Origin of the sequence: Segatella hominis, from assembly GCF_019249725.2 — a bacterium.
Taxonomy (GTDB): Bacteria; Bacteroidota; Bacteroidia; order Bacteroidales; family Bacteroidaceae; genus Prevotella.
The window spans coordinates 2,240,514-2,355,856 of sequence record NZ_CP137559.1 but is presented as its reverse complement, the minus strand read 5'-3'; the positions used below and the strand labels follow the sequence as shown (position 1 = coordinate 2,355,856).

The window sequence follows — 115,343 nt, the reverse complement described above, 5'->3', positions numbered from 1 at the left end:
GTTATAAATTGGAAGACTAATGGAAAATATTAAAACATTATATTATGAACGCTTTATTCAGCATGTCGTTGAAAGCTATTCGCCAAAGCTGAAAGCTGCCAAGCCTGGTCATTGCATGAAGATTACAGGCTTGGCGATGAAAGAACTGCGTGTATTGCTTCCACTGCTCCGTCCTTTGAATGGTAATATGGAAGTATTCATTCTTTCGGAAACAGAGAAGGGTGACGATTTTATACATGCAACGAAACTGATTGAGTTAAGAAACAATCCAGATAAGTCGGTATTGGTTCTTGTACCTTCAAACAGTCGTACATCAGCAGAAGACTCTTATGGTGATGCTACGTTCCAGAATCTTTCTGTGGCAAAACTCCAAGATACTTTCATGATGAAACTCATAGTTGAGTTGCCTGAGGAGAAAAAGTATTTATGGAAACAGATGACAGATTTGTTTGAAGAGATTAAGCCTTCAAGATCAGCGGTGGTAAAATATCTGCTTTATCTCGAAATAGAGCAGTATGCCGATGAAGCTTGGGGAAATGGGCTCTATCTGTTTGGTATGTTGCCAGATAAGGATCTTGTAAAAAACGAGGGATCTGTAAGAAGAAGATTCATGCTCAATAAAGAGAAGGTATCATCTGTGATGGCAGATTTTTCTATAACTGCAGCCGATAGAATTGCAAGTTTACCTCTGGTTAGAAATACCGTTCAGAAGGAATTAATGCAAGACTTTACGATGACAGATCATATAGAGGATGCACTGTCTCTTTTTGAGAATATCCATGATTTTCACCCAGAATTCAACTATGCAGAATTGCCATGGATTGATAAGGGTATTGAGGATAAGCCTATAAAGGTTAAGGTGGATATTGTTCCTGGAAAGGAACCAAAGAAAGAACTCGTTCGTGATGCTGATACGGGAACTTTGGTTTTGGGTATCCCACAGGAAAAGAAAGGTAAGGTATCATTTACCATCACTACAGATCCATCTCCAAAAGACTATCCTGATATCTTTTCTTTTGAGATCGCATTGGTGAAAATCGATGACTTCTCAGAAGTAGGGGTTTTGAAAAAGGCAAAGGTAGGAACCAATAAGCGTGCCTCCCGAAAACTTTCCTTGAATATATCTCATGGTATGTTTGAAGAAGGTGAATATCTGCTCCGTGTTCGTGCTCTTGACGAAAATGGAATCGTTCTTGATGCCTTGAAAGAATTTAAGGAAGAGCGAGTACAGGCTGCCTGGCTTGATGCTAAAGAGCAAAATCCAAATCTCCAGATGGAACAGTTTCGTTTGGAGCAGCATGTGGCGTATTGTAACGAATCAGAAAGTTTTACTATCACAGAAGATGATTTCATAGATGATGGTACTGTTGATAAGCGTGGAAAAGTAAACAGTTTTACTCAGGGTATCATACATTATCGCAGTACCCATCTCTATAAGGGTGAAGAGTTGGAACTCCCTCAGGGAGGAACGGATAGAAATGCTTGGATAGAGGGGTCTCTCAACAATACATACCAATTTGATTTTGGCGCAGCTTATGCTTATCAGATACAGTTGCCTAAGAAGCTGATTCAGCTTGAAACAACTTTCTTGCAGAATGATTCGGCTTTCGGACATGTGGAGGCTTTTCTTAGTGGAAATCCTACAGATACAAAACTCTTGGACCCAACTGACAAGGCAAGACAATTTCCATTGTTCGTCGAAGCAAAAGGATTGAATATTCCAAATGAACTTTCGGCATTGCGTGAGGAATTGTTTGCCGTGATTCGTGAATCTGCAGATCATGGAGCAGGTTTGGTATGTACTACTGATTTCACGACAAATATGGGTCTTGTAAAAGCATATCTGTCTGAATATGATACATGGTTGAGAAATGCGGGTGAACAGAATTTGAATGAAGAGCAATTTATTACTCTCCAGAATCTTGATACTGTTCGTCTCACTGTTGAGTTGCCAGATGGTTCAAATACCCATGTAAAACTCATCACACCACTTCATCCATTGCGTCTTGCCTGGATGGTAAATCTCTATGAGTTATATCAAGACTGGGAAGAAAAGACACTGGAGCACCCGTTGTATCGTAAGGCCTGGTATAGAAAATTGGATAAGTTATTCCTAGGTCTCTTGCCAATGGAAATTGCTCCGCTGATACTCTGTGAGAACTCTTTGAAAGAGGCATACCAATACATCGGAGAGATTACTTTCGGTTGGGGTGCATATGCACAACCTGCCTTTGGTCAGGAATCATTTGCTTCAGGTTACCGCCAGTTGAAATCATATACAGCAATGTTGCTGAATGTGGCTCGTGAGAAACGAATAGACAGCGATGTAAGTAAAGAGTTGGTTGTTCGTCATCTTTTCAATTACGGACTATCTCATCCTTATACAGATAAACTGGTTATCAACTTGTTCAATGCCGGTGATGCAGCGGTATTTGCACAGGCTCTTATTGAATTGGAGAAAATCGGTTTGGGAATAGGACTGACTTATGAAGTGCGTTTGTTCTCAGATAACAACATGTTGCAATCAGGTGAAGCCTTTAAGGATTTACTTGATCCTGATGCTGCTGGTGCTCCTGAGGCAGAGGTCTTCTCACAAGTTTCTGCTAATCGCTTGTTCCCAAAACTGCGCTTCTCGTTGAATAGGGTTAGCGATTTTATAGATGATCATAACAAGTATCAGGCACATCTGTCATTTCTGGTAAATCCATTTGCCGTCAATACCGAATTAGTACGTCCTGATGAATTGAGCCGTTCTTTCTATTTGAATGGTACGATTTGCAGAAATGTGGTTAATGCCGTAAAGGAAGGTAAGTCATTTGTTTGGAATCGCTATTTCTCAAATAAGACTTTGCCAAATCCGGTATCTGAGTCGGCAAATATGGAAGTCAGCCTGTTCGCTCGTCTGCAAGAGGCTACAGGTAAATTGCTTTCTTCAACGCTTGAAGAATCTGTTCCGGCAACAACTCTCCGCTTGAAGGAGAATGACATGATGCTTCTATCTTTCGTACATGACAGTAGCGACTGGGTAATCACCTTTGATAAGAATATGGGACCAGAGTTCTATGATCTTCCTTGTTTGGGTGATAATGATAATCTTTATCTCCTCGACTATATTCCAGGCGAGGAAGCAACAGGTGTGTCATCATATCTGACCACAAAGCCTACAAGCGAAATTGGAGCTCTGATGATACCTTTGTTCAAGGAATATGGTATTAATCTGGAAAAGTATGAGAATTTCAAGCAGATACTGGAAGATGTACGTTCTGTAAGTAGTTCGCTTATCATGCAGGTTAACGCAACTTCTCGTAAGGGATTTGAGGTTATAGGAACAACTTTGTGTAAACGCTTCTTAGAAAAGAAAGGTATTACCAAAGAGTCTTTCCTTATTCCGATTGACCTCCATAAGGAGCTGTTTGTGGACTTGGATAACGAAAATAAGGAGCGTGCAGATAATCTTGTTGTGAAAATTGATTCTGCAAAGAAAGAGATACTCTTTACAGTAGTTGAAATTAAGTGCCGCAATGCTCATTACAATATGGAAGAACTTCATGCTAAGATGGTTAATCAAATAGAAAATACCATCTTTGCCCTTCGTTCTCACTTTGAAATGGCCGTCGATGGGTACGACCGTCTCGATAGAGAGTTAAAGGTGCTTGAACTGAAGTCTTTTCTGGAGTTCTATATCCGCCGAGCAATGCGATATGGACAGTTGGATCCATTATATGCTCATGAATATTTGGAATTTCTGAGCAAATTGGCTGATGGATATACAATCCGTTTCAAGCAACTAGGAGTGGTTTTCGACTTTACCCAAATGGAACGTCAGAAGAAAGATTTCTATGGGGATGCTGTGATTTATACTATGGGCGAACCTGTGATAGGAGAAATTCTAAATACAGAAGGCTCTCTTGATACACAGGCACTTGAGGCTATGGACAAAGAATTTGTTGATTATTTTGAGCCTACATATAGTCCGGTGAATGTGCATGTGGATGATGCCATTCTTCTTCAGCAGAATCAGAATACTGAAGAATCTGAGCAAAATGATGAATGCGAGATTGTCATTCCGAAGAAAACAACAGTTACATCTGATGTAGAAACGCAACCGAGTTCTGAACATACGGCTGTTTCGTCAAATGAACAAAATGAACAGCCGTCAGTTTCGTTTACACCTGTAGAACAGTCTCATGTTGGGCAGTCTCAATCTGGGAATGGCAGTGCTGGTAATGTGACTATAGAAAATGTATCGCAAGAAATTTCGGATCCGGATTATCAAGAGCCAAATTGCGATGTAATCATAGGAAAAAATGGTGCTTCTCCTCAGTATGGTGTGCTGGGTAAGATGATTAGTAATGGGCGTGTCATAGGTCTGGATTTGAACGAGTGTAATACAGTTAGCTTGTTTGGTGTTCAGGGTGCCGGTAAGAGCTATACTATTGGTTCCATAACAGAGATGGTACTTCGTCAATTTTCCAAGGTGAATAAGCTGCCAGCTCCGATGGCAAGTGTCATATTCCACTATAGTGACAGTATGGATTATGCTCCAGAATTTACTTCTATGGTATATCCAAACGATGAGTCTGGTCAATTGGCTAAGCTGAAAGCAGAATATGGTGCAAAGCCAGGCAATATTAAGGATGTAATCTTATTGGCTCCTGAAAGCCAGGTTGAAACCAGAAAGTCGGAATATCCTGATCTTGAAGTCCATTCTATTGGCTTTGATTCTTCAGAATTGTCTGTTAAGGACTGGATGTTTTTACTTGGTGCTATGGGAAATGACTCTACTTATATAAAGGAGTTAAAGCAGATAATGAAGGCATGTCGTAATGATATGAGTTTAGTAAACATCCGAAATGGTGTGGCAAACAGTAATCACATGAGTTCTTCTCAGCGTTCTCTTGCAGAACAAAAACTTGATTTCGCTGAAGAATATATCACGGATGGAAATAAGTTGCAACAGTATTTGAAACCAGGAAGGCTTATCATTGTTGACTTGCGTGATGAATTCATTGAAAAAGATGAGGCTCTTGGGCTTTTTGTGGTAATGCTTAATATCTTCTCTTCAGTGATGAGGGTTGATGGCCAGGCATTCAACAAGTTTATCGTTTTTGATGAAGCTCACAAGTATATGAACAATAAGGAATTGGTTAGTTCTATAACAACAGCCATTCGTGAGATGCGTCATAAAGGAGTTTCTATCATGATTGCCAGTCAGGATCCAATGAGTCTTCCAACGGAGATTATAGAGCTAAGTTCTATTGTTGTTATGCATAGATTCAGTTCTCCTGCATGGGTAAAACATGTTCAAAAGGCAATAACTCCGCTCCAAACGCTTACTGCAACAGAAATGGCTGCACTTGGTTCTGGAGAAGCTTATCTGTGGGCAAACAAGGCTTCAGACAAAGCTATTACTCAACGTCCAATAAAGATAAGCATACGCCCTCGTGTAACAAAACATGGTGGTGATACGATTCAAGCGGTGAAGTAATATATGAAGGTATTTGAATATACAAACAAAGGTAGTAGGGAAGAGAACCAGGACTATGTTGTTCATGGTTCTCTTTCTGAAGAATCTTGTGCATTTGTTGTTGCTGATGGCATGGGAGGCTATTCTGAAGGTGCTATGGCGTCGAAGGTAGTTGGTGACGCTTTGCTAGACTTTATCGAATTAAACTATACAAGTTTTGAACCTGCCATTTTGTTGAAGGAAGCTATTTCATTTGCTAACGATGCACTTATGCTGAAACGTATAGCGCTTGGTGTCTCAAAGATGGGATGTGTTGTAACTGTTCTCTTTATTACTAAGGGGTATGCATATCTGTCATGGTTGGGTGATAGTCGTATATATATGTATAGGGATGGTAAAGAAGTCTATCGCACGGAAGACCATTCTGTCATAAATGAATTAGCTAAGATAAGGAGTCTTGTACCATCAAGTTATGATAAGTATGCTTCTGTTGTCACAAAGTCTATAATGGGCGATGTTCCGGTAGATGTTGCTCCTATACGTAAAGTCAAAATCGAAAAAGGTGATATTTTTATCCTTTGTACGGATGGACTTCATAAAGAACTTGACATGACAAGAGTAGTGGATTATAATGAAAACAAGAAGGATGATTTTGATTCATTTGCTCCTCGTGTTTCTGATAATTTTTCATTCATAAAGATTGAAGTATGATATTAAATGATACTATAATTGATGATATTAAAAGAAAGTCTGGACTTATGTTTGATAAGGCCGTAGATTTTGGTCTGTTATCATCTTATATATATAAGGATACTGGACGAACTATTGGCGTAACAACCCTAAAGCGCCTATTTAATTACATCAATGATGAGAGAAAAACGAGCGAGTACACTCTTAATACAATAGCATTGTATATGGGGTACAAATCTTGGGACATTTATTCTTCTTCAAAGATGCTAGATAGTGAATGGGGATATAAAGATGAAACTGTCTATATCAATGCCTTAGAGGTTGGTACGAGAATAATGATTCAGTATTTGAACCGAGTTGTGAACTTTGAAGTATGTGCAATAGATGGGCAAAACGTTCTTAAAGTTACTTCAACCCAGAATAGCAGTTTGAAAGAAGGGGATATTCTTTTTGTTTGTAAAATAAAAAAGGGTGATATCCTGGAGGCGAATAAAGTGCTTAGAGGGTTAAATGTTGGCAATTATAGAACTAATGGAGAGATCAAAGTTATAGAGATTGTTAATAGTTGAAAATGCAATAAACAAAAACAAAGTCATCTGTTTGAACAGATGGCTTTGTTTTTGTTATACAGTTTGTGGAACTACTTAGAATTATTTAATAGTTTGTCAATGCTGAATGTAAAGGTATAATCATTCTGTACATTCTCTATCATGATTGGCATCATGATAGTCATAGTCTTGCCTACATATGATGAAGCTTGTGCATCTCTTGTGGCAGCATCGTTATAAACGCATGGTATCAAGTACTTTTCTCTCCATCCTCCATATTGACCAGATACGAAATAGACGTTGTCTGTAGGTAAGAGTAGGTCTGATAAACTTGCACCTTTAGGTACTGTAGAGGCTGGTTGACTGTTGTTGCGCTCATTGTATTTCACACCAGAGTGCATTACTCGACCAGTTTGGCCTTTGTAATCAACATAGCTTATATCATCCCAATTAATTTTAAGGGTATGTCCGGACTTGTTGGTTAAATCAAAATTAAACTGTTTGGAGCCAACATACCATACGATATTAATATAATCATCTTCATAACGATACTTGTTGGTTGTTCCATCCTGGAAGTTTACTACCTTAGTATCTCCAAACTGCTGTTTTGCATTAGCAGGACTCTCTACAGTTTTTAATCCAATAGAATAGTCTGCTACATAGCTTTTGAAAGCACCACATGAAGTCATAGCTATTAAGGCTATGGCTGTACATAAAAGATTTCCTAGTTTCTTCATTACTTATATATTTTAGAGTTGAACATTTCTAGAATGCAAAGATACAATAATATTTGTTCAGTTGTATCATTTTGGCAAAACGTGGACAAACATGGATGAATACCTCATTTAGTTTTTGTTTAAATAGGTTAGAAGAATATTCGTATTAAAAGAGCGTTACTAAATGGCATGAAATAGTGTGAAAGTATGTAAAATGATACCTTGCTTTTGGCTGTTACTATAGATTAGCATTGAAATATGTTGCCAAAATGTTGCCAAAAATAGAAAAGAAAAAATCCTAACCGCTTATTATCAAGCAGTTAGGATTTTCTTCAGTGCGCCTGATAGGACTCGAACCTACACGGCCTGAACCACTAGATCCTAAGTCTAGCGCGTCTACCAATTTCGCCACAAGCGCATTTGTGGCTGCAAAGATACAACTTATATTTCAATTAAAAGAAGAAAAATATAAAAAACTTTGAAGTTACTTGCTTTTTTGCTGAATTTTTACTATTTTTGCAGGCTGAGAAGAAGATGTAAGTCTTTTAACCGATGCGGCTGAATTCGGCACTCATGTTCTCTGAAGAAATCGATGTTGGGCTAAATGCCTGAAATAAAAATATACAGATAAAGAATGAAAAACGAAATGAAAAAAGTATTGCTGTTTGCTGCGGTATTGCTGGCAGGAAACAGTGCCTTGGCGCAGACTCCACAGGAGGATTTCAAGAGGGATATTACGCTCTCTGCAAGTAACTATGTGGCTTATCGTGGTCCTCAGAAGCAACTTACTCCTGCTCCTAAGGGATACAAACCATTCTATCTGAGTCACTATGGTCGCCATGGCTCACGCTATATGATAGGAAATAAGGCCTACGATGTGCCTTACTTTTCTTTGCTCAAGGCGAAGCAGGAGGGTAAACTGACTGCCAAGGGTGAGGAAACATTGGAAAAAGTTAAACTGATACGTGATGATGCTAAGGGTAGGGATGGCGAACTGACGCCGCTCGGAGCTATCCAGCATCAGGGAATTACCAAGAGAATGATGGAGCGATTCCCGGAGATTTTTGCAGGTAAAACCAATATCGAGGCGAGAAGTACCGTTGTTATCCGATGCATTCTCTCGATGGAAAACGGTCTGCAGCAGATGCTTCGCATGAATCCTCAACTCCATATCTTCCATGATGCCAGTTATCACGATATGTATTATATGAACCTGTCGGATAAGCGACTGGACAGTTTGAAGAATTGTATCGGAAGAAAGACGGTGCAGGAGGAATTTACCAAGAAGCACGACTGCTATGACCGCGTGATGAAGGAACTCTTCAACGATCCGTACTGGGTGAAGCAGAATATCAATCCGCGCGACCTCAACTGGAAACTCTTTGAGATGGCTGGGGCTATCCAGGGTACTGAACTGCGTGGCAAGGTTTCTCTCTACGACCTCTTCAATGAGGAGGAAATCTATCAGAATTGGGTGGTAAGCAATTCCTGGTGGCAGATGTCATACGGATATTCTCCTTATACTGGTGCCGAACAGCCTTATTCTCAGCGCAATCTCTTGAGAAATATCATCGAGAAGGCTGACAGTTGCATCGCTCTCCAGCATCCGGGCGCTACGCTGAGATATGGTCATGATACGATGGTGACTCCGCTTACCTGTCTGCTCAACCTGAATGGTTATGGTGCGCTTATCAAGGATCCTGAGAATATTGCCAAAATGTGGTTTGATTATAAGATTACTCCGATGGCAACCAACCTGCAGTTTGTCTTCTATCGCAATCAGAAGAAGCCGAATGATATCTTGGTGAAGGTCCTTCTGAATGAGGATGAGGCTACCTTGCCTATCAAGAGTGATGTGGCTCCTTATTATCATTGGAATGATTTTAAGGCATATTGCATGAAAAAGCTGGACTCTTATCCAATGCAAAGAGACGACAAGAAAATCATTAGATAGAAATAGGAGAGATTATAACATATGGAACTATCTACTTGTTTTGCAAGCCCGGAGATTTACTATTCCTTGGCTTGCTTCACTTATATTTTATCAGGTGTGTTCGGTGCCATCATCAGATGGCGCCACATGTGCCATCCTTATAGTGAACAAGGCGACTACTTCTACCCTGCACGCCGCCAAGTAACCTTCTTTTATGGAGCTGTAGTCTTACAGTTTCCATATGTGCTATGCCCATCAGATCCTGACGCTTGGTTTTTCGCACGAAGTTTCGGAATCATCTTTTACCCTATCTGCTTTGCAGTTTTGTTCTTCCGATATTTTCGAATGAACACTATATGCAATATACAAGACTTGAATAAGAAAGCCCTCTACAACCTACTCTTCATCTTGCCCTTTCTTCTTTTGATTGTGATGTTTTTCTTTGTAACGTTTCGTAATGGAGATGTCTTTACCCCCTATCAAAAGGAATGGGAATATGGATTGGGCGGCATAAGCCTTTTACTATCCTACGGCTTTATGAGAGAATGTTGGTGGTTAAGTCGTAAATTGGATAATTTCAACATACAGAATTATTCCAATGAAGATGACTTTCCTTATGCTTTTGCCAAGAAAGTATTTAGGCTTCCACTCATAGGTTTTACTATCATGTGGATAGTCTTTCTTTCGGAAAGTCGCGAGGTCTATATGGGGGTAAATATCCTCATGGCTGTGTTCATGGTGTTTTTTCTTTGCCAGATTCTCCATCCCAACAAAGCCATACGCTCTCCTTTGGTGAAAGAGGAACTGGAATGTATGGAAAAGGAATGCCTTGAAAATATAATGCGGCGAAACGAGGATTTTAAACCTGAAAATTCTGCCTCGTCCGAAACAGACGAAAAAGTAAGTTCTTGCCAAAAGGTAGTTTTAGATGTGGAGGGTGGCATCGACAAGGAAGCCCTGCTAAAGCAGATGGCAGAGAAGGATTGGGAAGCCGTAAAGAAAGAGGTACTTACCATCGTGAGCCGTCGCTACTTAGAGCCAAGTCTGAAGCGAGTGGACGTCATTCGTGATGTTACCCTGATGAAACATACCCTGGCTGGCACTTTCATTACCCAGGTGGGTTTTTACAAGTTAGTAAATGCCTTTCGTGTTCGACATTATGAGAGATTGATGGAGACATCCAACTCAAATCTGAGTCAGGACATGGCTGCAGAGCTGTGTGGATTCAAGAACCGTTGGGCACTTTCTAACGCCCGCAAGCGTTTGGAGGGTTTTGACTATAGTTTGATAGAAGAATATGTTTCATAAAGATATTTGACAAACTGTTTTGTTTGTACAAAGGTGTGGTGTTCTCCGCACCTTTTTTTGTTGTTTTGCTATTTCTCACCACTAAAAATTACACCAATACTTACATTTCAATGTGCTTTTTCTGTGAATATGAGGCGGATTTAGTTAAAAGATGTATAATCCAACGCGCGTTCATGTGGAAAAACTGATATTCACGAGAAAAAACTCACGTTCACCACACTTTGAGATTATTTTCATAAATTTGCAAGCGTTGACTATGACACGACAAGGTTATCAACAAAAAAGTAAAAGATTATTAACTTTGCTTCTGATTGCTTTATATTGGTAATGTGAATGTAATTGTGAGTTATTTTATGTTTATATAAGGTATAAGTAAAATAAAGAAGTTTTAAACCTAAAAGATTATGAAAAAGAAAATTTATCCAATGCTATTTGTCGCAGCCTTGAGCCTGTCGGCATGTACGGAGGTTTTAGAACCTAACGTGGACTATGGTGGAAACACATTCATCAACGACTATTCAGCGTTGGTCGATGCTGTGAACAACCTAAACAAGACTTTACAAGAGCGTTTTGATGCCCTCAATCAACTGCTGAAGAGCAATATGGTAGATATCAAACTTGCTATTGACTCCAACACGGGTGCCATCAAGGTACTCAGCGAGAAGACAGAGCAAGGATTGAAGGACGTGAACACCTCCATATTCAATGGATTCACCACCCTTTCAGGCAAAATTGACGAACAGGGCAAGAGCATTGTTGTTGCCATGAACAACAACGGTGAGTTGCTGCGTCTCCAGATTGACGAGACAGGCAAGTTGCTCTCTACCTCTTTGTTGAACTCAACGGATGCCATCGTGAAGGCCATCAACGACCAGACGAAGTCGTTGGAGGAGCGCTTCGCCATCTTGGACGCTTCCTTGAAGGCTGGCTTTACCGATGTGAAGGTCAGCGTAGATAAGAATACAGGCGCCATCACCTTGTTGGATAAGAATACAAACGCAAGCCTTGAAAAGATTAACGGTTCGTTAACAGATGGCTTTAAGTTGCTCAAAGAGCAGATTTCTACGACAGGCAATGATGTCATCTACGCATTGGACAACAACGGCAACTTGCTCCGTGTTGAATTGGGCAAGCAGCAGGAGGCTCTCAGTGCCACCATCGTAGGTCAGACAACCAAGCTCATCGCTGCCATCAATGACCAAACCAGCACTTTGGACAAGCGCATTAAAGCCTTGAGTACCGTAGTGGAGACTGGTCTGAAGAATGTTGTGGTCAGCGTAGATAAGAACACAGGTGCCATCACGTTGCTCGACACGAATACACAGGTAAGCCTCAATGGTATCAACATGTCCTTGGGTAAGATTGACGGAACTTTGATTTCTGGATTCCAGGCTATCAAGACAGAGATTTCTACCACAGGTGGTAATATCATCACAGCATTGGACAAGAACGGCAACTTGCTCCGTCTGGAACTTGACAAGCAGCAGAAACTTCTCAGTGCAACAATCGTGACTCAAACTGACAAGCTCGCCAAGGCTATCAACGACCAAACTGCATCTTTGAGTAGCCGATTTGAAGCACTCACCACAGCTCTTTCTACAGGTTTGGCAGATATCAAGGTGGAGATTGACAAGAACACAGGTGCCATCAAGACCTTAGATACAAATACACAAGCAAGTTTGGGTACTCTCAATACGACTATTTTGAATGGCTTCAACAAATTGAACGAGACCGTGGACGACAAGGGCAACAAGATTGTCACAGCCATCGGTACACAAACTGATGCCATCGGTACACAAACAGAAGCTATCAAGAAGCAAGGTAAGTTGCTGCGCATGACTATCACGAAGTCTGGTAAACTGATAGCAACAGAGATTGTAGGTAGCATCAATACATTGAATGCAACTCTTGCGAGTCAGAATGCTTTGTTGGAATCTAAGTTGGATGCTATCAACACCGCCATCTCAAGTGGTTTGGCAAAGGTGACAGCAGAGGAAAGGAGGATCGGCAGGACGCTCTTGTTTGGCTTAACTGCCATCAACATCCAGTTGAAAGGTACCAACACTGAGTTGCAAAACGCAAATGCTCAGTTGAAGACACTGAACACCACCTTGAAGGATCTCAACAAGAACTTAGTATCTGGCTTCAAGACGGTGGGGAATAGCATCAATAAGATGTCTGGTGAATTGTCTGTCAAACTTGCCGACAACACGACTGCTATCGTCAATATGGAAGGCAGCATGAAGAATAATCTCAAGAGCCTGAAGGACGCTGTAGATAAGCAGGGAGGCGATATCGTTACCGCTATCGACAAGAACGGCAAAGTAGTTGTTGCTGCTATCGACAAGAACGGCAATGTTATCAGCACGGCCATTGCTGGTGTCGTAGATGCTATCACAAAGCAAACCGCAGACCTCAACAAGGCTATAACAGATGGTACTGCTTCCGTGGTTGCTTCCAATGGTAAATTGAAGACTGCTATCGAAGATGCCATCAAGTCACTGGAGAATAAGCAGGACGCAAACGCCAAGACGCAGATTGACCTCTTGAAAAAGATGCTGGCTGACAATGGTATCTATAAGATTCCAGGCGACAACTCTTCCATCTATGTAGATCCACGTTTGTGGGAGGCAATCCAATATACAGATCTCGGTGGTGTCATAGCCAATATGCTGACTGTAGCAGAAGAACCATCTCTTTACTATTCTGCCGCATACGCTGTACGTGATAATGAATTGGAGAATGTATCCACCATGGTTTGGGCAGAAAAAATAGAAAATGGTCCTGCTACATTAGCTGCTGGAACCCTCCAACCAATGGATTTGGCAAATGGCAAGCAGGTAATACGAGTGACCAAGGTTATTTCTTATATAAGATATCGTTTTATTTCCTTTGACAAAAATATAGAGAGGATAAATTACATTGATTCTAGGGGAAAATTAGGAGCGACTACTTCTAGTACGAGTGTATCAATGCCATTCTATACATACGCTAAGGGCATTATCACCTCTCTTGTGAAGTGCAACATTTATCTTGAGCCAAATGCGACTGTAACCAGCATACCAGATTATACTTGGCCGGAGTAGAAACTTAAAGCTTGGAGATTATGAAAATGAAACGTTTAACTATAGTGGCGGCCGTCATAGCGACGGCTACCACACTTCAAGCCCAGACCTACAATGATACGGTGCGAACCCACACCTGGTCCATCTACGGACAGGGGGGTGTAAGCTACTATCATGGTATGCGAGGAGCGGATGTCTCGGATTCGAGAAGACCTATTTCGCCCGACGCAGCGGTAGGCTTGAAGTATAACATCAAGCCATGGGTGAGAATTGGCCTGAACTTGGAATACACCATGCTAAAAGCTACTGGCAAGCATGTGGCTTCCTCTACTGTCACAAAGAATGACTTTGTGATTACAGACCCTTCTACAGGCAAAACTTACCCTGCGCCATTGGAGACAAAGATTGACCGCATACAGAACCGCTACAATATGCACTATGCGATGGCCGACCTCAACTTCGATTTCAATATCATGGAGTTTTGGCACAATCGTAAGGCACAGAAGTTCAACTTGTGGTTAGGAGTGGGAGCGGGTTACCTACATGGCTGGAACCGATTCTCTGCCACTACTTCCTATAGGGAGTTGGCAGTAGCGAAGGGCGAGGGATATTATAATGTCTATAGCCACAACTACCTGACCTCAGATGTGGAGAAAAAGCAGGTGAATGCCTTGTACATCCCGGTTTCCCTGAGCTTCGAGTACGACATCACGCCTCGTTGGACCATCGGTTTAATAGGACAGTACAAGTACTTACCTCTCGACAACGACCTCACGCCTAAGGGCATAGTTAGTGGTGGATTGGTTCTTCGCTACAACTTTGTGGGCAAACGTATGCCAACCAACAAGGCACTCTATTACAACACGCTTGCTGAACAGCAGGAGATGAAGGACGCTTACGAGCGACAACTGCAGGATAAGCAACGGGAGAATGACGGTTTGCAAAGCAAGTTGCGCAAGAGCCAACAGGAGAATGCCGACTTGAAGGCATTGGTGGAGGATTGCCAAAATGCTAATGCGAAGGTAAATGGTCATGATGTCTATTTCCCAGTCAACAAGACTAAAATTATCGAGCAGGAACGCATTCGCCTAAATGATTTCATTGCTTCTCTGAAGGAGCAGAAGAACTATAAGTTGACCATCATCGGTGAAGCATCATCAGATGGTCCTTCTTCCAAGAACTTCAAGCTCAGTGAGGGGCGTCTGAACAATGTCGTAGATTATCTCAAGAAGAAAGGCATAGAGGACTTCTCCATCAAGTTGGAGAAAGCAGTGGGAGACAGCAATGGCTGCCCAGACATAAAGTGTCGCAGAGTTCAGATTACTGTAGAGTAAAGTCCTCAGTAACAGGGAGCTTAAATTATGTAAACCTTTTATACAAAAAGCCGCCTCAAAAAGGAAAAATAAATTCCTCAGGGGCGGCTTTTAATTTTTTTCTATAGTAGCAACAGCTTGATAGCACGACTACTTTTTTCTTTGTTCTTCAACAATTCATTCTATTGTTTTTTCAACCAGTCTTTATCTTTCTCATTCTCTTCTGTGAATCTTTTGTCATCGAAAAGGCTTGTCTGTCCTGTCAACTCGTCGATAACCTGCTGTTCACTCTTGCCTGCATCAGGATCAAGATTCTCACGTAGTTCCATAGTGGTGTTTTCAGAAGAATTGCCATCGTTCCCGCCACTTTGAGTACCCTTAAAAGAATCATCTACAGAACCTTCTTCCTCCCCACCAGTTGGTTCAGGGAATCTCGTTGGCTCCAGTTCTTCGATGCTTTCTATCTTCCAGGTAGTGAGACGCTTGCCCTTTGCCTTGAAACTCTTCTGTCCGATAAACTGTTCTGCATCGATTTCCTCGGCAGGTCGGATAGCATCCACGCCGCCATAGGTAACCTTGATTCTCGGATAAACCGTGTCGGTGAGCAAAATCAGCTTGCAGTTAGGATTTTCACCCATGAAGTTCTGATGGCGCTTGATGGCATCCATCGTGAAGCGCTTGATATAAGGATAGCCCTGATTGTCGGCATCGTAGAGAATGGCGGTCCAGATCTTGTGCTCGTCCCATTTTTCCAGACGGAGGATATTGTCCTCGTAATGGTTGTTCGGGTCGAAGTTGGTGATGTAGAAATCGCCATCGTCGAGTACTACCAGGATGCTTTCGTCGTCATTGAATTCACCGAGGAATCTTCCGTTCTCATCATAGTTGATGCGGTTTACGTCTGGGTCAAACCAAACCTTTCTTCCTCCCAAGGTGCTGTGACCGTGACTCTTCAGTCCGATGCGTTTGATGGTACGCTTGGTCAGGAGATTTCCCTTGGCAGCACGTCCCTTGATGAGTATTTCGGAGAAATCCTTCTCCAGGAAGATGCTCTGTCGTTTCTTCGACAGGTCTGGCTCCATAGTTACCTTGATGATTTCCGCTTCGCCATTAGGGTTGGCGGTGAAGTAGATGATGCGGCTGCCAGGAGTACCCTGGGTGATGTCGTACAGTTTGTCGCGGGTCATCGCCGTCACGTTGAATCGCTTGATGAAATAATCACCTTGTTTTCCGTCGCGATAAACGCAGTTGTAGATGGTGCGCTTGTCGTTTTTCTTGAATACCTGTACGTGGAGGATGTTCTTTCCTACGAATATCTTGTCGGCCACCTTTATGACCTTAAATTTTCCGTCTTTATAGAAGACGATGATGTCGTCGAGGTCGGAACAGTTGCATACGAATTCATCCTTCTTGAGTCCGGTTCCTACGAATCCTTCCTGTCGGTTGATAAACAATTTCTGGTTGGCTTCTACCACCTTGGTCACCTCGATAGTGTCGAAGTTGCGTATCTCGGTTTTGCGAGGATGTAACTTGCCGTATTTGCCTTTGAGGTATTCAAACCAGTTGATGGTCACATCGGTCATGTGGGCAAGGTCGTTTTCTATCTCAGCCAGTTCTGCCTTAATCTTCATCAGGAGATCATCCGCCTTATCCTTATTATATTTAAGAATACGCTGCATCTTGATTTCGAGCAGTTTGAGAATATCTTCCCGGGTGATTTCGCGATGGAAAGCATACTGTACCATTCCCTTGCCATCCACCTCGGCAGTAAAGAGCTTGTCCTTGAAAGGTTCCAACTTTGAGTCGATGAATGCCACTACCTCATCCTGACTCTTACTCTGCTCAAACTTGCGCTCCTTGTAGATGCGCTCCTCGATGAAAATGCGCTCCAGAGAGGAGAAGAAGAGCTGTTCTTCCAATTCGCCCTTGCGGATCATGAGTTCCTTGCGGAGCAGTCCCATCGTGCAATCTACGCTATGCTTGAGCACATCGCTGACGGTGAGGAACTTTGGCTTGTTGTCCTCGATGACGCAGCAGTTGGGTGAAATATTGATTTCGCAGTCGCTGAAGGCATAGAGGGCATCCATCGTCTTGTCTGACGACGTGCCAGGAGTCAGATGGACGAGAATCTCCACGTTGGCAGAAGTCACATCATCCACCTTTCTGGCCTTGATTTTACCTTTTTCTACAGCCTTGGTGATAGATTCGATGAGGCTTCCTGTAGTCTTACTGTATGGAATCTCGCTGATGATAAGAGTCTTGTTGTCGAGTTTGTCTATCTTGGCACGAACTTTCAGCACACCGCCCCGCTGGCCATCATTGTATTTGCTTACATCAATGGCACCACCTGTAGGGAAATCAGGATAAAGCGTGAATGGTTCGCCCTTCAGATAGTGAATGGCTGCATCGCAGAGATCATTGAAGTTGTGGGGCAGCACCTTGCTGCTCAAGCCTACGGCGATACCTTCTGCACCTTGTGCAAGGAGCAGAGGAAATTTGGCAGGCAGGGTGATAGGCTCTTTATTGCGGCCGTCGTATGAGAGCTGCCAGTCGGTAGTCTTCGGGTTGAATACTACGTCGAGTGCAAACTTGGAAAGTCGTGCCTCGATATAGCGGGGAGCAGCCGCACGGTCGCCAGTGAGAATGTTTCCCCAGTTACCCTGTGTGTCGATGAGCAGGTCTTTTTGTCCCATCTGTACCAGGGCATCACCGATGGAGGCGTCACCGTGAGGATGAAACTGCATGGTGTGGCCCACGATATTTGCCACCTTGTTGTATCTGCCATCATCCATACGTTTCATGGAGTGGAGAATGCGTCGCTGTACAGGCTTCAATCCGTCCTCGATGTGAGGCACGGCACGCTCCAGAATTACGTACGAGGCATAGTCGAGGAACCAGTTCTGGTACATACCGCTGAGATGGTGTACAGCGGATGCGTCGAATCGGTTCACCGGCTTATAATCGGAATGCTGTTCGGTCTGATTTTTCAAATCATCCTTTGACGAATCCTCTAAGTCGTCCTTTTGCGAATCCCCCAAATCGTCTTTAGAGGTGTTCTGCAGGTCGTTATTTTGAGAATCTTGCAAGTTGTCAGGATTTTGACCTTCTATTCCGTCTTTATCTTTAATTTCGTCGCTCATAGATAGCTTTTAATACTTATTTTGATAATTTATGGCAAAAATACAACAAAATTTCGAGAAAAAAGCGTATCTTTGCCGAAAATTTGAAAAAAATAAGTTTTTATCATGGCACAGGAAGATGTTTTTAAGAAAATCGTAAGCCATTGCAAAGAATATGGCTTTGTATTCCCAAGTAGTGAAATTTATGATGGCTTGGCAGCTGTTTATGATTATGGACAGAATGGTGTTGAGCTGAAAAATAATATCAAGCAGTATTGGTGGCAGAGCATGGTATTGCTGCACGAGAACATTGTTGGTCTTGATGCTTCTATCTTCATGCACCCTACTGTTTGGAAGGCTTCCGGCCACGTAGATGCTTTCAATGACCCATTGATTGATAACCGCGACTCTAAGAAGCGTTATCGTGCTGATGTGCTCATCGAGGATCACATGGCTAAATACGAAGAGAAGATTGCTAAGGAGATTGCTAAGGCAAAGAAGCGTTTCGGCGACAGCTTTGATGAGGCTCAGTTCCGTGCAACTAATCCTCGCGTTCTGGAGAACCAAAAGAAGTTTGATGATCTCCATGCCCGCTATACTGAGGCTATGCAGGGTCCTAACCTGGAGATGCTGAAGCAGATTATCGAGGATGAGGGTATCGTTTGCCCTATCAGCGGTACTAAGAACTGGACTGATGTTCGCCAGTTCAATCTGATGTTCTCTACCCAGATGGGTGCTGCCAGCGATGCTACCAGCAAGGTTTATCTCCGTCCTGAGACTGCTCAGGGTATCTTCGTAGATTACCTGAGTGTTCAGAAGACTGGTCGTATGAAGTTGCCATTCGGTATCTGTCAGATTGGTAAGGCTTTCCGTAATGAGGTTGTTGCCCGTCAGTTTGTATTCCGTATGCGTGAGTTCGAGCAGATGGAGATGCAGTTCTTCTGCCAGCCAGGTACAGAAATGAAGTGGTTTGAGTATTGGAAGAAGGTTCGTCTGGCATGGCACGAGGCTCTCGGCATGGGTAATGAGAACTATCGCTACCACGACCACGAGAAGTTGGCTCACTATGCTAACGCTGCTACAGATATCGAGTTTAAGATGCCTTTCGGCTTCAAGGAGGTAGAGGGTATTCACAGCCGTACCGATTTCGACCTTTCTCAGCACGAGAAGTTCAGCGGCCGTTCTATCAAGTACTTCGATCCTGAAAAGAACGAGAGCTATGTGCCTTACGATGTAGAGACTTCTATCGGTGTTGACCGTATGTTCCTCAGCGTAATGTGCCACTCTTACTGCGAGGAGAAGTTGGAGAATGGTGAGACACGTGTTGTATTGCGTTTGCCTGAGGCTTTGGCTCCAGTGAAGTGCGCCGTATTCCCATTGGATAAGAAGTATGGTCTCCCAGAGTTGGCTCACGAGATTGTAGATGAGTTGAAGTTCCATTTCAATACTCACTATGGCGATCCTAAGGATTCTATCGGTAAGCGTTATCGTCGTCAGGATGCCATTGGTACTCCATTCTGTATCACCGTTGACCACGAGACTCCAAATGATCATAAGGTAACTCTCCGTTATCGTGATACTATGGAGCAGGAGCGTGTTGCTATCAGCGACTTGCGCAGTATCATCGAGGAGCGTGTGAGCATCACAAGCGTATTGAAAAAGCTTGGCAAGGAAATCAAGAATTTCTAATTGCCCCAGTATTTCGGGATATACCTGTATGATTTGTGTAGTCTGAGTGATATGCATATATATAATAAGGTATATGATATAGCAAAACAAAAGATTTAGATGAACTTTAAGAATATTAAATATTTGTTCTTTCTGCTGATGACGGTTTTCGTACTGTCATCATGCAGTGAGACGAATGAGGACGAGTCGAATTCTGAGTTTAGAAATTGGCAGGAGCGTAATGATAAGGCTTTTGCTGATACATTAGCTAAAGCCCGACAGCAGATTGCCAATGGAAGTACGGAGTGGAAGGTGATACGTAGCTGGACACTTCAGAACCAGACATCCACTACGGAAGGACAAGGTGCTGCTTCTACCCTAAAGTATAATGACGATGATTATATCGTGGTGCATATACTGAAGGAGGGTAATAGCGATGCTAATCTGCTCTATACCGATTCTATCCAGTTGAGTTATCGTGGTAGATTGATTCCATCCGATTCTTATGCCAATGGTTATGTTTTTGACCAGACTTTTGTTGCTGATGCGTATAGTCCGGAAACGGCTAAGCCAACAAAGACGACTATTAATTATGGTTGGATAGATGGTTTCACCACAGCCCTTTTGGGCATGCATGTCGGAGACCACTGGCAGGTATTCATTCCTGCTAATCTCGCTTATGGCAGTAGCGTTAAATCAACCATCCCAGCTTATTCTATGCTTCGCTTCGAAATGGCATTGACTGCCTATAAGCGAGGTAAAGGTAGCTGGATAACGGAAGAATAATATCAGGCAGTAATATGCTTTATATGTATAGCAATATACTCGCATTTGATGACTGCTGAAAGATATGATGAAATTTTAGCCTTGGGAGTAGTGATACTTTCAAGGCTTTCTTTTTTTCCCCTCTTTTTCCTCCTTTATGATTCCATGATTTTCAATTCTAAAAATATGTTGCGAAGGCTAAATTAGTGTTTGTGTTCGTACACAATCCTTTGATGTATATCAAAAAAATGTTAGAAAGCTGCAAATTTATTCATAAAAATATTGTGGGTTCCAAGAAATGTAGTACCTTTGCATCAGAAATATAAGTTTTAGGTTTTTAGTTAGGTAATAAATTGTTCTAGGTTTGGTTTTTTAAAAGGTAGGTTATTAAGATTGTAATTCAAGGACGACAGGTATTAGAAGAAAAGGTAAATAAAGATTGTTTATTCAAGGACGACAAATAGGTTAGGTTAGTTTTCATAAAGGTGAAAGTATGTATTTTAGGAATATTGATTGAAGGTAATAATTATTTATGTTAATAAGAAATGGCGGTTCCTCAACATGGAGTCGCCATTTTCCGTGTATTTTGTTTTGACGTAAATCGATAAAAGAATAGATAATAACAAAAATAGGAAAATAAAAATAGATATGCTATATAGTAAGAAAACAGAATATCTGATGGAGTCGATTCGTTCGGGTAGAACGATGGCACGTAGCGAGAAACTCAATCTGATTGTGGGATTGAGTATCCCGTCTATGTTGGCACAGATTTCCACCGTCCTGATGTTTTTTATTGATGCCTCTATGGTTGGTCATCTGGGTGCTGAGGCTTCAGCCAGTATCGGTCTGATAGAATCTACCACATGGTTGGTTGGCAGTTTGCTGAGTGCGGCTGCCACAGGATTCTCAGTGCAGGTAGCTCATTTTATCGGAGCCAATGATTTTGTGAAGGCGCGGCAGGTCTTTCGCCATGCTTTGATTTGTGGACTGGCTTTCAGTGTGTTCCTCTCGCTCATAGGAGTGGGAATACATTCACATCTTCCATACTGGTTGGGTGGTGGTGCTGATATCGCTTCAGCATCTTCTGGTTATTTCCTGATATATTCCTTAGTGCTTCCCTTCGTGTATCTTTATCATACTTCAGAGATGATGCTCAAGTCGGCAGGTAATATGCATACGCCGAGCGTGATGGCTATACTGGTGTGTATTTGTGATGTAATTTTCAATTATATTTTCATTTATATCTGCAAACTCGGGGTTGTGGGTGCAGCTATGGGTACAGCCTTGGCATATATCTGTATTTCACTACCCAATCTCTATCTGTCGGCTTGTAAGAACCGGATGCTTAATCTCCGTCAGGACCATGTGCGTTTTCATTGGGTAAAGGAATATGTGCAGAGAGCCTGCAAGATCAGCATCCCTATCGCCATACAGAATATTCTGATGAGTGGAGCACAGATTGTGAGCACCATGATTGTGGCACCATTGGGCAACATAGCCATTGCTGCCCATTCTTTTGCGATTACTGCAGAAAGTCTTTGCTATATGCCTGGTTATGGTATCGGTGATGCTGCTACTACTCTGGTAGGACAGACTCATGGGGCGGGGCGCATAGACCTGTGCAGGAACTTTGCTTATATGACCGTTGGCCTTGGTATGTTGGTGATGGCATTGATGGGAGTCATCATGTATGTCTTTGCGCCAGAAATGATAGGAGTGCTTTCTCCTGTGGAGGCCATCCGACAGTTGGGTACTACCTGTCTGCGCATCGAAGCATTTGCCGAACCGTTCTTTGCTGCGAGCATCGTGACCTATTGTGTCTGTGTGGGAGCAGGTGATACATTCAAGCCTGCTGCTATCAATCTCGGTACCATGTGGCTCGTGCGACTCACTCTTGCCTATGCCTTATCCAAAAGCTACGGATTGGAAGGTGTGTGGATTGCGATGGCTACGGAACTAACTTTCCGTGGAGTTCTCTTCCTCATACGCCTTTTCCGCGGTTCTTGGATGAAGAGCTTTCAGGTGCATGGATAAAGGACTTCCGATTCATTGAGTTAGTGCATGATTTTCCAGGCTAAAGTGTGAAAATAGCGATAAAAGCGTGAAAATGAGGGATAAAGAGTAAAAAAGCTACAAAATATTTGTTTTCTCCCTTTAATTATGTTATTTTTGCATTCTGAAAGCTACCCGAAGGCGTGGGGGATTTCGTTTTATACTATAAATGTATATTCAGAAAATATCCATTTTCTATAATATGTATGTGTATAGATTAAATAATAAAATGTAAGTAATAATTCTAACATAATAATAAAACATGAGATTAAAGCAGTTTTTTGTAGCGGCAGTGATGCTGCTGGCTACAGGCTCAATGGTGGCACAGCAGATGCCTCAGGTTCCTGTTGACAAGGATGTGAGAATAGGTCACCTTGACAACGGCCTTACCTACTACATTCGCCACAACAATTTTCCTGAGCATGTAGCAAGTTTCTACATTGCACAGAAGGTTGGTTCTATTAATGAGAATGACGACCAGCGTGGTTTGGCTCACCTCTTGGAGCACTTGGCTTTCAATGGTTCTGAGCATTTCCAGGGCAATAGCCTTCAGAACTATCTTCAGAGCATTGGTGTGGAGTATGGTAAGAATTTGAATGCTTACACAAGTATCGACAAGACCGTTTACTATTTTACCGACGTACCAACTACTCGTACTACAGCCGTAGATTCTTGTATGCTCATCCTCAAGGATTGGAGCAATGGTATCTCTCTTACCCAAAAGGCTATCGACGATGAGCGTGACGTTGTACACAATGAGTACCGTATGCGTATGGTAGGTCAGCAGCGTATCATGGAGCGTTCACTTCCTGCACTTTATCCTGGCAGCAAGTACGGTTATCGTATGCCAATCGGTCTGATGAGTATCATTGATGGTTGCGATCCTGAAACTCTCCGTGCTTACTATCGCAAATGGTATCGTCCGGACAATCAGGCTATCATCATAGTAGGTGATATAGATGTTGATCACATAGAGGCACAGATCAAGAAACTCTTCAGCGGCATCAAGGTTCCTGCTAATGCAGCAAAGGTGATCCCTGAGTTGGTTCCTGACAATGATACAGCTATCTATGTAGTTGACAAGGACAAGGAGCAGAACTACGATGTGGCTATGATCAGCATGAAGCACGATGCTACACCTGACTCTTTGAAGGGTAATCTCAATTACTTCGCTACTTCTTATGTTCAGAGTGCAATTTCCAGCATGCTTAGCTCTCGTTTGGGCGAAAAGTCATTGGAGGCTGACTGTCCATATCTCCAGGCTGGTTGTGATAATGGCAGCTACTTGGTTTCCCGCACAAAGGATGCTTTCAGTCTTACTGCAGTTGCCAAGCCTGGCAAGATGCTTGAGGCTTATGCAGCTGTTCTCCGTGAGGCTAAGCGTGCTAAGGACTTCGGCTTCACGGCTACAGAGTACGTTCGCTATAAAGAGGATTTCATGAGCGGTTTGGATAAGATGTATTCTAACCGTGATAAGATGAAGAATGAGCAGTTTACTTCTCAGTATGTAGATCATTTCATCTCTAATGAGCCAATCCCTTCTGTAGAGGATGAATATCAGATCTATAAGATGCTGGTTCCAAGTATTCCTGTTGAGGCTATCAATGCTTATGCCAAGGAGTTGATTTGCGAGACTGATACCAACTTCGTAACACTTCTGATGATGCGTGATGCTGAGGGTGCTGTTTATCCAACACAGCAGCAGTTGGCTGACGTCGTAAAGCAGGTGCGTGGTGAAAAGCTCGAAGCTTACGTTGATAATGTAAAGCAGGAACCATTGATGACAGAGCTTCCTAAGGCTGGTAAAATCAAGAAGACTACAGAGAATAAGCTCTTCGGTTACAAGATGCTTACCCTCTCTAATGGTGCCAAAGTAGTGCTCAAGAAGACTGACTTCAAGAACGACGAGGTACAGTTTGCTGCCACTGCCGATGGTGGTACTTCTGCTTTCGGAACAAAGGATCTCAACGAGGTGAAGATGATGGGTGCCTTGATGAACTCAAGTGGTTTGCGTGGCTTTACCAATAATGATCTCGAGAAGATCTTGGCTGGTAAGATTGCTTCTTGCGGATTCAGTGTTTCAAAATACCGTCATGGTTTGGCTGGTGGCTCAACTCCAAAGGATTTGGAGACTTTGATGCAGCTCATCTATTTGAAGCTCACTAATCTGACTAAGGACGAGAAGGCTGTCAACAACCTGATCAACAATCAGGTAACAGCACTCGCTAATCGTAGCAACAATCCTCAGGCTGTATTCCAGGATTCATTGACCAGTACGCTCTATCCTGGTAATCCAGTATTCCGCACAATGACAGTGGATGAGGTGAAGAGTGTAAACTACGATCGCGCACTTGAACTCGGTAAGCAGCTTTTCGGTAATGCGAAGGATTATACTTTCTTCTTTGTCGGCAACTTCGATGAGGCTAAGATTCTTCCTCTTATCGAGCAGTATATCGCTTCTTTGCCAAGCAACGGAAAGAAGTTTAAGAACGTAGAGACATTGCCAGTGAAGGGTGAAGTTGTCAACAAGTTTACCAAGGCGATGGAGAATCCACAGGATGTAGCTGTTGAGATCTGGTGCTCAGAGGCTCCTTATACATTGCGCAACTCAGTTCTTGCTGATATCGCAGCTCGCGTTATCAATATGGATTACAACCGTAATATCCGTGAGAAGTTGAGTGCTGCTTATTATGCAGGTGCTGATGCTATGGAAAGTGTAAAACTTGATGGCAAGACCATGCGTGTAGGCTTTACTGGTAATGCAATGATGAACCCAGACAAGTCTAAGGATGCTATTCCTTACTTCTATTCTGGCTTGAAGGATGCGATGGAGCAGCCTAATCTGGATGACCTCCAGAAGGTGAAGGAAATCCTTCTGAAGCAGGCTGATGTAAACTGTAAGCAAAATGGCTATTGGATGGGTGTTATCTCTGAGTATTTGCTTTATGGTATTGATACTCATACCAATTACAAGAAGGAGGTAAGCTCTGTAGATGCAAAGGCAGTGAGCGATTTCCTCAAGAATGTAGTGATGAAGGATGACAACCACGTAGAGGTTATCATGCATGCAACAAAGGCTGGTGAGGCTAAGTAACAAGAAAAATGTCACATAAATATATGAAATCCCGATACAATTGTTGTTGTATCGGGATTTTTTTGTTCCTTTGTCCACAAATTAGAGAGTTTTGTGAAAGGTAAGTTTCATGTTTTAATTTAAAAGTAAATGAATTTAAAGCAAATGATTTTCAAGACAATGAATTTCAATTCGATGAAGCGAATTGTTTTAGCGCTTATGCTGATAAGTGTAAGCATGGTGAGTGTACAGGCACAGCTTCTTTACAAGATCAGTAAGGACAGTACCAATCTGAAGCCTTCCTATATCATGGCGTCCAACCGACTCATGAATCCTATGGGTGTTGTCAGTCTGAGTGGTGAGTTGAAGGAAGCGCTTACTAATACCGATCAGATGTATTTCGAGGTAAACAAGGCGGCTTATCAAGAGACCATCAATGACGCTAAGAAACTGGCTGACGGCAAGACTCTCCTCAGTTTGCTTACTCCGGCTCAGCAGACAAAGCTTAATGCTTTCCTCAAGAAATACATGGAGGTGGATTTCCGTAGTTCCTATGTGCAGAAAAAGTATGGTAACCTGACTCCTGCTGCCTTGATGGAAGATATGGAGCAGTTGCTCTTTGTGGCCAACCACATGGGTATGTATGATCCTACTCATACTTTCGACCAGTATTTTGAAGCACAGGCAAAGGCAAACAATGAGACTGTAGGCGGTTTAAGTGATGTGGATGCTTATATCAACGATACTTATAAGAGTGACCTGAAGCTGCAAGTGGCACGCTTGGTAGAGTTTCTGGAGAATGAGCCTACAGAGTTGGCCAAGTTGAATAAGGCTGTAGGTGCTTTCAAGGCACAGGACGTAGATGCTGCTTTCAAGGCTACTGGCGCTCATGTTTCTCAACCAACTCTTGAGGTTTGGGCTGCAAAGGTGCAGACTGTGATGGCAGAGAAGCCAACCTTCTTTGTTGTTGATGCCGCCAATTTAGGTGGAGAAAATGGTCTTCTCCAGTTGCTCCGCAATGCCGGTTGCAAAATAGAAAAGTAATAAACTGAGCCCTTTTTTTTTAAGTGGGCTCAGTGAATAATTATATAGAACTATTTTTTCTGTGATGGCAAACTACAACAAAAAAGAATCGGCATGGTGGATTTTCGAATAGAAATTGGTGGAAATACACGAAAAGAGAAGAAAAAATGTAGTTTATGAATCGGATTCGAATATACTTTCATTATTGTCCACTATAAAATTTCAATATTGCACCTTTATCTATATGGGAAAAAGTAATTTTGCAATATAATAATAAAATGAACTTGTCAAGCCGTATCTGAAAACCATTTGAGTGCAATACAGAGATTCATTCTTTGTTTTGATAAATCACATTCAATAGATATAGGCAATAAGAAAGCGATGATTAAATAAAACAAAAAACATTATAAATATAAATGAAAGTAAAATGAAAAGATTGATTGACTTTTGCTTGCTTCTCCTGATGGTATTCTGGGGAAGCAATGCTTGGGCGGACAAGACGATGACATTCAGTGCCACATATCCGACAAGCGATTGTAACCTAGCCAAACTGAACGTTTTCGCAGGAAGTTCCCAATCGATTGAAAATGGAGGCATTACTTTGAAAATCACTGCAGCAAGCAATGACAATGCCAGTTGGAACCCTGCCGTTGCTGATGGTTCTAACCATGGACAAACGATTGCGCTAAAGACAAGTGCCAACATCACGATTTCAAGCTCATCAGCAGAAATGAAGATTACAAAAATTGTATTCACTTTTGAAAACAATAAGAATAAAGGGTACTTTACTGTAACTACAGGCGGCACTTTAGAACCAACGCCTGCCACAGGTTGGGTCAACACACAAACCTGGTCATTGGAGAAAGGTGCAAATTCTGTCTCCTTTACTAATGAAACAGACAATAAGGCCTACATCACATCCATTGATATCACTTACAAAACAGGTGGCTTGGACAATTATACGGTACAGGCTTACCCTTATACATGGAATTTCCAAGACGAGAACTTATGGGAAAAATCAGAAAGCCAATTCGTATCTGAAATTTGGACACATGGAACTGTCGATGGAGCCGATGAATGGCGAAACTCACCTACTGTTGCCACAGGTTATGATGTTGATTTGCTTCGTGGTCTTCGCTTCACAAATCACGTATGCGCAGATAAAAAAAACAAATGCGTTTCCATTCCAAGAAATGCCACCATCACCATTCCTTCTCTTCATAAAGGACAGAAGGTAAAGATTTCTTATACGGGTGTAGACATTCTTCCGACGACCAACCTGAAAGTTTCTCAAGAAAGAAAGGACAATATAGAAATATACAAAGTGCCTCAAGATGGTGATGCCATCCTAACCATTGACCCGAACGGAGCAGTTTGGGGAGTATGGATTTCGCAAATCTCTGTACTTGATGCCGCACCTGTTCTTACCATGACAACACCTGCGAACGAAGAAAAAGGAGTCGATCCTAACCTCAGATTCATCAAGGTGACTTCTGATAAAGCATTGTGGGCTTACGATGTCAATGGAACCAAGACTCTTACGGAACAAACCATCAAGGCCACATTGAACTCTGATGACGAAGCCAACAACATGGAAGTAACTGCCACTTTTACCGCAGGTGAAACTGGCGTGAAAGAACTCAACTTTAAACTACCCCAAGACAAGCAGTTGGAGTCAGCTACCACATATACCTTGAATATTCCTGAAAATGAGATCATGGAGACTTCGGGTACGGGCAACAAAAACTGCCGCTTCACATTCTCAACCAAGGGATTGAACTATTTGGGAGCATACAATGGAGGTACAGAAATTGAAGCTAATCCATATACAGTTTCCACACTCGACAACAACCGAGTGGCGTTTGCTTTCAATGAACAAATTGAGAAAACAGCCGACTTCAAAGTTACCGTATCCGACGGTACGACAGTAAATACATATACCAAGGATTCTCCAGAATGCACCATTAGCCTTGATCACAAGGCACTTTACGTGCCAGTTAAATTAAAAGCAGGTAAGTATTACTCCATCAAGATTACTGCCGGTAGCTTGAAAGATGCTACAGAAGGCTCTACTTTGAAGAACAATCAGATTGTATTGCACTTGATTAGTTCCTTGGAGGGTGTAAGCCTGAGTATGACCACCCCATACAATCAGGACGAGGCTCCTCTCACCACACGTATCATCTTGTCTGCCACAACCAAAGATGGAAAAAATACAAATATCCTGAACCCTGTAGAAGCGACTCTCAAGGGAGAAAGCGCAGACGGAAGCCAGAAGACCCACGACATAGGAACTGTGACGGGTATCGCAAATGGCAACAAACTTGTATTTACGCCCACAGAAGGTCAGAAGCTTCTTCCCAACTATACCTATACTTTAAAATTGAGCAAAAAGGCAGAACTTAAAGAGGGAGCGTTGGACGATGACACCTTTGTATTTACAACAGCCAAAGTGATAGGTAACGCACCAATAGTAGAATCTACGTCCCCTGCAGCAGAATCTACCATACCAGTGGGAGATGTTCAGCCGAGTGCATCTAAGCAGATAGAAATAAAATTCAATGAAGACATCCAACTTTTGGATGGTGCCTTGATTTTCTGTCGCCCTATGGGTGGTAGCGAAAGCTATCAATCTATAGAATACTACAGCGCAAGAATCGGCAGTTACGATCAGTACAATAAGATTCATGTCAAAGGAAACAAATTGTGGTTTGAGTACTCTGGCCAGGACTTATTCTATGGCATGCGCTATGAGGTGACAATTCCTACATACGCCATTGTAGGAAAAGGCGGGCTGCCAATGGAGAAAAACTTCAAGTTCTATTTCGAGACCCCTAAGTCTGCAGAGGCCAAAGACTCTCGTGATAGAAAAGATGTTTATACCTGGGATTTCACAAATATCTTAGACGACACTTTCGCTAAAATCAAAGAAAGCGTAGGTAATAAAAATACCTATTGGGGGGAGAGAGATACAAAAAATGGTGATCATGAATACGGAAGTAGCAATGCAAAACAGAGCAGCTTTGCACAAGGACAAGAGATAAAAGCAGGTGCAAGCAATACCCCTCTGCGAGAACTAAGAGGCTTGCTGTTCAACTTAGTGAAAAACTATAGCGACAGATTCCAAATAGTATGTAAAAATGGGTCAAAAGCCAAAGGTGACACCTATCTGTACCTCAATGGTGGAACACATTACGTCACCCTTCAGTCGGTTCCTGCCAAGGCAATGGTTTACATAGAGCACAATGGCAATAATGAGATGTTCAATCTGAACACAAAAGACGTCGAAAGCCTCAAAACATTTATAAACCGTAATGATAATCGCGTTTCTGTCTATCAACTCGGGAATACGACCAAGGACTTAACTTTCTGTGTACAGAACTGCAAACTATACCGCATAGCCATCGTCAAGGACAACAAGACTATAGGAAGTGCCGAAAATGATTACATCAAGTATGCCACATATAGCCAGAGCTACCCTGTAGATTACAGCTTGAACGAGAGGCTCAACGGAACGGCAGTCACTGCCTACAGTGTCTCTGCCGACTATCAGTCGAATGCCACCTTTGTGAAATTCACGGAATTACCGAACAACCAATCCGCTTCTGACGAAGGTGTCATCTTGAAGACTTCCGGCAACTTAGGCGAGAGCCATCCTATCTTCACCACGGATGTCAACACTACTCCCCAAAAGCCCACAAGCAATGCTTTGGTAGGAACAGGTGACAAAGCGACTGAATTTGAAAAAGCGAAGAGAGAGGGCTGCCAGAACTACATCTTGACCACCAAGTATTTCCACTTGGGCAAGGAAGATCAGGTGATAGAGGGCAACCGACAGTGTTTCTATAAATGGGTAAAAGGCGATGCCAAGAGCAACTCCGCATACTTGCAGCTGAAGAATCCAAGCAATGCCAATGCCAAGACCGTTATTTATTTGGACTGGTTTGGCGATACCACAGGTATCCATGACATGACTGCTCCATCACAGGTCACCAGTGGCAAAACCTATTACACCTTGGATGGAAGAAAAGTAACAAGTCCTACCCAGAAAGGTATCTACATCATCAATGGTAAGAAGATAATAATCAAATAAAAAAGTAAAAAGATGAAAAGAACATATATATCACCCATGGCTAAGACCATCAAGCTCAACCTTTCCTCTTCTGTCATGGAAGAAGGCGCAGGAGTCGGAAATGCTTCTCTAGGTGCTGATGCCTCCACGGATATGCAAGCCAAGCAATTTAACACTTGGAACTTTGACGACGAGGAAGAGGAAGAAAAGCAAAGCAATATTTGGGAATAATTGCCAATGCTACCATCAAGGAAATTGGCAAATTTCTCGCTAATTAATTGAGATAATGACAGAGATGGGCAAATCATTGCAAAAATATTTGGCTGTTTTAGAAAAATAGGTAACTTTGCAGCCGCAAATGTAAACTTGCCTTCAGAAACCAAAAAAGTCCCGCTGTTAGGATGAAATTCCTTACAGCGGGACTTTTTTCGTGATGTCCTCGACTCTCTATCGAGCGGGGGATAAAGATCATAATCTTACAGCATAACCTTCTTCCAGATCAATGGAATTTACCACATACGAGTGCCTTTTCCTTCAGGAAGAAAAACAAAGCTGCACACGAGAATCTCTCTTAAAAGATAATCTCTTTAATTTCTGCTTTTTGCCTTAGAGGCAAGAGCCTCGCGGCGATCACGAAGAATGCTCTGGCATCTGCTGATTGCCTGATTCTGATTTTCTTCGTTAACCTTTACTAAACAATCGTTCATAACCTAATGTGTTTTGATAAACCTATTGTGATTTGAATACGTTGCAAAGATAGAGCATTCTCAGAGAAAATGAAAGAAAAACCTATTAAAATGCACTGCTTTTAGTTGATTTTTTGATTTACGTCAATTTGAAAGCCTTTTGTATCCCAATTTTCATGTTATATTCATACGATTCGTAGTATTTATAGGGATATTACTATGAGAAAATGGGGAAATCCTTCTGAAATTTCATTTTTTTTTGCGAACTTTGCAGTCGAAAATGGATTCTTCTTCTAAAAGAGATTGTTTTCTTCCAGGGATAATTCCATGCATAAATAGAGAGAAGGAAATGAAGAATTCCATAGGAATATAGGTATATATAAAATAATAAAGGTATGAAAAAAGTAATTCTATTGACTGCTTTGGTGCTGGCTTGCACTACTGGCAGTATGGCAAATGAACTCAGCGAGTGCTCTCTTTCAGAGTTAATCAGTACTCCTGTTAAGAAAACTACAAAGAAGACAACAAAGAAGACAACAAAAAAGACAACCAAGAAAACAACAAGCAAGAAGACAAGCTCAACTAAGTCTTCTACTAAGACTTCTACTGCGGCAACTTCTGCCACCAGTACTTCTGCAGCAACAAAAACAGAAACAACAACTCCTACAACAGCAACTTCTGCTACTTCTACCTCAGCTGGTTCAGCAATAGCCGGTATCCTCGGTGGATTGCTTGGTGGAGGCACATCTGGTAGCACAGGCAGTACTGCAGGAACCATTATCAATGGAATTCTGAACAATGTAATCGGCTCTAGTACTTTCAGCAAAGAGAGTCTTTGCGCTCATACATGGAAATACAGCAAGCCAGGTTGTGCTTTTACTTCAGAGAATCTGCTTGCCAAAGCTGGCGGCGAAATTGCAGCTAATAAGATAGAGGAGCAGTTGGAAGGTTATTACAAGAAAGCAGGTTTCTCCGGCTCAAACACTTACTTCAAGTTTAATACGGATGGAAGTTTTGAGTCAAAAATAGATGGCAAGTCATGGAGAGGTACTTATACTTTTGATGAGAAGACACATGCCATCAGAGAGTGTAAATTAAACTGTGTCAAGCTACAATAAAAGTAGTTTAACACAGTTTTTATATTATGGACAACTTAGAAATTGATTACAAGAAAGCAGCTCAGCAGTTGCGTAGTGGTGAAGCCTTATTTGGCAAGGACGGAGCATTAGCTCCATTGTTAGAGCGTATTCTCAACTCAGCTCTCGAAGGTGAGATGGACGCTCATTTAAGTGAAGAGGAACGCTCTTCCGGCAACCGTCGTAATGGTAAGATGAGTAAGAAGGTTCAAACAAAATATGGTGAGGTCACTATAGAGACTCCTCGTGACCGAGACGGAACTTTCCAACCTGAGACCGTAAAGAAGCGTGAGACTATTCTTGCCAATGGCATGGCAGACCAGATTATTGAGATGTACGCCATGGGCACCAGCACACGTGACATCAGCAGCTACTTTGAGCGTGAGTTCAACACAACTCTATCAGCCGATACTATCAGCTCTATAACAGACCGTGTATTACCCGAAATCACCGTCTGGAAGTCTCGCATGCTCGATCCTGTATATGCCATTTGCTGGCTTGATGCTATCCATTATAAGGTAAAGGATGAGAATGGCAGAGCTGTCACACGAGCCATTTACAACATTCTTGGTATCAACAAGGAAGGCCAAAAAGAACTGTTAGGTATGTATGTGTCTAAGAGTGAAGGAGCTAACTTCTGGCTAGAAGTTCTTACGGATCTTCAGAACCGTGGTGTTCGAGACATCTTGATTTGTTGTATTGATGGTCTCAAAGGCTTCCCAGATGCCATCCAAAGCGTATTTCCTGAGAGTTCTGTGCAGCTCTGTATTGTCCATCAGATACGCAATTCTATCAAGTATGTTGGCAGTAAGCATCAAAAGGAGTTTATCAAGGATTTAAGAACAGTATATGGTGCAGTAAACAAAGACTCCGCTGCTGCTAATTTAGACCTGTTAGAGTCTAAGTGGGGAGAGATGTACCCAATTGTCATCAAGTCATGGCGTGACAATTGGGAACGTCTGACAGAGTATTTCCAATATACTCCAGCCATCCGTAAACTCATTTATACGACCAATACGGTTGAGGGGTATCACAGACAGGTAAGAAAGGTCACAAAGACTAAAGGGGTCTTTCCTACGGATAATTCTTTGGAGAAGCTTGTGTACTTAGCTTACCGCAACATCCGTAAGAAATGGACTATGCCACTGGCAAATTGGGGACAACTTTCTCAACAATTGGCAATAAAATTTGGAGATAGATTTAAAATTATGTAACTTTGCAGCCGAAAAGGCTTCCCTGCTGGGGGCATGCCCCCAGCAGGGAGTGGGAATGAAAGTTAAGAACAAGCCTTGACACAGTTTAATTTACACCCCCTGCCATCACAATGAAGGGACTCCTGTTCAGCGTTTCCGGCTATGCTACCCAGACAACCAATGGTGTCAGCCTTCTCTTTGAATCCAAGAAACTCCTTACCTTGGTTCAGACATTGACTGCTCTCAGCGGTAATTCTACACTTGGCACTATCGGCAATATCACCAAGAACTATGATGGCGTACGTGTAGGCTTTGAGATGAGTAAGTAATTTCTCATTCATCTATTGAGATATTATATAGTAATGATTATATTGCTATTATTTATATAGCAGAAAAATCCCCTTAGAGATAGCCTGAATCAGGCTTTCACTAAGGGGATGTTTTATCTCTTTCGCTTTAAAGTTTCCTTTTTACTTGATCTCAACTTTTAGCGGAGTTTTCAATGCTTCAAGATAATCCTTGATGCGAATCTGCCATTCTGTATAGCTGCGAACATCATATTTGCTCCATGCAGCTCCGAAGTAATAGCTGAACTTTTCTCCGTCCTTCAAGCCAGTCTTGATGCCTAACGCATGACCGGTAGCGCCGTCGTGCTTCTTATCGAAAAGCTGGTAGTAGGTATTGTCAATGCCATAAGGGAAGAGTACACCTACATATACCTGAGACTGGTTACCTTCCATATTGTCGGTAGGGTCTGCATAACTTACGTAGTCTTTTGCGAAAGTTTTAGTCTCGGTATCTTCCTCATGGATAGGGAAACCTGTAGCAAAGTCGGTAGGGTGGGTGAGACCATCATACCAGACTGTCATCTTATTGAAGTTGCTGCCCTTGTCGAGAGAGATGATACGGTGTTCTACTACGTTCTTCTGATCGCCCACGGTAGAAGGATTGTAGGTCAGTTCAACGGTAAATCTGAGAGGACCATTGTCTAAGATCTTGTAATCCTTATAGCAATAAGGTAATATCTGTTCGTTACCAATCATAAGACTTGGTGCACCGAGACCCAAAGTAGCACCTACGCGATATGGGTCGAGTCCGTTGCCCTGGTCGAGGTGGAATGAGTTGCGGATATTACCCTCTTTTCCTTCTGCTTCTACAGCCTTAATCTGATCTTTGAGTTTGGCAATCTTAGTAGGATTTTTCTCTGTTTTGAGTTGCTTTTCTATTGCCTTTTTCTTTGCATCCACTCTGCACATGTTTTCCCAGGCTTTCTGGTTCTTGATGTATCGGATGTTTACCACCGTATCAGGCGTGTTCTTTACCCAAACATCAGTGCCGAAAGAGCGCTCGCCAGAACGCTGCAATGCTGGTCCGTAAACACGATAGGCGCATCGGTCGTTCTCCCAAGCCAGGTCGTCCTTTCTCATCTTATAGAGAGCGCCTGTAGTCCATACTTTCTGAGGATATGGCTTCTCTATGCTGATATAGAAGGTAGCTGCGCTATGAGGACGCACACTGGCGTCGATGAGCAACTTACCATCGTGGGTAATCTGTGAACCGATTTGCTGTCCGCGGGTATTCTTTACCACATAAGCCTGTCCTTTGCCAGGAGTTGCATTTGATAGCTTAGCTTTCACATCAGCCATGCTTACTTCTACGAGTTCCATTCGCTGGGCAGCAGTTGTGTTGCTTACTACCACAGTTGCTTGCTGGGCATAGCTGTAGTTGGAACCGGCTATCGCCAAGAGCATCATGACACTCTTCATCATGTTGGTTTTTGTCATCATTGTTTCTGATTTGTTAGTTATTATTAATTTTGTTTTCTTACGTGTCGAACTTGCTTCGTTACGTACATTATTATATATAATACGAATGAATAGTTGCCGATACAGACAAAGTGACAATATTTTCTGTTGCCAATATTTCTTTAGGATTATTCCTCGATAAGGGAAACTACCATGCTGATATCCTCTTTCGGACGATCACCTCTGAGCGTCTCGCAATTCTGGATTTTCTCCACGACGTCGAGACCTTCTTCTACTTCGCCGAATACAGTATATTGGTTGTCAAGGAAAGGAGTACCGCCCATCTCGGTGTAGGTTTTCACCTGTTCATCGGTAAATTTAGGGTAACCTTCCTCCTTGCAGCGTTTCTTGGTTTCATCCACCAGCTGATCCTGCAATTCCATCAATCCCTGGCGGTCGCGGTTGCGACGGAAGTTCATGATCTCATCGTGGTGTTCTTTGGCAAGCTGGTTGAATATGTTTTGCTCCATCTGCATGCCCATCTGTTTCTCCATCTGCTTGAGTTCATTCATCTTGTAGGTTTTTCCCCATACGATATAGAACTGGCTTCCGCTGCTTTCGCGCTCAGGATTTACCTCATCTCCCAATCTCGCAGCGCTCAGTGCGCCACGCTTATGGAAAAGTTGAGGATAAACAAATTCTGCAGGAATCGTGTAGTCAGGACCACCTGTTCCTAACATTTTGCCCTTAGGAGCATTCTTACTCTCCGGATCACCGCCCTGAATCATGAAATCCTTGATGACACGATGGAAGAGAGTGCCGTCGAAATATCCCTCTTTAGCCAACTTGATAAAGTTGTCGCGATGTTGAGGGGTCTCATCATAAAGGCGTACTTTGATATCGCCTTCAGAAGTCTTAATCAATACTTTTGCCATAATATTTAATTATCAGTATAGTTCTTTAATTTGTCCTTTATAACCTTCAGTCCTTCAGTCTTCATCCCTTCAGCCCTTCAGTCTTCAGTTATTCAGCCCTTTTTTTACCTTTTTACCTTTTTACTTTTTTACCTTTTTACCTTTCATAATATTCCTTCCATTCTTTCATGGCTTCCTTCCAGTCGGTTTGCTCTCCGCTTGCAACAGCTTCCTTCTGTTTTTCAGCCTCGTCGCGAGCCTTGTCACGGGCACGTTTGGCTTTCATCGCCTCGATAGTAGCATCATCAAGAATCTGGATGGCACCACGCTTGATGGCAGCCTGAAGTTTCTCTTCGCCGAAAGCCTTGCCTGGTTCGTTGAAGTCGGATATATTAAATTCGTAATCTACACGAAGGTCATGGCGAATCTGCTTCTGCTGGAGTCTGTTACCAGCGTTTTTCAATCGGAGCAATTTGCCGATTTCCTTGATTTCTCCTGCGGAGTATTTGTTTCTTCCCATTAAAAAACTGATGTTATAATAATCTTATGAATAATTCTCTGCAAAATTACAGATAATCCTTGATAATGCCAAGTAATTATCTGGAAAAATGCGCTTATGACATACGAAATCTGCCATCTTGTCATTTCTTTTATGCTCTTATCTGACATTTCTCGCTCTTTTGTCAGTTGTGCCCTTCTGTCTTTTCCTTGGCACACGCTTTGTTAACTATGTTAGCGTGACCGTCGGGGGAGAGTTCCTGATAGATGCATATCTTCGGCAGACTTTCCTGAGACAGCGTTCACATGATAAACATTATTAATAACGATAAAAATAAAAAAAGATATAATCATGGGAAAAGTAATTGGAATTGACTTGGGTACCACAAACAGTTGTGTTGCCGTTTTCGAAGGTAGCGAACCAGTTGTAATCGCTAATAGTGAAGGTAAGCGTACTACTCCATCAGTAGTAGGTTTCGTTAAGGATGGTGATCGCAAGGTAGGTGATCCTGCTAAGCGTCAGGCCATCACAAACCCTAAGAACACTGTATATTCTATCAAGCGTTTCATGGGTGAGACATACGCTCAGAGCCAGAAAGAGGCTGAGGCAATGCCTTACACAGTAGTAAACGAGGGTGGTTATCCACGTGTTGAAATCGAGGGTCGCAAATATACTCCACAGGAGATTTCTGCAATGGTTCTTCAGAAGATGAAGAAGACCGCTGAGGATTATCTCGGACAGGAGGTTACAGATGCAGTTATTACAGTTCCTGCTTACTTCTCTGACTCACAGCGTCAGGCTACTAAGGAGGCTGGTCAGATTGCAGGCTTGAACGTTCAGCGTATTGTCAATGAGCCTACAGCTGCTGCTTTGGCTTATGGTGTTGACAAGGCTAACAAGGATATGAAGATCGCCGTATTCGACTTGGGTGGTGGTACATTCGATATCTCTATCTTGGAGTTCGGTGGCGGTGTATTCGAGGTTCTTTCTACCAATGGTGATACTCACCTCGGTGGTGATGACTTCGACCAGGTAATCATCAACTGGTTGGCTGATGGCTTCAAGGCTGAGGAAGGCGTAGATCTCCGCAAGGACCCTATGGCTATGCAGCGTTTGAAGGAAGCTGCTGAGAAGGCTAAGATTGAGTTGTCAAGCTCTACATCTACCGAAATCAACTTGCCTTACATCACAGCCGTTGACGGTATGCCTAAGCACTTGGTTAAGACTTTGACTCGTGCACAGTTCGAGCAGTTGGCTCACAACTTGATTCAGGCTTGTCTCGTACCTTGCCAGAATGCTATTCGTGATGCTAAGCTCTCTACATCAGATATCGATGAGGTTATCTTGGTTGGTGGTTCAAGCCGTATCCCAGCCGTTCAGACACTCGTTAAGAACTACTTCGGCAAGGAGCCTTCTAAGGGTGTAAATCCTGATGAGGTTGTTGCAGTTGGTGCAGCTATCCAGGGTGCCATCTTGAATAAGGAAGAGGGTGTTGGCGACATCGTATTGCTCGACGTTACTCCATTGACTCTCGGTATCGAGACTATGGGTGGTGTGATGACTAAGCTCATCGATGCTAATACAACTATCCCTTGCAAGAAGAGCGAGGTGTTCTCTACTGCAGCTGATAACCAGACAGAGGTTACCATCCACGTATTGCAGGGTGAGCGTCCAATGGCAGCTCAGAACAAGAGTATCGGTCAGTTCAACTTGACAGGTATTGCTCCAGCTCGTCGTGGTGTTCCTCAGATTGAGGTTACCTTCGATATCGATGCTAACGGTATCTTGAACGTATCTGCTAAGGATAAGGCTACCGGTAAGGAGCAGAGCATCCGCATCGAGGCTTCATCTGGCTTGAGCGAGGATGAGATCAACCGCATGAAGGCTGAGGCTGAGCAGAATGCTGCTGCTGATAAGGCTGAGCGCGAGAAGATTGACAAGATGAACCAGGCAGACTCTATGATCTTCACCACCGAGAACTTCTTGAAGGATAACGGTGATAAGATTCCTGCAGACAAGAAGCCAGGTATCGAGCAGGCATTGCAGCAGTTGAAGGATGCTCACAAGGCTGGTGATGTTGCAGCTATCGATACTGCCATCAACAACTTGAACACCGTAATGCAGGCAGCTTCTCAGCAGATGTATCAGGGTGGTCAGCAGGCTGGTCCTGGTGCACAGGGTGCTCAGGGCGGTCAGCAGGCACAGGGCGGCAATGGTGGCGCTCAGGATGTTCAGGACGCTGACTTCGAGGAGGTTAAGTAATATCTCCTGCCGATGAGGAGCCTCTCATTGATGCTCCTCTCTCTCAAAAGAGAGTTGTTAAGTTAATATATAGTTAAAGCACACAACTGAAAAGGAAACGATTCGGTTGTGTGCTTTTTTTGTCTTGAGAAAGAAGGACTATTTCTAAATATGCAGCCACTTGGCGTTGCAATATTCCTTGTTCGTCTCTAAGAGACCTTATCTTGTTTCCTAATAACATATTTCCTATTCTTTGGGTTTGTATTGAATATCTGTGTTAGATATAGCGTTCTATTGGGTAGTTTCCGGTCGGAATATCTTCAAACGGTCGGATTTTCGGTCGGATTTTGGATTTTTCGGTCGGATTATGATTAAACCGACCGATTGTAGTCTTTCAATATCCACTTTAACCCGATTCTGTCTATCTGTTTTTCTTCATTCAATTCTACTAATAGTCTGCCAACATAACGAAGTTGTTGTTCCTCCGTCTTATTGGCTGGTAGTACATCCTTCAGATATTCGTATATACTATCTCGTTTGGCACCTTCATCTCCTGCATTGCCGAGATATTGTAGAACCATTTGGCGCAACTTCTCCTTATCCAGTCCTTTTGTTTTTGTGTAAGAAGGCAGCTGGTGAGTGTTCTTGGCAATGCTAAGAGAAATGCTGTAATGCGGAGCCTCCCCTTCTATCAGTCCACGTTTGAGCAAGTCATGTGCTACATCTTCATGAATGGTTCTGCCTTTTTGTACAGCATCAAGCGAGATGCAATCCCAAAGTGAAAGGGTGTCATTGGTCTTCAACAAATCAGTGTATCGTTTGTTGATTTCATTGCCATAAATGCGGACAACGACTTTTTTCTTGATTTGGTCAATCTCATAGTCTGGCATAGGAAAATGTCTGCGCCATTGCTCATTGAACATTTTCTTGATACCACGGCTTACGGTATCTATCATGTTGAAATCTACCATAGCCCTACACAGGCATTCATTACGGAAATGCGTCTGAGGCTCTTCGTTCCTCAAAACATTCTCCAAAGTTCCAGGAATGAATGTGCCAGCATTGGAATAATACAGATATCCTGGATTCTCCACGAAATTGATACGCTGTTGAAGAGTGTAGTCTTGATGGGCAATACAGTTATGAAGTGCCTCACGAATGGTGTAGTCATCATACTGTTTCATCGTGTCGGGGAAAAGTGTACCTCCAGGCATTTCACGTAATGTCAGATTCTCAATCTTTGATAGGATTTCGTCCACCGTTAATATAAAAGGTACGGTGAAGTGTTCGTAGTCAACCACTTCCTGATTCTTGTCTCGCCGTGTCCAAGTAACCTGTACAACTGCAGGACGCAGTTTGAAAGCCGATTCATATTTGCCCAACAAAATGATAGCAGCCCGAGTTATGCCACCATTTCTTGTCAATCCACACTTGCTTAAGAATGTTTGAACATTCCAAGCATTCACTTCTTCTGCAGGTATGCGACTATGGACTTTCTTGAACATCATTCGAGCCTTGGCAGTAGCTACCTCATCCAAATCGTCCATTGTAGCATCAGGTACAATTTCTGCAGACCAGTCCTTCGCTGCATAGATTGGTTCTTCAAGAATGACAGCCATTCTTTCTTGGGTCAATTCCACCAACGAATCTTCTATGCGTTGCCATGCCTTCTTGTGGGCAAGGACAGGGCGACGAGGCAAGTGCTTTGGAATATGTATTATCCATATTCGCTTATTTGTATCATCGGTTATAAACTCCTCAATGCTTAGACCTTCAGATGAAAGATAAGTGCATTGTTCTGTGAGTTTGAACGTTGCCGACTGCGTGTTAGCTGGTTGTCCATTGAAAGTAAGTCTCGAAATATCAGTTCCGACTATTTCCAACGTTTTATCTTTTACACCTATCACAAGATGTCCTCCCTCCATGTTAGAGATAGCTGACACGTAGGAAACGACATCATCTTTCTCGTCCCCACAGAACGAGTTCTTCAGATTCTTAAATTCCTTCCATTCGCAGTGAGCATTTTCTTGTGGGTACTCGCGAAGGAGGTATTGTTGTAGTTCGAGTTCTATCATATATTATTCTTTCTTATAGAGTTTACTTGTCTTACTAACTAGAGTTGAAATAGTGATATATTCCATTCCCTTTTATTTTATCCTTTTTGCTTTTCTATCCCTCGTGAAGACATATTTAATTGCATTGCAATTTCTGCGGCAATCATGTATGGGGCATGTCTTATAATATTAATAATTAAGTTCTTTGTTTCCAAACTTTTTGTTTCCGAACCAAGTGCATATGTTTTCGAACTATCACAACTCCCTTCATAATCAGGAACTGTACCCAAGAACGTTAAATAATCATCAGTCGCTTCGAAAATGTCACGTACAGAATATTCTCCGCAAACTTTGTTTTTGGGTTACTGGGACACCTGTGAAACGGTTCTCCGTGAGGTCAAGTTCTTTCAAAAAATCACCCAAATGATGTTTGCTATAACGATGATTTTTAGCATATCTCCCATCGATATATCTTCTTAAAAGATGCTGCGACCTGATTTAATACACAGTTGAAAAGTTTCTGTTTATCACATATGTTTTTATCCACGATTAACCTTACCAGTCAATAATCAAAACTCAAAATCTAATCCTAACTCCTTGTAAACAATATCACGCTCTTTTATTGAATTTGGCCAAGCATATAATACCCGTGAAGGATTATATTCTAATAATACCTGACTCTTTCTGTCTGAAATTGTTACATGTTCTGGTGTATATCTATTTCTTATGACATACCCATTTTTATCATATTTCGTTTCTGCAACAATAACAGAAGCATATTGTTCTCCACTTTTTAAGCTAAATTGGTCGCAAGAGAAATCCATATTGAAATCATTCCAATATAGCCAGACATGACTTCCAACTCTGTCAGGTAAAAACGGATCGTGAATATGAAATTCTATGTTTGTATAACCTTTTGATGTCAAGTAGTCATATGCCCAGATACAGATATGGTCACAATAGCCATGAGGAAAATTGATAAATAAATTTCGATGTTCGTTAACACATTTATCAATCTTTTCTCTAAATTCTTTACATACCGCATAAAGCTTTTGAAAATTGGAATTTTTACTATCCATAATTAATATTTATATGTGTCTTAATACCCTACCTACTAAGTTCCGTTTTCCTTTTTCAAATAACACTTTGTAGGAATCTCTTTCTGGTATAGCCTCTATAATTTCTCCTATACCAAAGACCTTATGTTCAACCTTGTCACCAACAGCAAATTTTGTGCTATTGGTGTGCAAGGTTATTTCTTCATCTATTTGTTTCACAAGACTTTTTGTTCCTTCTAGTAAAGCTGGATCTATATTCCCTTCAACTTTCAGTAGATTATCACCAATCTCCATAAGGAACCTTGAGGGATATTTATTTGATTTTGTAGCACGATTAAAGCCTTCTGATTCTGTAAGAAATAGGGCTTTTTCAGCTCGCGTTACTGCTACATACATAAGGCGACGTTCTTCCTCTTCTCCATTTTTTCTACGTTCACGAATGGAGCGATGACTTGGGAAAATACCTTCACTTAACCCACAAACAAATACATATGGAAACTCTAAACCTTTTGATTGGTGGATCGTCATTAATTTAATCGAAGTTCCTTCTTTCTTATAATCTGCATTAGTATATAATGCAATATCTTGAAGATAAGTTTCCAAAGTTACATCATCTTCATTTTCATTCAACTCCTCATAATTTTTAATTGAAGATGCTAACTCTGCGATGTTCTCTAGTCTTTCCTCATCAGCAGTAAAGCGAAGTTCTTCTTTTAAGCCGCTTTCTGTTAGCATATAATCAAAGAGGTCTGATAAAGAGACTTTATTAGATAACTTCTTGGCTTTTTTAAAGAGAGCCAAGAATTTTTTCAAAGGCTCCTTGTTGAACTCAGGTCTATCTATGTTCTGACGCAATGCATCCATCAACGAACATTGCTTTTCTTCGGCTATTGCTTGAAGTTTTTCCATAGATGCTTTGCCAAATGAACGCTTCGGAAGGTTGATTATCCTAATGAAAGACAAATCATCTTCAAAAGCTAAGAGTTTAAGGTAGGCTAATGAGTCTTTTATCTCCTTTCTTTCAAAGAAACGTATTCCGCCCCATATTGTATATTTTAAATCTTTTTTCACAAGAGCTTGCTCTATAGAACGTGACAAATAAGAGGCACGATAAAGTATAGCAAAGTCTTTAGGAGTTGTCCCTGCATCAATCAAGTTTTTTATCTGTTTTGCAATCCAATCGCTCTCGTCTTTCTCATCTTTGCCATGATAGTGCAACACTATCTTCCCTTCAATTAGATTTGTTGTCAAATTCTTTTTGATACGCATCTTGTTGTGTACAATTATTGAATTGGCAACGTTGAGTATATTGGGCGTTGAACGATAATTCTCATCTAAAATAATTAGTTTGTCAGCTTCAAAACTTACATAATACTCTGGTTTTGCACCTCTCCATTCATATATACATTGATCAGGGTCACCCACAATGAAAAGATTTTGGTAAAAAGCAGCAAGTATTTTAACGATTCTCCATTCATCAACATTACAATCCTGTGCTTCATCAATCATGATATAGTTCAGTTTATCCTGCCAAAAAAGACGTGCTTCATCAAATTTTTTCAATATGTAGATTGTTAGTTTTATCAAATCTTCGAAATCTAAGCTAAAAAACTTCAGTTGCTTCATTACATATTTGCAAAACGATTCTGAATAAGATGAAATATTTTCTGTTTTTCCAATCCATAAGTCTGAAATATAAGGAGAATTACTTTTACCTCCCCGAATATCTCTCAAGAAGCCTTTTACGGTTTCTTCACTTCGCCTTATTCCACATTCGTCCATAACTTGAATAGCGAGAGCCTTCTCATCCTCTTCATCCAAAATATAAAAGTTCTTTGGAAAACCGATACGGTATCCTTCTTTACGTATGAACTTTACACAAAAACCGTGAATTGTGCATACGAAATCATTGACATTATACGAATTCGTCAATTTTGCGATGCGATTTTTCATTTCGGCTGCAGCCTTATTGGTAAATGTCATGCACAATATATTATCAGGATTTATTCCTAACTCATTTATGAGATATGCATAGCGATGAACAAGTACAGAAGTTTTTCCCGATCCTGCACCAGCAACAACTTTAACTCGTCCCTCTGTTGCCTCAACTGCTTCCTGTTGCTTTGTATTTAATCTATAGTCTGTCATAGTCACTTTATTTTAAAACGATATGTAACATAACCCACTTTGTCTTTGCAATTTTCCCAGAAATCTTTTTCGGAGCATACTTCCATGGTGTTTATGCTCATTTTTCGAATATCAATATAAGAAGGTTTACATTTACCTCTTTCGATAATTACACCTGCTAACTGGAGATGCGAACCAACAACCCTAAACCCATCAAAATAATAATACTTATTTTTATCTTTATAAAACATACTGTCATTAGGACAAACAATGATTTCCATGTTTTCACAAGTTATCTCTAGTTGTTTTTGAGAAGAAAGTTTTTTGCAGACCAATTTCCCCGCTCTCATCGCTATAAATATGTAGTACTTGGTCCTAATTCTTATGATATCTCCTTCCTGAGGAGTATCTAAGTTTTTGAAAGGATTATTCAATTTGGAAAATTGAGAAGAATTAGAACTTATCAAAGCATTTAACTTTGATATTTTATCATATATCCGTTTCAAAAAAGCAATGTCCTTCTTCAAGACCATATATTTTGAAGACAAGAAAGTACTTGGACGTAGTCTTATCTCGTTCCCTTTTTCATCTTCTCCAATTATCCATATCCCATTTTCATCTTTTTCCGTCTTTCTATAGGCAAGGACACGTAACTCATCATTATCATTTGCCCAATATGTTTTATTGGCAGACGGATGCATGACAAGACGTATGCCTTGTGTTGCTACAGATAATGTTATATCATCCTCAATATTATTATTTAAATGAAGTTTTACACCTTCAATTTCACATTTTGACACTTCACCAAATTTGTTTTCATATTTTATAATATCTCCAACTATATATTTTCGATGGTACTTAAAGAAACTATTCTCATCAACTTTATGTAAATCGTATTTACTCGCAGAGCATTCATGCCCATTGTGTTCCACAATGCATGTTAAAGCATACAAATCTCTAACGTATCTGCACACACCAAGTCCAGGACATTCAACATATTGTCCTTTCATAAAGTTAAAATTCTCCTTATTGATTTTAAAAAGTTGACTAATCATAACATTTATAGATCTTGTGCGTTGAACGATTGTACATCTCTGGCTATCTATATATTTATCAAATTCACAAATTCCATACTTATAATGTTTGACGATATCCCCATGTTTATATGGCCCAAAAATATAGTTAATGGTAGATATGTTTGTTTGGACTGACTTCTGAATATGTCCAACATCAGAAATATCGGATATGATGCCATCTTCATTTGTCGTATTTTTATCTTCCATATCCATATGAATATCTAAATACTTCTGATTAATTTCATTGAGGAATCTGGATGGATTCATTTCGCCATAATATGAAAAGCCCTTTGCACATGTAAGGTATAACTTACTTTTTGCGCGTGTCAAAGCTACATACATCAACCGTCTTTCTTCTTCCATACCAATATTGCCAGATTCTTCTATTGTCCTTATACTTGGTAATATTCCATCTGTCAATCCACACAGAAAAACACAAGAAAACTCCAAACCTTTAGATTGGTGTATTGTCATCAGCCGAATTGTGTCGTTCGTAAATTCTTTATCGACATTTGTATAAAGTGATATGTCTTGTAAGAAACCTTTTAAGTCAAATTGCTTATTTTGATTCTTCATTTTGGTCATGTACAATATAGCAGAACGTTTCAGTTCTTCTATATTCTCAATGCGGTCTTCGTCGTTTTCATACCATTCCTTCAATTGAAACATCTCAACTATCTTGCTTATCAAATCCGCAATAGATTCTGTAGAAGAAAACCTAATGAGATTATTTATATCGTCTTTAAATCTTATCAGACTCTTTTTCTTGTCCATTTTCAATTCAGCATAAGGCAATGCGTCAAACAGACATACATTATGTTCACTTGCTGTTTGTATAATTTTATTAAGACTAGCTGGACCAATATGTCTTGATGGTACATTAATGATTCTTTTAAAAGCCAAATCGTCTTTTGAAGTGACCAATCTCAAATAAGCTAAGATGTCTTTAATTTCCCTTCTTTCATAAAAACGCACACCACCCCATATTGTATATGGAATCTTGGCAGAAGTAAGAGCTCGCTCTATGTGATTAGAAACAGAAGAGTTTCTATAAAGGATAGCCATCTTGTTGTAAGGTTCAATTTTGTGTTCCTTTTCTATAAGATGCGCAATCTCTTCACCTTCTTTATTATCATTTTGTAGGTAGAATAATTCAGACTTTGCCCCCTTGTCTTTTTTTGAATACAGATCCTTAGGCACTCTCATTTTATTATGAGAAATTACATCATTAGCTACATTCAAAATACTCTGGGTAGAACGATAGTTTTCGTTAAGAATAATATCAACATCCGGTCTGAACTCAACAAGATATCGTGGAGCAGCACCACGCCATTGATATATGCACTGATCAGGATCTCTAACAACAAATAAATTCCCAGATACAGAAGATAATTTATTAATAATACTCCAGTCTACCATACTACAATCTTGAGCTTCGTCTACCATGATATAGTCAAATTTCTCTGACCATTCTTGGCATATTTCTTTATTGCTCATTAGTATGGAATATGTATATAGAAGCAAATCATCATAATCAGCCATATTCATTTCTTGTTGTCTGCAAACGAACTGACACTTTGGATTTGAAAAGGAATCACCTTTTCCTTGCTTCCTTGCATTGTCTATGATTTTAATATAATCGTTTTTAATAGAATATTTCCAATCTGAAATTTCATAAACAAAACTTTTAGCACCACGTTTCTCCTTCAAAACATCTTTTGCCAAAGCCACGCAGTCTTCCCTGTCCATAACTGTAAAGCCTTCCGATAATCCTACCTGGGCATAGTTATTTCTAAGAAAATTCAAGCAGAAGCTATGCAATGTTCCGACAAAACTATCCTTTATGTCTATTCCAAACATATCAGTAAGGCGGCTCCTCATTTCTTGGGACGCTTTGTTGGTAAATGTAAGGCATAATATATTATGTGGGTCGATTCCTAAAACATTGACTAAATAAGCATAGCGATTTACAAGTACAAGTGTTTTACCTGTACCAGCACCAGCTATCACTCGTACTTTTCCTTCTGTTGAACAGATGGCTAATTGTTGTTGTTTATTCAAATGCGAAATATCCATAATAAAATATCTTTCTTAAAAATCTGCAAGACTCAACACCTTGTAGGTTGTTTTCCCCCAGGCCATTAGCTCATCCATTGTCCAATTTTTGAAATTCTGAGCAATAAATGTGAAGTTAACACCTTTGTCTTTTAGGACAGCCCCAGCTATACATAACATCATATCTGTGCATTTGTCCAATCTCCGATTTCCCACCTTTTACAATGACAGTCTTGAAAAAATCGCTATAGAGAGTTATACTATTGGGATATTTCCAAGTTATATCTTCATCTGTCATTCCTTTGGTGCTAAGCCCTATAGTGTACAACTCGGCTTTCAAATGCCCTAAAGGTTCCCCGAAGACCTCTTTTGTTTATAAAAAAACTCATCTATTCTCATAGCCTCCTTCGGAATATATGCTGTTGCAACAAAATATCCTTCAAATAATTCTACAACAACTCTCTGCTGTCCAGCAATTCTTGCCACTCTACCCCGAATATCCTTAAACTCTCCATCTGTAATCACAACATTATCCCCTAGCTTGTATTTGATATTCTCTGAAGTAACAGGGATGATATGAGGATTATGTATAGAGGTTAAATGGATAAAATTGTCCATATCAGCATCAGAGATGATAAGGGGTGGATTCTTGGTTGGTGCATTTTCACAATGTGAGGTATGGTCGTAATAGTAACTCAACAAAGCTTTATTTTCAAAAGCCTTGATGCTCTTATCTTGCAAAAGAGAATCTACTTGTTCTGCGGTTGCATGAACAAAGAGAAAAGAGGAGAGAAGAGGCTCCGTTATGATTCGCTTCTTTCCTTTCTTTCTTACCTCTTTATATCGCAAAGGAACATAACATTCCAATCCTTTAGCTTCTACCAATGCTTTTGCCTTGATAATACGCCCATACGAAACGCGCAGAACGAACCATTGCTTGTCTTGTGAAGGCACATTCTCTACCGACACCCCACCTTTGTTCTTTGAGATGGAGGGCGTACAAGAGGTAAGTCTTGCACTTGGACACGATGAACCTGTGTCGGTAGGTTGCCCATTATACAATGAAGCATTAGCCGTTAAAGGCTGTTTGATTTTATCTTCCAATGTTATATCCAGAGGTTAGATGAAAAACCGACTGACTTTTCTTTTTAAGAATTGCCAAATATTGAACACAAAGATAAGGAAAAAGATTGAGATATAGAGATTCTTAGAGTGGAAATCTTTGTGTTTATGGTGGTTTTTAACATTTGAGAATGCTTGGCGAGTTTTCTCAGAGAGACGATTACAAGAAACAAATATATATATAATAGGTGTAATAGGACTATATTCTATCTTTTACCCCCAAAAACAATATTTTGTTATTGAAAATACATAATGGGAGCATAAACATCTATATTTAGCTTGTTTTTACTTGCTTTTAAGCCTTAAATTATCATTCATATTTGTACCATAAAAGTTTTAAAATACTGTTTATCAGAGCATTTTATTTTCGAGGAGGTTAAGTAATATCTCCTGCCGATGAGGAGCCTCTCATTGATGCTCCTCTCTCTCAAAAGAGAGTTGTTAAGTTAATATATAGTTAAAGCACACAACTGAAAAGGAAACGATTCGGTTGTGTGCTTTTTTTGGTATGCTCGGCATGAGCTTATTCTAATGGGTGCAAGTCCCTAACGAGCCCCAATAGCGGGAATCGTATAGCCAATAGCAAGGGTGTCCATTGCGAGGTGGAATCTGAAAGAAGCTTGCGGCAAACATCTGACCTAACGCACAGAAACTTCATACAAGGCATTTGACCATGGATGAGATTGCCAAACAAATCAAAGTCCTATAGCTATTCGGAATGGTTGGTGTAAATGAAGTGGGTATAAGATGGAAAGAATAAGCCCTTATCCGAGGAGGTCTCACGGACATGGCGATTAGTTGCTTTTACGAAAGTCATGGAGTAAAGCTTGCCGTGAGAAGTCAGCAGATGCCATAGTAGTGGAGTTCTCGATAACACTCCATGAAGGGCAGAACCTATAAATTAAACGATAGTAATTGAAACGTACCTTATGAAGGAAAGAATGCAGAAAACATTGGCAGAAGTCAAGGGCTGCCCACAGAAAGATAGGACGGAATCCGAAGGATATGTGGGAGCGCAGACCTTCATGTGGATATGTGAAGACAACATCGTGGAAGTACCATTCGATAAGGAACACCTATTGGAGCGCATCATCAGTCCCGATAACTTGCTCAAAGCCTACAAGGCAGTGCAGCGTAACAAGGGCTGTAGCGGTATCGACAAGATGTCATGTGAGCAAATGCTCCCTTGGCTCTTGGCTAATAAGGATGTCCTAATCCGTTCCTTGCTTGACGGTTCATACCGTCCGAACCCAGTTAAAAGGGTAGAGATACCCAAAGACAATGGCAAGATGCGCCTGTTGGGCATCCCCACGGTCATAGACCGTCTGGTTCAACAAGCCATCAATCAGACCCTAACCCCCATCTATGAGCGCCAATTCTCTCCAAGAAGCTACGGCTTTCGTCCGAGAAGAGGTTGCCATGATGCCCTGAGAAGTGCGCAGAAAATGGTCGATGAAGGCTACATCTATGTGGTTGACCTCGACTTGGAGCGTTTCTTCGACACGGTGAGCCACAGCAAACTCATAGAAATCCTCAGCCGCACGATAAAGGATGGCAGGGTAATAAGCCTTATCCACAAATATCTCCGCAGTGGTGTGATGAACAAAGGAATGTTCGAGACAAGTGAGGAAGGCACTCCACAAGGAGGACCGTTAAGTCCGCTTTTGAGTAATATCATGCTCAACGAGTTGGACAAGGAACTCACACGTCGAGGTCTCCCTTTTGTTCGCTACGCCGATGACTCGATGATATTTTGTAAGTCCAAGCGTGCAGCCAAGCGCGTGAAGGAATCCATAACCCGATTCATCGAAGGAAAACTTCATCTAAAGGTGAACAGGGATAAGACATTTGTGTCCTATGTGCAAGGTGTGAAATACCTTGGCTACTCCTTTTATGTAATGAAAGGCAAATGCCAACTCACTGTGCATCCAAAAGCCAAAGCCAAGATGAAAGCCAAACTCAAGGAGTTGACTTCCCGAAGCAATGGTTGGGGATATGCCAAGAGGAAGCAAAAACTTGAAGAGTACATAAAGGGTTGGGTAGGTTACTATCACCTTGCCAACATGAAACGTTTTCTCATAGACATGGATGAGTGGCTAAGGCGACGGCTACGTATGTGTATATGGAAGTCGTGGAAGAGGGTGAAAACGAGAGTTGCCAACTTGGTAAAGTGCGGTATAGACAAATACCAAGCTTACATGTGGGGCAATAGTCGTTTGGGTTATTGGCGCATAGCTGGCAGTTATATACTATGTCATGCGATAACCAACGAAAAGTTGAGCATGGCAGGCTATGCTACACTGATGGGTTCATACATCGAATGGCACCCAAAAATAGGAACCGCCGTATGCGGAACCGCACGTACGGTGGTGTGAGAGGTCGGAAAACGAAAAGTAGGAGAAAAACTACTTCGTTTTCCTCCTACTCGATTATTATAGCTTTTGCCATAAGTACATGAAGAAAAACTATGAAGAAACGAAAAAGAGGATGTGCCATGGACTAATGACACACCCTCTTTTAGAAAACTTTATTTCTCGTTCTTGGCAGCAAGGGCTTCACGAACCTTTGCCTCGATTTCTTCAGCTAATTCAGGATTATCCTTCAATAAAGCCTTGGCTGCATCGCGACCCTGACCCAATTTAGAACCATCATAGCTGAACCAACTACCACTCTTCTGGATGATGTTGTGCTCTACGCCCAAATCAATAATCTCGCCAATCTTGCTGATACCCTCACCAAAGGTAATCTCAAACTCAGCCTTGCGGAAAGGAGGAGCAACCTTGTTCTTCACCACCTTCACACGTACCAGATTGCCAAGAACATTTTCACCATCCTTGATGGCAGAAGCCTTGCGGATATCCAGACGTACAGAAGCATAGAATTTCAAGGCATTACCACCGGTAGTCGTCTCCGGGTTGCCAAACATGATACCAATCTTATCACGCAACTGGTTGATGAAGATACAAGTGGTGTTTGTCTTGCTGATGGTAGAGGTGAGCTTGCGGAGAGCCTGGCTCATCAGACGAGCCTGAAGACCTACCACGTTGTCACCCATGTCACCCTCGATTTCCTTCTTTGGAGTCAGCGCTGCTACAGAGTCAATCACCAGAATGTCGATGGCAGAAGAACTGATCAGCTGGTCTGCAATCTGTAAAGCCTGCTCACCATTGTCTGGCTGTGAAATCCACAGATTGTCCACATCTACACCCAATTTGGCTGCGTAGAAACGGTCGAATGCGTGCTCAGCATCGATGAAAGCAGCGATACCGCCAGCTTTCTGTGCCTCTGCGATGGCATGAATGGCCAGAGTAGTCTTACCAGAAGATTCCGGACCATAGATTTCTATGATTCGTCCCTTAGGATAACCACCTACGCCAAGCGCATTGTCGAGTGCGATACTGCCGGTAGGAATCACCTCTATATTCTCGATTTGTTCATCACCCAATTTCATGATAGAGCCTTTGCCGAAGTCCTTTTCGATCTTCGCCATGGCAGCTTGAAGGGCCTTCAGTTTACCTTCATTAGGATTTAAAGTACCCTCCTTTATTTCTTCCTTTTTCGCCATTGTAATAATAGTTTTAAACTGTTATATTTTATATTTGTTTGAGGTTGCAATTAGTCGATTTCCAAATCACCATCAAATACCTCGTGCCAAGGCAAACCTTGCTTGTTGAGTTGCTCCATGAATGGATCTGGGTCGAATTCCTCTACGTTCCATACACCTGGCTTCTTCCATATGCCCTTGAGGAACATCATGGCACCAATCATAGCTGGTACACCAGTAGTATAGCTTACGCCCTGCATGCCAGTCTCGTTGTATGCCTCCTGGTGCTTGCAGTTGTTGTAAACATAGTATGTGCGCTCCTTACCATCCTTCTTGCCACGGATACGGCAACCGATAGAGGTCTCGCCGTCATAGTTCTCACCGAGATCCTGTGGGTTAGGCAATACGGCTTTCAGGAACTGCAATGGAACGATCTTCACCTTGGCAGTCTTGCCAGAGCCATCAGCCAATGGAGCCTCGTATTCAATCTCGTCGATACGGCTCATGCCGAGGTTCTGAATGCAGTCGAGATAGGTGAGATACTGCTGACCGAAAGTCATCCAGAAGCGTGCCTCCTTGATGGTAGGGTAGTTCTTTACCAGACTCTCCAACTCCTCGTGGTGCATCAGATAACTCTCGCGAGGACCGATGTTAGGGTAGGTGAGAGGTTTGTGGATAGACAGAGGGTCTGTTTCAATCCATTCACCATTCTTATACCAGAGTCCCTTCTGGGTAATCTCGCGGATGTTGATTTCAGGGTTGAAGTTGGTAGCGAAAGCCTTGTGGTGGTTACCAGCGTTGCAGTCCACGATGTCGAGCACCTCAATCTCATCGAAGTGATGTTTGGCAGCGTATGCGGTGAAGATACCGGAAACGCCTGGGTCGAAACCGCAACCGAGGATAGCGCAAAGACCAGCCTTCTCAAACTTGTCCTTGTATGCCCACTGCCATGAGTACTCGAAGTGAGCCTCGTCCTTAGGTTCGTAATTGGCTGTGTCCATGTAGTTGCAACCGCAAGCCAAACAAGCATCCATGATTGTAAGATCCTGATAAGGCAAAGCGAGGTTGATGACAAGCTCAGGCTTGTAGCTATTGAAGAGAGCCTTCAACTGCTCAACGTCGTCGGCATCCACCTCAGCCGTCTGAATATCCATCTTGTAACCCTTGGCGTGGATATCCTTTACCAACTTATCGCATTTTTCCTTGCGACGGCTAGCAATCATAAACTCGGTGAAAACGTCCTGGTTCTGGACGATTTTGAAGGCAGCCACGGTAGCAACGCCACCTGCGCCAATCATAAGTACTCTACTCATTTATATTTTATATATTTTAATGTTTATCGTCTGTTGTTTATTTTATTTCATTGGCAGAGATGCCCAAGGCACTCATCAGTGAATATCCGAGAATCTCCTGTCGGAAATTGCCGCCAGGCATTGGTTGCATGGCGAAGAGCGTGATGCGCTTGTCGTCATCCTCTACCTTTCTCAATATCTCTCGCAGGCGGTCGTAGGCATCTCCATCTTCCGAGTTGGGAATGATCATGACGCGCTTTACCTCCTTGGCATTGCAAACCGTGCGGGCAACATCCACGAGGAAATCATCCTTGCCCACCATCTTTTCCTCTGTAGGATAAGAAGATATGATAAACTCGCCCAACTTGTTGTCCTTGAAAGCCTGTGCGTTCAGATCTTTCTCATAATTGGAAGGGCGGAAGTTTTTCATTGCCATAGACTGCTTGTCGTGGATAAGCACTACTTGGGTTTCGTGCTCACCCTCTCTGAGACCGCCGTCAAGGGCAATACAGACTGCCCATTGAGCCATGTCGGCCGGTTGGATGCGACGGTTGATCATACGCTCGAAATTGACAGTCAGGTCGAAAGCCACTCTGTCAATGTAGTCAGCGTCAGCGATGATAACATTCTCGCTCCATTTTATATTGTTTGTATCTAATGAATTCATAGGTGCAAAAATACGATTTTTTTTCGTAACTTACCCCATTTTATGGATAAAATAATAAAAATGATATATTTTTTTCTTTTCTATGATGCAGATGCACTCTTTCCTCATGTGTGGATTTTCCTCTTTTCATGCGATGCATTTAGCCAAATAATGTCCTGCGAGGACAGCTAAAAGTCCCAAAGCCAGACTTCCGAAGAGATAGAGCATCATATAGGTATAACTTCCATCCTTCATCAGTCCGTAACCTTCGTTCATGAAGGTAGAGAAGGTGGTAAAACCTCCGCAAAAGCCTGTAGTGAGGAGCATTTTGACGGATGGGGATAAAAGACCTCCTCCATTCCAGTTCAATCCTGATAAAAAACCGATGATGAGGCATCCCAATACATTTACCGTCATCGTTCCGAAGGGGAATGCGATGAATGTATATGATTGCACCATCTTGGAAATCCAAAATCTCATGCCGCCTCCGAAGAAGCTGCCGATACTGACCAGTAATAATTCTTTCATTTCTATATTTTTGTGATTGCTGCATGGACAAGTTAGCAGAGCCTTTTCTGCCGGTGTCCGATTACTTATTGCAGTGCAAAATTACATGTTTTATTTCTCTTAGGCAAAAGATTTCTGGAAAAAATAAAATAGCATGCTTAATTTTTCCTCTTCCTTTTTCTTTTAGAGGAGTACAGTCTGAAGATGATCAAGAATCTTATCGAGAAATTGAAGAAGCAGAACTGGACTTTTACTTTCATCGGTACCGATGACCTTGATGTGGAGAATATCGCTATGGATATGGGTATTGACAATCATCTCCAGTTCTCGGAAGATGAGGCAGGCACCAAGAAGATGTTTGCAAGAGAGAATAGGGCGAGAGAGCGCTATGTCAAGTGCCGTGCGATGGATTGCAAGATGGAAGTGGGTAGTTACTTTGAGGAGGAATAAAGGATAATGGCCGATTCTATGATGAATTTTGATGCATGATAAACTGTCATTTCAATGCTCCTCGTTTCTTTAACAAGTTAATCAAATCGTCTATGATGTACTCCTTGCCGAAAGTATGGAGTACATCATAGCAGGGTATCATATAGCCATTTAAGATATCTGTTGACCGTAACATCTTATATACCTTACTGGCACTCATGTTCAATCGGTCGGCTAAGTTGCCAACGCAATAGGTTACGAAATCCAATTGATATTCTTGCATTTGCATAATTTTCTTTATTAATGTGGGGCAAAGTTAAGACTATTTTTCGAAAAAACAAATTATTTCTCTTTTCTTCTATACAAAATGAGAAAAATAAGCAGAAAAAATAGGATTATTCTAAAACCTTTTGTATTTTTGCAGAAAAATGGAGGTAGAGATATGAAGGTTTACCAAGATTCAAAGGGAAATATTAATGGATACTCTTGGAATATTTCAAACAAGTTTATTCAAACTGTTGTAATGGGTGGTTGCCTATTAAGATTAATGCTATTCCCTTTTGTGGGATTATATTTGATTTTCCATCCAAATGAAGGTGGAAAATATGCATTTTCTAGAAAATGGTATAATAAAATATTATGGACTTATTCTGTAATATTGCCTTTATCAGTAATATATTATGGTATAAGATATGATGATATAACAAAGGCTGAATTGTTGCTTTTACTTGGTGTACATATTATAATGCTCTTGGGTGCTTTTGGTGCTTTTATAGATGATGTCTTTTTGAACAATAACACAGTAAAAGAAAATAGTGCAAGCAAAAGTTATCACTATAATAAAAATAATGTAGATATGGTTGCTGAAATATCAAAAGAATTGGATTGTACGTTGCAATTCAAAGGGTTTAAAACCATTCGTGAATTAAAAGAGAGTTGTTCAGAAGTCCCTTCTTCTAATGGTGTGTACCTAGTGTTGAGGAGGAATAACCAACAACCGATATTTAGTATTTCTAGTTTAGGAGGTTATGTGAAAGTTCCAAATGATTCTCCTTGTTATTCACTATCTTATTTACAAGAACAATATGTTAACGGAACCTGTATTTTGTATATAGGAAAATCAACGAATATGAGAAGTCGTTTGCGTTCATACATGAGGTTCGGTCAAGGAAAGCGAGCTTCGCATGGAGGAGGAAGGGCGATTTGGCAAATGACAGATGTTGATGATTTTGTGATTTGCTGGGCAGAGACTTTGGAAAATTCAAGGATGGTTGAGTGGCGAATGATTCAAGCGTTTAAATTGAGCCATGAGGGAAAACGGCCATTTGCTAATATGAGTGATTAGCTGAATTTCTTACTAAGAGATTTTAGAAAATGAAAGCATAGGTACAAGTACATTGAGCACTTATACCTATGTCTTTATTAATAATGTTGAGGGCTTTATTTATTGCGTTGGCTCTGAGCATGAATCTTTTCAATCTGCTCCAATTTTTGTTCTCTGGTATATGAATGGTTTAGCATTTCCTTAACCTCCTTAAGAGCATTTAATGTATTTTGGCGATGAAAGTCGGTAAGAAAGATTCGCTTACAAACAACTATTTCTTGTATTTTTTATCTATTTTCTTTATTTCATTGTTGGCTTTAAATTGTTGATATATTCTTGTCATGTCCTTAGGCAGATAGTTCAAAGCTTTCTCTTTCATTTCTTGCGGAATACCGAAGCGGGCTTCGGCGATGGAGCCGACGATGGCTCCGATGGTATCGCTATCACCGCCATGAGATATAGCGAGGCGAATGGCATCCTCGAAAGATGAGGCTTGCGAGAGGAGATAGAAGGATAAGGGTACGGCATCCATACAGGTCTCATCGAACTTGCCCTTTGGATAATCTCGTGTGTCGAAATCCTCGTAATAGCTGCGGGCGATGGACATGAACCCCTGTATTGTTTCATTTTCATCCTTAGAAGCCTTAGCATTCTCATTTTTCAATCCCTTCGTTTCCTCATTCTCAGAATCCTTAGATTCTTCTGAGAATCTGCTCTTGCGGAAATGCCAGATGGCATGAGCCACGGCTTGGGCTCCCTTGATTCCTTCGGGATGGTTATGAGTAGGAAGTGCCGTCTTTTCAGCCTCTTCCAAAACCTGCGACAGGTCATCGAAGAGCCAAGCTACTGGCGATACTCGCATTGCAGAACCGTTGCCAAAGCTATTATATGGCTGCGGATTAAGAGAGCAAATCCATGCTGCGAATCTTCCGCCATACGCTCCCTTAGGTGAAGGATAGCGGCGGCACCAATCCAACAGACTTTCCTGATAGTTTCGCCCGTTCAGTATCGCATCGGCAATCGCCACCGTGCAAATGGTGTCATCGGTGAAGTCGCATCCCCCACCGAATATCTCGAAATCATAATCAAACGTATTGTTGAACTCATATTTTGAGCCAGCAATATCACCAATCATTGCTCCTAACATTATCTTATGTCTTAATGATTCTTACTCCATTTTTCACTCTATCACTTCCCAGAAACTCTCCGGCAGACTGATGTTCTTCATCTCCTTTGCGCTCTCGAACAATGGGGCGATGTCTTCGGCTTCGAAGCCGGCGATGCCGCAACCGATAGGTGTTACCAGGAACTGCATTTCTGGATGATGCTTGGCAAAATCCAGGAAATCATTCACGTATGGACGGATGGTTTCCACGCCGCCCTGCATCGTAGGGATGGCGTAACTCTGACCTTGCAAGCCTACACCCTTGCCCATGACGGCACCGAAATGCAGGCGGGCTATACGTGCCGCACCACCACCATGCATGCCAGCCAGATTGCTGCCAAACACAAAAATCTCGTTTCCCTTCAAAGAATCAATCCAGCGAGGAGTGATTCTTCCCTTCTTCATATCTTCCATATTCTTCTTATTATTAAATATGTTATTGCCATTATCAGCCGATTCCTCGCAGCACATTCTCGAAGCCATCATGCTCGGCATTGACATCTTAGGAGCACTTGAAACGGATGTGTCTTCCTCTGCAATCGACAGATAGCTTCTGTATTTCGAAGCATCGAAGTATTTCTTGAAATAAGGAATCACCACATCATGCATCATCTTCTGGCATCGCTGGGTGACGGCGGAGGCGGTCATGCCCAACTGCATGGCTACGTCCTTGCCTGGTTTCGATTGCAGGTCGTATCGCTTGTCGTAGATGCAATAAGCCACCCGGCAGTATCCGTAGTAATACTCCCTTACTATTCTTGCATTAGCATCCTTGAAGCCTTGAAGAATCTCGTCATCAGACAGTTGTGAGAGATTAGACTTCCTTGAAAAATCCTTTTCTTTCCCCATATCGTTTCGATATTTCATTTGCAAATATATACTTTTTCTTTGAGAAATAGGAGTTTTTGCTCCTTTTTTCGTTTTTACATAGTATTAAAAGAAAAAAGTAGGGAGAAAATTAAGCTGATATCAAAAAAAATAATTCCTCTTTTTTACTTTTCCCTTTTCTGAAGGTCAAATAATCGTAACGTTCAAGAAAATAAACGAATATGAGTATAAATGACAATGGCATCATTCGTCGAATGGTCGTTTCGCATGACGGCTTTCCCATGCCAGTATCAGTCCTACGACTCCCGAGTAACTCTTTCTTCCTTCTGCCACATGATTGCCCCGCAGGTAAAGATCGAAGATGAAGTCCTGGGCTGCATCGAGCACCTTGCATCGCTTGCTGAGCCAGTAGTTGCGGTCACTTTTTGCCAACTGGATGATTTCTGGTCGGATGTATTTCAGGAATTTCTCTCCTTCTTTCTCGCCTAAAATATCGAAGACATTGCGCAGAACGTGGAAGAAGATGTGATAATATCCGCTGAACTTCACTGCTTTGTCGGATGAGGCTGTGCATACGATGTAACTGTAGAAGTTTGCCTCGCCTTCATTGGCAATACCGAGTAAGTGGGCAAACTCGTGGGCATAGATGGCAGGATAGTCGTGCGGACGGATGTCGCCATTGAGGGTGAACTCGCAGAAGAATGGCCCCATGCTGCCCGTTACGCCCGACATCGAACTCAGTGGAGTGAAGAGCATGGTCTTGGCATGAGGATGCTGGTTGAAGGGAGCATTGATTCCTTCCTTGGCCCCGATTTCGTTGTAACCTTTCAGAACTGCATCCCGCACCCGATTCTTCAATCCATCATCCACCATACCATTGAATTCTTCACTTAAACTGTTGATGCTATCCGCATATCTGTAGGCGAACTCCCGAAATTTGGCTTCAGATACTTCCACAGGCTTCATGCCCGTTCTGCAGTAGATATTCGGCTGCGAGTAGTTCAGTCCCCAGGCTATATAAAACCAGGCATATACCCACAGCAGATATTCGGCTACTCTTCCGAAAACTACCTTCTTCTTGGGATAGCTGCCTCTCTTTGCAGCAAGAAAAAAGAACCGCTTGGCCAGTTGTTTCCTCCATTTTATTTCGTAGATGGGATAGAAAATGACCCAGACTATGCTGAGAGCGATGAAAATATCGCCAACGGCAAAGGGGAAAAGTCCGGAGATGGGAGAGAGAAGAGTGCCGATTATCGGATAGATACGGGTGGTGTAGATGAATCCCCATAAAGGAATCAACTTCGTAAGGGTGATGAGGCAGAGCAACACCAGCAATACCCAGTGGCGCCACTTCAATCGGCTGATATGTAGTGAATTGAGTCGTATCATGTAGCTGATTTTTGTTTTTTTCTGCAAAGTTACAAAAGTATTCGGAATCCTTGACATAACTTGCTTGTTTTTTTCGTAAATTTGCAAACGTAGAACAGATTATTAACTTAAAGAAATGGGAGGGCCGATTATGAAACGAACATTGGAAGCATTCGAGGCCAACAACCTTGAGTTTGAGAACGTCTATAATGAGGACGATGAGCGCAGAGAATATAATTCAATATGGTACACCTAAGCAGGTCCCTGCTTACTTGTAAGAAAGTATTGGATTATCAATGATAGGATAATAGATTTGAAAGAAAGACTATGTTGAAGTTGAGACTTGCACCAACTGATACATAGTCTTTTTCCTATTTCCCCCTTCTGCTTTTTCATTTGTTGAGGCTTCTTTCTTCCGCTTCCTCTTTCCCCATTTATTTATTTCTCAAAGTGCTGGTAATCCTTGCTGTATTTCCAGTCGCCACCCCATCTGAATCCTTTTTGCTTGAAGAGGCGGTAGCAGAGGTCGCCTTTCCGAATCATGTACACATGTTTCTTGCTGCGGTCGAGATAGGAACGGGCTGTAGCAGGTTCTACCACTTCCTTGCCGTTTTTGAGTCGTTTGTGGTAAGGATTGTAGAGCGTGTTGATGTCGATGGCAAGTCCCCTGCCGTGCTTTGAAACGGTGTGGGTATGTGAGATGAATCGGAAATTGAAACTGGAGGAATTGTTGTCCCGCATCGCCCGCTCGTCATCAGCATCCCAATAGTCGATGAGCCGCATCCGTTCTATCGGATATTTGGCATCATAGAGTTTGCGGAGGATATCAAGCACGTCGGCTGCTATCGTTCTGTTTACCACCATCTCTCCCACGATGTTTCTGCCGTCCTTATCCACATGGAGGCATCTCAAATATCGCAGTTCACTTCTTGCCACGCTACAATTCTTCTTGTATGTCTTTCCCTGCATCAACTGGAATATTTTGTCAGGTATAGGAGAAACGGAGAAGAAATGCGCCTCGCCCAGTTTCCTGATGGTTGCCGCAGAAACGGTTTCCCCCGGATTTTGAGCCTTCAGTGAGAGGCAGGATAACAGGAGGAGTAGAAGACATATTTCAGCCGATAAAATGTTCTTTTTCGTTTTCTTCATTCTGAGTTCGTTTTGAAAGTTAATATTTCCAATCCTTCGATTGATGGTGCAAAGTTACACATATTCTCCGAGTTACTTATCCCTTTTGATGCTTTTCTATCCTTTTTGATGCTTTTCTATGCTTTTCTATCCCTTTTGATGCTTTTCTCCCAAAGAAGTGTGTTTGGAAACAAGTCATTTGGCACCAGTAAACAAGTCATTTAGGACTCGTAAACAAGTCATTTAGCACCTGCAAACAAGTCATTTAGCACCTGCAATCAAGTCATTTAAGACTCGCAAACAAGTCATTTAGGACTCGCAAACAAGTCATTTAGAACCTGCAAACAAGTCATTTCGCTCCTGCAAATAGGTTATTTCTGAGAAGCGTAAAGTTTTACAAAATTTTCAAAAGGTGACGGTGACACCTATTTTTCATCTTTTTTTTATGCATTGGAGACACTACCCTCCAATTTGGATGTCTCCCTCTGATTATCAATCTTTTATCTATTTTCGCGCGGTAAGTCATAAAAAAAAGAGTATATAAAAGTGTCACCTGTCACCGTTTTCTGCCGAGCCTTTTATTGGAGCCAGTTTGTTGGGTGACACCTGTGACACGAGTTTTCTGTTTTTTTGTGGAGGGGTCTGTCACCCCTGTCACCCATCGGCATTGCGAAAAAAATGGATATCTGTTTCTCCTTCCATCAACAATTTGCGTCATTGATCAGAAGGCAAACTTCCATCATCATGCAATTACAAAAACTGGGTGCGAAGTGCTAACCCTTGCAAAAGCTGAAAGTTGCTGACTTGATAGTTAAGTCAGCAACTTTCTTTTTGTCATCTACTTTTTACCTTAATTCCTTTGATGTCTTAATTCTTCTTGCCCCAATATGACTTGCGGTTCCTTATACTGTTGTAGTTGCTGAGTCCGGAATATACAATAGTATATTTTCTAGGATTGGATTCCCAATCACATTCTCTCTGCAAATACATAGGTATGCCATCTATGTAGAGAATGGCATTTGCCTTGTCGTAGGACCACTTGCCACCAGCATGGAAACCTGCAGTAATCTTATGACCACTACCCAATGTCATGCTTTCAGAACTGCACTGCTGACCAAAATTATACTCCAGGGTGATATTCTCCCAGGTTCCCTTCAATTCACTTTCGAGAATGGTAAGCTGTGGCACATCACCATATCTCTCAGGCATAATGACTGGCCAGCCATCCTGTGTCCATCGAATGGAACGTACTTGTCCCATCATAAGGGCGTTTGAATATGGATTGCCATTTACTCCTGCCGGCAAACGACCTTGTGATGAAAAATACCAGTTACCTTCTCCATCATCAAAGACAGCACAATGAGAGATTCCTACCCAACCTGGACTATTGTTGAACTTGTACGGATGTGTCAGAATTGGATATGCCTCTCCACCCTTGTTGGTACAGTCTCTGCCATCCTTGCCATAGTAGGGACCTTCTATGTTCTTGGCTCTCAGCACACGAGTGTTGTAAGCCACAGAAAGTTCATCGTAGGCCAGAAAAAGATAATAGTAGCCATTGTGATATATGATCTCCGGAGCTTCAGATGCCTGCCAGCGACTATTGATATTGCGAGTATAGATACGTTTGCCATACTTGCTGATGTCTCCCCATGGGTCACCGATATTCTCATAAGGCATACCTGTATTCGGGTTCAGGCGCATGGCAACAATACCAGAATGCCATGAACCGTAGATGAGGTAATGCTTGCCATCAGGGCAGATGATATATGACGGATCGATGGCATTATACTTGAAATATGCATTCCAGTCACCTTGACCGTTTCTTCCCCAGTTGAACCCACGGTCAGTGGAAGAGCAAGCCACCATGCCCTTGTCTGTCCAATGGTTGCTTGCTGGATCGGAAGTTTCCATCATGCCGATGAAAGCTCTTTCTGTCCAGGTGTTGTCAAAATTGGCTGCATCGGCATATAAGCCATTGCCGATGTAATTATCAACCACGATGCAATAGTACATTCGGTACAAGCCATTTCTCACCTTGCGAGCACATGGCGCCCAAAATCCATAACGAAAATGCTTGATAGCAGGAAGGCCCTCCTTTGCTCTATATTCATTCACCTTGGTTGCCACCCAAGAAGGCTGTCTTCTCATGGTGGGGCCTACCCAAGTCCAGTTGATCAAGTCCTTGCTCTTACGGCAGAAGAAATGGCCATGTCCATCCAAACTGTTACCATAAGAGGCATCAGTCTGATACATGTAATAGTAGCCGTCATCAGCCTTCATGACTGTAGGGTCATGCACGTTGGCTAAATTCCAACTGCCACGCTGGTCCCAACCTGCCATTGATGCATAATCATCAATATACGATGGAGGAGTGTAAGTACTAAGGCGACCTGAAGAAGCTCTTGTTGCCAACTCTGTTTCTACCTCTGCCGCAGGAGCTAGTTGCTGCTCCAAGCTGTCGGTACAACCTGACATGATGCCAAGCAGTATAACAGCCGTCATTAAAACATTCTTTTTCATTGGTTACTTTCGGTTTATATGAAATTGTAATTGTTTATTCTCTTGCTAATCCGTAATCAAGCATCGACTTTTCAATGCTTTCCTTTTTCAGAAAATACGTTTGGTGATGGCAAAATTACGCCAAAAGAGGCTAAGTATGGTGGATTATATGTAAAATTTTAGTGGATTATCTGATTCTTTTCGGAAAAAGGCTGTTTTGTGCAACTAAAAATTACAGTTCATATTATCAGGGAGTTTTTGTTTTGATTAATAGATATATGCCATGACAGTAACGATAACCAAAAAGCCTCCGGGACAATCATATTTTATTCCAAAATTACGTTAAATCACGCTTGTGGATTTTCACTTGCGAAACTTTTTTAGATAAAAAAACAATCCGTTCCTCCCTGCTTTTCATTTTCTTTTTGTAATTTTGCACCCCGAAAAAATAAGATTGATTTGATATAAAAGGATAATACACAGAGAATAATGAAAAAAGGATTGTTTGCTCTCGCCTTGGGTACTTTCACCCTCGGAATGGCGGAATTTATTATCGAGGGAATTCTCACAGATGTGGCACACAACATGAATGTGAGCATCCCGCAAGTGGGTCATCTCATCTCCATTTATGCCCTGGGCGTTTGTGCAGGAGCCTTCTCCCTGATACTGATGCACAAGTATCGCCCTAAGAATATCCTGCTTTTTCTTACGTCGTTGGTGGTGATAGGAGCCATTATTGCCACTGTTGCCCCTAACTACTGGCTGTTGCTTTGCGCCCGCTTTATCCAGGGCTTGCCACATGGTGCTTACTTCGGAACGGCAACGATCGTGGCAGTGAAAATGGCCAAGGAAGGCAAGGAAACCAAGGCGGTGGCAATGATGTGCGCCGGAATGCCTTTCGCCAACCTGATGGGTGTTCCGCTCGGTACATTTCTCAGTCATACGATGTCCTGGCGAGTTCCTTTCCTGATGTCCGTGATATTGGGACTGCTCACTTTGTATATGATCTATCGCTGGGTACCTAATGTAGAGGCATTGCCCAATAAGGGAATGAAAGCACAGTTCAAGTTCATGCGCCATCTGGCTCCCTGGCTCATCATCGCAGCCACTTTCTTAGGCAATGGCGGCATACTCTGCTGGTTCAGTTATATCTCGCCTTTATTGCAGTGGAACGGCGGGTTCAGTGCTGCCAGCATTTCTGTACTGATGATTCTTGCAGGATTGGGTATGGTGGTAGGCAATCAGGTGAGTGCCTTGCTTGCCGATAGGTTTAAGCCAGGACGTTTTACCTGTTATCTCCAGTTCTTGGCAGCTGTAGCCCTGCTTGCCACTTTCTTCCTTTCCCACATAGGATGGGTTTCGGCTGCCATGATGTTCATCTGCTGTGCCTGTCTTTTCGGAATCGGTTCGCCAGAACAGTTCCTGATAGTCAAGCATAGCGAGGGTGGCGAGATGCTCGGAGGCTGCTGCATTCAGGCGGCATTCAATTTGGGAAATGCGCTTGGTGCTTTCTTCGGAGGAATACCTGTGGCAATGGGATTGGGTTATCATTTCCCTGCTCTTATCGGTGTACCTATGGCTTTGATGGGAGCCGTCTGCCTGCTGGTCTTCCACAAAAAGTATGAATAAACATAAAAAGAGGGTGTGTCATGGATTTACGACACACCCTCTTTTTATGTTTGTTCTTGTGTAAAATTATTCCTTGTTTTTTGATTTCTTCTTCTTTCTTCGATGTAAAATAATATATCCGGAGATTAATACTAAGGAAATCAGCAGTCCGGAGATAAAGACGAAGAGGTCGGAAAGCGGACCCAAGAGGGGAGAATAGCATCTGCCCACATGCAGTTCGAGGGCTACATTCCAGAGAGAAAGGGGAGTGCGGGATAGTAATTCAGGCGTGGAAACAGGAATGTCTGCGCCCTTGCTATAATCGAAAACTACCGCTCTGCCACCGAAGAAATCCTTGGAGAAACCGCTGGTCAGTGTACTGGAAATCGGAATCATCGAATTGTCATGATGAGGCTTCCCAGTGGAGTAGTCCAGGATAAGTTCCTGCTCCGGATACCAGCGGAACAAACCGCTGAATGAACCTATCAGCCAACCGCCCTTGCCGTCACTTTCAAATACGTTTACTCCCATCGGACTCACCTTTGGAGTCTGGTTTTTGTCGAGCAGTCGTGGCTTCTGACTGAAGGATTTATCTACATAGAGAAAACCCTCAGAGGTAGATACAAGCCAGTTGTTCTCAGCCGCATTCCATCGGATGGCACGGAGTTTGTCGTGCCATACATTGCCGTCTTTTATCTTCTGCTCAGTCTTGTTGAGAGCCAGTGGAATCATCAATGGTGGGCGCAGGCACATACCGGTAATCGCCAGCCAGAGGGTGAGAATGATGGTGGTATAACCTATCTTGTTGTGCCATTTCGCATTCCACACCATCCGCTTGCCGAGAACCTTCATCCTTTCCTTGATTTCTGTAGGATTCAGTTCGCTTTCCTTCAGTTTCTTATCCTTCAGTCCGTTTACTAACAAACGTTTTTGTCTGCGGATGCGATAGGGTAAAATAAAGAGGACGATACCCGTTAGCGATAGGATGATGAGTACGACGGCGATGGCATCTACCACCAGTCTGCCCGTAAGTCCGAAGGAGGCTCCGCTGTGCAAAGCCCAGACAGTCTTGAATAATGATTCCGTTGGAATAAAACCATCTGGTTGGGCAATAATACTTCTTTTTGTGTAAAAACTATTTTCAGAATGTGCGGATTGTATTTTTGCGAAATTGTCCGATTTTTTATGGGTTGTAATTTCGTAAATGGCAGAGCGAGTCAGGGCTATAACATTCATGCTGTCTGGAGTAAGTGTGATGTCTGCCATCCTTTCATGATGATTAGGGAGAGGGAACTTGATCCATCTTCCTCCAAGGGTATTCTTCCCATGAACATCATTCCTCTTCGCCTTGTCAGCTTCGAAATAATAAACGTCCCGAAGGGCAGCGCACCAGATTCTTCCATCTTTGGTACAGACCAGATGGCGGATGTTTCTCTCATCTATTTGTTTCGGAAGTCCTCTGTTGAAATCCTCCCAGTTTTGCATATTGCTGTCTGTAAGCCATACGCCTGCATAGCCATACGCCAGGATGCCCAGAGGCGATGGGGTAGAGCCTTTGATGATACCATTGTTGAAGTTGCGGATATGATAGGCAGGAGGCAGTAAACTCCTGCTCACGGCACAGTCTGCAAATAGTTGGCGGTGGTTCAGGATAATGCCTGAAACGCAGAATACCAGCATGAATACGGACAGTACGAGTCCGAACCAGCGGTGGTATTTCTTCCATGTAAAGTGCTTGTTCATTCTATTGTTCATTATCTTTTGTATTTTTTGGGATGCAAAGGTACTGATAACCCCCGATTCGTGCAATACCTAAAAATAATGATTTCAAGCCCTGCGCCGTATTTATTCTGTGAGATGGGCAGGGAACCTTTCTGCTTATTCCCCGAAGTTTTTCTCCAGAATCTTATTTAGCAGGAAGGTGGCATTCTGGTTTCTTGCCACGCCTCGCTGTATCTTATAAGTATAGGTGACATCCGTGCCTAAGTCTATCTCGAAACAGAAGTTGTGGAACTTGCCCGACGGGTCATTCTCCATCTTGGAGAGTTCCAGGTCGTGGGTGGCAATGATGCCGCTAACAGGCAACTTGGCGATGGCTTCGAGGAATTTTCTGGAACCGTTCAACTTGTCCAGCGAATTGGTGCCCTTCAGAATTTCATCAAGAATAATGAGGGTTTTCAGTCTCTCGCTTCTCTCACCGCTTGCACTTCCCTTGCAGAATTTCAACAGTTCTTCCAGTCGGATCAGTTCTGCATTGAAGTAAGAGATGCCATGCGTCAGGTCGTCTGTAGTTCTCATGCTGGAGAACATTCTGAAGCGGGAAATCTTCAGATGGTCGGCAAAGACAGGCATTCCTGCCATCGCTAAGATATAATTCACGCCCAATGAACGGAGGAAGGTACTCTTGCCCGCCATGTTGGCTCCCGTGATGATATAGTAGTTGCCGTCCTTGACCGTGAAATCGTTCTTCACCGCCTTGGCACCGAGGAAAGGATGATAAAGGTTCTTTCCCTCGAAGATGATTTCTGGCAAATCTTGCAGTTCCGGTTCGTTGGCTTCGGGATGATTGTATCGGAAGTCGGCCATTGAAACCATTGCATCCATCTCGCTGATCACGTTCATCCATTCCTCCATCTTCACCATATAGGTATTCTTCCATTTCAGAAAACTGCGCACCAGGAAGAAGTCGCTGAGCATGAAGGCATCGGTGAAGAACAGACCGAGGAAGTTGCCCCGTCGGTCGTAACCCTTCAGTATCTTTTCCAGTTGGGCGAATGATGGCAATGCATCGGCGAGCGATTCCTGCATCTCCCTGCCCAACTGGCTCTGGAAATCGCGCTGGGCGATGAGACGGAGAATCTGTGAGTAGGCGATGAGCTGATGACGGAGCTTACCGCCATTACTGTCTATCTTGTCGAGGGTTTGCTTGCAAACGAAGAATACCACCATGTACTGCAGCATGACCCACCACAGGGGGATGTTGATGGAGATGACGGAGCAGATAGAAAGGACGACAGAACCGATGATGCCGATGATTGCCAGCCAACCGAGGACGAGTGAAATCGGGGAACCAAACCATCCCGGTACTTCCATCTGGGAAACTTTCTGCATCGCCTCAGCCACGGCTGCTGAATCTATCTTCTTGCAGTTTCTTTCGCCAAGTGCCAGAAAGTCCATGCGCCAGTCGGGGGTTGCGATTTCCTTCTGCAGTTCCGCTCTTTTACGAATTTCCTCCAGAGAGAGAGGGGTTTCACGGGTGAGGTTGGCAGCTAATCTGTCAGAACCGCCCGATGTGATGGTGCGGCAGATGCGGTTGAAGAGGGAATCCTTGCCGAAGACATCGAGGTCGAAGGCATAGGAATGCTGCGGGTTCAGATACTGTCCGCCTGTTTCAAAAGGAGAGAAGTCACCCTCCCAGGCCTTGATTTCATTCTGATAGACCTTGAGCAGGGCAGCCAGTTGTTCTATCTTCTCCTTGTGGCGGTCGTCGATGCGGCGGATAATGAAATAGACTGCCAGGCACAGAACGGCTCCCACCAGAAAATGACGGGTGTCGCCATCGCATGCAAAATAGCAGATCAGGAAACTTAGGATGCCTCCGAAAGCCAACAGTTCGCCTGTGATAAATCCCGTATTCTTGCGCTTCAGGGCAGTCAACTCCGAAGCATATTGATTTGCGTATTTCTGATAATTCTCTTTGATATTCATGATTGTCTGCTTGTTTTATTTGCCATGTATCAGCGATAGATGATGGCACGATGATAAACTGTTTATGGGGTGCAAAAATAGGGATAAAAACAAAGCTGACCAAATAAAGTTACCTATTTTTAAGTCTTTTATGCGAATATTTGTGGAATTTTTCTTTGTGTTTCCATTTATTCCCCGTACCTTTGCACCCCAGAATTATAATCAGTCAATAAGAACGATAGAAAAAATATAAGTTTAGAAGATTATGGAATATATGTCTCAAGAAGGCTATGACGAACTCGTAGCCGAGCTTCAGCACATGGTGAATGTGGAGTTGCCAGCCGTGCGTGATGCTATCGCTGAGGCTCGTGACAAGGGTGACCTCAGTGAAAACTTTGAATATCATGCTGCCAAGCGTGAACAGGGTAAACTGTTGAGTCGGATCAGCTTCAAGCAGAAGGTCTTGGAGAATGCCCGTGTCATTGACAAGTCCCGTCTTAAGAGCGATACTGTAGGACTGTTGAGCAAGGTAAGAATTACCAATCTTTCCACCAAGTGCAGTATGACCTATAGCATTGTCAATCCTCATGAGGCGGACCTTCATAATGGCAAAATCTCTATCAAGTCTCCTATCGGCAAGGCTCTCTTGGGTAAGAAGGCAGGCGAAGAAGTAGTGGTAAAGGTACCTGCTGGCTTGCTCAAATTCCGCGTGGAAAGTGTGGAATTATAATGCCTCAGATAGCGTGGCACTGTAATGAGGATTATTGAGGAATAATCAGAAAATATTGTGGAATTTTTGAATATAGGGAATGGCTGAATTTCGGTCATTCCTTTTTTTTGGTATGCTCGGCATGAGCTTATTCTAATGGGTGCAAGTCCCTAACGAGCCCCAATAGCGGGAATCGTATAGCCAATAGCAAGGGTGTCCATTGCGAGGTGGAATCTGAAAGAAGCTTGCGGCAAACATCTGACCTAACGCACAGAAACTTCATACAAGGCATTTGACCATGGATGAGATTGCCAAACAAATCAAAGTCCTATAGCTATTCGGAATGGTTGGTGTAAATGAAGTGGGTATAAGATGGAAAGAATAAGCCCTTATCCGAGGAGGTCTCACGGACATGGCGATTAGTTGCTTTTACGAAAGTCATGGAGTAAAGCTTGCCGTGAGAAGTCAGCAGATGCCATAGTAGTGGAGTTCTCGATAACACTCCATGAAGGGCAGAACCTATAAATTAAACGATAGTAATTGAAACGTACCTTATGAAGGAAAGAATGCAGAAAACATTGGCAGAAGTCAAGGGCTGCCCACAGAAAGATAGGACGGAATCCGAAGGATATGTGGGAGCGCAGACCTTCATGTGGATATGTGAAGACAACATCGTGGAAGTACCATTCGATAAGGAACACCTATTGGAGCGCATCATCAGTCCCGATAACTTGCTCAAAGCCTACAAGGCAGTGCAGCGTAACAAGGGCTGTAGCGGTATCGACAAGATGTCATGTGAGCAAATGCTCCCTTGGCTCTTGGCTAATAAGGATGTCCTAATCCGTTCCTTGCTTGACGGTTCATACCGTCCGAACCCAGTTAAAAGGGTAGAGATACCCAAAGACAATGGCAAGATGCGCCTGTTGGGCATCCCCACGGTCATAGACCGTCTGGTTCAACAAGCCATCAATCAGACCCTAACCCCCATCTATGAGCGCCAATTCTCTCCAAGAAGCTACGGCTTTCGTCCGAGAAGAGGTTGCCATGATGCCCTGAGAAGTGCGCAGAAAATGGTCGATGAAGGCTACATCTATGTGGTTGACCTCGACTTGGAGCGTTTCTTCGACACGGTGAGCCACAGCAAACTCATAGAAATCCTCAGCCGCACGATAAAGGATGGCAGGGTAATAAGCCTTATCCACAAATATCTCCGCAGTGGTGTGATGAACAAAGGAATGTTCGAGACAAGTGAGGAAGGCACTCCACAAGGAGGACCGTTAAGTCCGCTTTTGAGTAATATCATGCTCAACGAGTTGGACAAGGAACTCACACGTCGAGGTCTCCCTTTTGTTCGCTACGCCGATGACTCGATGATATTTTGTAAGTCCAAGCGTGCAGCCAAGCGCGTGAAGGAATCCATAACCCGATTCATCGAAGGAAAACTTCATCTAAAGGTGAACAGGGATAAGACATTTGTGTCCTATGTGCAAGGTGTGAAATACCTTGGCTACTCCTTTTATGTAATGAAAGGCAAATGCCAACTCACTGTGCATCCAAAAGCCAAAGCCAAGATGAAAGCCAAACTCAAGGAGTTGACTTCCCGAAGCAATGGTTGGGGATATGCCAAGAGGAAGCAAAAACTTGAAGAGTACATAAAGGGTTGGGTAGGTTACTATCACCTTGCCAACATGAAACGTTTTCTCATAGACATGGATGAGTGGCTAAGGCGACGGCTACGTATGTGTATATGGAAGTCGTGGAAGAGGGTGAAAACGAGAGTTGCCAACTTGGTAAAGTGCGGTATAGACAAATACCAAGCTTACATGTGGGGCAATAGTCGTTTGGGTTATTGGCGCATAGCTGGCAGTTATATACTATGTCATGCGATAACCAACGAAAAGTTGAGCATGGCAGGCTATGCTACACTGATGGGTTCATACATCGAATGGCACCCAAAAATAGGAACCGCCGTATGCGGAACCGCACGTACGGTGGTGTGAGAGGTCGGAAAACGAAAAGTAGGAGAAAAACTACTTCGTTTTCCTCCTACTCGATTAAGTTTTTAATCTTGTGAATGTTACGTTTTCGTAAACGATTACGTATTCTTTTAACGTATTTGAAATATATTATAATCTGTTTTTTTGTAATTTTGCAGTCGGAATTGCACAGGGGTGTGCTTTTCCACCATGATGATTGATATAATCAAGATGATGTTATAAACTCAATAATTCAATAAACAATAGTTCGTTAATAATTCAATAATGTGCTAAGCAGCTATACGCTGTAAGCACGAGAGATCTTTGAAAATCTTGCTAATTAAAGTTCGGTTCGGGGTGTACCCGCTTGCTTTAAAAATTCGTTTCACCAGATAAATGTTGGTCATCAGTGACTTGAATGAAGACATAGAATATTCCATTCCCATCTCCTTCATAGTTACCTTGGCAACATTTAGTGATGTGAACGAAGCATTGAAAGCAAAATCGAGTTTCCACTTATCGCGAGCCTGGCAGTCCATAAGACCAGTATAGCCTTTGGCGTCACGAAAGCAAAATTCGATCTGGAACCTGGTTCTATAATAAAGAAGTACTTCTTCACCCGAAAGTGAGGTGTCTGTAGAGAAGAATAGTTTCTTCTTGCCATTCGGCATCTGCCAGATGACAAGTCTAACTTTACACCTGAGTGCCTTGGAATAGGCTATCAAAGTATAAGCTGTTCCTTCTATATCTTTCATCTCCATCTTCTCCATTCGAGTGAGGTCAAGATTCTTCATATCAATCTTGCCATCCTTGGTCTTGGGGCGACCACGTTTTCCAGTACGTGGACCAGCATAGACATAAAAGAGACAAGCATTGTCACGAAAGCGGCTTATCAAAGAGAACCCTTCTTTCTTTATCCCATTAACAAATGTACTTGTAGAGAAGTAAGCATCTGCAACTATGAGGGTTGAGAGTTTAAGAAGTTCCTTGCGGTAACGCTTAATGACGCTGATATAGAAATCTACCATAGTCTTGTTTCTAAGACTCAGTTCTTTATTACTTAGCGACTGGTGTGCTTTTAACATCATGCAGTCTTTGGCATCAATATCAATGAGGCCAATACCCATGATTTCGAGACCATGTTTAACAGACTGAGCACATCCTGACCAAAAACGACCGATATGTGGTGTTTTCTTGCCAGCTTTACTGATGTAGCTGGGATCAATGGCAATAGCCCATCTTCCCTGTTTACCCAAGAAGCGCTTGGCAAGTGAGACATTAAGTTTGAGCCAATCAATGCACTTCGACTTTTTCAAGCCGAATGCGTTGCGATAGGTTTGCTCAACATGCAAGCCATACCTCCCCATTTGGGTGAAATTTATCTTTCTTGGTATTACCATGAACAAAATTATCACCTCGATGAGTATTTTCTCGAAACTTTTTGTTATCTTTGCAGCTGAATCTTCAACTGCATCTTTAAAGATATCCATATATTGGTCAAGTCCTGTATTCATGTAATATTGTATTTGTCGTGATCTACAAAGTTACTGAAAATCAGCGACTTGACCAACTTTTTACAGTTAAGTTTTCATAAGCACTTCTTAATATAAGTTATTGATTTACAGACGATTAAATATTAATTTAACGCAGTATTGAATAAAAACCATACAAAAAGTAAATGAGACACCTAACTCGTATGTCCCGTAACCTCTCGAGATGGGGGGGCGGTTTCACTTATTTGTATCTTTCCCTAATGCTCCTGTGCTTCTGTGCCATAGGAGTCAAGGCTGCAGATACTAATGGGAGTGTAAAATTCAATTCTGGCGTCCGCTATTCGCAGTGGGCGATTAATTCACGACTTCACGATTTCTATGGAAATCAAAAGAAGTTCGGTTTTGATTATTACGACAATAATGGTAATAAAACGACACCCGTTACTTGGTACAAACTTGATGGAACGACTGAAGTTGGTCGATCTTTCGACTATGTAGCTGGTCTTGTAGGTAAAGCTTCTCTTGAAGCAGCCGATTTCTATGAGAATTTCGACTGGTCAAAGCCTTGGTTCTATGCTGCACAAGGTTATGCTACTGGCACACCTTATGCTACTTCGAGTATAACTCTTGACAACATGAATGCAGCCAAGATGTATTTTCCTATTCTTGCAGGAAAATTAAAATCTCAAGAGGCTACAACTGTTGCTAATACTGCGATAAATGCTGTCATCGAACACATGAAAACCTATAATACAACATACATTATAGGTAGTGGAAAAAGCGCATTGGACAACACTAATGCTAACGATGTTCAGAAAACGATGTTTGGCGGATGGTTCCACAAATCTACAGACTATACAGATCAGATGTGGTGTGATGGTCAGTATATGGGACCTGCCTTGCTTGCTCAGATTATCAAGCATACAGGCAAGACAAATAATATTTCTGACAATGACTGGGATATTATTGCTAAGCAATTTTCTATCACATGGGCGCAACTCTACGACAAAACTACAGGTTTGCTTTATCATGGTTTTACTGCTAATCCTGGTGATAATGCTTCTTCTTCATGGGCTGGCATCGACAAGGAAAAGGGAATCTATCACTCTGCATCCTTCTGGGGTCGTGCCAACGCTTGGTATTTCCTCGCATTGGTTGACATACTCGAAGTAATGCCAACAGATAATACTTATTATAACACTTTCAAAGGTTATTTGACAGACCTTGCTGCAGGAATAAAGAAATATCAAGATGAAACTACAGGTTGCTGGTATCAGGTGATGGATAAGGTTCCAGCTTCACTTACTGGTAATTACCTTGAGGCATCTTGTTCTTCTATCTTTACTGCCGGTTATCTCAAAGCTATCCGTCTCGGACTTCTCGACAAAGCAACTTACGAGCCTATCGCAAAGAAAGCATACGAAGGATTGGTAAATCAATTTATGGTTTATGACAATAAAGACAACAGTACGATTCAGTTGGTTCATAGCTGTACTTCTGCAGGTCTTGGAGGAAAAGATGGTCGTGCTGGAGATGATAATTATTACCTGAAAGGTAAAGATGCAAGTGTTGTAACATCTTCTGAACCAACATCTCAATATTATTATACCGAGGGCAAGGTTCTCGGTGGCTTCATCATGGCTGCTACTGAGTACGAGCGTGCTTACCAAAACCAGGACAGCAAGCAGATTCTGTTTGCCAAGGACTTAGCTCCAAGTTATGACTTCACTACTACTGCAGGAACCCTCGATGCAACTGCTTATGGTGATGGTACCGTTTCTTATCAGTGGTATAAGGATAATGCAAAAATTGCAAATGCCACATCTGCTACTTATACTCCAAGAGAAAGTGGAAATTATTACTGCGAAGCTACTGCTAATGGTAACACTACTATTAAGACAAGCGAAACAACTGTAACTGCCAAAAGTAACTCAAATACTGATAATGGTAGCACAGATAATAATGGTGGTAGTGATAATGGATCTGCGAGTGATGGAACTGTAACTTTTTCAGCTGATCAACTGAAAAACTATTCCTCACCAATGACAGATGCATCAAAAATAGTTACAATTGCTACCTTAGCAGGTTCTGTTAAAAAAGAATCTGGTGGCGATATCAAAGTTGCAAATAGCGCAGCATTTACAATTTCAGTTGCAGAAGGAAAGTACATCAAAAGTATTACCTATACAATAATGAATAGTGGTAAAGGCGAACTGACTTTTGATCCAACAGATGCCAAAAGAGTCACAAGTTCTGATAAACTTACCTATACATACAACTATTCAGACAATAAACTCAGTACTGTAACAGCAACAAATAGTGCCAATAAGGGCGGAATTCAGGTTACATCTATTAAAGTTGTTTATGGAACTATTTCTTCTGTTAAGAAATACACAGTTTCTGCTACAGCAGGAACAGGTGGTTCTGTAACCATTGCAAATGCAGGTACAACTGTCAACTCAGGTTCAGAAGTAGAGGAAAACACCTCTCTTACATTTACTGCAACACCAAACGAGGAATATGAGTTCGTAAACTGGACAGATGCAAGCAACAAGATCGTTAGCGCAAATGCAACTTACACAACAACTGTAACTGCTGCGATTTCACTTACAGCCAACTTCAAGGCTAAAACTCCAACTGGAGATGATGTTATCTACAACTGGAATACCATCGGTAGCCAGAAAGAGAATATCGCTGTTACAGATGGAACAAAAAATATAAATGGAACTCTTGTACCATGTATAAACTTCGGTAGTAACTATGATGTCAGAAGATATACCTATATGTCTATCAAGGACAAGTATAATGGTGGTTTTAAGGTAGGCGATATTATCACTATCACTGGCCTTTATACTGGTCCTAAAACAACAGGTATTGGTATGGAAATCCATACAACAAGAGATGGCAAGGCAGTCTTTAGCACACCTTATTATGATAAGGAACTTAAGACTTATACCTATACACTTACTGAAGACTGTGACTCACTCTTCTTCGGTCGCTATGGTGGAGCTACTCCTAATGTAACCGTACTGAAGGTGGTTCGTCCTGCAGCTTCGGCAAAGCAGCGTCTTTCTGCCAACTTCGATACCAATAATATCAAGGTGGTAACAGGTACTACGTCCATTACACTTCCTAACCTCACCGTTAAGGCAGGTTCTACAGAACTTACTGCAACAAGCGATTACTCTGTAAGCTATGAGTCTGATGCAAACGAGATAGCAACCTTGAATGGTACTCAGGTGAACTTCGTATCAGGAAAGACCGGACTGGTTACTATTACGGCAAAGGTAACTCCTAAGGATGCAACAAAATACGAGGGAACGGAAGCTTACTATCAGATTCTCATCCAAGATCCAACTCCTCTGAATATTTCAGTAACTGATATTGATATGAATACCACAGATGCTGAAATCAAAGAGCCAGTTGTGAAAGTTTATGGCGAAAATGATCAGCTGTTGAAGTTGGGTACTGATTATACTTTGTCATATTCGGCTTCTAATGGTGGTCCTGTATCATTCCCTGACGGAAAACTGACTGTAGCTGGTAGTAAATACAACTGGACAGTAGGTGTTTCTTCTATCACTGTGACTGCCACACCAACAGAAAGTATGGGCAAAGGCTATACGGCAGGAAGCGTTGACTTTACCTATACTGTCACCAAGGGCTTGATTACACCAAAGTTCCTGGATGTTTTTAGTGGTGCAAATATCAAGTTGGCTGTAAAGACAGGTGGCAAGGACAATTTCAATACCTTCACTGTGCCTCTGATTTATGATGGAGAAGATGTTAGTAGCTATTTCGACTATACTTACGAAATAACATCTACTTCAACTGCAAACACGCAGAATGTGAATGGTAATATGCTGACTTACTATCCTAAGAATGCTGGTACTTACACAGTCAAAGTGAGTGCAACCGTTAAAAAGAACGAAAAAGATCCTACGTTGGACTATACTGATGTGTATGCAGCTCCTTCCAGCATCACGTTCATTCTTGATGTAAAAGCAAATTATATCCGTCCTGTAGTGAAACTCAATCCTGTCAGTGTCAACATGTACACAGGAACAAGAGAAGATGCTCCAGATGTTACGATCACAGATTATAATACAGGCAAGGTCATCGACGAGAGTAACTATCACGTTTCTTGGACAACCTTTACTCCGGGTATCTGTAAGGTAGATGCCAATGGCAACATTGAGGCCGTCAGTGAAGGTGATGGTAAGATTCGAGTTGTTGTAAAGGGTGACAAAATGGAGAGCACTACTGCTTTCTTGAAAGTCTTGGTTGATGATCCTGCTATGTATCGTGTAAGGGGAACTGGTGATTATGGTAACCAGAAAAGAATGTGGAACCAGGATAAGACCTTGTCTGTAGTTCTTGGTGGATGGTTGTTCCCTAATCCTGTTGCGACTAATGGCCCTGAAAGTTCTCCACAACAAGGTCCATCAGCAGAAGGACTGTCTGCAGCTTCTCATTGGGGAACAGATAAAAATTTGTCATCTTTGCCAAAATGGAAACTTACAGGCTTCGATTACTATGTAGTTGGTGATAAAAACAAGAATGCACGTCAGGAGAATGGTTCTAATGCTCTCCCTGAGACAACGAATATCTATAGTGCAGACTTCAAGTCATATACAGGAACCATCAAGGATAATATGTTTAATGTACCATGTTCAGGTTCATTCCTTGAGTTCAACCCTGCTACAAACGGAAAGGTAACTGTACACATCTTCCAGAATGGTGCATTTGATAGTGGAGTTTATCGTCCTCAGCGTCGTGTGTTCGTCATGGATGAGGCCGGCAATTTCGTAGAATCCGAGGCTCATATCGAAACTACAAGTGGTAAGCCAACTGGTGGCATTCAGCCTATTTCAAGCTACAAGTGGGATTTGAATCCAAAGGGTAAAGATACTGCTCCTACTATTGAGGAGGTAAGAAGTCACTTCAATGGCATACCTAACACATTTGATATGACGGCTAATGCATTCAAAAATGATGTTTATGAGAGTCTCCTCAGTAATGATCTTGTTCCAAATGCAGCTGCAGGTAAGGGAAATGGTTCTCTGGGCTGGTCTGTTCTCGCAGACTCCCCTGTTACCTATATTTTTAAGGTAAAGGCAGGTAAGACCTACTATCTCTACAACTTCGGTTCGAAGATTGGCTTCTATGGCTTCTCATTCGATGAGGGTGAAACAAAGCCAACTGTTGATCCGGTAAATTACAATGCTGACGATGCGAATGCAAACAATGTTGTTGAGAAAACTGCAGAGGGTCATGTGGCACAGGTGAAGATTGAACGTAAAATGGTAGCTAATCGTTGGACGACTTGCGTTCTTCCTTTCAGTCTCAACAGACAGCAGGTGGACGCTATCTTTGGTCCTGCTTATAGTGCAACAGCGAAGGAAGGTACTCAGATTCTCTACTTCGACCATATTGAGGGCAACAAGGCATACTTCGTACGTCACGCTTACAATACAATCGTTGCTGGTAAGCCATTCCTTATCAAGCCAACTAAGAATATTGAGAGCATCAATACCGCAGATGTTACTGACTATAAATACGTTACCATTGAAAATATTGAACCAAATGACTGGTGCAAGAGTAATGGTTATGTTTGGACATCAAGTTACAACACCATGAATATTGCTAAGAACGATTACTTCATCGGTGCTTCTGATGGCAAGTTCAAGGCTTATTCTGCAAATTCTGGAACAGTCAAAGGCTTCCGCGGCTTCCTGAAAGCTAATCTTCCTGCAGGAGCAAAACCTGTGATGTTGAGCATCAGTACCAGTAGCATTACTGATGGTAACGATGGCGAAACAACAGGCATTGAAGACTTGATTATCACTACTGATGGTGAATTGATGCCTGCTAATAGCAGAGTATATAATATCAATGGTCAGCTGGTAAGTGAGGATGCAAGTAGCTTCCAATCATTACCAAGTGGTATTTATATCATTAATGGTAAGAAATATATTAAGTAAGAACGATTATAATCATGAATAAAAAAGTATATTTACAGCCACAGATAAAATGTGCTCCGTTACCGATGGAAAACTTGCTGGCAAGTTTATCGCGTCCTGAAGTTACTGACAATACTGGCAATACTGATGGTAAACCTTCTCTTGAAGACGGAACGCCAGGAACAGATACTGCCAAGGAGCACTGGGGTAGTATAGACTCCTGGGATTCCTGGGAATAACCCACCAATCCCTCTATAAATAATTAATCGCCCTGAAAAGGCTGAGCATTCATCGCTATTTAGAAATGAAATGCTTGAGCCTTTTCAGGGCGATTTCTTTTATTCTCCTTTGATTTCCCAATCCTCAATATTACCCTTCGAAGAATCCAAGTTGATACCTACTTTCACAATCGGCTTGTCACAAGGTTTTCTCATGATATATATGCAGATAAACACTTGATTTTGGAAAAAAATACTGTAATTTCAACTTTTTTATCAAACAAGCATTTTATTCAAAAAAAAATATGTAAGTTTGCACTTAGAAATAATGATGAGTAATTATGGTAGAGACAAACGATAGAAAATTGCCTGTAGGCATCCAGTCTTTTGAAGAAATTAGAAAAGGCGAATACCTTTATGTTGATAAGACTGATATCATCTGGCAACTTGCCAATAGAGGGAAAAAGTATAATTACCTGAGTCGCCCGCGCCGCTTTGGTAAGTCTGTGCTTGTCGATACACTTGAAGCCTATTTCATGGGAAAGAAGGAACTCTTTGGGGGCTTGAAAATCATGGAGTTGGAGACAGAATGGGTGAAGCGACCTGTTATCAGACTCGACATGAGTCAGGCTGGTGCAGAGCCAAAAAGTGTAAGAAGCTATTTGGATGATGCTTTCCATACTTTTGAAACGGAGTATGGAATAGTTGTACGTCCAGATAGTTCACTTGCTGTAAGATTTAAGAACATCATAGAAACTGCTTGTAATAAAACAGGCCAGCAAGTAGCAATTCTTATCGATGAATACGATTCTCCATTGCAGCATTCTTGGAAGACTCCTGAGCACGAGGCGTGCACAAGTGTCTATAGAGAAGTGTTTGCCGTCTTGAAAGCACAGGACAAATACGAGAAGTTTGTCTTCATTACGGGTGTCACTAAGTTTACACAGATTTCCCTTTTCTCTGTGCTCAACAACTTGAGTAACATCAGCTTTAATCCTGAATATGCAGCTCTCTGCGGTATTACCAAAGAAGAAGCTCTCCGTGATTTTAAGCCTGAAATTAGTAAATTGGCAGCTAAAAAAGAATGGACTTTTGAAGAAACCGTAACACAGTTGACAACTTACTATGACGGTTATCATTTCAGTCATGAAAACATGGTAGATGTATTCAATCCATTCAGTCTCATCAATGCCCTCTCTGATTCTGATTTAAAGAACTATTGGGCTTCTTCCGGGGCGACCTCGCTGCTACCTAAGTTTGTGGACAATATAGAAATTAGAATGAAAGATTTTGAGAATTGTCCTATAGACAATGATACATTAGAGACTTCTGATGTGACAGGTGGTGGAGCAGAACTGTTCCTCTATCAGTCTGGTTATCTCACAATAAAAGGATATATGGAAGGGATTTATTTGTTAGGCATCCCAAACAATGAAGTTCGCAAGGCTCTCTATAAGATAGTATTACCTGCCTTGACATTGAAAACGAATGCCCAAGTAATATCTACTCAAAATATGTTGTTGTACTCCCTGAAGCTTGGCAATCTTCCTGAAGTCATGAAATGTCTGAAAGCTCTCATAGCCGATGTTCCTTACAGCAATAAGAAACTGGCGAGCATGGATATGGAAGAGCGATACCGCCTAATTCTGAGTAGCATATTTAATGCTATCGGATGCAGGGTGGAAGTAGAAAAAATGATTGCTACAGGCAGAATCGATATGGTGGTAGAAACTACTGGTTTTGTGTATGTTCTGGAACTGAAATTAAGCAATAATGGCGGTGTAGATGCTGCAACAGAACAGATAAAAGCCAAGCTATATACAGAACCTTTCAAGGCAGACAAGCGCAAAGTGATTGCACTTGCCATAGAACTGGATGATTTGGGAAAAGGATTGATTGATTGGAGAAGGGTGGCTGAGTGAAAATATTTTCTGCTGAAAAATAAAAATAGATATTAAATAGACAGGCCAATGGGAACTTTCCGATCTATAGATGAACTGATCAGAACGCTTGAGCGAGAAAAGATTTTGCTGAAGGAAATGTTTGCGAAGCGACATTCCCTTCAGTTTCGTTATGACTATGCTCTGGAAATGACTGAATACAAGGAGGAACGAATCCGTTTCCTGATAGAGAATGGGGTGATTCGTGACACGGGCGACTGTCTGGAGATGGAGGACGTGTATCAGAAATTCTTTGAGGATGTACTGGAAGTGAATGAGGAAATCAATGTTTCTTCGGTGCGTGATTATATCTCTGTCTTGAAGGAGAATATCGACTATTATCTCAAGGAAAATAATGAAACTCGCAAATATAAGTATCTCAAGGAAGTGCGCCGATGTCTGAAGACGATAGCTTTGGCCACCGTTCGTAATGTCTTGGACCTGAAGCGTAATATGGATAATACTTATAAGAATGAGCCTAATTACGAAATCAAAAAATCGAAACTCCAGCGACTGGGCGAGAAAATGAAGAACATTTCCCAGCTCATCACCGAGAGTGAACGGGTGATAGATACCGAACATGTATTCTTCTCCATGGCGATGGATGTGCAGATGAAGAATGTGGTGAATGATGTGCGTTTGCAACTCAACGAGTCTTATCACAATCTCCTGGAGATAGAACGCCAAATCATCCAATACCTCAATATGATAGATTATCAGAATCGTATCTTCGAAAAGGTGAAGAAACTGAAATATTTGAAAGATCAGTTTCGGTGGGAGGAAGCCACGGATGTAAGACAGGTCGTTGCTGCCCGAAATGCTGTCTGGATGGAACCGCAACCTAAGTATTACATCAAGTTGTCGATAGATAATCTTCGTACATCCGATGAGGCTTTACTGTGCATCAATATTCTTTCTGAAAAGCTAAAAAAGAGAAAGGGACGACGGCTGGATCATCTTGCAGAACCTATCCCAGATGATTATCTTAAAGGTAACAAACTGAAGTTGGAGGCTGTGAATCTGCAGGAAATCTATAATGCCTTTTCGGCATCGAGTACCCATCTCTTTGCCTTCGTGATGAATTATCAATATGATAAGAAACAAAGCAGGGAGGATAAACTTGTATATTTTTGCCAGATAGCTTCACAATATGTGGATAAGTTGAAATTTACTGGCAATTATGCAGAGGCTGACGGAGTGGAATATCCTGTGATACTTCCGAGATAGCAAGATGATTCTTTCTACGATAAAAGAAGACAGAACAATGAATAAATTGAACTATACAGAAGAAATCTTTAATATTCTGAGCAGAGGCGGATTTATTTCCAACAATAGTGTTCAGACGAAAATTAAGCGATATTATGATGCCATAGAGGAGCAACAGGCTGAATATGATGAGTATTATAATGGTATCGGTTTTCATCTGGAGGCGGGTGATGGTTATTTCTTTTTTACTCGCAAGGAAACGAAGGTGGATTTGCAGCGCAAGTTGGAAGCGGTGAGCAAGTGGATAGATTATCTCACCTTTCTGAAGACTTATAATTCTGCCTTCGGATCTGGTTTGGTATTCTCTGCGGCAGACATCGTGGTGAGAATCAATTGCGATATGGAACTGAAGGAATTGGCAGGAAAACTCTTCAGCGAGAAAAAATCATATGATGAGATAGTGGAGAAACTGATCAGTGAATTGGAACGAATGGGATTCATTGAGCAGCAGGATGAAGTGGAGAAGACCTGGAAGGTGCTGGCTTCATTCCATTATATCGAGGAGTTGATAGATTGCATATCGATTACCGATGATACTGATGAAAAAGAAGAGGAGGAATAGCTATGAGATATCTGAATAAAATCATATTTCTGAATAGTGCCCATATTCCATACGCCGAGGTGAAGCTCGATGGAAATGTTCATTTCATTGGCACACAAGGTGTGGGCAAGAGTACCTTGCTCCGTGCGTTGCTGTTCTTCTATAATGCAGATAAGTTGCGCCTGGGCATCCCGAAGGAGAAGAAATCGTTTGATGCCTTTTATTTTCCTTATCCCAATTCATACATCGTTTATGAGGTGATGCGTGAGAATGGTGCTTATTGTGTGCTTGCCTTGAAGAATCAGGGACGAGTGATGTTCCGTTTCATCGATGCCCCGTTTGATAACAAATGGTTTATCGATGAGCATAAACAGGTGTATGGCGAGTGGAGCCAGATACGTGAGCAGGTGGGTAAGCATGATATATCTTCGCTCGTAAGCAGTTATGAGATGTATCGTGACATCATCTTCGGCAACAATCGACGCCAGGAACTCCTGTCTTTCCGCAAGTATGCCATCGTAGAGAGTGCTAAGTATCAGAATATCCCCCGCACCATCCAGAATGTTTTCCTCAACACCAAGTTGGATGCCGATTTCATCAAGAATACCATTATCCGCTCGATGAGTGATGAGGATAACAGCATTGACCTCAACTTTTATCGTGAACAGATTAAGGAGTTTGAACAGGAATATAAGGACGTAAGTCTTTGGACTAAAAAGGAGAAGAATGGAGAGGTGCTGGTTCGCAGGATGGCGGACAAAGTGATAGATGCTTATCGCACCTTGCTGAATAATCGGCGAAGGATTAGTGAGGGACGCAGGGAACTCAATTATGCAGAGCGTGTGGCCCAGGAACTCCTGCCGCAATATCGTCTTGATATTCAAGAAAGTGAAGCGGAGTGTAATCGGGTTAATCGCCTGATAAGTGAGGAACAGGAAAAATATGGAAAGGAGCGTGATAAACTCTCTCGTGAATTGGGAGTGCTTGATGATAAACTGAAGACAACCGCCACCAAACGCAAGTATTATGAGGAAATTCATATAGAAGATATCTTGCAGCGAGTAGAGCAGGAAACCATCATCGAAGAAGAGCGCAAGCGGCAGCTCGCAATGAAAGCGGAACTGGAGAAATCTTATCAGAATGTGGTGGATAAGTATAAGGCTCTGCTCGAACAGCTCGATATGGATTTGCGTGCTTTCAGAAACAACAAGACCACCTTGCTCAATGAGCATCAGGCTGCCTTGGTGACCCAGAAGGAAACGCTGTTGCAAGAATTGAGAAAGGCAGAAATGGAAACCCGTGAGGTGTTCAGGGAAAAAACTTCGTCTGTGGATGAGATGATTGCGCAACTGGTGCATGATGAAACTGCCTTGAAGATACAGAAGGCGAAGGTGGCTCACGAAAATCCTTTTGCCCGGGAGATGGAGACGAACGAAAAGGAGTATGCTGAATTTACAGCCAGACAAATTCTGGTAGAAACCGAGAAAAGGGAAGTGGAACTGCGCATTGAAACCTTGCGTCAGGAAGCTCAGAATGAATTGGAAATAGCTGATCTGAAATATCAGGCATCGCTCGATGCTCCCAAAAAGCAGAAAGCGGAGGTGGAGGATGAAATCAGAAAACTCCAGAGTCTCCTGGAAAAGAGCAAGGGCTCGTTTTCCGAATGGCTCGACCAGAACAGAAAGGGATGGCAGGAGAATATCGGAAAAGTGGTGGATGAAGAAACGATACTATATAATGATGTATTGAATCCGCAATTGGTTGCTGATTCATCAGCATTGTCTTCATCTTCATCATCGGCTTCTCTCTATGGCGTAAAGATCAATCTGACTGCCGTAGAGCGAAAATTCAGAACTCCCAAGGAATTGAAGGAGCAACTCGCAGAAAAGGAACAGCTTCGTGCTGACATTATCAAGCTGCTGAATGATTTGCAGAACCAGCATGAGGAGAATCATAAAACCTTGAAGGGAAAATATCTGCTTCAGATAAGAAAGCTGAATGAATCGCTTCATGCTAAAAAGGCTGAAATGCAACTGTTGCCTCAGACGGAAAAGAAGCTCAAAATGCAAGCGCTGGAGTTGGAAAAACGTTTGGAGAAATGGCGTAACCAACAGCTGGGTGAATTGGAAGATAAGCAGAATGCGCTGGTTGCCGATAAGGTGAAGAAGGAAGAGAATAAACACCAACTGGAGATGGATTTGCAGCGCAAGCTAAAAGCTCTCCAAACGGAATACAACAGACAGGTTAAGCAGGAAACACAGACTTTTGAAGTCTTTGCCAACGATATTCGGGCGCAGATAGAAGAGAAGCAGAACCAGGTGGATGCTCGCAAGCAGGAACTTCTGAAGGCCCAGCACGATGAACTGCATGGCAAGGGTATGGATACCCAGGCTTTGGATGCTTACAACAAGCGCATAGCAGAACTGGATGCTGAGTTGACATATATCAGAAAGAATCGTGATGTGGTGGCGGTTTACAGGAATGAAAAGATAGAACTTTTTGACCAAGAACCTGCCGTAAGACAGAATCGGAAAAACAAGGCAGAGGCTAAGACTATGCTTGAGGATAAATTCAGGCAGCGCAGTGAACGCCTACAGTTGCATTTGTCTGAGGCACAGAGTCAACTGACTAAGCAGCAGACTGCTTTGAAAAAGCTGGATGCAGGATTGAATGCAGTGAGGAGTTTTAGACGTGACGAAACCTTGTGCCCATTGGAAAGTAATGAAATAGAGGAAAAGATCACCACCAAGGATTGTCTGACTATCGTGGAAGAATTGAAGCGCCAAATCTATGAGGATGGTCGTTCGCTCGACAACTTCAAGAAGCAATCTCAGCAATTCTTAGGTATGTTCTCTGCTCATAACACATTCCACTTCAATGTAAGTCCGGTAACAGAAGAGGAGTTCATCGCTTTCGCATCCAATCTCTGCGAGTTTGTGGAGAATGATAAAATCTCGGAATATCAGAAGCGCATCAGTGGAAGATATACCGATATCATCTTCCGAATCTCCAAGGAAGTGGGCGATCTGACCCGTCGGGAAGGCGATATCGGCAAGACCATCAACGATATCAACCACGATTTCGAGGAGCGGAATTTCGCAGGTGTTATCAGGGAAATCGCCTTGCGCCCGTTGAAGACCAACGACCAGTTGATGCTTCTCCTCTTGCGTATCAGAGACTTTGCAGAAGAAAATCAATTCAATATGGGAGAGATGGATCTCTTTGCCACTGAGTCACGACAGGATGTGAATGCCAAGGCGGTGAAATATCTGCTTGCCTTTATGAAGGGACTTCTGGATGAGCCTAACCGCAAGCAGTTGCAGGTGGCTGACACCTTCAAGTTGGAGTTCCGCATCAAAGAAAATGACAATGATACGGGATGGGTAGAGAAGATAGCGAATGTGGGTTCTGATGGCACCGACATTTTGGTAAAGGCGATGGTTAATATCATGCTCATCAATGTGTTTAAGGAGAAAGCATCGAAGAAATCGGGCGATTTCAAGATTCATTGCATGATGGACGAGATAGGCAAGTTGCATCCTAACAACGTGAAGGGAATCCTCGACTTTGCCAATCGCCGCAACATCCTGCTGGTGAACAGTTCGCCAACTACCTATAATGTGGAGGATTATAAATATACCTATCTGCTCAGCAAAGACAATAGGGCAAATACTAAGGTTACTCAATTGATTAAGAGATTATAAAACCTCTTGCGTGTAGAAATATCGGATGATATGAAACATTTGATGATATGAAATACTTGATGATATGGAAAAGTTAGGATTGGGCGATGCCCGACAGATATTAGCGATGTTGAAGGGTGAGGAGATTGCTTCGTCGAAGCTGTCTCTTCGCATGACGGCTTTGCTGAGGCAGGAAGGATTGTTGATGTTAAAGAGCAATGGGAGTAGATGCAAATATCGTATTGTCGAGGCCATGCGAGAGGGTTGCCGTACCTTGCTATCGCAGGAGTTTGGCTTGAAATGTTCTTTAGAAGAATGGATTTCTGCTTCTTCCTCTATGCAGACGAGGGCAGATATGGTTAGGATGGTAGGTGATTCAAAGGCTAAGAAGGTGAATACATTTCGTGGCTTTCTGGTAGATTGCTATGTTCGGATAGATGCTATGCTGAATGGAAAGCCATTCAGACTTCAGCCGATGGAGGGCAGCTCTGTTTTCATCAATCAGCCGGATCTTTTCGAGATACTGGAAGATGTGATAGTTGTGGGTATGGAGAATGCTGAGAATTTCATGCAGATTCGGTCGCAGCGTTGGCTTTTCGATGCCCTGTTTCCTGATAAGCAACTCTTGTTTGTCTGCCGTTATCCACAGGAAAACCTGGAGAATCTCAGGTCATGGCTTCTCCACATCCCCAATCGTTACGTTCATTTTGGCGATTTCGATCTGGCAGGAGTTCATATCTATCTTTCAGAAATTTATGCCCATCTGGGTAATCGGTCTTCCTTCCTGGTGCCATCTGATATCGAGGAAAGATTGGCCGAAGGCAATGCTGCGCTTTACAATCAGCAATATGCCAGATTCAAGAATATGGCAGTAACGGATATCCGCCTTCAGCCGTTGGTCAATATGATTCATCATTATCGCAGGGGATATGAGCAGGAGGGGTATATAAGATGATAGGGATATGATTCCTGATGGAGATTATTTCTGATAATAATTATAGGAAATATTCTCCTCTTTCCACTTATCCTTTGCTGTCACCTGATTCTTCGGATATCCGATGATGAGGGTGTTGAGCGGAATCATCGTCTTGGGCAGATGCAGCAGTTGCTGCATTCCCTCGTATCGTTCTTTCAGAGGATAGAGGGCTGTCCATACACAGCCAAGCCCCAAGCCGTGAGCCATCAGCAGGATGTTCTCCGTGGCTGCCGAGCAGTCTTGAATCCAGAACTCCTGCTCGATGCCTTCCAGCGTCTTGTCCATGCATCCGCAAACCACAATGGCGAGCGGTGCCTGCTTCACCATGCCAGCATAAGGACTGAACTGTGGTATCTGGTCAAGAATCTCTCTGTTGTTGATAACCACAAAATGCCAAGGCTGCTTGTTGCAGGCCGATGGAGCTGCCATGCCGGCACGCAGCATCATCTCCACCTTCTCCTGTTCTACAGGCTTTTCTGTATAACTTCTCACCGATGTACGGCTCATAATATTTTCAAAAATCTGATTCTTTTCCATCTTTGTTTTTCTATGTGAGTCTTATTCTTGTCTTTAGGCGAATTATTGCATTCTTTTAGGCGAATCATAGCATTCCATAAGCCAGTCGAGCACATATTCTTGCTTGATTCCATCATGAAACTGGACGGGGTCGTTGTCCAGGGTGAGCAGATATTTTGGAAAATTGTCGGAGATGGACTTCAGGGGGGCCAATTCTCTCTGCATCGTGGTCTCATCCCTTACGCTGAGCGATACCTGATAGTATGCCTTGTGTTCACCAATGATTACCACGAAGTCTATTTCTGCATCACCGGCTTTGCCTACATAGATTTCTCCGCCTCGTCGTGCTAGTTCCAGATACACGATGTTCTCCAGTACGTGCCCCAAGTCGCCACCTTTGGTGCCATTGATGACTTGGCGCAGACCTACGTCGGCAAGATAAAGTTTCTGTCCAGTCTTCAATAGCTGCTTACCCTTGGCATCATATCTCTGTACAGGGTAGAAGATATAGCTGTCGGTGAGGGCAGAGACGTAGTTTTCTATCGTATGAGATGTAGTCTTTTTTCCCAGCGAGGTCATGGTGTCGCTGATGCGCTTGATTACGGATATGTTGCCTATATTGTCAGCAAGGAATCTTACCACACTTTGCAACATCATCACATCGGTTATCTTCTTGCGGCTCACCACATCTTTCAGTACGATGGTATTGTAGAGACCTGACAGGTATTCACGCACCATCTCTCGGTCTTGGCTGATTTGGGGAATGTATGGGAAGGAACCCAGTTCGATGTATTGGCGATAGGCGAGCTCTCGGGAAGTATGGGCAGGCTGCGTCTGTATGAATTCTCGGAAGGAGAAAGGGAAGAGCTTGATTTCGATGTATCTTCCGGTGAGCAGGGTGGCTATTTCGCCGGAGAGCAGGTAGGCATTGCTGCCAGTAACGTAAATGTCTACGTTGTCTAGCAGGAACAGGCTGTCTATCACTTTCTGGAAATTTTCCACCATCTGCATCTCGTCAAAGAAGAGATAGTTCATTTTGTCTGGGCACAGGTTCTGCTTTACGTGCGCGTACAAAATTTTATAGTCGAGGAACGGTTCGTTGTCGAGATCCTCGAAGTTGAAGTTCTGTACTTGTTCTTCGGATACTCCATCCGAGAGAAGTTTCTCCCTAAACATCCTCAGTAGCGATGACTTGCCGCAGCGTCGTATGCCTGTTACTACCTTGATGGCCTTCTTATCTCTCCATTTCTCCAGGAGATTCATGTATTCTTTGCGCTCTATCATATTCTCTTTATGTTCTATTTATTCACTTTGCTATTCATTTTGCATTCTATCTTGATTGCTAAAAATGAAATGCGCTGCAAATATACGAAACTTTTTCGAGAAATTTGCAGTGCATTGCAAATTTCTTTCTGTAAAACTGATAACACTTTCTGTAATCTGTATATCCGAGAATTTGTATTTGTTTAGTTTTATTGCCCGATACATCCTATAGTTTTTATTGCCCGATACATCCTATAGTATGCGTATATATAAGCCGATGTAGTGGTTATCATACTGATGAAATTCATGCTGGTGATGGCTGCCTGCTGGGTGTTACCTGCCAGATAAAACACTGCAACAGGGAGTATATTTGAGCATATCAGCCATACCATGAAAACCAGGATAAGGGCTATGCCCAGTTTGCGCATGTTACCTCTGTGCTTGCTGTACAGATGGCAGCCGGCTATCAGGGAAGCGATGACGGAAATCAATACCATAGTGCTTTGTATCCAGGTGAGAATCGTTGTCGTGGGTGTTATCTGTCCGTTCTGCATCATCGTTACGAGATGAAGATTGAAGCATTGGCCCAGGATGAATGAGAGCACATAGTAAAGTACCATCAACTCGCTGCAGCGCCGTAGCAATTTGACGCCTGCTGGTAGCGTGAAGCGAAATATTCCCCATAAAGCTATAGGGGCGAGCTGCAAGACCAGTTGCTTGATGGTAACCAGGATGGGACTTATTGGAATCAGGATGGGACTTGTTCTGAAGGATAAGCCCGCTTGTCCGCAAACAGAAAATGCCAGCGAAAACAATGCGAAAATGCAATATGCATACATGGCATATTGTGCAATGCGATTTATATCTATAGAATAACTTTTTCTTTCCATAATTCTACGTTTGATGATTTTATAAACAGCTTATCTTGCATAAAACCATTGCAAAGATACGAAGTTTTTGGAAAATTCTAGCAAAATAGGTGGAAAATGTTTGGCTATGATATATTCTTATTAAAAGAATGGCAGAATGAATAATAAAAACTCTAAAAAGTTATAACGTATCTTCTTGAATATCAGTATTTGTTGCTATCTTTGCACGGTATATACTAATTGAAATATAGGTTTAATCATACAATGAATAATATGAAGAAGATATTTTTAGGATTGGCAGCTGCACTGATGTTGACTGCCTGCAACGAGAACAGACAGCCGGAGGCAATGACCAGCGTTGACTCTGCAAGTGTGGTAACCGATTTGATGATGAGTCGCAGAAGCATCCGTGCTTACAAGGATTCCGTCATCAGCCGCGATACCCTGAACGAGATTCTGAAATGCGGCATTCATGCGCCAAATGGTCAGAACCTGCAGTCGTACGAAATCAGAGTGATAGATTCTCCAGCACTCATCGATTCGATAACCCAAGCCGTGGTAAAGGATAATCCTAAGATAGCAGAGCGCAAGGGCTTCAAGAACATCTTCGTGAATGCTCCATGCGTGCTTTGCATCGCCTACGATACTACTTATGATATGGCACAGATTGATTGCGGTTTGCTTGGCGAGAACATCATTCTTGCAGCATGGTCAAAGGGCATCGGTTCCTGCTGCCTGGGCAGTTCAGCCCGTTGGATACTGGATTCGCCATCAGCCAAGCCTTACCTCGACCGTATGGCATTCTCCAAGAATTACAAGCTGCTCTACTGCATCGCCTTAGGTTATCCTGATGAATCGCCAGAGGCAAAGCCAAGACGCCAGGATATGATTAAGTTCATGGATTAAGACAAATGAAGTTTGATGTCCTGTTTCAGGATATCAAACTTTGAAGATAGATATGCATCTTTTTGAGACTTGTATGCAAAACATGAAACATCTTCTTCAAGTTCTTTTTTATGCAACTTTAAGTTAAAAAAGTTGCTCGTTTGGGAAACTTTGACTATTTTTGCTCCAAAAAGAACAGATATGAAAAAGAAATTCGATAATACAGATAATATTCTGGGGGGCATAGTAAAAAAAGTCCGTCAGGAAAAAGGGCTATCGCAAGAGGCTCTTGGAAAATATGTAGGATTGGGCAAAAGCAGCATCAGTAAGATAGAAAGCGGAAAGACCAATATTTCTATAGATGATGCTTCTGTTCTCTTGGAGGCTATGGGGGAGAAACTGAGTGTACACATAGGCAATCAGTATCCTCCAGTTGAGACTATGATGAAAGCGACAATCTTTGTCACGGTTGCTGCTTGCTGGTTTGCTGAGGATAAAAAAATTTCTAAACAGAAAGCTTTCAACTTCCTTCAAAAGAATCAAGGCATCAGATTTTTGGAGGAGAACTGGGAAATAGAGCAGACTCTGCCAAGGGAACAGATCATAGAGGATTTGACTCGTATCTGCAATAATCATATCGTAAAAGCTAAGAAAAAGAGGGTATAAATGAACTCATTAAAGATTGAGAATATGGAAAATAAGTATAATTATGAATACGTATTAGGTGAAATTGCTTGTTATATAGCAAAAGAATGTAACCTTACGCCAAGTGAAGCAGTTGGTGTGGTAATGAATGATGATTGCACAGACGCTGTCATTGAAGAAATTCAAAAATCAGACAGGATAGACATCGAAGCTTTGGCCTCTCGTTACTTGACGGAGGAGCTTTGCTAGTAATAAAAAAGTCTCTTGCTCATATAATTTGAGTAAGAGACTTTTTGGTTATAACGTTGCCAAATCAAAATATAGAAGGCGGGTAGAATCGTCTTTGTCATCGTCATTTAGAGGCATAAAGCCATTTTTTATGTAGAAAGGTACAGCATTGGCATATGCATCAACAGTAAGAAACCTGCAACCAGTTTTGTTATCATTAACGAAATAGCTTTTAATGAAATCTAATAGGTATGAACCTATATGTTGTCCATGAGCTAATGTGCTGATACCCAGTCTGCACAGTTTTACTGCCGGATATCCCTTTAGACGTTTTTCGTTGACAAAACGAGTTTTTCTAAAGCGATTGTATTCTGTTTTGCTGGCAAAATTGGATAATGAGATTTTATCATTAGCCAAACTGAAGAAGCCTAGAAGAACCCCTTCTTTATTTTGTGCGACATAACTTGTAGCTATAAGTGCTTTGCGGTAAGGCTGAGCTTCATTGACAATAAAATCATTTAAGTCTTCATCTCCGCAATCAAATGTTTCTACCTTTTCGTCTTCTTCCAGGCGTATGATACAGATATCATTGTATTCCATTCATTATGATACTTTTATGATTCCAGGGATTGTCTTGCCTTCTTTTCGCATTTGCTCACCACGCTGTAAGGCTGCTAACATAGCATGGTAATGCTCCAGTCTTATCTTTCTTTGTTCAGGAGTTTCCTTCTGAACTTTGTTCATTCTTTCCTCAAATCTTTTAGCATCTTCGCCATAAAGAATTGGGGTTTCTTTAATTGGTCTTGCCATATTTCGAAAGTTTAAATGTTCTTTTCTGCAAATGTACGACTAATATTTTAAGATACCAAACTTTTGGGAGGTTATTTTTGTTTTTGTCCTGTTTTTAAAGTATTAGTTGCTCTTGATGATAGATGCATTCCCTCCATAACACAACAAAAAAAGCATGGTGCAAATCGCTGCGCCATGCCCTAATAAAGAAAACCTTATAGTCAAAATAGAAATTAGCAATTCTTATGCTTATAATAGAATTTGTCCAATACTTATTTTAGTACTTTGTGTTCTGTGGATCGAAGTTGGTCCAGCCGCTCAGCCAGTTGTTGCTGCCATCGAAGGCACCGATGTAAGTTACTGCATCGAAACCTGTCCAACCGCTAAATGATGCGGCTTTCAGCAATGGGCTGCCTGCGATAGGAGTATATCCATCAGCACCTACCAGTGAAGTCCAGCTGTCGAAGTACTTGTTGCTTGGCTCAGAGAAGAAGAAAGTGTTGCTGTATGACTTCTGATTCTTGTCGATATCCTTCTTTGCTGCTGCATCGTAGAGATAGTCGCCATAAATCTTGTTGGCATCGCTTCCTATCGCATCCATACCTGCAAAGTATATATTCTGGAGCTTGAACTTCTTGTCCTTTGAATTCTGAACAGTTTCACCCTTTTCACCATCGATGATCAAGCCGATAGGCCAACCTAAGGCTACAGAGTTGATGCAGTTGAGGTTGGAAGAACGGCGGATCTGCATCGCAGCCTGGAACTTGCCGAGAGCAGAACCGTTGTTTGGATTGTATGCACCTGCTGTGATATAATCTGTGGTATTCTGGAACTGGCTATCCAAAACCTTAGGACCTACGAAGGTGATATTGGAGAAAGTGGCTGTGGTACGAGGATCTCCTGTTGCACCATCAGCGCAGTTATCGCTCTCGAAACCATTGCTCTGAGAGGTATCAGCTATCTTGCTGTCACGCAGAGAAAGACCGTACTGCACCTTTCCTGAGAAACCATTGTCTGTATCGAAATCATCATCCCAACCCTTGTAGGCTACGAGATACTTGCAGTTCACAGTACCACCAAACCACTCGAAGGAATCATCATTGGAATAAGATACCTGTACGTGGTCAATCTGTGTGCCTGAACCTACAGAACCGAAGGTCAGACCGTTGATTTCCTTATCTTTCTGGAATGGATAACCCGCAAACTCGATGCGTACATAGCTCAATGCTCCTGAGTTGTCGGCATCATCGCTGCCACCATGGTGAGTACGAGGACCACCTTCTATCTGCATATCAGTCTGGTTGTTCTTAGCCTTACCGCAAAGGATGATGCCACCCCAGTCGCCAGGCTTTCTGCTGCCAGCAGCCTCTTCAGAAGTGAAGACAATAGGTTCTGTAGCTGTACCCTTGGCGATGAGTTTACCGCCACGCTCTGCGATGAGTGCAGCCTTGGTCTGCTTGTCGCCCTTGATGATAGTTCCCGGTTCGATGGTAAGTTCAGCGCCATCTGCGATATATACCCATCCCTTGAGGAGATAAGTGCCTTTCTTCAAAGTCTGCTTGCCTGTGAAAACGAACTCCTGGTCGCCGTTTCCAATCTGTGTTCCGTTGGCGTTCTCCTTGTCGTCTGTACCGAAGAGAATCTGGTCGCAAGCCTTCAAGCCGCCATTGGTTGACCACTTGTAAACAACTTCTAATCCTGGATTTGGAGAAGGAGTTGGATCGTCATTGTCACTGCTGCAACTGCTCAATATGGCAGATGCTGCGAGGATGCCCATGCATCCATAGAAATACATCTTGTTCATCATTGTTTCTTGTATTTATTAAACAAACATCTAATTCATTTATTTATTAGTAAATCTAATTCATTGATTTATTAGCCGAATAACCGAAAATCTCATTTATGATCGATTAAAGAATAGTTTAGAATTTGTATATCGCCTGCAAACCGATGTTTCTGCCCGGCTTGTAGCATCTTGCAATTTCTTCCACTTCCTTCTTGCTTCCGTCGCTATACGTTACATCAGCAAACTGCTTGTAGTATATCTTTTCTGCAAGAAGATCTCTTACGTTGAGTTTCAGTTCGAGATGGTCGCCGAATTTCTTAGCCAGTGAAAGGTCGATGGTGTTGCGAGGCATCTCATAGCTGTGAGGCACTCGGGAGTTGGAGTCATCGCCTGTGCTTCCCTCGCTTCTTCCCACACCGATGATTCGCTTTCCGATGCGGTTGTAGAGTAGGGCGATATCCATCTTCAAAGGCTCATTCTTATAGAAGATGCCTGTGTTGATAAGGTATGGCGACTGTCCCTGCATCGGTCTGTCTTCCTCTTTCGCTCCCTTCTCAAACTGCACCTTACTCTTAATCAGGGCACCGTTGAACGACCAGCTGAAATCTTTCAGTCCGATGAAGTCGAGATTCTTTCTGATGTCCAGCTCCACACCATAGTTGTTGGCACTCTTTGCATTCTTATAAGAATAAATCAAGTCTGTGCCGCCAGCCACCGTGTAGGTCCACTCGATAGGAGAATCGAAATGCTTGTAGAAAACTGCTAATGAGATGAGTTCTCCACGGGATGGATACCACTCATATCGCAGGTCGAGGTTATCGACATAGCAGTTCTTCAGTTCTGTGTTTCCCTGTACGTTGCTGGCAAGATCGAAGTCATAATATACCGCCGGTGATACCTCGCGGAATTCTGGTCGGTTGATACTGTGTCCATACGAGAGGCGAGCCTGATGCTGGTTGCTGATCTTATAGGTCGTATTGAGAGATGGAAAAACATCGTCTGTCTTGTAATGACGGCTCGATTCACTCTTCTCGTAGTCACGGGAATTGGAGATGAGTTCCATATCATTATGCTCGAAGCGGACACCGGCGTGGATGCCGAGTTTGCCAAAGGGGAGAGACATCGCCAGGTATCCTGCGCCTAAGGTGTTGTGTCCGCGGTAGTTGTTGCGCATCTGCTTTTCCTCCAGAAGATACAGCTTGTCGTAACCCATGTTTGTCTCGTTGGAGAGCAGGGTTGGGATGTCGCTGTGGCGGAAGTCGGATGGCATGTTGTTAGCTGAAACATTCCAGTTGTAGATGAAGTTGCGGGTCTGGTATTCTCGGCTGCGATACTCTCCGTAGGCACCCACTTGCAAGTCTGGCTCAAAGTTGCCAAACTTGAAGTGGTGCTTGTCATTTACACCAAGAGAGAGAATGTGTTCATCGAGTTGAGTCCACTCGCGGGATATGTCGTTGCCGGTGCTCAGGGCATAAACGCCCGATTCAAGAGCATCGTCGATGAGAAATCTGCGACGGTCAGGCAAATGACGGTTGGCATACGCATACCCGATGCTCCAGTCAAGGGCGTCGCTAGTGAAGGTGTGCTTGCCGGTAAGCTGACCGTTATATGTAGTTCGACTGCGGTAGTAATACTCTGCGCTTCGCTCCAGGTTCGACTGGGCGCTCACGCCATCACGCCAGGTATATCGGCTGGTAGCCAACTGGTTGAAGATGTTCTTGAGCTGATACTTGTGATTGCCGTCCTTGGAAAGGAAGGTGAAGTTGAGCATTGCTCCGAGTCTCACGTTATTATTATACTGGTCGTCAACAGAGTGACGAAGATAGTTCGGCTTGTCGTTTGCCGCATCATAGATGCCATAGAGATTGTTCTCCATGTTCTCGTAGGTGCGGTATTCGTTGGTATAGTTCAGGGCGGCGAGCATGCCGAGTGTTCTTCCGCCCAGCATCCAGCGCTGGTTCAGGCTGGCCGCCAGTTTCAAGTCGCCCAAAGGCTTCCTGTTCTTGATGAGCCAATCATTATTAAGCCCGTTGCCCAGGAGCGAAGTAGCATAATCGCCCACCGGTTTCCCGTTGGCATCGAGCTGTGGGTTCAAGTCAGCATGGATGCCCCCATTCAGGTTTCTCAAGCCATTGTCGAACCCTAGGAAATCGGTTCCGGAACCTTTTGAGTAAGAGAAGTCCTTGAAGGCAGAAGATGTATTCCAGTTTCCGCCTACGGCGATGTTGAAACTGTTTTCTGCCGGAATCTCCTTGGTGTTGACGATGATGAAACCGCCCGAGTAGTCTGCGGGATATTCAGCCGTTGGCGACTTCACGATGGTGAGGTTGTCGATTTGCGAACTTGGGATGATGTCGAAGGAGAATGCCCTGGAATCAGCCTCAGAACTAGGCACAGCTCCTCCGTTCACCCACACATTGTTATAACGCTGTGACAAACCACGAACCATCACGAATTTATCGTCGATGAGGCTCACGCCTGGCACTCGGCGTATCACCTCACCCGCATTCGTATCCTGAGTACGAGATATTTCCTGTGCCGAAACATTGCTCACGATGACGGGACTGTTTTTGGCCACCTGTATCATTGCCGCATCCGTATTACGCCTTTCCACTGCGGTAACGGTCACCTCCTTCAGCTGCTGTTCATCAGGTTGCAGCGCAATCACCTGGTCTGCGTCCTTCGCCTGAACCCCGTCAATTTTTTGAGTCTTATATCCTATATAGTTAATATATAGTGTATATGTCTTTTCTTTATCCAATCCATCGATCTGGAAGTTTCCGTCGATGTTGGTGATAGCCTTCACGTTGGTTCCATCCACAGTGATGACTGCACCGATGAGTGTCTCTTTCGATTTCTGGTCGATAACCACACCCTTAATCTGTTGCGCCCACGTTGGCATGCTAGCCGCCGAGAGCAATCCTAATACAATAATTCCCCTTTTAATATTCATAACCTATATCGTTTGATTACGGTTGCAAAGGTATAGTGGTTTTATTACACTGGGGTTGCGATGAGGTTGAAAGGCATTGACGAAGCTGCGACAATGGTGTTACGGGCGAAAATCTGTTGCCTTTTTCGGGAATTTGAATCTTGAAAAATGGCATTAATACCTTGGTTTTGAGTGAAATGTATCTTTTTGCTATGCAAAACAGCAATTATTGTGATTTATGTTTGGCTGTTAACGGATTTTGTATTACCTTTGCATCTGAATACATATTTTATGTAAAACTTGTAATGGATAACGTTGTAATATATAAAATAGGTGTATTCAAGATAAAGAGAGGAAAAGAGACGAGTATCATAAGAGATAATAATATAAGAAGAGAAGATATATGAAAATGAAGGTTTTATTTGCTTCCCTGTTGCTGGCTGCTTCAGGGCAAGTGCTGGCACAGTCTTCCGGACAGGTCGGGGGACAGGTCTTCGATGAAAATGGAGACCCTGTAGTGGGTGCACAGATCATGGTGAAAGGTTCTAAAACCGGAACCGTGACCGACATTGATGGTAAGTTCAGCTTGCCGAGTGCTAAACAAGGAGAAACAATTGTAATCACTTATCTTGGTATGGATTCACAGACCGTGAAGGCGGCGCCGGGTATGAAGGTCAACATGCAGTCGCAAGACCGTCAGCTCGATGAGGTCATCGTGGTGGCATACGGCGAGCAGAAGAAATCATCCTTCACGGGTTCTGCGGGCGTAGTGAAAGGTGACCTTTTGGAGAAAAAGCAGCTCACCAATGTGTTCAGCGGATTGCAGGGCGAGGTAGCCGGTGTGCAGATGACCAATACTTCCGGTTCGCCAACAGCCACTCCTTCTTTTGCCATCCGTGGCTTCAGTTCCATCAACGCCGGAACATCTCCGCTCATTATCGTGGATGGTGCTCCATACGATGGCGGATGGAACAACCTCAATCCTAACGATGTGGAGAGTGTCACCGTGTTGAAGGATGCGGCATCCAACGCCCTCTATGGTGCCCGTGGTGCCAATGGTGTTATCATGATTACCACCAAGAAGGGTAAGGCTGAGAAGGCTACCATCAGCTTCGAGGCTAAGTGGAGCGGCAACAGTCGTGCCACCATCGATTACGACCGCATCACCGACCCTGCCGAGTATTATGAAACCTATTACAAGGCTCTCTATAATTATAATGTACGCGACAAGGGCATGTCGGCTTTCGATGCGCATGTTGCTGCCAATGAGACTATGGGCAAGACAAGCGACAAGGGCGGATTGGGCTATGTGGTCTATGCCGTTCCTGAGGGACAGTATCTCATTGGAACCAACGGCCGCCTGAACCCGAATGCCACCCTGGGCAATCGTGTTTATAACAACGGCAAGTTCTATACTCTTACCCCTGACGACTGGGTGGATGAGGCTTTCCGCAATGCGCTGCGCCAGGAATACAACATGAGTATTACCGGTGGTAGCAACAAGATGACCTACTATGCTTCCCTGGGCTATCTGAAGAACGAGGGTATCGTATATAACTCTGATTTCGAGCGATATACAGCCCGTGTCAAGGCTGATTACCAGGCCAAGGACTGGCTGAAGGTGGGCACGAACATCAACTTTGCCCATACCGACCAGAATGATGTGAGCGATGGTAGCCAGACGGTTTTCGATATCACCACCCGCTTTGCACCTATCTATCCGGTTTATCTGCGTGATGGCGAAGGCAACATCATGACCGATGAGAATGGCAAGATGTATGACTATGGTGATGGTGGAAATGGCGGTGCACACCGTCCTACGGGATTGGAACCTCTGAGAAACTTCCTGCAGACGGATAGACTCAACGCCAACAAGACCTTTACCAATGTGTTCACCCTCAATGGTTTTGCTGATATCACCCCTGTCGAGGGCTTGAAGCTGACACTGAACGGCACCGTGACCGACAATGAGTGGAAGAATACACAGACCACCCAGCCTTTCTATGGAAATACTGCAACGGTTTATCCGGGTGGATATGTATATAAGGCAGCTTATCAGACCTATACGGTCAACTTCCAGCAGATAGCCAACTACAGCAGGCAGTTTGACAAGCACAGCTTTACCCTGATGCTGGGTCATGAGAACTATAAGTACATGTATAATTACCTGAGTGGTGACAAGGAGAAGATGTTCTCTTATTTCGGAGCACAGGAACTGGATGGTGCCGTGAAGGTGATTTCCAACGGCAGCAACACCAGCAATTATAACACCGAGGGTTATTTCTCCCGACTGATGTACGATTACGATGGCAAGTATTTCCTGCAGGCATCTTACCGTAGAGACGCCTCATCCCGCTTCCATCCCGACCATCGCTGGGGTAACTTCTATTCCTTCGGCGGAGCCTGGATTCTGAGCAAGGAAAAATGGTTCCAGTCTTCCTGGATTAATATGCTGAAGCTGAAGGCTTCATGGGGGCAGCAGGGTAACGATGCCATCGGCGACTACCGTTACACCGATACCTACTATCTCAGCAATTTCAATGGCGAGGTAAGTTTCGTGCAGAACACCGTGGGTAATCCGAATATTACCTGGGAGACCAACAGCAACTTCAATGCAGGTATCGAGTTTGAACTCCTCAAGAGCCGCATCACGGGTAGCATCGAGTACTTCAGTCGCAAGACCACCGATATGCTCTGCTTCGTATATGTGCCATTCTCAGGCGGTTATACCGGTTCTTATGACAATGTGGGTGATATGGTCAACCGCGGTGTGGAGGTAGATTTGCACTTTACGCCTATCCGCACCAAGGACCTCTCGTGGATGATCAACCTTAACGCCACCCACTACAAGAACAAGATTACGATGCTCAACGACGACAATAAGGGCAGTATGCTCGATGGACATCCTGGTTACGTAAGCGATCCTTACTTCTATGGCGAGGGTCTGCCTATGCACACCTTCCGCCTGAAGAAATATGCCGGAGTTACGGCAGATGGTGAGTCTTCCTGGTATGTGAAGGATGAGGCTACCGGCGAACTGACCACAACTACATCCTCCACCGCAGCCTCTTATTTCAACTGTGGTACACCAGACCCAGACCTTTATGGAGGTTTCAGCAGCAACCTGGCATTCAAGGGCTTCGACTTCTCCATCACCTTCAACTACAGTCTGGGCGGCAAGGCCATCGACTACGGTTACAAGGCTTTGATGGGTAATCCATCTTCCGGCAACACCGGATTCTCCCTGCACAAGGATATCCTGAAGGCATGGTCAGAAACCAATACCAATTCTGATATCCCACGCTTCCAGTATGCCGTGAAGGATGTGGATACCAGTTCGGCCATCACTTCCGACCGCTTCCTGACGAATGCTTCCACGCTTACCCTGCAGAATATCAACCTGGGCTACACCTTCCCACGAAAATGGGTAAATAGTTTAGGATTGAGCAACCTGCGAGTATATGTATCGGGCGACAACCTCTACTATTGGAGCAAGCGCAAGGGCTTCGACCCTCGTGGCGGCTTCTGGGGTACTTCTTCTGAATCATCCTATGCGCAGGTTCGTTCCTTCACCGGAGGCATCTCTGTGCAGTTCTAAAGATACGACAAAAACAATAAGACATGAACAAAATGAAAAGAAATATCAATCATATCATCGCAGCGATGGGGATGGCACTGGGTGTGCTGAGCCTCAGCAGCTGTATAGAGGAAACCTATCCGAACAATCAGGCGGTGCCTGGGCAGATCAGTTCCTCAAGCAAGTCGTTGGAATATCTTGCCAACAGTCTTCCTTCTTTCCTCACCACCTGGAATACCTACGGCGGTAGCGACTATACCCAGGACTGGGGTTATCCTTGCCAGATGTACATGCGCGATTTGCTCTGCGAGGATTTCCCGATGAGCGACAATGGCTATAACTACTGGTCGTATACAGAGGATGGATCTACTCTGCGCTACGCATATTATTATCCATTCTACTACTATTATGCATTCATCAAGAATGCCAATAATGTCATCTCTACCGCCAAGAGTTCGGTGGAGGGTGGCAACAAGAGTGCAGCGCCTTATATGGGACAGGGCTACGGCTATCGTGCCATGCTCTATCTCGACTTGTACAGACTCTATGAATATCGCAAGACGGGTGTGGCTACTCTGGATGATGCCGCTGAGAAGGCTGGAGTATATGGACTCACGGTGCCTATCGTAAAGGAAACTACCAGCAAGACGGAACTGGGCAACAACCCTAGTGCGCCTTTCTACACCATGTACCGTTTCATCATGAACGACCTGAACCTGGCTGAGGAGGCGCTGGACGGTTACAGCCGAAGCAACAAGGCTTTCATGGACAAGAGTGTAATCTATGGTCTGAAAACCCGTCTGTGGCTTGCCATGGCATCCCGCTTTGAGCAGAGTGCCGACGACCTTGCCAAGCAGATTGAGGCCGATAAGAACGAAGACGGATATGGCAAGTTGGGCATCACTTCTGCTAACGACTGCTTTGCCAAGGCTGCTGAATATGCGCAGAAGGCCATCCATGCCGATACCTACAAGCCACTGACAGAAGCGGAGTGGTCGGATACCAATACGGGCTTCAACACTGCCAACGATTCCTGGATGTTCGGTACGCTTGTTAACAGCAAGGAGCAGATTAACACATCAGAGTGGTACACCTTCTGGGGCTGGATGTGCTCGGAGGCAGCTTGGAGCATGGCTCAGTATAACTCATACCGCTGCATCAGCAAGGCACTCTACGACAAGATTTCCGTGAAAGACTGGCGCCGCCAGAGTTGGGTAAATCCTGCTGATGCCGGAGAGAAGATCAATGCGGCTGGCAAGGACAGTGTGCCTGCGGGCTACAAGACCAAGATGACGGGTGAGCAGTGGGCCAAGCTTCCTCAGTATGCCAACATGAAGTTCCGTGCAGGTAGTGGCGGTATCACCAAGAACGACCTGGAGACCGGTCAGATTGCTTCGCTGCCGCTGATGCGTGTAGAGGAGATGTACTTTGATTATTTCGAGGCCATTGCTCACACCCAGGGTGTAGAGGCAGCAGCCCAGGCTTTGCAGGACTTCGTGAACACGTATCGTTACACCGACGGTTCCTACAAGTGCAAGGCAAAGACCATGGACGATTTCATCACAGCCCTGATGGTGCAGCGTCGCATCGAACTGTGGGGTGAGGGCCTGGTGTTCTTCGATTACAAGCGTCTCAATCTCCCTATCAAGCGCCATTATGCAGGCAGCAACTACGAGCCAAACTATCAGCTCAACTCTTATGCCGGCTATGTGGCACCTTGGATGAACTATATGATTCCTGAGGATGAGAAGGATAGAAACCCGGCAGTGGTGCTTGGTCCAAATCCATCTGGTGCCATCACGGCAGAGTAATTTATTTAAAAAGAACAAGAAAAATGAGAAAGTTACAACATTTATTATATATGCTGCTTGTGGGTATGGCCATCACTGCCTTCACTGCATGTAGCGACGATGATGATTATCAGCCTGCCCAGAAAGTGGCGGAGGATAATATGGGAGCCTACTTTGCTGCAGCCAATGCAGCCAGCGAGGTGCTTACTCCTGAGGAATATGCGGCTCGACCAACGGTTGATTTAAAGGTGAAGCGCCAGAACACCAAGGGCGATGTTTCCATCCCTGTGGTTGTGGATAAGGCAGATGCCGTGTTCAAGGTTCCTGCTGCTGTGGAGTTTAAGGATGGTGAATCAGAGGCAACTCTTTCCGTAGCTTGTCCTGGTCTCCAGGCACTTCAGTCATATCAGTTTTCCATCCATCTGGATGAGGCTGCCACGAATCCTTATGTCAAGGTAGATGGTTCTCCGGTGTTTAATTACACGGTGATGGTGGCCCGTTGGGTCAAGGTAGTGGAGAATGCCACCTTCATGTATCAGAGCGATATCTTCCCATCAGTCAAGTCAGATATCTATCAGTTGGAGGGTCAGAACAAGTTCTACATCGAGAACTATCTGGGTTCTGGCATCAACCTGGGCTTCTATATTATTCCGCAGGATGCCAACGGCACATGGACCACTTCGGCATTCTCTGCTTCCGACAGAAGCACCTGGAAGGGTATCTTCATGCCAGCCGACCATTATATGAACGATCCTGATGGCGGTACTTACTGGTATCTGATGAAGGATGCTGATAACTATGAGTATGCCAGCTGGACACCAGAGGGAGCTGACAAGGGCATCAGCTACATCAACTTCTATCTGGATACCACAAGCGATGACTATGCATCCATCGACATGAGTGGTTCAACCACATCATACGCCGGCTTCCAGACTCCTTATATCTATTATTCAGACGGCAATGAATCGGGCTATACCTATATATATATGTATTGGGACAGCACCAATATTCCAGCCGCAGAGTAATGAAACTTTTTAAAGAAAGAAAACGATGAAAAAGAATCAATCAATAATACGCAAGATGGGGATGCTGCTGATGGCAGCATTCCTCCTTGCCACAACCTTCACTGCCTGCAGCAGTGACGATGTGGTGAAGACGCAGTTGGAGACTCCTGCTGTTACCGAAGGAAGCAAGACGGTAAGTTCGCTGGCTTTCAACTGGCAGCCTGTGGCTGGCGCTTCCCAGTATGCCTACGAACTTTACGATGCTGATGAAAAGGTAGTGCAGGGTGGTGTAACCGCTGCCACATCTGTAGTTACCACGGGCTTGAAGCCTAGCAGCACCTACACCCTGAAGGTATGGGCATATTCGCCTTTGAACAGCGATAAGACCACTTCGCCTATCGCAACCCTCAAGGCAACCACCAATGCCAAGACTCCGCTGGTTAAGCCTACTCCTACGGCTGAAACCGGTAATGGCGGTGTCACGATTTCATGGCCGGCAGTGGAGCATGCCGATTACTACAAGTACAGTTATACCGTAGATGGCGAGGTGAAGACGGGTAGTGTGGAAACTAACAGTGTGACCCTTACCGACCTGCCTATCGGCGAATATACCATCCAGATTATCGCATCGAGCAACGATGAGAACTATGCCGATTCTGAGCCTATCTCGCTCACCTTCCAGCGCACCAAGAGTGAGCTTTGGCGAGCTGACGGTACTTATACATCCGTAGGTTTGGGCACCAGTTTCAAGGCAACCATCGTGGCATACGATGATGGTACCTATACCATCGATAAACCGTTTGGCGAGGAAGGCTATAGCATCAGCTTCACCGTTCCGGAGGGTTCTACCGAGATTACTCCTGTGGGTACGGCAAGCAATGGCTATTATGCTTTCTATGTAAGCAGCCAGTATTATGTAAGTCTTTATACAGCTGGCGGTTATTCTGAGTTTGATGGCACCAAGGAAGAGGGTGATGTCTGGTTCTATTCTTACCTGAACGATTATGATGGCAACCAGGTAGGTGAAGGTGGTTACGATGAATTCACCTGGAGCGAGGGTGATGACATCCCTGAGGGCTGCAAGGAAGAAGTTCCTGCGCTTCTCACCACAACCTGGAATCAGTATGCACCTTATTATAATGCCACTCCATTAGATAATGGTCAACCATCGCTTACGGGCTGTGTGGCTACGGCTTTGGCTCAGATTATGAATTATTATCAGTATCCTGAAAAGTATGCCGATGGCACCAAGATTGATTGGAACCAGATGTTGCCTACTTACGAGGGTGTGGAATACACCGATGCCCAGGCAAATGCCGTGGCTCAGTTGATGGCTCATTGTGGAGAGGCAGTGAATACCACTTATGGTTCGGGCGTCAGCTCCGCCTATCCATCCGAGGCAGCAACGGGACTTCCTGCCAAGTTTGGCTACATAGTGAAGTATTACGGTTATCGTGATTATCCTAATGCGCAGGATGCCAAGCTTTGGAAGGAGGTTGTATTCCGCGAGTTGAGTGCCGGTCGCCCAGTGCTTTATGGCGGTACTTCTTATAAGAATGGTGAGGCAGACTATTTCTCTCATTCTTTCGTCATCGATGGTTATGACAAGCAGGGACGTGTGCATGTAAACTATGGCTATGGTGGCAAGGGCGATGGCTATTTCCCTATCGACAAGTTGCCGATGAAGTTTGATGGTTGGGATGAGACCTTTGATACCTATCAGACATTGGTAGTCATTCATCGTCCTCAGGATGGTGAGATTGATTATACTTTGCAGCCACAGTAAAGCAGATTTTTTGAAAATGTAGATATATATATATATATGGATTATCCCGATAGGCATATTGTTGCCTATCGGGATAATTGTTTTTGTATATAACGAATGAAACAATAGTGATGTAATGGGATAAAAAAGTTTAAATAAACGCAAAAAGTCAAGTTTTTGACGTAAAAAACAAGACTTTTTGCTATCTTTGCAATCGAAAAAAGAAACGTAATATGGTTATAACAAGACAGATAAAAGAAAAATTGTCATCAACTCCTGCTGGAGTTGTACTGACAACACGAGACTTTGGTGTGGAGATGCGGTATCAGCCTGCACTCGCCAAGGCCCTCAGCCGTCTTGTGCTCCAAGGCGAATTGCTGAAGATAGCTAAGGGGAAATACTATATCCCTAAGAAAACAATATTTGGAACGCTGAAACCTTCCGACTCAGAACTCGTAAAAGACTTTCTGGAGCAAGATGGAAAAATAGTTGGTTACATAACAGGAACAGCTGCATTTGCATCTATGGGACTTACCACTCAGATAAGTTCATCTATATTAATAGGTACCAACAAATATCGTCGCCCTACTATCCGAAATGGCGTGAAGGTTTCTTTCCTCTTGCAGGAAAATATTATCACTTCAAGCAATATCCCATTGCTTAGGATACTGGATGCGTTGCGCTTGATAAAGGAAATTCCAGCAACATCACCCGATGAATGTGTAACAAACATCTGCAAGGCAATAGAAGTACTTTCGCAGGAAGAAAAGCAAGAACTTGCAGAATTGTCCTTGGCATACACCCCTTATGTAAGGGCATTGCTTGGAGCTATATATGAAAATATGGAGCTTGATACACAGGTTATCAGTAGTACACTGAATGGAGTAACGAGCTATAAACTCCCTATCTCTGATAAAGTATTGTCAAACAAAAGAAACTGGAATATCATATGAGATTACATGAAAACCGGGAACTGTTCTCTGCTGCATTGCAGGCTGCATCCCAACCGCTAGAAGAAGGCGGGCTTGGCATCAAGAGCAAGATTTACGCTGCTATATTTAAATCATGATTCAGTATATATAAGCATAAAATAATTTCTAATAAAATTTTAAAGCTATGAATATGAGGAGATTTATATTTTTTCTGATTGTCTGCGAGTTCTTTTCTTTGGCATGTATTGCTGCAAATAAGACTATTATAAAAGGACATATTGTAGATGAATTTGGTAAGAACGTTGAATTCGCTAGTGTATATGTAGATAGTATATATGCAGTATCTGACAAGGAAGGAAATTTCTCTCTGGTGGTGCCCGATGGTATGAAACAGGAACTTGTGATTAGTCATATCAGTTATCAGACCAGTAAAATTCCTTATGATGTATATAGCAAAAAGACTTCGCTGCAACTTACGTTGAAGGAAAAGACCTGTGATTTGTCTGATGTAACTGTTGTTTCCAGTAAAAAGCAGGAAGGCATTCTGGGGAAAGGAGTTCGGGCACCAGGTGATGTTGCATTTCATAACGTTAGAAACACGAAATATGAAACGGGCCCCTTATTTGTTGTAAATAAAGACTATTATGTGAAAACAGCCAAGTTGCGAGTACAAAAATGTACTTTTGCTTCATGCACAATTCGTTTAATCATTTATGAAGTAAAGGGAACAAATTTTATGCCTGTACAGCATCGACCTTTGTACGTCCGATTATCCGAAATTTCAGATAAGAAGGATTTATCTGTTTGGATAGAAGAACCGTTGAAACTGGAGCGCAATCATAAATATTATATAGGTGTAGCTGTTATGGCAAGTAGCGGTAATGGCGAAATTCATTTTCCTGCTTATTTCAAGAAGGGCTGCGTAAGAAATCTGTGTACTGATAGAAAAAAGAATTTGCCAGTAACCTTGGGCGTTTCTCTTTATGGTATATCTGCAAAGCATCTTCAGTAATATTTTTTATTGCAATAACTAAAGATATTTAAATATTTAACCCTATATTTGGCGATAAATAAAGAAATAACTATATTTGCAGCATGATTACGGAATATGGTATAGAGGCAAAGTCTAATTCTGAGATTATATCAGAATTGGGAGGACGATTCAAGCAATATCGTCTGTTCAGCAATCTCACTCAGAAAGAGGTGGCTGTAAAGGCTGGTGTGAGCATTTTCACCATTAGCCAGTTTGAAAAAGGCGAAGCTAAGAACATAGGCTTTGGCACTATTCTTTCTCTGTTGAGGAGCATTGGATTCCTGCAGGAAGCAGAGAAACTCTTGCCGCCGCTGCCAATGTTGCCTAGCCAAGTGAAGAAAATGAATGAAAAGAAGGAAAGGGTAAGACATGAAAGATAATGTTGTGCAGGTGAATTTGTGGGATAAGAATGTGGGCTTGTTGTCTTGGGATGACAAGCGCAGCTGCTCTGTCTTCCAATTCGACAAGGATTTTATGCAGTATGGATGGAATATTGCTCCATTGGTAGCACCGTTGGATTCTGTTTATGTCCAAAGAACTTTCCCTATGTCTGGAAACAGAGAAAAACTTTATGCAGGTTTGCCTGAGTTCATAGCAGATTCTCTGCCTGACCATTGGGGAAATGTGGTCTTCCAGAAATGGATGGAAGCCAATCATCTGCAATCCAAAATGGTAAATTCAGTGGATAGACTGTCTTTTATCGGTAAGAGAGCAATGGGTGCCTTGGAATTTCAGCCTGCTCATATCCAGGAGGATGCATCTGTAAATATCGAGTTGGCTTCACTTTATGAACTTGCCAATAAGATATTTCTGGACAGGCAGGATGTGAACATTGATATGAGCAACAGTCTTATTCTGGAAAATCTGTACAAGGTGGGAACTTCCGCTGGTGGTCAGCGTCCTAAGGCTATTATCGGTATGGATGAGGCTACAGGTATTATTCGTTCTGGCCAAGCCGATTTGCCAACTAACTTTAAGCACTATATATTGAAGTTTGATACAAGCAGGAAAAATGAACTTCCTTTTACCAGGGTAGAAATGGCTTATTATCTGATGGCCAAGGATGCCGGTATCAACATGATGCCTTCTCGTTTGGTAGAGATTGAAGGGACCCAGAATTTCCTGACCCAACGCTTTGATAGAGTGGAGGGTAGAAAAATATATACTCAGACTTTAGCTGCCATGAGTTCCTTGGCTGATACTTACGAAGATTTGTTTGTGGTGGGTAGAAAACTGAAATTGTCTGCAGAAGAGCAAACCCAGCAGTATAGAAGAATGGTGTTTAATGTTCTTGCAGAGAATGTTGATGACCATACCAAGAACTTCTCATTTGTGATGTATCCCAATGGAGAATGGCATATATCGCCAGCTTACGACATCGTATTTTCCGCCGATCCTGATTCGCATTTCTATCGTAACCATGAACTTACGGTTCTTGGCAAGCGAAAGAATATAACGAAGCAGGATTTGATGCTTTTTGCACAAAGACAGGATATCAGAAATGCTTCTAGTATCATAGAAGAAGTGGAAGACGTGGTGATGAACTTCAAGTCTTATGCCGAAAAAGTGGAAATCGATGAGCACTGGATACGCAAAATAGAACGGGTTTTGGAAGAAATCCGTAAGTAAGCGATTTCATCAGGCAATATTTTTAGCCCCCTTACTCCTTTATCTCTTTCATGTTTGCAGGATTATAGGGAGTCAACTGCTGCATCTCCTGCTCTGTTGCTTCAGGCAAGGAAGGTATCTTGTTTCTGATGCAGAAATCGGTAATGGCGGCAGCTGATTCTTTGGGAGTAGAAGAATCCGGTTTGATGGATTGCTTCTTTTCTACATACTCCTTTTCCGTGATATATAGCTCGGTAATCACATGGATGAGTTGCTGCTGCTTGTCTTTCTTATGAGAGAAAAGATAGCTGTTGTCTGATTTCTGGAAGAGCAGGTCCTTGAAGGAATAGTAATCTTCAGGACTTATCTGATAGGTTTCCACCACATGGTCGTAGATATCTGTCTGGGTATAACCGAAAAGCTGGTGCGTCAGATTCTTGTAGGTAGGAAGCTGGTTGATTTCTATCTGACAGATATTCCGGCTGCTGTCCGTTTGAATACTGCCTATTGTCTGCTGATTGAGCAGGACGAGTTGAGAGCCCAGTGAATCTTTCAGCTGATATTTCTTTCGATATTGCTCAATAAGTGTCTTCTCTTCCGGCCAAGGTCGGAAGGTTCCTTCGTCACTAACCATGAATGCTCGCTTTTTGTCTTCGGAAACGAGTCGGCTGTTGTGAAGATTTCTTTTGGAATAGGCATTGAGATCCGTCTTTCCATTCTTCAGGTTGATGTAATACTCCACGATGCCGTCGTTGAAGTATTTCATTACAGAGTCGTTGGTCTGGTAACTGCGATAATATCCCTTGAGTCTGATGAAGTGAGGACGGTGCCCTGTTACGTTCACATCCTCCAGTTTCTGTATTTTGGTAATATGTCCAGGCATCTTCTCTTCCTTGTTCTGTGCCATGAGACTGGTAGGAAGGAAGAGGAGAAGCACAAACAGATATTTCATATAATAATGATGATGTTTCATATTGATGATGCTTTAAAAAACTACTTAATGATGTGCAAAAGTAAGAATAATCAGTTAGATGCGCAAAGAAAATCTGTTATTATTAGGTTAAAACCGTAATTAAGTAAACTGTTTCAGAGAATTTGGCGTTGATGAGGGAAGAGATGAGAACAATGTTGCGCTCATTCTGCAAAGCCTTCATGATGAGATCCGTCTCTTTCTTGCGGTCGCAGAAGTATTCTGTTCCCTTATATCCGTAGATAACAAATGGGTTATTCAGCTGTTAAACGTAAGTATATTAGCTTCATCGTCCATCGAAAGTAGTTTCATCAGGCACCGAAACTACTTTCGATGCCTGATGAAGCTAACTTCGTTTTTGTGGGTGAGTCGTTGCGAATACCATCAAAGTTGCGTAATGTTAAGATAGTAATAATCTTTTAGGTAAGAGATATATTAGTAAGAACTTTATTACTAATTAATTTTTTACTAGTTATACTGATGCCATTTTCAGTTTCCCCGAATTCAACAAGCATGTGTAAATTTATGAAATGCCTCAACCTCATAGGTCGAAATCGGTTATTATGAGATTAAAACCGTAATTAAGTAAACGATTTTATATAATTATAATACAGAAAAGGGTGGTTATTGCTTTTCTTTTTGTACCTTTGCAGCCGTTTGGCAATTGTGAGTACCAAATCATATCTAAAGGAAAAGAATATCTAATAATAAATAAAAAGTAATGGCTACACTTACAATTTCTATTATTGTCGTTTTCGTGCTCGGCTATGCACTCATAGCTACCGAAAGTTTGACAAAGGTAAACAAAGCAGCGATTGCCCTGTTGATGTTGGTAGGTTGTTGGACCCTCTACATGGTGGATCCGATGCAGTATCTCCAGTTGATGCACCCTGATTATACAGGCGGCGCTGCAGGTATGGTAGAGAAGGTGACCGGAATCATCCAGGAGCATCTGGGCGATACCGCTACTACACTTTTCTTCCTGATGGGTGCGATGACCATCGTGGAAATCGTAGACCAGAATGGCGGTTTCAACTGGGTTCGCAAGGTGATGAAAACCAAGTCTAAGCGTGGGCTCCTCTGGCGTATTGCTATTCTCACTTTCTTCCTCTCTGCCATCCTCGACAACCTGACTACCAGTATCGTGATGATCATGATTCTCCGCAAGCTCGTCACCGATCACAAGGACCGCATGGTTTATGCATCCCTCGTCATCATCGCAGCTAACTCGGGTGGTGCTTTCTCACCAATCGGCGACGTTACCACCATCATGCTCTGGAACAAGGGATTGATTACTGCAGCCGGTGTTATCGCAGAGATCTTCATCCCATCTGTGGTTTCTATGGTGATTCCTGCTCTCATCCTTCAGACTATGTTGAAGGGCGAACTCGTGATGCCTGAGGTTTCTGCCCAGCAGAATGCTGCGGTCAGCGATTTCACCGAAGGTCAGCGCAAGGCTGTGTTCTGGTTGGGAGTAGGCGGTCTGATCTTCGTGCCTATCTTCAAAAGTATCACCCACCTGCCTCCATTCGTAGGAATCCTCCTGGTATTGGGTGTTCTCTGGACTGCTACCGAAATTTTCTATCGCGGTTTGCATCGCGGACAGGATGCAGAAGGAACTCAGAAGCGAGTAACCAAGTTGCTTTCTCGTGTAGATATGAGTACCATCCTTTTCTTCCTCGGTATCCTGATGGCAGTATCTTGCTTGGCTGAGATTGGTGTGTTGACTGTTTTGGGTCAGGGCTTGAACGTCGTATTCGATGGCAACCATTACCTCGTAACTGGTATCATCGGTGTGCTTTCAAGTATCGTGGACAATGTGCCTCTGGTGGCTGGATGTATGGGAATGTATCCTGTGGCTGCCGCTGGCGATATGGCTGTGGATGGTGTCTTCTGGCAGTTGCTGGCCTACTGTGCCGGTGTAGGTGGTTCTATGCTGATTATCGGTAGTGCTGCTGGTGTGGTAGTAATGGGCTTGGAGAAGATTACTTTCGGCTGGTATATGAAGCACATCTCCTGGATTGCTTTCGTAGGTTACATCGCAGGTATCGTTTGCTACTGGTTCATCCGCACCTTCCTTTATGCAATCTAAGGGATAAGCATTTCTGTTGAAAGGGACAATAGTTTTCGCTTACGTGAAAAGTTTATGTAGAAAAGTCTCATAGTCTCATTTTCTGTTGAAAATATCGGCTTAAAGACTTGATAGATAATAAGATAAAAAGAATGAGACTTCTCGGTTCTGATGCTGGGAAGTCTCATTTATTTATGATGGAATATCTGGTTAAAGGTTATTCTTGTTGATGATTGATTTTGGCAATCATTATTGTGTTGCCTGTCTTGTCCTAGAAAAAGTTGACACAGTATAAATCAACTTAAAAATAACAAATATGGACAAAGACAAAATGGATTTAGCGTTGAGCATAGCTCGCAGTTATTATCAGTATCATGTACCAGTTAGAGAAATTATGGCAAAAATGTCAATTAGCAGTACTTCAGTTTACAGAATTCTTGGTAACTTTGCAACCAATAATCCACAAATCGTAGAAGAAATGAAGCAAAATGCAACACCAGAAAATCTCTCGCAGGAGAACATTGAATTGAAGAAACGCTTGGCAGCTATGGAGCAAGAACTCCATGAGGCAAAGATGGCAGCTGCCGCCTATAACAAGATGATTGATATTGCAGAGCGTCTTTATAAGATTCCTGTGCGAAAAAAATCTGGACCCAAACAGTAAAGGAACTTCGTGCAGAGGACAAAAACTATAGTGTTTCTGGCCTCTGTAAACTGTTTGGGTTTACTCGTCAAGCGTATTATCAGCACGAAGACAATATGCTTGCAGCCTTGGCAGAGGAATCGTTTGTAATAGAGTATGTTAAGTCTATTAGAAAGCAAGATCCAGGTATCGGCGGTCGTAAACTCTGGCTGATGTATTGCAAGGAGTTTGGAGAAGAGAACGCCATGGGACATTGCCGTTTCGAGGATATAATATCAAGGTACAAGTTGGGAGTGCGTTCTTCCAACCGAAAACCTCGTACAACGGACTCTCGTCATGGGTTACCCACATACCCCAACAAGATAAAAGAACTGATACCATCATCACCCAATGAAGTTTGGGTGAGCGACATTACATATCAGAAGATTTGGGATGATGCCGAACAAGGCACTTATCATTTCTGCTACATTTCTTTGATTACGGATTATTACACAAAAGAAATCATTGGCTATTCTGTCGGTGAGTCACTCTCCACCAGGTTCCCTTTGAAAGCCCTAAACATGGCCTTAATGCGCATGGAAAGTTATAAGGATATTATTACACCAATCCATCATTCCGATAGAGGTGTACAATATGCTAGTAACGAATACATCAAATTACTAAGGGAATACGGTATCATACCTAGCATGACAGAATGTGGCAATCCGAAGGATAATGCTGTAGCAGAGCGTGTCAATAACACGTTGAAGAACGAGTTATTCATGGGGCTTTCTTTTACTTCTTTACAGGAAGTAGAAGAGGCTTTAGAAAGGGCAGTACACTTTTACAATGAGTTACGCCCTCATGGAAGTATCGGGATGCTAACACCAAAGGAAGCTGCGAAACAAAAGGGAAGTTTAAAGAAAAATTGGACAAGTTATAGGGAAAAGTACATAAAATCCTTGTCAGTTCAGGAAAAATGATTAATTTTGCAGCAAAATTGTAAAAACCGCGATCCACCCCTAGGGGTGGGTCCTTTGTCTACTTCTATTAGGAACTAGAATGAAGTATGTAAATACTAACTAGGAATAAGATAGAAGATTGACAAGTAGAATTAGGAATAGAGAAAATAATTGTCAACTTACAATAGGAATAAGGAACTATGTAGTCAACTAAATATAGGAAACTACAGCCAAATTTGGGTTCTTAGTTTGGGCACTTGTTGCCCGCCTCGTGAGCAACGGCTGCTCATCTCATGTTCATCGATTCCCCATCACGTGATCCCCGAGGGACCGCTTGGAGAGCATGGCAGGAACTTCTGGAGGGGTGACTCCAAGTTTAGTCAGCTCAGCATCTTTAGCGAGTTGAACAATCTCAAGATTCTCACGTTGAAAGATGAATACAGTAGCTGTTGTGGTATAACCAAGAGTGAATTGACTCAATATTTCCGTGAGGGCATCGAGGAGATGGCTGAGCATAATGGACTCACTTATGAGGAGACCTTGCAGCAACTCAAGCAGCATTATGATGGCTACCATTTCAGTATCAATAGCGAGGATATCTTCAATCCTTACAGCATTATCAATGCCTTGGACGATAAGGAGTTTAATAGCTATTGGTTTACCATCTGGTACGCCTACGTTCCTGATAGAACTGATGCAGCAGAAGAATTTGGACATGCTCAATCTGGACGATCTGTGGATACAGGCATCACGTTTTGATACACCTACGGAAAGGCTTACTGATCCTATTCCTGTCCTTTTCCAAAGTGGCTATCTAACTATTAAGGGATACGAAAAAAATGGTAAATTGTATCATCTCTGTTTCCCAAATTATGAAGTAAGACAAGGTTTCTCGGAAAGTCTCGTCTGGTATTATACTGCGCAAGACATGAAAAGATATGATGCCATCGTGTATGCTTATTCCAAGAATGTGCTCATCAATGACGACATGGGAGCCTTTATGCCTCACTTGAAGGCATTCTATGATAAGTTCCCATATACGATTATCAATAATAATGAGCGTCATTATCAAGCCGTGATGTTCACCATCTTTACCATGCTTGGCGAAGATGTGAAGGTGGAGCATACCACTTCGGATGGAAGAATAGACCTTGTGCTCAAGACGGATAAGAGTATCTTTATCTTTGAGTTGAAATATGAGAAGTCTGCCAATGCTGCCATGGCGCAAATCAGCGGCAAGGACTATGCCAAGGCTTTTGCCGATGATGGGCGGAAGGTTGTGAAAGTGGCTGTTAACTTCTCGGAAGACCAGCGAAGCATAGAGGATTGGGTGATAGAATAAATGATATTGAAGGATAGGATAAAATAAGAGAGGACTTTTCGGAGTCCTCTCTTTTTAGATACAGTTATTTTTCAGAACTGTTCTTTATCTTTTACTCAGCAGTTGTCTGTTGCTTCTGTAGCCCAGGTCATCTTGCGTTGGCATATGCAGCGAGGCCTCATTACAATACCTCGTTGCGACAATGATGACTACACTGACGAGAATGTCAGAATCTTTGATTTTGAGTTGTCGCCAAAAGACATG

Annotated in this window: 80 protein-coding genes and 1 tRNA gene (2 of these 81 cut by a window edge); 49 read left to right on the top strand and 32 right to left on the bottom strand. The window is 42.8% G+C overall.

Annotation, left to right across the window (positions count from 1 at the left end; all coding sequences use genetic code 11):
• The 4 genes in view from mads7 to KUA50_RS09690 are tightly spaced (at most 3 nt apart) and all read left to right on the top strand, a layout consistent with a single transcriptional unit that may run on beyond the window.
• Positions 1–20 carry the 3' portion of a methylation-associated defense system protein MAD7 gene (gene mads7 / locus KUA50_RS09705; protein ID WP_218457021.1) on the top strand. Its footprint begins 1,537 nt before the window's first position, so 20 of the gene's 1,557 nt are visible here — the last part of the coding sequence; its start codon lies off the left edge, out of view; it ends in the stop codon at positions 18–20.
• A complete protein-coding gene (mads8, locus tag KUA50_RS09700; RefSeq protein ID WP_218457022.1) occupies positions 20–5,488 on the top strand; it encodes a methylation-associated defense system ATP-binding protein MAD8 in 5,469 nt (1,822 codons plus the stop codon). The genes mads7 and mads8 overlap by 1 nt, the downstream gene beginning before the upstream one ends.
• Before the next feature lie 3 nt (positions 5,489–5,491).
• On the top strand, positions 5,492–6,178 hold the full coding sequence (locus tag KUA50_RS09695; RefSeq protein WP_218457023.1) for a PP2C family protein-serine/threonine phosphatase: 687 nt from the start codon (positions 5,492–5,494) through the stop codon (positions 6,176–6,178).
• Complete coding sequence (locus tag KUA50_RS09690; RefSeq protein WP_218457024.1) at positions 6,175–6,726, top strand: hypothetical protein; 552 nt, start codon at positions 6,175–6,177, stop codon at positions 6,724–6,726. Before KUA50_RS09695 ends, KUA50_RS09690 begins: the two co-directional genes overlap by 4 nt.
• Positions 6,727–6,797: 71 nt before the next feature.
• Here KUA50_RS09690 and KUA50_RS09685 read toward each other — a convergent pair whose 3' ends face one another.
• Positions 6,798–7,442 carry a hypothetical protein gene (locus tag KUA50_RS09685; RefSeq protein WP_218457025.1) on the bottom strand — a complete coding sequence of 215 codons (645 nt, stop codon included), beginning with the start codon at positions 7,440–7,442 and terminating at the stop codon, positions 6,798–6,800.
• 315 nt (positions 7,443–7,757) lie between these two features.
• Positions 7,758–7,839 (bottom strand) — tRNA-Leu (locus KUA50_RS09680).
• Between the two features lie 228 nt (positions 7,840–8,067).
• Between KUA50_RS09680 and KUA50_RS09675 the strand changes: the two genes are divergently transcribed.
• The 4 genes from KUA50_RS09675 to KUA50_RS09660 all read left to right on the top strand — a co-directional run bounded on the left by KUA50_RS09675 (position 8,068) and on the right by KUA50_RS09660 (position 15,061).
• Positions 8,068–9,375 carry a histidine-type phosphatase gene (locus tag KUA50_RS09675; protein ID WP_218457026.1) on the top strand — a complete coding sequence of 436 codons (1,308 nt, stop codon included), beginning with the start codon at positions 8,068–8,070 and terminating at the stop codon, positions 9,373–9,375.
• Positions 9,376–9,396: 21 nt separating this feature from the next.
• Positions 9,397–10,662 (top strand): hypothetical protein, encoded by a 1,266-nt coding sequence (locus tag KUA50_RS09670; protein WP_218457027.1) that lies wholly within the window; start codon positions 9,397–9,399, stop codon positions 10,660–10,662.
• Between the two features lie 404 nt (positions 10,663–11,066).
• Positions 11,067–13,748 carry a hypothetical protein gene (locus tag KUA50_RS09665; RefSeq protein ID WP_218457028.1) on the top strand — a complete coding sequence of 894 codons (2,682 nt, stop codon included), beginning with the start codon at positions 11,067–11,069 and terminating at the stop codon, positions 13,746–13,748.
• Positions 13,749–13,774: 26 nt separating this feature from the next.
• Positions 13,775–15,061: an OmpA family protein gene (locus KUA50_RS09660; RefSeq protein WP_318346021.1), complete on the top strand. Its 1,287-nt coding sequence runs from the start codon at positions 13,775–13,777 to the stop codon at positions 15,059–15,061.
• A 161-nt stretch (positions 15,062–15,222) separates the two neighbouring features.
• On the opposite strand, the gene KUA50_RS09655 is transcribed toward KUA50_RS09660, so the two are convergent.
• Positions 15,223–18,180 carry a DNA gyrase/topoisomerase IV subunit A gene (locus KUA50_RS09655; RefSeq protein WP_413777423.1) on the bottom strand — a complete coding sequence of 986 codons (2,958 nt, stop codon included), beginning with the start codon at positions 18,178–18,180 and terminating at the stop codon, positions 15,223–15,225.
• 105 nt (positions 18,181–18,285) lie between these two features.
• Here KUA50_RS09655 and KUA50_RS09650 point away from each other — a divergent pair, with 105 nt between their 5' ends.
• The 10 genes from KUA50_RS09650 to KUA50_RS09605 all read left to right on the top strand — a co-directional run bounded on the left by KUA50_RS09650 (position 18,286) and on the right by KUA50_RS09605 (position 34,156).
• A complete protein-coding gene (locus KUA50_RS09650) occupies positions 18,286–19,848 on the top strand; it encodes a glycine--tRNA ligase (protein ID WP_022110121.1) in 1,563 nt (520 codons plus the stop codon).
• 99 nt (positions 19,849–19,947) lie between these two features.
• Positions 19,948–20,613, top strand: coding sequence for an FKBP-type peptidyl-prolyl cis-trans isomerase (locus KUA50_RS09645; RefSeq protein ID WP_218457030.1), 666 nt, complete (start codon positions 19,948–19,950; stop codon positions 20,611–20,613).
• A gap of 627 nt (positions 20,614–21,240) precedes the next feature.
• A complete protein-coding gene (locus KUA50_RS09640) occupies positions 21,241–22,626 on the top strand; it encodes an MATE family efflux transporter (RefSeq protein WP_022110119.1) in 1,386 nt (461 codons plus the stop codon).
• Between the two features lie 280 nt (positions 22,627–22,906).
• The gene (locus KUA50_RS09635) at positions 22,907–25,738 is read left to right on the top strand and encodes a M16 family metallopeptidase (RefSeq protein WP_218457031.1); all 2,832 of its coding nucleotides are present in this window, start codon (positions 22,907–22,909) and stop codon (positions 25,736–25,738) included.
• A gap of 129 nt (positions 25,739–25,867) precedes the next feature.
• Positions 25,868–26,761 carry a TraB/GumN family protein gene (locus KUA50_RS09630; protein WP_256624265.1) on the top strand — a complete coding sequence of 298 codons (894 nt, stop codon included), beginning with the start codon at positions 25,868–25,870 and terminating at the stop codon, positions 26,759–26,761.
• A 406-nt stretch (positions 26,762–27,167) separates the two neighbouring features.
• On the top strand, positions 27,168–30,833 hold the full coding sequence (locus KUA50_RS09625; RefSeq protein WP_218457032.1) for an Ig-like domain-containing protein: 3,666 nt from the start codon (positions 27,168–27,170) through the stop codon (positions 30,831–30,833).
• 12 nt (positions 30,834–30,845) lie between these two features.
• Positions 30,846–31,043 (top strand): hypothetical protein, encoded by a 198-nt coding sequence (locus tag KUA50_RS09620; RefSeq protein WP_218457033.1) that lies wholly within the window; start codon positions 30,846–30,848, stop codon positions 31,041–31,043.
• A gap of 850 nt (positions 31,044–31,893) precedes the next feature.
• A complete protein-coding gene (locus tag KUA50_RS09615) occupies positions 31,894–32,616 on the top strand; it encodes a lipocalin-like domain-containing protein (RefSeq protein ID WP_218457034.1) in 723 nt (240 codons plus the stop codon).
• A 26-nt stretch (positions 32,617–32,642) separates the two neighbouring features.
• Positions 32,643–33,848 (top strand): IS256 family transposase, encoded by a 1,206-nt coding sequence (locus KUA50_RS09610; RefSeq protein WP_218458245.1) that lies wholly within the window; start codon positions 32,643–32,645, stop codon positions 33,846–33,848.
• A gap of 110 nt (positions 33,849–33,958) precedes the next feature.
• Positions 33,959–34,156, top strand: a complete 198-nt coding sequence (locus KUA50_RS09605) for a lipocalin-like domain-containing protein (protein ID WP_218458197.1) — start codon at positions 33,959–33,961, stop codon at positions 34,154–34,156.
• A 141-nt stretch (positions 34,157–34,297) separates the two neighbouring features.
• Here the strand turns inward: KUA50_RS09605 and KUA50_RS09600 are convergent, their stop codons facing one another.
• From KUA50_RS09600 to KUA50_RS09590, 3 genes are all read right to left on the bottom strand, one after another.
• Positions 34,298–35,614, bottom strand: coding sequence for a DUF4861 domain-containing protein (locus KUA50_RS09600; RefSeq protein ID WP_256624387.1), 1,317 nt, complete (start codon positions 35,612–35,614; stop codon positions 34,298–34,300).
• Positions 35,615–35,760: 146 nt separating this feature from the next.
• Positions 35,761–36,507 carry a peptidylprolyl isomerase gene (locus KUA50_RS09595; RefSeq protein WP_256624386.1) on the bottom strand — a complete coding sequence of 249 codons (747 nt, stop codon included), beginning with the start codon at positions 36,505–36,507 and terminating at the stop codon, positions 35,761–35,763.
• 136 nt (positions 36,508–36,643) lie between these two features.
• Positions 36,644–37,006, bottom strand: coding sequence for a hypothetical protein (locus KUA50_RS09590; protein ID WP_218458196.1), 363 nt, complete (start codon positions 37,004–37,006; stop codon positions 36,644–36,646).
• Positions 37,007–37,336: 330 nt separating this feature from the next.
• On the opposite strand from KUA50_RS09590, the gene dnaK reads away from it, so the two are divergent.
• Positions 37,337–39,247 carry a molecular chaperone DnaK gene (dnaK, locus tag KUA50_RS09585; RefSeq protein WP_218458195.1) on the top strand — a complete coding sequence of 637 codons (1,911 nt, stop codon included), beginning with the start codon at positions 37,337–37,339 and terminating at the stop codon, positions 39,245–39,247.
• Positions 39,248–39,597: 350 nt separating this feature from the next.
• On the opposite strand, the gene KUA50_RS09575 is transcribed toward dnaK, so the two are convergent.
• From KUA50_RS09575 to KUA50_RS09555, 5 genes are all read right to left on the bottom strand, one after another.
• A complete protein-coding gene (locus KUA50_RS09575) occupies positions 39,598–41,301 on the bottom strand; it encodes an RNA-binding domain-containing protein (protein ID WP_218458194.1) in 1,704 nt (567 codons plus the stop codon).
• A 548-nt stretch (positions 41,302–41,849) separates the two neighbouring features.
• Positions 41,850–42,359: a hypothetical protein gene (locus tag KUA50_RS09570; RefSeq protein ID WP_218458193.1), complete on the bottom strand. Its 510-nt coding sequence runs from the start codon at positions 42,357–42,359 to the stop codon at positions 41,850–41,852.
• Between the two features lie 9 nt (positions 42,360–42,368).
• Positions 42,369–44,486 (bottom strand): ATP-dependent helicase, encoded by a 2,118-nt coding sequence (locus KUA50_RS09565; protein ID WP_218458192.1) that lies wholly within the window; start codon positions 44,484–44,486, stop codon positions 42,369–42,371.
• A 2-nt stretch (positions 44,487–44,488) separates the two neighbouring features.
• Positions 44,489–47,617 carry an ATP-dependent helicase gene (locus tag KUA50_RS09560; RefSeq protein ID WP_218458191.1) on the bottom strand — a complete coding sequence of 1,043 codons (3,129 nt, stop codon included), beginning with the start codon at positions 47,615–47,617 and terminating at the stop codon, positions 44,489–44,491.
• Positions 47,618–47,941: 324 nt separating this feature from the next.
• Positions 47,942–48,700 (bottom strand): UpxY family transcription antiterminator, encoded by a 759-nt coding sequence (locus KUA50_RS09555; protein ID WP_218458190.1) that lies wholly within the window; start codon positions 48,698–48,700, stop codon positions 47,942–47,944.
• A gap of 947 nt (positions 48,701–49,647) precedes the next feature.
• On the opposite strand from KUA50_RS09555, the gene ltrA (KUA50_RS09550) reads away from it, so the two are divergent.
• On the top strand, positions 49,648–51,093 hold the full coding sequence (gene ltrA / locus KUA50_RS09550) for a group II intron reverse transcriptase/maturase (RefSeq protein WP_218458242.1): 1,446 nt from the start codon (positions 49,648–49,650) through the stop codon (positions 51,091–51,093).
• 152 nt (positions 51,094–51,245) lie between these two features.
• Here the strand turns inward: ltrA (KUA50_RS09550) and recA are convergent, their stop codons facing one another.
• The 4 genes from recA to crcB form a co-directional block, all read right to left on the bottom strand.
• Complete coding sequence (gene recA / locus KUA50_RS09545; protein WP_118117195.1) at positions 51,246–52,283, bottom strand: recombinase RecA; 1,038 nt, start codon at positions 52,281–52,283, stop codon at positions 51,246–51,248.
• A gap of 50 nt (positions 52,284–52,333) precedes the next feature.
• Entirely contained in the window at positions 52,334–53,575 is a 1,242-nt protein-coding gene (locus KUA50_RS09540; protein ID WP_118117196.1) for a saccharopine dehydrogenase family protein, read from the bottom strand.
• 37 nt (positions 53,576–53,612) lie between these two features.
• Positions 53,613–54,221 (bottom strand): DUF6621 family protein, encoded by a 609-nt coding sequence (locus KUA50_RS09535; protein ID WP_134843629.1) that lies wholly within the window; start codon positions 54,219–54,221, stop codon positions 53,613–53,615.
• Positions 54,222–54,347: 126 nt separating this feature from the next.
• Complete coding sequence (gene crcB / locus KUA50_RS09530; RefSeq protein ID WP_134843630.1) at positions 54,348–54,728, bottom strand: fluoride efflux transporter CrcB; 381 nt, start codon at positions 54,726–54,728, stop codon at positions 54,348–54,350.
• 183 nt (positions 54,729–54,911) lie between these two features.
• Here crcB and KUA50_RS09525 point away from each other — a divergent pair, with 183 nt between their 5' ends.
• Positions 54,912–55,157: a hypothetical protein gene (locus KUA50_RS09525; protein WP_256624381.1), complete on the top strand. Its 246-nt coding sequence runs from the start codon at positions 54,912–54,914 to the stop codon at positions 55,155–55,157.
• A 46-nt stretch (positions 55,158–55,203) separates the two neighbouring features.
• Here KUA50_RS09525 and KUA50_RS09520 read toward each other — a convergent pair whose 3' ends face one another.
• Entirely contained in the window at positions 55,204–55,425 is a 222-nt protein-coding gene (locus KUA50_RS09520; RefSeq protein WP_318346020.1) for a DUF3791 domain-containing protein, read from the bottom strand.
• A gap of 78 nt (positions 55,426–55,503) precedes the next feature.
• On the opposite strand from KUA50_RS09520, the gene KUA50_RS09515 reads away from it, so the two are divergent.
• Positions 55,504–56,481, top strand: coding sequence for a hypothetical protein (locus KUA50_RS09515; RefSeq protein WP_218458154.1), 978 nt, complete (start codon positions 55,504–55,506; stop codon positions 56,479–56,481).
• Positions 56,482–56,731: 250 nt separating this feature from the next.
• On the opposite strand, the gene KUA50_RS09510 is transcribed toward KUA50_RS09515, so the two are convergent.
• From KUA50_RS09510 to KUA50_RS09490, 5 genes are all read right to left on the bottom strand, one after another.
• On the bottom strand, positions 56,732–57,607 hold the full coding sequence (locus KUA50_RS09510; RefSeq protein ID WP_218458153.1) for an ADP-ribosylglycohydrolase family protein: 876 nt from the start codon (positions 57,605–57,607) through the stop codon (positions 56,732–56,734).
• A 33-nt stretch (positions 57,608–57,640) separates the two neighbouring features.
• The gene (locus tag KUA50_RS09505; protein WP_218458156.1) at positions 57,641–58,039 is read right to left on the bottom strand and encodes a hypothetical protein; all 399 of its coding nucleotides are present in this window, start codon (positions 58,037–58,039) and stop codon (positions 57,641–57,643) included.
• Between the two features lie 657 nt (positions 58,040–58,696).
• Positions 58,697–59,842 (bottom strand): DUF3810 domain-containing protein, encoded by a 1,146-nt coding sequence (locus tag KUA50_RS09500; RefSeq protein WP_218458152.1) that lies wholly within the window; start codon positions 59,840–59,842, stop codon positions 58,697–58,699.
• A 417-nt stretch (positions 59,843–60,259) separates the two neighbouring features.
• Entirely contained in the window at positions 60,260–60,970 is a 711-nt protein-coding gene (locus tag KUA50_RS09495) for a M15 family metallopeptidase (RefSeq protein WP_218458151.1), read from the bottom strand.
• Positions 60,971–61,816: 846 nt separating this feature from the next.
• Positions 61,817–63,472: an arabinan endo-1,5-alpha-L-arabinosidase gene (locus KUA50_RS09490; RefSeq protein WP_218458150.1), complete on the bottom strand. Its 1,656-nt coding sequence runs from the start codon at positions 63,470–63,472 to the stop codon at positions 61,817–61,819.
• Between the two features lie 468 nt (positions 63,473–63,940).
• Here KUA50_RS09490 and KUA50_RS09485 point away from each other — a divergent pair, with 468 nt between their 5' ends.
• Positions 63,941–65,080 carry an MFS transporter gene (locus tag KUA50_RS09485; protein ID WP_218458149.1) on the top strand — a complete coding sequence of 380 codons (1,140 nt, stop codon included), beginning with the start codon at positions 63,941–63,943 and terminating at the stop codon, positions 65,078–65,080.
• 66 nt (positions 65,081–65,146) lie between these two features.
• Here KUA50_RS09485 and KUA50_RS09480 read toward each other — a convergent pair whose 3' ends face one another.
• Together KUA50_RS09480 and KUA50_RS09475 are read right to left on the bottom strand one after the other, a co-directional pair.
• Complete coding sequence (locus tag KUA50_RS09480; protein WP_218458148.1) at positions 65,147–66,814, bottom strand: PepSY-associated TM helix domain-containing protein; 1,668 nt, start codon at positions 66,812–66,814, stop codon at positions 65,147–65,149.
• 123 nt (positions 66,815–66,937) lie between these two features.
• A complete protein-coding gene (locus tag KUA50_RS09475; RefSeq protein ID WP_218458147.1) occupies positions 66,938–68,767 on the bottom strand; it encodes a MutS-related protein in 1,830 nt (609 codons plus the stop codon).
• Positions 68,768–69,011: 244 nt separating this feature from the next.
• On the opposite strand from KUA50_RS09475, the gene greA reads away from it, so the two are divergent.
• On the top strand, positions 69,012–69,476 hold the full coding sequence (greA, locus tag KUA50_RS09470) for a transcription elongation factor GreA (protein ID WP_022110133.1): 465 nt from the start codon (positions 69,012–69,014) through the stop codon (positions 69,474–69,476).
• A 533-nt stretch (positions 69,477–70,009) separates the two neighbouring features.
• The gene (ltrA, locus tag KUA50_RS09465) at positions 70,010–71,455 is read left to right on the top strand and encodes a group II intron reverse transcriptase/maturase (RefSeq protein WP_218458242.1); all 1,446 of its coding nucleotides are present in this window, start codon (positions 70,010–70,012) and stop codon (positions 71,453–71,455) included.
• Positions 71,456–71,721: 266 nt separating this feature from the next.
• On the opposite strand, the gene KUA50_RS09460 is transcribed toward ltrA (KUA50_RS09465), so the two are convergent.
• A complete protein-coding gene (locus KUA50_RS09460; protein WP_217752555.1) occupies positions 71,722–72,945 on the bottom strand; it encodes a transposase in 1,224 nt (407 codons plus the stop codon).
• A 164-nt stretch (positions 72,946–73,109) separates the two neighbouring features.
• Between KUA50_RS09460 and KUA50_RS09455 the strand changes: the two genes are divergently transcribed.
• From KUA50_RS09455 to KUA50_RS09425, 7 genes are all read left to right on the top strand, one after another.
• Entirely contained in the window at positions 73,110–78,908 is a 5,799-nt protein-coding gene (locus KUA50_RS09455; RefSeq protein ID WP_218457962.1) for a glycoside hydrolase family 88 protein, read from the top strand.
• A gap of 14 nt (positions 78,909–78,922) precedes the next feature.
• The gene (locus KUA50_RS09450) at positions 78,923–79,126 is read left to right on the top strand and encodes a hypothetical protein (protein WP_218457963.1); all 204 of its coding nucleotides are present in this window, start codon (positions 78,923–78,925) and stop codon (positions 79,124–79,126) included.
• A 320-nt stretch (positions 79,127–79,446) separates the two neighbouring features.
• Entirely contained in the window at positions 79,447–81,027 is a 1,581-nt protein-coding gene (locus KUA50_RS09445) for an ATP-binding protein (protein ID WP_218457964.1), read from the top strand.
• A gap of 48 nt (positions 81,028–81,075) precedes the next feature.
• Positions 81,076–82,272 carry a hypothetical protein gene (locus KUA50_RS09440; protein ID WP_218457965.1) on the top strand — a complete coding sequence of 399 codons (1,197 nt, stop codon included), beginning with the start codon at positions 81,076–81,078 and terminating at the stop codon, positions 82,270–82,272.
• A 46-nt stretch (positions 82,273–82,318) separates the two neighbouring features.
• On the top strand, positions 82,319–82,873 hold the full coding sequence (locus KUA50_RS09435; RefSeq protein WP_218457989.1) for a condensin complex protein MksE: 555 nt from the start codon (positions 82,319–82,321) through the stop codon (positions 82,871–82,873).
• Between the two features lie 2 nt (positions 82,874–82,875).
• Positions 82,876–86,556 (top strand): ATP-binding protein, encoded by a 3,681-nt coding sequence (locus tag KUA50_RS09430; protein WP_218457966.1) that lies wholly within the window; start codon positions 82,876–82,878, stop codon positions 86,554–86,556.
• Between the two features lie 64 nt (positions 86,557–86,620).
• Positions 86,621–87,490, top strand: a complete 870-nt coding sequence (locus tag KUA50_RS09425; RefSeq protein WP_256624357.1) for a hypothetical protein — start codon at positions 86,621–86,623, stop codon at positions 87,488–87,490.
• 24 nt (positions 87,491–87,514) lie between these two features.
• Here the strand turns inward: KUA50_RS09425 and KUA50_RS09420 are convergent, their stop codons facing one another.
• The 3 genes from KUA50_RS09420 to KUA50_RS09410 form a co-directional block, all read right to left on the bottom strand.
• A complete protein-coding gene (locus KUA50_RS09420) occupies positions 87,515–88,048 on the bottom strand; it encodes a nitroreductase family protein (RefSeq protein WP_218457967.1) in 534 nt (177 codons plus the stop codon).
• Between the two features lie 42 nt (positions 88,049–88,090).
• Entirely contained in the window at positions 88,091–89,311 is a 1,221-nt protein-coding gene (locus tag KUA50_RS09415; protein ID WP_218457969.1) for an ATP-binding protein, read from the bottom strand.
• Positions 89,312–89,499: 188 nt separating this feature from the next.
• A complete protein-coding gene (locus tag KUA50_RS09410) occupies positions 89,500–90,180 on the bottom strand; it encodes a hypothetical protein (RefSeq protein WP_218457970.1) in 681 nt (226 codons plus the stop codon).
• Between the two features lie 252 nt (positions 90,181–90,432).
• Between KUA50_RS09410 and KUA50_RS09405 the strand changes: the two genes are divergently transcribed.
• From KUA50_RS09405 to KUA50_RS09395, 3 genes are all read left to right on the top strand, one after another.
• Positions 90,433–91,065, top strand: coding sequence for a nitroreductase family protein (locus KUA50_RS09405; protein ID WP_218457971.1), 633 nt, complete (start codon positions 90,433–90,435; stop codon positions 91,063–91,065).
• A 180-nt stretch (positions 91,066–91,245) separates the two neighbouring features.
• Entirely contained in the window at positions 91,246–91,710 is a 465-nt protein-coding gene (locus KUA50_RS09400; RefSeq protein ID WP_218457972.1) for a helix-turn-helix domain-containing protein, read from the top strand.
• Positions 91,711–91,938 (top strand): hypothetical protein, encoded by a 228-nt coding sequence (locus KUA50_RS09395; protein WP_218457973.1) that lies wholly within the window; start codon positions 91,711–91,713, stop codon positions 91,936–91,938.
• A 48-nt stretch (positions 91,939–91,986) separates the two neighbouring features.
• On the opposite strand, the gene KUA50_RS09390 is transcribed toward KUA50_RS09395, so the two are convergent.
• The 4 genes from KUA50_RS09390 to KUA50_RS09375 all read right to left on the bottom strand — a co-directional run bounded on the left by KUA50_RS09390 (position 91,987) and on the right by KUA50_RS09375 (position 97,445).
• Entirely contained in the window at positions 91,987–92,517 is a 531-nt protein-coding gene (locus tag KUA50_RS09390; protein ID WP_218457974.1) for a GNAT family N-acetyltransferase, read from the bottom strand.
• Between the two features lie 3 nt (positions 92,518–92,520).
• A complete protein-coding gene (locus KUA50_RS09385) occupies positions 92,521–92,727 on the bottom strand; it encodes a hypothetical protein (RefSeq protein ID WP_218457975.1) in 207 nt (68 codons plus the stop codon).
• Between the two features lie 256 nt (positions 92,728–92,983).
• Entirely contained in the window at positions 92,984–94,513 is a 1,530-nt protein-coding gene (locus KUA50_RS09380; RefSeq protein ID WP_218457976.1) for a hypothetical protein, read from the bottom strand.
• Positions 94,514–94,628: 115 nt separating this feature from the next.
• Positions 94,629–97,445, bottom strand: coding sequence for a TonB-dependent receptor (locus tag KUA50_RS09375; protein WP_218457978.1), 2,817 nt, complete (start codon positions 97,443–97,445; stop codon positions 94,629–94,631).
• Between the two features lie 382 nt (positions 97,446–97,827).
• Between KUA50_RS09375 and KUA50_RS09370 the strand changes: the two genes are divergently transcribed.
• The 8 genes from KUA50_RS09370 (at position 97,828) to KUA50_RS09335 (ending at position 109,154) form a co-directional block, all read left to right on the top strand.
• The gene (locus KUA50_RS09370) at positions 97,828–101,022 is read left to right on the top strand and encodes a SusC/RagA family TonB-linked outer membrane protein (RefSeq protein WP_218457979.1); all 3,195 of its coding nucleotides are present in this window, start codon (positions 97,828–97,830) and stop codon (positions 101,020–101,022) included.
• Between the two features lie 23 nt (positions 101,023–101,045).
• Positions 101,046–102,812: a RagB/SusD family nutrient uptake outer membrane protein gene (locus KUA50_RS09365; protein WP_218457980.1), complete on the top strand. Its 1,767-nt coding sequence runs from the start codon at positions 101,046–101,048 to the stop codon at positions 102,810–102,812.
• Positions 102,813–102,835: 23 nt separating this feature from the next.
• Positions 102,836–103,816, top strand: coding sequence for a hypothetical protein (locus tag KUA50_RS09360; protein WP_218457981.1), 981 nt, complete (start codon positions 102,836–102,838; stop codon positions 103,814–103,816).
• Positions 103,817–103,841: 25 nt separating this feature from the next.
• Entirely contained in the window at positions 103,842–105,581 is a 1,740-nt protein-coding gene (locus KUA50_RS09355; protein ID WP_218457982.1) for a C10 family peptidase, read from the top strand.
• 212 nt (positions 105,582–105,793) lie between these two features.
• Positions 105,794–106,513 (top strand): DUF6088 family protein, encoded by a 720-nt coding sequence (locus tag KUA50_RS09350; protein WP_218457983.1) that lies wholly within the window; start codon positions 105,794–105,796, stop codon positions 106,511–106,513.
• A 169-nt stretch (positions 106,514–106,682) separates the two neighbouring features.
• Positions 106,683–107,504 carry a carboxypeptidase-like regulatory domain-containing protein gene (locus tag KUA50_RS09345; protein WP_218457984.1) on the top strand — a complete coding sequence of 274 codons (822 nt, stop codon included), beginning with the start codon at positions 106,683–106,685 and terminating at the stop codon, positions 107,502–107,504.
• Positions 107,505–107,587: 83 nt separating this feature from the next.
• The gene (locus KUA50_RS09340; RefSeq protein ID WP_006848442.1) at positions 107,588–107,905 is read left to right on the top strand and encodes a helix-turn-helix domain-containing protein; all 318 of its coding nucleotides are present in this window, start codon (positions 107,588–107,590) and stop codon (positions 107,903–107,905) included.
• Positions 107,895–109,154 (top strand): type II toxin-antitoxin system HipA family toxin, encoded by a 1,260-nt coding sequence (locus tag KUA50_RS09335; protein ID WP_218457985.1) that lies wholly within the window; start codon positions 107,895–107,897, stop codon positions 109,152–109,154. Before KUA50_RS09340 ends, KUA50_RS09335 begins: the two co-directional genes overlap by 11 nt.
• Before the next feature lie 31 nt (positions 109,155–109,185).
• Here the strand turns inward: KUA50_RS09335 and KUA50_RS09330 are convergent, their stop codons facing one another.
• Positions 109,186–110,106, bottom strand: a complete 921-nt coding sequence (locus KUA50_RS09330; RefSeq protein ID WP_218457987.1) for a hypothetical protein — start codon at positions 110,104–110,106, stop codon at positions 109,186–109,188.
• Positions 110,107–110,824: 718 nt separating this feature from the next.
• Here KUA50_RS09330 and nhaD point away from each other — a divergent pair.
• The 6 genes from nhaD to KUA50_RS09300 form a co-directional block, all read left to right on the top strand.
• Complete coding sequence (nhaD, locus tag KUA50_RS09325) at positions 110,825–112,195, top strand: sodium:proton antiporter NhaD (RefSeq protein WP_218457988.1); 1,371 nt, start codon at positions 110,825–110,827, stop codon at positions 112,193–112,195.
• Between the two features lie 295 nt (positions 112,196–112,490).
• Entirely contained in the window at positions 112,491–112,838 is a 348-nt protein-coding gene (locus tag KUA50_RS09320) for a hypothetical protein (RefSeq protein ID WP_218458243.1), read from the top strand.
• Complete coding sequence (locus tag KUA50_RS09315) at positions 112,820–113,779, top strand: IS3 family transposase (protein WP_218458244.1); 960 nt, start codon at positions 112,820–112,822, stop codon at positions 113,777–113,779. The genes KUA50_RS09320 and KUA50_RS09315 overlap by 19 nt, the downstream gene beginning before the upstream one ends.
• A gap of 381 nt (positions 113,780–114,160) precedes the next feature.
• Positions 114,161–114,517: an AAA family ATPase gene (locus tag KUA50_RS09310; RefSeq protein ID WP_256624331.1), complete on the top strand. Its 357-nt coding sequence runs from the start codon at positions 114,161–114,163 to the stop codon at positions 114,515–114,517.
• Complete coding sequence (locus KUA50_RS09305; protein WP_256624330.1) at positions 114,453–115,100, top strand: PD-(D/E)XK nuclease domain-containing protein; 648 nt, start codon at positions 114,453–114,455, stop codon at positions 115,098–115,100. Before KUA50_RS09310 ends, KUA50_RS09305 begins: the two co-directional genes overlap by 65 nt.
• Positions 115,101–115,244: 144 nt before the next feature.
• A protein-coding gene (locus tag KUA50_RS09300) for a hypothetical protein (RefSeq protein ID WP_413777422.1) crosses the window boundary here: on the top strand, positions 115,245–115,343 show its 5' portion. 72 nt of this gene lie beyond the right edge of the window; 99 of the gene's 171 nt are visible here — the first part of the coding sequence; its start codon is at positions 115,245–115,247; its stop codon lies off the right edge, out of view.

Bases quoted from the DNA above. Each gene is read 5' to 3' on its own strand.
- KUA50_RS09345 (WP_218457984.1), top strand. From the start codon at position 106,683: ATGAGGAGATTTATATTTTTTCTGATTGTCTGCGAGTTCTTTTCTTTG.
- KUA50_RS09575 (WP_218458194.1), bottom strand. From the start codon at position 41,301: ATGATAGAACTCGAACTACAACAATACCTCCTTCGCGAGTACCCACAA.
- KUA50_RS09450 (WP_218457963.1), top strand. From the start codon at position 78,923: ATGAATAAAAAAGTATATTTACAGCCACAGATAAAATGTGCTCCGTTA.
- KUA50_RS09540 (WP_118117196.1), bottom strand. From the start codon at position 53,575: ATGAGTAGAGTACTTATGATTGGCGCAGGTGGCGTTGCTACCGTGGCT.
- KUA50_RS09425 (WP_256624357.1), top strand. From the start codon at position 86,621: ATGGAAAAGTTAGGATTGGGCGATGCCCGACAGATATTAGCGATGTTG.
- KUA50_RS09615 (WP_218457034.1), top strand. From the start codon at position 31,894: ATGAAAAAAGTAATTCTATTGACTGCTTTGGTGCTGGCTTGCACTACT.
- mads8 (WP_218457022.1), top strand. From the start codon at position 20: ATGGAAAATATTAAAACATTATATTATGAACGCTTTATTCAGCATGTC.
- crcB (WP_134843630.1), bottom strand. From the start codon at position 54,728: ATGAAAGAATTATTACTGGTCAGTATCGGCAGCTTCTTCGGAGGCGGC.
- KUA50_RS09675 (WP_218457026.1), top strand. From the start codon at position 8,068: ATGAAAAAAGTATTGCTGTTTGCTGCGGTATTGCTGGCAGGAAACAGT.
- KUA50_RS09560 (WP_218458191.1), bottom strand. From the start codon at position 47,617: ATGGATATTTCGCATTTGAATAAACAACAACAATTAGCCATCTGTTCA.
- nhaD (WP_218457988.1), top strand. From the start codon at position 110,825: ATGGCTACACTTACAATTTCTATTATTGTCGTTTTCGTGCTCGGCTAT.
- KUA50_RS09625 (WP_218457032.1), top strand. From the start codon at position 27,168: ATGAAAAGATTGATTGACTTTTGCTTGCTTCTCCTGATGGTATTCTGG.
- KUA50_RS09370 (WP_218457979.1), top strand. From the start codon at position 97,828: ATGAAAATGAAGGTTTTATTTGCTTCCCTGTTGCTGGCTGCTTCAGGG.
- KUA50_RS09605 (WP_218458197.1), top strand. From the start codon at position 33,959: ATGAAGGGACTCCTGTTCAGCGTTTCCGGCTATGCTACCCAGACAACC.
- KUA50_RS09475 (WP_218458147.1), bottom strand. From the start codon at position 68,767: ATGAATATCAAAGAGAATTATCAGAAATACGCAAATCAATATGCTTCG.
- ltrA (WP_218458242.1), top strand. From the start codon at position 49,648: ATGAAGGAAAGAATGCAGAAAACATTGGCAGAAGTCAAGGGCTGCCCA.
- KUA50_RS09665 (WP_218457028.1), top strand. From the start codon at position 11,067: ATGAAAAAGAAAATTTATCCAATGCTATTTGTCGCAGCCTTGAGCCTG.
- KUA50_RS09655 (WP_413777423.1), bottom strand. From the start codon at position 18,180: ATGAGCGACGAAATTAAAGATAAAGACGGAATAGAAGGTCAAAATCCT.
- KUA50_RS09525 (WP_256624381.1), top strand. From the start codon at position 54,912: ATGATCAAGAATCTTATCGAGAAATTGAAGAAGCAGAACTGGACTTTT.
- KUA50_RS09330 (WP_218457987.1), bottom strand. From the start codon at position 110,106: ATGAAACATCATCATTATTATATGAAATATCTGTTTGTGCTTCTCCTC.
- KUA50_RS09590 (WP_218458196.1), bottom strand. From the start codon at position 37,006: ATGGGAAGAAACAAATACTCCGCAGGAGAAATCAAGGAAATCGGCAAA.
- KUA50_RS09415 (WP_218457969.1), bottom strand. From the start codon at position 89,311: ATGATAGAGCGCAAAGAATACATGAATCTCCTGGAGAAATGGAGAGAT.
- KUA50_RS09375 (WP_218457978.1), bottom strand. From the start codon at position 97,445: ATGAATATTAAAAGGGGAATTATTGTATTAGGATTGCTCTCGGCGGCT.
- KUA50_RS09335 (WP_218457985.1), top strand. From the start codon at position 107,895: ATGAAAGATAATGTTGTGCAGGTGAATTTGTGGGATAAGAATGTGGGC.
- KUA50_RS09565 (WP_218458192.1), bottom strand. From the start codon at position 44,486: ATGACAGACTATAGATTAAATACAAAGCAACAGGAAGCAGTTGAGGCA.
- KUA50_RS09630 (WP_256624265.1), top strand. From the start codon at position 25,868: ATGAATTTAAAGCAAATGATTTTCAAGACAATGAATTTCAATTCGATG.
- KUA50_RS09640 (WP_022110119.1), top strand. From the start codon at position 21,241: ATGCTATATAGTAAGAAAACAGAATATCTGATGGAGTCGATTCGTTCG.
- KUA50_RS09600 (WP_256624387.1), bottom strand. From the start codon at position 35,614: ATGATGACAAAAACCAACATGATGAAGAGTGTCATGATGCTCTTGGCG.
- KUA50_RS09695 (WP_218457023.1), top strand. From the start codon at position 5,492: ATGAAGGTATTTGAATATACAAACAAAGGTAGTAGGGAAGAGAACCAG.
- KUA50_RS09305 (WP_256624330.1), top strand. From the start codon at position 114,453: ATGCAGCAGAAGAATTTGGACATGCTCAATCTGGACGATCTGTGGATA.
- KUA50_RS09505 (WP_218458156.1), bottom strand. From the start codon at position 58,039: ATGGAAGATATGAAGAAGGGAAGAATCACTCCTCGCTGGATTGATTCT.
- KUA50_RS09485 (WP_218458149.1), top strand. From the start codon at position 63,941: ATGAAAAAAGGATTGTTTGCTCTCGCCTTGGGTACTTTCACCCTCGGA.
- KUA50_RS09320 (WP_218458243.1), top strand. From the start codon at position 112,491: ATGGACAAAGACAAAATGGATTTAGCGTTGAGCATAGCTCGCAGTTAT.
- KUA50_RS09570 (WP_218458193.1), bottom strand. From the start codon at position 42,359: ATGGATAGTAAAAATTCCAATTTTCAAAAGCTTTATGCGGTATGTAAA.
- KUA50_RS09635 (WP_218457031.1), top strand. From the start codon at position 22,907: ATGAGATTAAAGCAGTTTTTTGTAGCGGCAGTGATGCTGCTGGCTACA.
- KUA50_RS09410 (WP_218457970.1), bottom strand. From the start codon at position 90,180: ATGGAAAGAAAAAGTTATTCTATAGATATAAATCGCATTGCACAATAT.
- KUA50_RS09535 (WP_134843629.1), bottom strand. From the start codon at position 54,221: ATGAATTCATTAGATACAAACAATATAAAATGGAGCGAGAATGTTATC.
- KUA50_RS09430 (WP_218457966.1), top strand. From the start codon at position 82,876: ATGAGATATCTGAATAAAATCATATTTCTGAATAGTGCCCATATTCCA.
- KUA50_RS09480 (WP_218458148.1), bottom strand. From the start codon at position 66,814: ATGAACAATAGAATGAACAAGCACTTTACATGGAAGAAATACCACCGC.
- KUA50_RS09355 (WP_218457982.1), top strand. From the start codon at position 103,842: ATGAAAAAGAATCAATCAATAATACGCAAGATGGGGATGCTGCTGATG.
- KUA50_RS09510 (WP_218458153.1), bottom strand. From the start codon at position 57,607: ATGTTAGGAGCAATGATTGGTGATATTGCTGGCTCAAAATATGAGTTC.
- dnaK (WP_218458195.1), top strand. From the start codon at position 37,337: ATGGGAAAAGTAATTGGAATTGACTTGGGTACCACAAACAGTTGTGTT.
- KUA50_RS09650 (WP_022110121.1), top strand. From the start codon at position 18,286: ATGGCACAGGAAGATGTTTTTAAGAAAATCGTAAGCCATTGCAAAGAA.
- KUA50_RS09645 (WP_218457030.1), top strand. From the start codon at position 19,948: ATGAACTTTAAGAATATTAAATATTTGTTCTTTCTGCTGATGACGGTT.
- KUA50_RS09670 (WP_218457027.1), top strand. From the start codon at position 9,397: ATGGAACTATCTACTTGTTTTGCAAGCCCGGAGATTTACTATTCCTTG.
- KUA50_RS09685 (WP_218457025.1), bottom strand. From the start codon at position 7,442: ATGAAGAAACTAGGAAATCTTTTATGTACAGCCATAGCCTTAATAGCT.
- KUA50_RS09350 (WP_218457983.1), top strand. From the start codon at position 105,794: ATGGTTATAACAAGACAGATAAAAGAAAAATTGTCATCAACTCCTGCT.
- KUA50_RS09400 (WP_218457972.1), top strand. From the start codon at position 91,246: ATGAAAAAGAAATTCGATAATACAGATAATATTCTGGGGGGCATAGTA.
- KUA50_RS09690 (WP_218457024.1), top strand. From the start codon at position 6,175: ATGATATTAAATGATACTATAATTGATGATATTAAAAGAAAGTCTGGA.
- KUA50_RS09610 (WP_218458245.1), top strand. From the start codon at position 32,643: ATGGACAACTTAGAAATTGATTACAAGAAAGCAGCTCAGCAGTTGCGT.
- recA (WP_118117195.1), bottom strand. From the start codon at position 52,283: ATGGCGAAAAAGGAAGAAATAAAGGAGGGTACTTTAAATCCTAATGAA.
- KUA50_RS09455 (WP_218457962.1), top strand. From the start codon at position 73,110: ATGAGACACCTAACTCGTATGTCCCGTAACCTCTCGAGATGGGGGGGC.
- KUA50_RS09390 (WP_218457974.1), bottom strand. From the start codon at position 92,517: ATGGAATACAATGATATCTGTATCATACGCCTGGAAGAAGACGAAAAG.
- KUA50_RS09360 (WP_218457981.1), top strand. From the start codon at position 102,836: ATGAGAAAGTTACAACATTTATTATATATGCTGCTTGTGGGTATGGCC.
- KUA50_RS09460 (WP_217752555.1), bottom strand. From the start codon at position 72,945: ATGAATACAGGACTTGACCAATATATGGATATCTTTAAAGATGCAGTT.
- KUA50_RS09620 (WP_218457033.1), top strand. From the start codon at position 30,846: ATGAAAAGAACATATATATCACCCATGGCTAAGACCATCAAGCTCAAC.
- KUA50_RS09440 (WP_218457965.1), top strand. From the start codon at position 81,076: ATGGGAACTTTCCGATCTATAGATGAACTGATCAGAACGCTTGAGCGA.
- KUA50_RS09595 (WP_256624386.1), bottom strand. From the start codon at position 36,507: ATGGCAAAAGTATTGATTAAGACTTCTGAAGGCGATATCAAAGTACGC.
- KUA50_RS09380 (WP_218457976.1), bottom strand. From the start codon at position 94,513: ATGATGAACAAGATGTATTTCTATGGATGCATGGGCATCCTCGCAGCA.
- greA (WP_022110133.1), top strand. From the start codon at position 69,012: ATGGAATATATGTCTCAAGAAGGCTATGACGAACTCGTAGCCGAGCTT.
- KUA50_RS09500 (WP_218458152.1), bottom strand. From the start codon at position 59,842: ATGATACGACTCAATTCACTACATATCAGCCGATTGAAGTGGCGCCAC.
- KUA50_RS09405 (WP_218457971.1), top strand. From the start codon at position 90,433: ATGAAGAAGATATTTTTAGGATTGGCAGCTGCACTGATGTTGACTGCC.
- KUA50_RS09490 (WP_218458150.1), bottom strand. From the start codon at position 63,472: ATGAAAAAGAATGTTTTAATGACGGCTGTTATACTGCTTGGCATCATG.
- KUA50_RS09340 (WP_006848442.1), top strand. From the start codon at position 107,588: ATGATTACGGAATATGGTATAGAGGCAAAGTCTAATTCTGAGATTATA.
- KUA50_RS09495 (WP_218458151.1), bottom strand. From the start codon at position 60,970: ATGAAGAAAACGAAAAAGAACATTTTATCGGCTGAAATATGTCTTCTA.
- KUA50_RS09385 (WP_218457975.1), bottom strand. From the start codon at position 92,727: ATGGCAAGACCAATTAAAGAAACCCCAATTCTTTATGGCGAAGATGCT.
- ltrA (WP_218458242.1), top strand. From the start codon at position 70,010: ATGAAGGAAAGAATGCAGAAAACATTGGCAGAAGTCAAGGGCTGCCCA.
- KUA50_RS09520 (WP_318346020.1), bottom strand. From the start codon at position 55,425: ATGCAAATGCAAGAATATCAATTGGATTTCGTAACCTATTGCGTTGGC.
- KUA50_RS09445 (WP_218457964.1), top strand. From the start codon at position 79,447: ATGGTAGAGACAAACGATAGAAAATTGCCTGTAGGCATCCAGTCTTTT.
- KUA50_RS09420 (WP_218457967.1), bottom strand. From the start codon at position 88,048: ATGGAAAAGAATCAGATTTTTGAAAATATTATGAGCCGTACATCGGTG.
- KUA50_RS09395 (WP_218457973.1), top strand. From the start codon at position 91,711: ATGAACTCATTAAAGATTGAGAATATGGAAAATAAGTATAATTATGAA.
- KUA50_RS09515 (WP_218458154.1), top strand. From the start codon at position 55,504: ATGAGAAAAATAAGCAGAAAAAATAGGATTATTCTAAAACCTTTTGTA.
- KUA50_RS09365 (WP_218457980.1), top strand. From the start codon at position 101,046: ATGAACAAAATGAAAAGAAATATCAATCATATCATCGCAGCGATGGGG.
- KUA50_RS09660 (WP_318346021.1), top strand. From the start codon at position 13,775: ATGAAACGTTTAACTATAGTGGCGGCCGTCATAGCGACGGCTACCACA.